Consider the following 111,232-nt stretch of genomic DNA (forward strand, 5'->3'; position numbering starts at 1 on the left):
ACGCAACGGCGTCTAACCGGCGACCCGCCCGCGGACCGGCCACTTAGTGGCCGCCCCTCCCTAGGGGTCGGGGGTGCGGGGCAGGGAGCGGGACCTCGGGTGTGACACGAGGCGGTGCGGGGATGCGCGCCTTCCCTGCGTCTGTGGCGTCCTTGCGGCACAGTGGTGTCATGACGAACCCGAGGAAACGGGGGCGCGCGCAGGAGGCTGCTCCGGCGGCGCAGGCGCGGAAGGTGCCGGGGGCGGATTTGTTGTCGGCGGCTCAGGCGGCGGTGGGGGCCGCGCAGACCGCGGCGGGGCAGGCCATCGATGCCGCTCAGCAGACGGCGGGGTATGCCTTCGACGCGGCGGTTCGGTTGCCGCCCGCTTCGGCGCAGTTGGCCGCGCAGTTGCCGGATCTGGTGGAGAACCTGTCGATCGCGGTCGATCGGCTCAACAGCACCATCGATCGGCTCGATCGGACCTTGGCGCTGGCTGATCCGGTGTTCGCCACCTACGACCGGCTGCTGCCGCGACTCGAGGCGATGATCTCCCTGGGTGAGGACGTGTTCGGCGCGGTGGCGAAGCTGCCCGGTGTCGGGCTGCTCGGGCGGATCACCGGGCGTGGGGGCGAGGAACCCGCGCCGGAACCGGAGCCGGACAAGCGCGGCCGCCGCCGGCGGTGACACTCACGTTCCGGGCGTCAGTGCCCGGAACGTCGCTGCCGCCTTGAGCACCATCTCCGCGTACTCGTCCTCGGGATCGGAATCCAGGACGATCGCGCCGCCCGCACCGATCCGCCACTCGTCGTCGTAGCGCACGGCCGTGCGGATGACGATATTGAGGTCGGCGGTGCCACCGAGGCCGAGGAAGCCGATGGTGCCCGAATAGACCCCGCGCGCTGCGGTTTCCAGTTCGTCGAGGATCTCCATGGTCCGCAGCTTCGGCGCGCCGGTCATCGAACCGCCGGGGAAGCAGGCGCGCAGACAGTCGATCACACCGGCGTCGGGGCGCAGGGTCCCGCGCACGGTCGACACCAATTGGTGCAGGGTGGAATAGGTTTCGGTGTCCATCAGCTTCGGGACGTGCACCGAGCCGACCTCGCAGACGCGACCGAGGTCGTTGCGCAGCAGGTCGACGATCATCAGGTTCTCGGCACGGGTCTTCGGGTCGTCGGCCAGTGCGCGACGCAGGCGCTCGTCCTCGTCGGCGGTCCGTCCGCGCGGGGCGGTGCCTTTGATCGGCTTGCTCTCGACCACCCGGTCGCGGTCGATCTCGAGAAACCGTTCCGGTGAGGAGCACGCCACATCCAGCCCGTCGAAGCGCAGGTAGGCGGCGTACGGTGCGGGATTGCAGCGGCGCAGTCGCCGGTAGACAGCGAGCCCGTCATCGGGCGCGGCGGCGACGGCCACCGCGTCGGTGAGACAGATCTCGTAGGACTCGCCCGCGTGCAGCCGGTCCTGACAGACCGCGATATCGGCCAGATAGCGGTCGCGGCCACGCACCAGATGCGCCTGCACCGCGTCGGGATCGGCGGGCACGGGCAGGTCCTCGGGATTGACCCAGGTCGGGAGATCGTCGAGAGCATCGGAAGTCTCGCCCAGCCACTGCTCGGCGTCCTGCGCGGTAGCGGGTTCGCTCAGGGCTAGCAGGTGGGTTCGTCCTGCCTCGTGGTCGACGACGATCAGCCGGTCGGCGAAAATCCACTGGGCATCGGGAGTGGGGGAGCGGTGGGCATCGCGCCCACCGCAGTCGGCCTTCACCTCGTAGCCGAGATAGCCGACGTAGCCGCCCGCGAAGTCGAAGGGCAGCGGCGGGATTTCGCAGTGCCGGGCCCGGAGTTCGCGGTCGAGATAGTCCAGGACCGTGCCGGCGACGGTCCGGCTGCCCTCGACGTCCGTCACGGTGACGGAGCCGTCGCCGACCCGGTAGCCCACGATTTCGGCATGCGGCCCGCGCGCGTCACCGAGAAAGGAGAACCGGTCCAGGCCTGGTTCGACGTGCTCGCTGTCGAGCCAGAACGCGCACGGAGCGTCGGCACAGCGACGCAGGAAGATCGCTTCGGTGTCGATCGCCCGCTCGATCACCCTGTGCTGCAAGCGAAATGAACGCTCGGGTGAAGCGGGCGCCACGACTGCGGGTCCGCGCACGACCACAGGCGCGCCGACTTGCGCGCGCGCTTTGGTGAGGTCGGCGAAGTTACGCAGCAGCGCAGCACCGAATTCGCTCGACACCGACTCGGGATGGAACTGCACACCCCACTGCGGCCGCTCGCGATGACGCACCCCCATGATCACCCCGTCGCTGGTCGACGCGGTCACCTCGAGCCTCGCGGGCAGCGGGTCTTGGGCCGCGAGCGAGTGGTAGCGCACCACGGTGAAGCCCTGCGGCAGACCGGCGAACAGGTCCCGATCGTTGTGGGTCACCTGATCGAGAAAACCGTGCCTGGCCTGCGGCGCGCGCTCCACCGTCCCACCCGCGCCGAGCACGATCCCCTGATGGCCGAGGCACACACCGAGCAGCGGCAGTTCGGTGTGCGCGATCAGCGCCGTCGATACCCCCATGTCACGGGCGCGGTCCGGACGGCCCGGTCCTGGCGAGATCACCACATTGTCGAAGTGATCCAGGTTCAGGGAGCCCTCGGCCTCGTCGTTGCGCACGACGGTCGGCTCGCTCCCGTTGACCTCGCTGATCAGCTGATAGAGGTTGTAGGTGAACGAGTCGTAGTTGTCGATCAAGAGCGTGCGCATCGTGGCAGAGACATTACGCCGGGCGCGCGCGTACTCATTCCAGCGCAGTCCCCACCGATGGCGGGGCACAATGTGCGGCATGGCTGTTTCTCAACCTGTCGATGTTGACCCGGCGATCGCCGATTTCGCGGCGATCGGGCGGTGGATGGACGAACAGGGCTTGCCCGGCGCGGAATTCGACGCGGTCGCGGCGCTCGGTGGCGGCACGCAGAACGTGATGCTGCGCTTCACCCGGGGCGGGCGCGAGTACGTGCTGCGGCGCGGGCCCAAGCATCTGCGCGCCAAGAGCAACGAGGTGATCGGCCGGGAATCGCGACTGCTCGCCGCGATCGCCGAGACCGAAGTGCGTTCGCCGCGGGTGATCGCCGCCTGCGACGACGAGTCGGTGATCGGCGCGGTGTTCTACCTGATGGAACCCATCCGCGGCTTCAACCCGCAGACCGAACTGCCCGCCCTGCACGCCGGCGATCCCGAGATCCGACGCCAGATGGGCCTGTCCGCGGTCGAGGCCATCGCCAGGCTCGGCGCCCTCGACTACCAGGCGCTCGGCCTCGACGACTACGGCCGCCCCGGGGGTTTCCTCGAACGTCAGGTACCGCGCTGGCTGCGCGAGCTCGACTCCTACAACGCCAACGCGGGCTACCCCGGCCCGCAGATCCCCGGTGTCGAGCGGATCGGTGACTGGCTCGAACGTCACCGGCCGACGGACTGGATGCCCGGCATCATGCACGGCGACTGCCACCTGGCGAACATGATGTTCGACTACGACGGTCCCGAGGTGGCGGCGATGGTCGACTGGGAGATGTCGACCATCGGTGACCCACTGCTCGACCTCGGCTGGCAGCTGGCGACCCGACCCGAACCCGGCACGGTCGGCGCGGGCCTGATGGGCACCCTCGGTACCGTCGGTGGCCTGCCGAGCGCGGCGGAGATGGTCGAGCACTACGGCAAGTTCTCCGACCGCGACCTGAGCGCGGTCACCTGGTACACCGTGCTGGCCTGCTTCAAGCTGGGCATCGTCCTCGAGGGCACCTACGCGCGGGCGTTCGCGGGCAAGGCACCCAAACCGGTCGGCGACTTCCTGCACGCGGTGACGCTGGAACTGTTCGAACAAGCGAACCAGCTCGCCGAATGATGCCCGGATCTCGGCGATAGTTGGCTGGATATTAATGGAGCACAAGAAGCGGACACCCTAGGCTGACTTCCATGATCGTCCCCGACACCAAGAACTGGACCTGGGTCCTCGAACGTGCCTGCGCCGAGTGCGGATTCGATGCCGAGAACACCGCGTACCCGGCCATCCCCGAGCGCGTCCTCGACAGCGCCACCCGGCTCGGCTCGGCGCTCGAACGCGATGGCGCACGGGTGCGTCCGGACGAGCGGACCTGGTCCGTTCTCGAATACGGCGCGCACGTGCGCGATGTGTGCCGGATCTTCGACACCAGGCTCGCGCTGATGCTGGCCGGTGACGGTGTCGAGGCGCCGCGGTTCGAGAACTGGGATCAGGACGCGACCGCGGTTGCCGACCGCTACGGCGAACAGGACCCCGCAGTCGTCGCCCGGGAATTGACCGCAGCCGCTGATCGGGTGGCCGCCGCGTTCGCCTCGGTGCCGTCGGATCGGCTCGACCTGCGGGGTGCGCGCAGCGACGGATCGCTGTTCACGGTCACCTCGCTGGGGCGGTACTTCCTGCACGACCTCGTGCATCACGTCCATGACGTGCGCGGATAGAAAACAATCGAAATTTTTCTAGAACGTGTTTCAGAAATCGGGGATTTGTCGCTAGGGTGAGTGCAGTCACAACGAGGCACGAGCTTGGCGAGAGGTCTACCGGCATGAAGACGAAGGGCGCGATCCTGTGGGGCACCGATCAGCAATGGTCGGTCGAGGAGATCGAGGTCGGCGACCCCGTCGCCGGTGAAGTGCAGATCCGGATGGAAACGGCGGGCATGTGCCACTCCGACCATCACATCGTCACCGGCGCGACGCCGATGCCGGCCTACCCGGTGATGGGTGGGCACGAGGGCGCGGGTGTGATCACCAAGCTCGGCCCGAACACTCCGGCCGACCTGGCCGTGGGCGACCACGTCATCCTGTCGTTCATCCCCGCCTGCGGGCGCTGTCCCTCGTGCGTCGCGGGCAACATGGCGCTGTGCGACCTGGGTGCCGGACTGCTGATGGGCCAGGCGATTTCGGACGGCACCTACCGCATCCAGGCGCGTGGCGAGAACGTCATCCCGATGTGCCTGCTCGGCACGTTCGCCCCGTACATGACGGTGCACCACACCTCCGTGGTGAAGATCGACCCCACCATCCCGTTCGAGGTGGCCTGCCTCGTCGGCTGTGGTGTGCCGACCGGATTCGGTTCCGCGACCCACGTGGCGCAGGTGGAGCCGGGCGAGACCGTGGTGATCGCGGGCATCGGCGGCGTCGGCATGAGCGCGCTGCAGGGCGCTGTGCTCTCCGGTGCGTCGAAGGTCATCGCCATCGACCCGAATCCGTGGAAGCGGGAGCAGGCGCAGAAGTTCGGCGCCACCCACACCTACGAGAGCATGGCCGCCGCGATCATGCCGATGATCGAGGCCACCGAGGGACGGATGGCCGAGAAGGTCATCCTCACCATGGGTGAGATGCACGGCGACTACGTCGAAGAGGGTCTGATCCTCACCGGCAAGGCGGGCACTCTCGTCGTCACCTCGATGGGCCGGATGGACGCGAGCGACGTCAAGATGAACAGCTTCCTGCTGTCGATGTTGCAGAAGACGGTGAAGGGCACCATCTTCGGTGGTGGCAACGCCCGCCAGGACGCGCCGCGGCTGCTCTCGCTGTACAAGGCGGGCCAGCTCAATCTCGACGACATGGTCACCCGCAGCTACTCGCTCGAAGAGATCAACCAGGGCTACCAGGACATGCTGGACGGCAAGAACATTCGCGGGATCATCCGCTACACCGAAGCCGACTGGTAGTCAGCTGTTTCCTGCCCGCTCGGCGAGGCGGACCGCGACCCGGGCGATCAGGTCGTACGGAATCGGTTCGCCGAGCGGAAATTTCAAGGTGCCACGACCCGAGTTGTAGGGCTCGATGGCCTTGTCGAGCGCCTCGTCCCCGTCGGGGACGGGGTACACGCTCACGTGGGCCTTCCAGCCCGCGAAGAAGATGAACACCCGGCCGTCGATGGTGGCGGCCGGGATGGCGTAGCTGATCTTCTCGCCCGCATCGGGCACCGCGCGGTGGATCGTTTCACGGATCTGCTGCAGGACAGCACGTTCTGCCGACGGCTGGGCCGCCAGGTAGGCGTCGACGGAGTCGGGTTTCTCGGTCATGTTCTCGACCCTAGGCTCTGACCAGGACTTTCTCCGGATGACCCGCGGCCTTCAGCCGACCGTCTCGCAGGAGCAGGCAGTGGTCTGCCCTGCTCGCCTCGTCGAGGTCATGAGTGGCCTGCACGACGGTCACCCCGGCCGCGCTGATCTGCGCCAGGGCCCGGGAGATCTCGGCCTGCGAGGTCTCGTCCAAGCCCGCAGCCGGTTCGTCGAGCAGTAGTAGATCGGACTGCTGCGCCAAGGCTTGTGCGAGCAGGGTGCGCTGGCGTTGTCCGCCGGACAGGGTGTCGAGCCGCCGAGTCGCCAAGTCGGTGAGCTCCATTCTTTCCAGGCAGGTGCGCGCGATCTCGCGATCCGCACCGGTCAGTCGCCGCCACGGTCCGCGGTGCGCCCAGCGTCCCATCTCGACCACTTCCCGCACGGTGATCGGCAGGGTCGGCGGAATCGCCGTGTGCTGCACCACGAAGGCGGGACGCCCGGTGGTGGCCCGATGCACCGTCCCCTGTTGCGCCGCCACGGTTCCGGCCAGGACGCCGAGCAGGGTCGATTTTCCCGAGCCGTTGGGTCCGACGATCGCGGTCACCTGCCCGCGCGGGATCGTGGCGGTCACCTCGCGGAGCACGGGTTTCCGGGCGTAACCGGCACTCAGGTGCTCGATCCGGATTGCTGCGTCATCTGTGTGCTGCATCTCACCTCAATTGAAACGATAATCATTTTCAGTATATCGTCTCGCGCTATGGAATGGCTGTTCGCCCCGTTCGAGGTGGCTTTCGTGCAACGCGCGCTGTGGGGTGGGCTGCTCGTGTCGTGCGTGTGCGCCCTCGCCGGAACCTGGGTGGTGGTGCGCGGCATGGCATTTCTCGGCGACGCGATGGCGCACGGGATGCTGCCCGGCGTCGCGGTCGCGGCGTTGCTCGGTGGGAACCTGATGATCGGCGCCGCGGTCAGTTGCGCCGCCATGGCTGCCGGGGTGTCGGTGCTGAGCCGTGGCAAGCGTTTCGCGCCGGATACCGCGATCGGGCTGTTGTTCGTAGGGATGCTCGCCGCCGGGGTGATCATCGTGTCGCGGTCGCAGTCCTTCGCGGTGGATCTGACCGGGTTCCTGTTCGGCGATGTGCTGGCCGTGCGTGCGGTCGACCTGTGGTATCTCGTTGCGGCGCTTGGTATCGCGCTGGTGGTGGCGGTGCTCGGTCATCGCGCGTTCGTGGCGCTCACCTTCGATCCGCGCAAGGCGCACACCCTCGGGCTGCATCCGAAGGTGGCGCATGCGGCGCTGGTCGGGTTGGTGACAGTGGCGATCGTGGCGTCGTTTCATGTGGTGGGGACGCTGCTGGTCTTCGGATTGCTGATCGCGCCGCCCGCCGCCGCGGTGTTCTGGTCGAACCGGGTGCCGGTGGTGATGGCGGTCGCGGCGCTGATCGGTGGGCTGTCCACCGTTGGGGGACTGGTCATTTCGTGGCATGCGGGCACCGCCGCCGGGGCGACCATCGCGGCGGTCGCTGTCGGCTCGTTCTTCCTGTCCGCGATCGTCTCGGCGCTGCGGGAGCGGGTCGGTCGGGTGGGAGTGGTGGCGCTTGCCGCCGTGCCGCTGGTCGGCTGTGGGGCGGGGGAGTTGCCGGTTGTCGAGGAAGCGGTGCCGCACGGGTTCGTCGCCGGTGCGGAGGAGATGAGCGAGGCCCAGACGCGAGTGGTTGTCGCCGATATGGCCGGGGCGGTGCGGGTGATCGATCTGCTGACCGAGGAGGTCACGCCGATCGGCCCCTTGGCGCCGGAAAGTGTTCGAGCGCAACCGGATCCGAGCTTGTCAGGACGTCCTTCGCCGTCGCCGAGCGGTGGCGACCAGCGGGTCCCGACCGCTGGCGCGGTGGGTGACGGGCGCTTCGCGTACCTGAGCGCGGGTGCGTCGGTACAGGTCGTGGACAGCGGGGCGTGGACCGTCGACCATGGTGACCACCGGCACTACTACCGGGCGCCGATCCGGGAGGTCGGCGCGGTCGCCGTGGGCGATGGGGGTACAGCGACAAGGGAGCCGGGAGGTGGCGGGTCCGGCGCCGGAAGTGCGCTTGTCGGAGCGGGTGGTGCCGAGGTCGTCGGCGCGTACAGCGACGCCGCCGTCGCCTCGGTCGTGCTCGGCTCCGGTGCGACGATCTTGTTCGACCGTGGCGTGCTGGACGGCGGTGTCGCCGAGGCGCAACGCCGGGTCGACGGCATCGCGGTGCCGTATGCCGAGCGGATCGTCGTCGCCGACAACTCGGGTCGGGTAGAGGTGCGCGGGCGTGACGGTGCGGCGGGACAGGTGCAGTCCGCCCCGTGTCCGCAGCCGAAGGGGCAGGCCGTGACCAGGCGCGGAGTTGTTTTCGGTTGTGCCGACGGAGCACTCGTGGTGGCGCAGCGGGACGGCGCTTTCGTCGCCGAGAAGATTCCCTACCCGGCGCCTGCATCCGACCGTGCGAGCGCGTTCACCCACCGCCCCGGCAGCACCACCCTGACCGCGATCGCAGGCCGCGACGCCGTCTGGACGCTCGACATCAGGAAGAAGACCTGGACGCGAACTCCGATCGCCGACCCGGTCGCGGTGAATACTGCGGGCGAGGGATCGTCGCTGTTGGTTCTCACCCGTGATGGCGTGCTGCACGGGATCGACCCCGTAACCGGCACGGAGACAGCGCGTACCCCGCTGATCGCAGGACCTGTCGAAGGCCATCCGGTGATCTGCGTCGACCCGGAGCGCGCCTATATCAACGACTCTCGGGCGCGCATCGTCCACGAGATCGCCTACAACGACAACCTCCGCGTCGCGCGCACGTTCTCGCTGGACATCGCGCCCTCGCTGATGGTGGAGACAGGCCTGTGAAGCGCGCACACACATCTCGCGTTCTACCCTGGAGCCGACGGTGGGCGATTGCCATCTCGCCGATCCTGCTGCCGGTGACCCGCGACGACATTCGTCGAACCGCGAAGTGGAGCAGTGGGACGATCCGCCGGGCCCTTCAGCTGTTCATCGCGGTTGCCCTGCTCGTGCCGCTGGTGAGTGCGTGCAGTAGCGGGGCCGAGCGGTCCGGGATTGTCGTGACCACGAATATCCTCGGCGATCTGACCCGGGCCGTCGTCGGTGACACGGTGCCGGTGACGGTGTTGATGCAGGCGGGGGCCGATCCGCATTCGTTCGCTATCTCCGCTCGTCAGGCGGCCGGGATCGAGCGCGCCGCGCTGGTGGTGCACAACGGGCTCGGGCTGGAAGAAGGCGTGGCGCGGCATGTGGAGTCCGCAGCGACGGCCGGGGTCCCCACTCTGGCCGTAGCCGAGCGGGTGGATCCGATCGCGTACACCTCCGATGAGTCGGCGGGACAACCCGATCCGCACTTCTGGACCGATCCGCATCGGGTGCGTATGGCCGTCGAGGCGATCAGCGCCGAGGTGCTCGCCCGGGTCGACGGCGTCGACGCCGGTGCGGTGCGGGCGAATACGCAGCGCTACCTCGGCGAACTCGACGAGCTGGACCGGTGGATGACCGAGCGGTTCGCCGCCGTCCCGGCCGAGCGCAGGCAGTTGGTCACCGACCATCACGTCTTCGGTTATCTCGCACAGCGATTCGGCTTCCGGGTGATCGGCGCGGTGATCCCCAGCGGCACCACCCTCGCCTCGCCGAGCGCCTCCGATCTCGACGACCTCGCGACCGCGATCAGGACCGCCGGGGTGAGCGCGATCTTCGCCGATTCGTCACAGCCCGACCGGCTTTCGCGCGTTCTCGCCGAACACACCGGATTGCAGGTGCGGGTGATCGCCCTGCACACCGAGTCACTCACCCCGCCCGGTGGCGGTGCGGGCACCTATCTGGAGATGGCCCGCGCCAATACCGAGGCCATCGCCCGTGGCCTGTCCGGGCCGACAACGTAATTCACGCACAAGAGATGGAGCATTACATGAACAGGTCACGGACCACCACAATGGTGGCCATGTCCGGGGTCCTCGCCTCGGTGGTGGCGCTGAGCGGTTGTGGCACAGACGATTCCGGCCACGGCCATCAGCACACCCCGGGTGCCGAACCGATCGCCCTCACCTACGACGGCGGGATCTACGTCCTCGACGGCGCGTCACTGGCCCAGCGGGCCGATGTGAAGATCGACGGCTACAACCGGCTCAACCCGGTCGGGGACGACGACCATCTGATGGTGTCGACCAAGGACGGCTTCCGCCTGTTCGACGCCTACGATGCCGCGTTCACCGGAACCCAATTCCCCGCCGTCAAACCGGGCCACGTCGTCCGGCACGCGGGCAAGACGGTGCTGTTCGCCGACGGGTCCGGTGAGGTCACCATTCTCGATACCGCGCAGATCGACAGCGGCAAGCCGACGGAGATATACAAGGCAGCCGCGCCGCACCACGGCGTCGCGATCGAGTTGAGCAACGGGAATCTGGTGCTCACCCTCGGCACCGCGGACAAGCGGGTCGGCGTCGTCGCGCTGGACAAGGGGCGCAAGGAGCTCACCCGCAACGAGGACTGCCCCGGTGTGCACGGCGAAGCCGCCGCCCAGGGCGAGGCGGTGGTGATCGGCTGCCAGACCGGCGCCGTCGTCTACCGCGACGGCAAGATCACCAAGGTCACCAGCCCGACGCCGTACGGCCGGATCGGCAATATGTCGGGCAGCGAGGCGTCACCGATCGTGCTCGGTGACTTCAAGCAGGACAAGGACGCCGAACTGGAACGTCCGCAGCAGATTTCGCTGGTGAACACCACCGATGCGACACTGCGCCTGGTCGATATCGGCACCAGCTACACCTTCCGCTCGCTGGCCCGTGGCCCGCAGGGCGAGGCGCTGGTGCTCGGCACCGACGGCAAGATCCACGTGATCGATCCCGTCGCGGGCCAGGTGGTTCGCACCATCCCGGTGATCGGCAACTGGCAGGAACCGCTCGACTGGCAAGCTGCCCGCCCGGCCCTGTTCGTCCGCGACGGCATCGCCTACGTGAGCGACCCCGCGTCCAAGCAGGTGCACCGCGTCGACCTGGCCGCCGGAAACGTCACCGCCACCGCCACACTGGCGGGCACGCCGAACGAGCTCACCGGCGTCACCGCGCACTGATCGAGGTCACCACGCTCTCATTTCTCCCGAAACACTTCGTTGAGAGCGTGGTGAACTTCGTCGGCGCCGGGAGACCTGGTCAGGCGGCGCACCGCACGACGACCTCGCGCAGATTGCGGCTGCGCACATCGTCGAGAATCGCCATGCCGAGGCGGTTCATGCTGTAACCGAAGCCCAATCCGGTTGCCGGGTCGGCGAATCCGAACGAGCCACCCAAACCGGTGGTGCCATAGGCGCGTTTGTCCGAGCCGAAGCGGAAGGTTCCGCGCGACTTGCGGAAACCGAGGTGGTAGCGGCTCTTGGTGTGCAGGACCAGGTCATCGGCGGGCACATCGTCGGCGGTGTCGGCGGCGGCGAGCAGGTCGAGAACATCGTCGCTGATCGGCAGCGCGCCGGTGCGGCCCGCCGCGGCGCCGTAGACCTTCGCCAGCGCGCGGGCATTGCCGACACCGTTCATGCCGGGCCATTCGATTTCGAGGAACTCCCGCCGCGCGGCACGTGCGGGGGCACCCGGGCGCGGATTGGTCAGTGCCGCATAGGAATATCCGCGCTTGGCGTAGACCTCACCGCCGATGCGCAGCGGCAGATCGCGGCGCTCGTAGCGCCAGATGTCCAAGCCCTTGGTCGCCGACAGCTGGGCGACCCGTTCCATCGGTTCGGTCTCTGGCAGTCCGATGAACAGCTCGGCGCCGACCGGGCCTGCGATCTCCTCGGCGAAGAACCGCCCGAGGCTACGGCCCGCCGGATCCACCCGCCGCAGCAATTCGCTCTGATACAGCCCCAGCGTCAGCGCGTGATAACCGTGCCGGGTGCCGGGCGCCCATGCCGGTTTCTGCGCGGCGAGCAGCTCGCCGAGGGCGTCGCGATCGATCAGTTCCCGCAGTCTCACGATCCGGTCCAGCCCGGACAGCCCGGCCTGATGATCGATCAGCTGACGCACGGTGATCCGCTCCTTGCCGTGCGCGCCGAACTCCGGCCAGTACTTCGCCACCGGCGCCTCGTAGTCGAGCAGCCCCCGCGACACCGCCGTCGCGATGGTGAACGCCGACATCCCCTTCGACGAGGAGAACACCGGCACGATCGTGTCGCGCTCCCACGCCACCTCGCGTTTGCGGTCTCGATGGCCTGCCCACAGGTCGACCAATGGCTGGTCGCCGGAGTAGACAGCGACGGCGGCACCGATCTCGCCGTGATCGGTGAAGTTGCGGCGGAAGGCGTCGGCGACGGGGCCGAAACCGGCCGCCACGTCGCCGTGGATAGATGGTGCGGGACTCATGGTGTCCTCGATCGTAGCCGCGTCTCGTACGCTGCCGATATGCGATCGTTGCAGCAGGTTCAGCACTGGCCGGTCAAGAATGCCGCCGCCGCCGTGGTCACCGCCGACGGTGCGTCGACCATCGGCGACACCGAGCGGGTGTTCCGGCTCGCCTCGGTCACCAAACCGCTCGTCGCCTATGCCACGCTCGTGGCGCTCGAGGAAGGGGCGGTCGAACTCGACCAGCCGGCGGGTCCACCCGGCTCGACCGTGCGGCATCTGCTCGCCCACACCTCGGGCGTCGCGTTCGCTACTCCTGAGGTTCTCGCCGCACCCGGCGCCCGCCGGATCTACTCGAGCGCGGGCTTCGAACTGCTCGCCGATTTTCTCACCGACCAGACCGGTATCGAATTTCCGCGCTATCTGCGCGAGGCGGTCTTCGAGCCGCTCGGCATGTCCACGGCGGTCCTCGACGGTTCCGCCGGCCATGCGGGCAGCGCCTCCCTCGCCGACCTCACGCTATTCGCCACCGAGTTGCTGACACCTCAATTGATATCTCGGCAAACCCTGGACGACGCGACCTCGGTGCAATTCCCCGACCGCGACGGGGTCCTGCCCGGATACGGCTCCCAGCGACCCAACGACTGGGGATTGGGATTCGAAATCCGCGACGGGAAAACCCCGCACTGGACGGGCTCAGCCAATTCCGCCCGTACCTACGGGCACTTCGGTCAGTCCGGCACGTTCCTCTGGGTCGACCCGCAAATCGGAGTGGCGACAATCGCGTTGAGCGACGAGAATTTCGGTGACTGGGCCAGAACAGCGTGGCCGAAATTCAGCGATTCCGTTATCGCAGAGACACATAACACGCAGTAAAGTAACACGCGCAACACCGCACACTTCAGTACACTCGTGCCACGCCAGACCACGACGGGCCGTTGGGGAAGACGTTCCTTGTCGAGGCTGGAGGTGTTGGTAAGTGCGCGCATCGAGTCAGTTCGCTGACGCGACGGCGGGTGTGGTCTACATCCACTCATCGCCCGCCGCGTTGTGCCCTCACGTGGAATGGGCGCTGTCCACCGCGCTCTCGTCGCCCGCGAAATTGCGCTGGAACACCCAACCGGCCGACGGACAACTCCGCGCCAGCAGCGACTGGATCGGCCCGGTCGGCACCGCGGCCCGGATTGCCCAATCATTGCGCACCTGGCCGGTCCTGCGCTTCGAAGTCACCGAGGACCCGAGCGAAGGCGTCGACGGCGAACGCTACAGTTTCGTCCCCGCCCTCGGTCTCTGGCACGGGTCCACCGGCGCCAACGGCGACGTGATGCTGGGCGAAATGCGATTACGCGCCTTACTCCAAGCCGCCAAAGAACTCGACGTCCACGGAACCTTCGACCTCTCCACCGAACTCGACCGAGCCCTCGGAGCGCCGTGGGACGAGGATCTAGAGGCGTACCGGCAGGGAACCGATTGTGTGGGCGCGGAAGTCACCTGGTTGCGACGGGACGTGGGCTGACCTGCTGGTCCGGGGCTGCGCTGGCCGTACTACCTGCGGGCGCAGGCCGTTCGTCGATCCACGCTCACCACCGGCGACGATTCCGCTGCCCTGCCAACAGAGCGATCACGAAGATCGCCACGGTGACCGCGAGGAAGTAGGCGAGGGAACCGTTGCGGCCGAAGCGCGGGAGGAACGCCAGTTCCTGGCCGGTGGCGGCGACCGCGTTGAGAAACGGTGCGTAGCCCTGCAGGGTGTAGCCGTTGGGGAGCAGGCTGATCGAGTTCTCGCCCACATATACCCAGAACAGCAGGGCGGCGATCGCCGCGGGTGGGGTGCGGATCACCGATCCGGCCGCGATCCCGATGCCGCAGGCGGCGAAGGCGTAGATCGGGACGGTCCACAGGAAACGCAGACCGGCCGGGTCGTCGATGCGCACCTGTCCGTAGACCTGGGGAAACAAGCTCGGGAGCACGGTCAGGACGAGGATGAGCAGCACGACGGTCGAGACCGCGGCGATGGCGCCGTAGAAGATCCATCGCGCCAGGGCGGCGGTCCATGTCCGGGGGAACAGAAAAGCGTTGAGGTCGCGGATGTTTCCGCGCAATTGGGTGGCGTGGGCGAAGGCGGCCGTCACCATCATGATGCCGGTCGCGAGCGTGATCACCCAGTAGACGGCGTTGGTGGTGCTGACCGAGGTCACCTGCAACTGTCCGGGGATGGCGGCGAATCGTTCCGCGACAGTGGCGATTCCGAAGGTGATCAGCAGCGGCAGGGCGATCGTCAGCGGAACGGCGACCGTCCACAGAAAGCTCCGTCCGCTGGTCCGCGTCCACTCTGCCGCGATACCGCGGGCCAGCGGGGTGGTCATAGCTGCGTTTCCTTCACGAGGGCTGCCCCGGTGATGCTCAGGTACGCGTCCTCGAGTCGGCCGCCGCCGTGATCGTCGAGGAGCTGGGGCAGTGGTGCGTCCGCGAGGACCCGACCGGAACCGAGAACGACGACGCGATCGGCATTGCGCTCGGCTTCGTCGAGCAGGTGGGAGGTCACCAGCACGCAGGTGCCTGCGTCGGCGAGCTCGCGCAGCAGCCCGCGCATCCAGTGGATCCCCGCGATATCGAGGCCGTTGAGTGGTTCGTCGAGCAGGATGGTCCGCGGCGAGGACAGCAGGGCGGCGGCGATGCCGACCCGCTGGAGCATGCCGAGCGAATACTGCTCCAGCCTGCGGTCGGCGACCTCGGTCAGGTCGGTGGTGTGCAGCACGTCGTCGACTCGACTCGCCGGGAGCCCGCGGGCGCGGGCGATCCAGCGCAGATGTCTGCGGGCGGTATGGCGGGGGTCGAAGGCCCGATGATCGAGATGCATGCCGAGCCCGGCCGGGGTGGCGCGACCGGACCGCACGGCGGTGCCGTCGACTTCGATGGTGCCGGTGGCGGGGCCGATGATTCCGCAGACGCAGCGCAGCAGCGTGGATTTGCCGGTGCCGTTGAGCCCGAGCAGGTAGGTCACCGCCGCGTCGGGCACGGTCAACTCGGGAACCTCGAGCACCGTGACGTTCGCGTATCGCACGGTGAGGCCACGTATTTCGATCATTGCCCCAGCACCGTCAGAAGTTGCAGGGGATCGGCAGGCCCACGGTCTTCACGCCGGCGCACAGCGAGTTGTTGGCCAATTTCCAGGTGCCGTCGATGCGCTTCCACGTCACCTTCATGGTGATGCTCGGGCGTCCGGCGGAGCTCGAGTGCAGGATCGCGGTGTGCTCGTTGCCGCTGTGGGTTTCGGGCCCGGTCACCTCGTTCCAGCCCAATGGCGCGCGGAACAGGCCCAGGTTGTAGACGGTGCGCGGCACGACGACCGCGTTGGCGCCGCCCTCCAGATTCACGGCCTTGGCCTCGTCGGACGCCCCTGTCTCGACCAGGAACCGGACCTGCTCGTTGAGTTCGGCCAGGCTGGGAACTCGCTGGTGATACGGAAGCTGCCGGGGTCGGCCGCCGCGGTCGGGGCGGTCACCATGACCGTCGCGGCGATGGCGGCGAGCGCGCCTGCACTCCTGCGGATCGTGCTGCTGATCATTTATTCACTCCATCGGGTGACCGGAGTTACACTCCAGATTCCTGGCAAAAGCCCAGTTGATGGCAGTAAGTTAGCCTAGCCTTACGGCATCGGTCAAGATTCATTTAAATAAGGTCGGCCGCGGATCATCGGGATCCGGGGGAGCATCGGGAAGGGTGGTGAGAGTGGCAGCGCAGGGCTCAGCGCGCGAGCGGCGCCGACTGTGTCGATCTGGTGCTCAGCCGCAAGGTGACACCGCAGTCGCCGCTGGTGTCGGGTCGGACCTCGACCGCGAATTGCGAAGCCAGCGCGGGCGAATGCCGCTCGAGAATCCGCTCGATCATCCCCTGCTGGAGACCGATCACGATCTCGGGCGCATCGCGCGCGATGCGCCGCAGCGGGCAGTTGCACATCTGGATCTCGTGGGTGCCGAAACTCGACACCGCCGAGGACACCTGGAAGCCGAGCCGGGTCAGCGTCGTGGTCACGACCGTGACCGGATCTGGCAGGTCGGTGGTCGGCTCACCGACATCGGTCAGGGTGTCGGCCCACATCCGACCCGCCGCAGCGGCTTTCGCGCGCCGGGCCTCGGTGGTGTCACCCAGCTGTGCCAGCAGGGCGGCCAGTACCGGCGCGGTGGGATCGGTGCCGACCGCCACATAGCCCTTGCGTGGACGACCCACCGTCTCCGACGGCAGCCACGTGCCCTCCACCTGGCCCGCATCGATCAGCGCGTTCAGATGAAACCGCGCCGTGGTGATGTGGATGCCGAGCGCCTGGCTCACGACCGGCGCGTCCAGCGGTTCGAGGGAATCACGCACCAGCGCGAACACCCTGTCCCGCTGCCGGGGTGTGCTGACCATCGGCGCTCCTCTCGCGCCATGACCGGCGCCGATCCGGTCCGGCGACGACCACCTGACGACATCACTTCTCGCTTGATTGTAGGACTGCCGCATCCTGCGGCCGAACCGACGGGAACACACCTGTGAATACCCCACTGCCCTTCGACCACCGCGACTCCGCGCACATCCCCGGACACTGGCTGCTCGCCCGCCTCGGCAAACGCGTGCTGCGCCCGGGTGGGATCGAGCTGACCGAACGCATGCTCGACGCCGCGCACCTGCCCGGCGCGGACGTGGTCGAACTCGCCCCCGGTCTGGGCAAGACGGCCACCGCCATCCTTGGCCGCGTCCCGGCCAGCTATCGCGGCGTCGAAGCCGACGCCGCCGCTGCCGCCCGCAGCGCCGAGGTGATCGGGACCGCCGGGACCGTCACCACCGGGGACGCCGCGGACACCGGTCTGGCGGCGAGCTCGGCCGACGCGGTCGTCGGCGAGGCGATGCTCACGATGCAAACCGACCCGCACAAGTCCGCGATCATCGCCGAGGCGTTCCGCGTGCTCCGGCCGGGCGGGCGCTACGCCATTCACGAACTCGCGCTGACCCCGGACGATCTCGACGGCGGCATCAAGACCGAGATCCGCAAGGCGCTCGCCCGTTCCATCAAGGTCAACGCGCGGCCGCTCACCCGGGCGGAATGGACCGACCTGCTCACCGCGGGCGGATTCGAGATCGAGACAGTCACTTTCGCGCCGATGGCGCTGCTGCGACCACGCCGGGTAATCGCTGACGAAGGCCTGCTCGGTACCGCCCGGATCGTCCGCAATGTGCTGCGCGACCGTTCGGCCAGGCAACGCGTCCTCGCCATGCGCGCCACCTTCAACACCCACCGGCGCGCCCTCGTCGCCATCGCCGTCGTCGCCAGGAAGCCGAACGCATGACCACCGAGACCAGCACGCCCATCGCCACCGGCACCACCGCATGGCAGCCCAAAGACGGCGACCAGCCCAACGCGCAGCGCATCCTGCAGGGACCGGGAATAACCCTGGTACGCATCAGCTTCCGGCAGGGGCAGGTGCTCGACGAGCACCGCGCGCCCGGTCCGATCTTGATCAGCTGCGTGTCCGGAATCATCGATCTGGACGTCACCTCCGGTGCGACGACGCAGGCGCACCGCCTCGAACCGGGGACCACGATCTACATCAGCGGCGGTGATCCGCACCGGCTCGTCGCGCGCGAAGACGCGGTTGTGCACGTCACGCTGCAGCGCAACGTGTCGACCGAGTAGGCGTTCTCAGCCCGCGACCCGGTCCATCCGGAGGAACTCGGTGATGCGGAGCAGCTTCGGTGGGCGGGCGACATCCGCGGGAAGTGCCTGGAAGGCTTCGTCTTTCCCGACGATGCGTGGTGCGGTGAGGGCAATCTCGGTGCCGTCGATCCGCAGTTGCGCGCTGCCGGCGGCCAGGATGTTCTGCACCCAGTCCGAGGCCGATCCGTAGACGAGAACGAAGAGGTAGCCGCTCTCAACGGGGTGGGTATCGAGTGGGGTGCGGTAGGTCGCTCCCGAGGTGCGGCCGGTGTGGACGAGGACCGGCCATTTTCCGCCTGCGACGGCGCGGGGGTTGAAGAGGCGCTTGTTGATGTGGCCCCACCAGATCGGCATAGGCATGGGGTGCTCCCTTGTTCGGGCCGGGCGTGGCTTACACCTGTAAGGCTGACTTACAACTGTAAGCTTGTCAACACTTTCGTCACCGAGGAGGTCCCATGCCCGTACGGCAACCGCTCAGTCGCGATCGTGTGCTGGATGCCGCGATTCGGGTAGCTGACCGTGGGGGAGTCGAAGCCATCACGATGCGGCGGGTGGCACAGGAGCTGGGAGTGGAGGCGATGTCGCTCTACAACCACGTGCCGAACAAGGACGCGATCCTCGACGGCGTTGTCGACGCGGTGTTCGCGGCGATCGAGTTACCCGAGGCGGACTGTACTGATTGGCGGGATGCGATCCGGGGCCGGGCTGGCTCGGCGCGTTCGGTGCTGGCGCGACACAGTTGGGCGCTCGGGCTGATGGATTCCCGGCGGAATCCGGGATCGGCGACGCTCCGCCATCACGATGCGGTCCTGGGAGTGCTTCGGGAGGCCGGGTTTTCGCTGCCGATGGCCGCGCATGCGGTCTCGCTGATCGACAGCTATGTCGGCGGGTTCGTCCTGCAAGAGGCGAACCTGCCCGTGTCCGTGCCGGCGGATGTCGAGGATGTCGCGGGCGGCATTCTCGCGAACCTGCCGACGGCCGAGTTGCCCTATCTCACCGAGATGATCGTCGAGCACGCCCTGCAACCGGGGTACGACTACTCGGGCGAGTTCGGTTTCGGTCTGGATCTGATCCTGGACGCGCTCGAAGCACGCCGGGGTCAGCGCTGAGGCGCCAGCCCCCGATTGCTGGGGCACCGCTGTCCTTGTGCCGGAATCTGTTGTCGTGCAGCATCAAACGTGTGATGAACAGACGAATTTCTGGAGCATTCCTGGCCGTATCCGCCGCCGTGGTCGCATTCGGTCCCGTCGCGCCCGCGGGCGCGGCCACGCCGTTCGTAGCACCCGAGATCAGCTTCGCCGGTACCGCGGCGGGCACCGTCACCGCCACCCTGCGCAACCCGAACGATCGGGGACAGTGCTGGGCAGAGGCGGGCGTCGGCGCCGAGAACAACCACGTCTTCTTCGGTGACAGCCAACCGGAATCGCTGGCCGACCCCGGCAAGACGGTCGTGACCTCGCTCGACGGTCTCGAGCCCGGCACCACGATCACCGCACGCGGTGGCTGCGTCAACGGCGCCGAGTTCGCGTTCTCGGAGCTGGTCACGGTCAAGGTTCCGACCGCTACTCCGTCGACCGGAAGTTTCGGCTTCTAACGGATTCGCCGACAGCCGCAGCGGCATGCTGCGGCTGTCTTCAGCTGTCCGTGCGTCGTGCGGGGAGGGCGACGCGGTCGAGATCGTGGGCGAGGACGGCGCCGGGAAAGGCTGCTTGTTCGGTGAACAGGTAATCCTCCCGCTCGGTGTAGCGCTCTGAAAAATGAGTCAGCACAAGTATTTTCACGCCGCAAGCGCGCGCTACCTCGCCCGCCTGACGGGCCGTGAGGTGGCCGCGTTCGTGCGCCTGATCTGTCTCGGAGTCGAGGAAAGTGGACTCGATGATCAGCATGTCGACGTCGGCCGCGAGCTCGAAGATGTTGTCGCACAGGCGAGTATCCATGACGAAGGCGACCTTCTGGCCGGGTCGCGGTGCCGAGCATTCCGCCAGTAGTGGTCCCGACAGCTCGCGGATCGCGGCGCCGGAGATGCCGTGCTCACGCAGTTTCTCCGGCAGAAACGTTCGGCTGTCCGGTTCGACGAGGCGGTAGCCGTAGGTGGGGATGCTGTGGTCGAGGGGGAGTGCGGTGAGGGTGAAACCATCGCCTTGCAGCGTTTCGCCGGGGCCACTCACCGGGTGCTCGACGAGACTGGGCGAGCCGTAGTAGCTCGTCGCGTACCGCAGTCGTTCCCAATATTCGGCGCTCTCTGCGGGGTACACGGCGTGCACATCATGGGGCACCCCGTCGCGACCCAGCCGCTGGACGATTCCGGGAACGCCCAACGAGTGGTCACCGTGGAAATGGGTGACGCACAGCCAATTCAGTTCGGTCGCGGACGCACCGGCGTGGGCCATCTGCCGCTGGGTGCCCTCGCCGGGATCGAACAGCACGCCCTGCCCGTCCCAGCGCAGGAGGTAGCCGTTGTGGTTGCGACGGCGGGTGGGCACAGCACCGGCTGTGCCGAGGACGACGAGTTCTCGTGTCGACATCGACCCATCCTGGCGGGTCGTCGCGTCGCTGTCACGTCGCCGCGATGGTGAGATGGACGGAGTGCGTGCCACTCGCCCAGGCTCGCGCCGATGCCACAGCTTCCGGAGGACGACAATGGATCTGTTCGAGTACGACGCCGAGCTACGTCTGCACAACGCGCACTTTTTCGCCGCCGCGCGATTCGGTGCCGCTGATCGCGTGCTCGACATCGGTTGTGGCACAGGGCAGACCACCCGGGAGGCGGCCCGTGCGGCCGTCGACGGGAGTGCGGTCGGGGTCGACATCTCGGAGGTGATGCTCGAACAGGCGCGTCGGATCAGCGACGACGAGGGGCCGTCGAATATCAGTTTCGAACTCGCGGACGCACAGGTAAAGCCTTTCCCGCCAGCGTATTTCGACATATGCATCAGCAGATTCGGTGTGATGTTCTTCGCCGATCCGGTCGCGGCGTTCACCAATATCGCGCGCGCACTGCGTCCCGGGGGTCGTCTCGCGTGGCTGGTCTGGCAAGGCCATGACCGCAATGAATGGGCATCGGTGTTCAGCGACGTCCTCGCCACCGCGATAGCTACGCCCGGTCGCGGCCCGTTCTCGCTCGCCGACCCGACCGCCACCGAATCCATGTTGGCGACAGCAGGTTTCACCGATATCGACTTCACCGATATCGACGAGCCCGTGTACTACGGCCCCGACAGTGCGGCCGCCTACGACAACCTGCTCCGCCTGACCGGATTCACAGCCTTCCTCGCCGACCTCGAGCCCGCGAAAGCCGAGCGAGCCCGTGCGCGGCTGCACGAGACCCTGGCCGACCATCAGACCGACAGCGGCGTGTACTTCGACTCGCGCGCTTGGCTCATCACCGCTCGTCGTCGGTGAGTAGTGGATGAGGCTGCGCGCAGGGTGATGTGGCAGTTTCGGTTCGCGCAATCAATGCGGGGTTGCGGCCTCATCCGTCGTTTTCCTCGGGCCGCAGCAGAATCACCGCGACTGCGATGGCTGCCAGCGGCACCGACGCCATGACCAGGCCCAACGTGTGTATGGCGCCCAGCATGCTTTCGGTTGCGCCTTCGACAACCGCCCGGGCTCGCTCCGGATCCAGGACGTTCGTTCCACCGCTGCCCGCGGTCGTCCCGCCGTGCGCCACGCGCAACGCCTCTCGCGCCTGTTCTTCCGTGATGTCAGTGCGCGCGAGCTTTTCCCGCCCGTCCTGAAGGAACATCGTCGTGCCGAGGAGCGCGAACAGGGTGGGGCCGAGTGAGTACGCGGCTTGGCCGGTCGCGGACTTCACGGCCGACACCGCTCCACCGAGATCGGCCGGCGCGCTGCTCATCATGATCGTGGACTGTGGCGTCTGGACAACCGCCCCGCCGACGGAGACGAGGGCGACCGCCGCGAACAGCACGATCATCGGGGTGTGCTCGCCGAGAGCGGTCAAGACGAGCAAGCCGGCGAGCAGAACCACCAACCCGGTGACGAGGACTGTCCGATCCCCGAAACGACCCGCTGCTTTACCGGCACCGGTAGCTGCGAGCGCCTGCATGATCGTCGCGGGTACCAGGAGTAGTCCCAGCATCGCCGGCGACTCGCCGCGGATCGTCACGAGGTAGTACGCGAACAGAATCGTGCATCCACCGGTGAGGAAGTTGTACGTGGCACCGGCGCAGACCGCGACCGTGAACCGGGTCGAACCGAAAATGCGCAGATCCACAGCGGGAGTCGGCGTGTGCAATTCACGCCAGCCGAATACGGCGCCGGCGAGGGCACCGATGGCGAGTGGGACGACGGTGCCGATCTTCAGTCCTTCGGCGAGGCGCGAGATGCCGTAGACGGTGCAGAGCAGCGCGGCCGCGACGAGCGCGAGCCCCGCCAGATCGAGCTTGCGCTGTGCGCGCAGAGTCTCCGGTACGAACCGCAGGGTGATGACCAGCGCTATGACCGCGACCACCGGCGTGACAAGGAATCCGGCACGCCAGCCGAAGTGCTCGGCGAGCATGCTTCCGATCGCAGGCTGCGGTGCCGATAGGGCAAACGCCGCTCCCAGATACCACGCGATCGCGCCTGCGCGCCGGTCGGGAGGGAACACGTCGTTCACGATCGCCAGCGACAGCCCGAGCAGGAGGGCAAAGCCCACACCGGCGCCCGCGCGGGCGACCATCAACGTCCCTGCGTTGGGCGCGGCCGCCGCGACCAGGTTGAACACGATCGTCGAGAGCAGGCCGACGACGAACAGGCGCCTCTTGCCGAAGCGGTCACCGAGCGCACCGGCACCCAGAACGGCGGCGGCAAGGGTGAGCGTCGCGAGACTCGCGACAAAACTCGCTGTGCTGCCGGTCATTCCGAGACCGGCGCGCACCTGCGCGATGTCTGCGGAAAGAATCGTCGGATCCGCGTTCGCGATGCTGAACCCCAGCCCCATCGCGACGACGGTCATCGTTGCCGCGAGCCCGGTCACCTGCGGTGCGTGCACCACCGACCCGGAGGAGTCCACCGAGGCCATCGTTGTTTCTCAGTGCGTGACGAGCGCTCGGCCGTACACCTGCTGCCCGGCAAGGAAAGTCGCGCGGACCTCCAGATCGGCTATCTGTTCCGGCGGCACTGTGCGCGGATCGGCCGAAAGCACCACCATGTCGGCGTACTTTCCGACTTCGAGTGAGCCGATGATGTCGTCGGCGAACAGCTGATACGCGGCGTCGATCGTTTGCGCGCGGATCGCTTGGTCGACACCGACCCGCTCCTCGGGACCGATTACCCGGCCGCTCGGCGTGATGCGGGTGATCGCGACGCTGATGTTGCGCAGCGGCTCCTCGGGCGTCACCGGCGGATCGTTGTGGAACGAAATCCGCACGCCCGCAGCAAGGGCGGTGCCTGCGGGCATCCAGTGCGACCCGTGTTCGGGGCCGAACAACCCGTCGACGATGACGTCGCCCCAGTAGTGCACTTGGTCGACGAAGATACTGCAGGTCACGCCGAGGCGCGCGGCTCGCTCGAACTGGTCGGGCCGCATCGCGCCGACATGTTCGAGGCGCAACCGATGGTCCTCGCGCGGATGCTCCCGCAGCACTTCCTCGTACACGTCGAGGATCGTGTCGACACCGGCGTCTCCTTGCACATGGCAGGCCATCGGCCAGCCGAGCGGGAAGTAGGCGCCGACGATCTCGCGCAATTGGTCTTTGGTGTAGTTCGCGTGGCCGCACGAGCCCGGTGTGACGCCGATGGTCCGTACGTCCGGCGTATCGAGATAGGGAAAGGTCAGATCGATATTGCCGATCCACGGTGACCCGTCGACCCAGATCTTGATGCCGACCTGACGAACCATGTCATCGCCGTTGACCGGGACCATGTCGGTCTTCAGCGCGGGATTGGAAACCTCGTATGTACGGATCCGCACAGTCAACGCACCGGCATTCCGCATGTCGTCGAGTACTGAGCGGAACGCCGGGGTGAAGGCCATTTCCGAACACGTGGTCAAACCCGCTGCGTTCAGCCGGGCACATTCGGCGCGCAGCATCGACGGGTACATTTCTTCGTCGCCGATCGCGGATCGGACCAGCGGGAATACCGCGCCGGTTTCGTAGGCAGTGCCGTCGAGTTCGCCGTTCTCGTTCCGGCCGTAGCGGGCACCCGTCGGGTCGGGGGTGTCGCGCGTAAGCCCGGCTCGCCGACCGGCAACCGAGTTGAAATAGCACAGATGTCCTGAGTTGTGCACAATGACCAGCGGTGTATCCGGAGCGATCGAGTCGAGCCACGCGAGCGTCGGCGCGGGGAGACCGTCCTGCAACAACGCGTCCCAGCCGATCAGGTACGCGCCGTCGTCGCCGCGCTCGGCCACCGCGTCTCGGACGGCGGCAACGACATCCTCGGCGTTGCGCACGGTGACCGGTCGGATGTCGACCATACGGTCGGAAAGAACGATCGCCTCCATAAGTGGGTGACCGTGTGCCTCGATCAACCCCGGCATCACGCACCCGTCGCCGAGGTTTCCGACCTGGGTGTCCGTTCCGATCCAGTCTTCGACCTCGGACCGATTCCCGACGGCCACGATGCGCCCGTCTCGAACGGCGATCGCCTCTGCTGTCGGGTTCGCTTCGTCGACGGTCAGGACCGTGCCCAGGATTACGAGATCAGCAGACGACATGAGATCCTCCGGCAACTGATGGTGCGGGGAATGGTGTCAGCGCGTACGGATCTCGAGTATGCCCCTTCGCGATGCCGCCCGAAAACCGACGGGCCGCGAAGATACCTTCTTGTCAATTTTGGCGACAGCAGGTTTCACCGATGGCGGATGTGGCAGGTCAGGTGCGCGCGGATGTCCGGTCGATCAGGGCGTGCTGTCGATTCGGAGGATGCGGTCGAGCTCCTCCCGTGGGTACGGGGTTTGTCTGCTCTCCTGTTGGAGTCGATGGAAGAAGTCCGCCATGACCACGGAGAGCGGGGCATCGCGAGCGATGATCGATGCGGGTATCTCGGGGATTCCGGTGGGGCGCTCGTCTCGGGCGTACGAGGCTATTCGTTCGGTGCGGTCGTCACCGCCATACAGGGCGGTGACCAGCCATCGGGTCCGATAGGACACCGCGTAGCAGTGGTCGTAGGTGCGGTGCCCGTCGTAGAAGTCGATCTCCTGTCGCGACAGTTCGAATCGGGTGGAGATCGCCAGGCCGTAATCGGCGAAATAGAGGCGCTGTCCATCGGTGAGGATGTTCTCGAAGTGGGTGTCGAAGTGCAGCAGGCCTCGGCTGTTCATGAACGCGATCCCGGCGTGCAGTTCGCGTTCGACCATGGTGCAGGCGCGGTCGGTGGCCTCGGCGCCTGCGTCGACTTGCCGGCCCAGCCACTGATGCAGGTTCTGCGGGATGTACTCCAGGAACAGTGCGATGCTCGCCGAGGACTGCTGGAGACCCTCGATCCGGTCGCGCACCGCCGAACCGCCACCCCAGTACGCGACGACGCGCTCGACATCGGCCAGTTCGTCGGGCAGGGGCGTCGAGTCCGGCAGTACCCGCCAGTGGTGCATCACGGGGAACCCGTCGAACTCGTCCGCCAGTACCCAGCCCGTCGTCATAGCGTGGACGGCGAGTTCTCGCCAAGCCCCGAAGCTGGGCCCGCCGATGCCGTAATGGCACATCATCGGCAGCCCGAACAGATTCGCCGTGGACCGAACGTTCTCCGGCCGCCGCTCCCAATCGGTCAGCGGCACCCGCTTGACGAAGACCGGAACCCCGCAGACCTCCACCAAAGCCGACTTCCCACCGATCCCGGACCCCAGCGGCACCGCAGCATCGACGAGTTCGCCCAGCTCGGCATCACTGTGCAGCGCAAGGGAAGCGGAGACAGCACCATGCGCCGCCATCCGCGCCCCGCGCGACATCTCAGAACTCTTCACGCGGGATCACGCAGGTGGCGAGTGTCATCGAGGCGCAACACCTGACGGTTGTGGAAGAAGTCGTCTTCCCTGAGTTCGGTGATACCTCCGGGGGTGGCCCGGAATGCCGCATATCCCGCCGACTCGATGGGCATACCGATCCAGGCCGCGACGACAAAGGTGAGGCTGCCGCCATGTGTCACGACGACCTGGTGTCGGCAGGTGCTCGCCACTATCGAGTCCATAGCCGCGTAGACGCGTTGCGCGAAGACCGCTTTCGTCTCTGCATCCGGAATGCCTTCGTCATGCCGCATTCGGTCGCCGACGACAGGCGGGGGGACGAACCTGTCATCGAGCCACCGCTGCGGCCTGCCTCCTGCCTCGCCGTACGACTTCTCGCGTAGCCGCGCGTCGAGAAGCGCCTCGACGCCCAGCGCGGCACCGACCGCCGCAGCCGTCTGCACTGTGCGTCGCAGATCCGAGGAATACAGCTCCACCCCAGCGTCTTCGGGAATCCGTGCTCGCAACTCCTCGGCGGTAGCTGCAGCGACGACCTTTCCGGCCGCGGTGAGCTCGGAGTCGAACCACCCGCCGACGAGCCGCTCGAGATGATGCGTCGCTTCGGGATGTGTGACCACGTAGATACTGCGCAACTCGCTTCCTCCTCCGAACATGCGCCACTCACCAGCGTACGGATGAGCGGTACCAGCAGATGTCAGTCGCCAAGTAGTAGGCCGTGGTCACGATGAGTGTTCCGAAGAGTAGATACATCCCTAGTTCCCCCTGCCACGTACCGATCTCCTCACCGGGGTCCATGCTCAACAGCGTCCAGATGAGAACGTGAATAAGAATCACCAGCCAGCACAGCGCCCAGTCGCGACGTCGGCCGGTGACAAGCGCCAGTCGCAACAGCAGCCCCCAAGCCAGGAAGCCGAAGCTCAGGCAGGCGAGCGCGACCAGGACAATGCGGAGCCCGATGCGGGCGGCGATGCTGGTGGAGTCGCCGACCCGTGAATTCTTGAACGGCGGAATCGGCGCTGGTGGCGGCGGGACGAACGCGCCTTCGAACAACGATCCAGGACACAGGATCGGCGCGGTATCGCGGGCACTCGCGCGGTCCTGTCCAGCGATGATCGGAAGTCCATGCCACGGTTTGTCACACCAGGTATGCGGACATTCGATGTCGAATCCCGTGGGCGCGCCTCCCCGGTCGAGTTGCTCATCGACCAGCAGATCGATCGCGTCGGCAACCCGATTGATGTCGTCGACCGCGCGGTAGCGGGCTTGCCACACGCTCCTGCCCAAAATGACAGCCGAATACCCGGCCCGCGTGAAGTGTGTCAGGAAGGTATCGGCTCGCTCGAGATCCATGAAGACCATAGCCCAGCCGACGATCTCCGCACCGAAGCCCTCGTCCATGAATCCGACTGCGGCGACGCCCTCTTCGAGGCATCGCGCACCCAATTCGGTCGCCAGGGCATCGCAATCACCCTCGGCGATCGCCGCGTCGACCCAATCCCATGGCAGGCGTTGCGGAAAGAACGGCGTCGATTCCAGGTCAGTGCGAAGCGAGTCGACTGTCTGGTTGCATTCCTCGTCGATCCAAGCCAAGATGCCGACCTCCTCGATCGCGCCGAGGAGCATGCACAAGACCTCGTCCCGATCTTTGCCGACGGACTCCCGGACGGTGGTCATCACCGCTGGTTCGGGTGTCAACGTCTGCACCGCCGCCACCAGCGGCGTGAGTTCCGCTTCACCAAAACGATTCTCGGGCTGCTCCATCCACGAGGGCGCTGGGGCAGAACCCGATTCCTCGAACCACACCACCCACACACCGAGCATCCACAGCGCTGCGGCACCGGATAGTTCCGGCCAGGCGCCGGCGATCCCCTGATGCTCGACGCCGTCCCATGCAAACAACACCAGCACAGTTGCAGCCGTCACCAATATCGAGCCCACTGTCGCTCCTCCCCCCACATGATGAGAGGAGCCTAGATTCCGGCACTGACATTCTGACCGTCCACGGCAACGCGATCCGGCTGCGGCGCTGGTCATCAGGACATCGTGCTGAGCGGTAGGTGGGGCCAGTGGGATAGGTCGGTGAGCATTTGGCGGTCGTGGGTGGCGACGACGATGGCGGCGGGGGTGGTCGAGAGGGCGGTGGTGAGTTCGTCGACCAGGGGTATGGACAGGTGGTTGGTCGGTTCGTCGCAGAGGAGGAGGTGGGGGCGGGTGGCTAGTTGGATGGCTAGGTGGAGGCGGCGTTGTTGGCCCTGGGACAGGCGGGCGACGGGGGTGTGGCGGGATCGTTGTTCGAGCAGGCCGGTGGCGGCGAGTGGTATGGGGTCGATGTTGTTGTGTAGGTGCAGGTTTCGGGTGTGCTGGTCGTAGAGGTCCTGGGCGGTCAGGTCGGGGTCCCAGGCGGGGACCTCTTGGCCGATGAGGGCGATGCGGGCAGATCCGTGGTGGCGGACGGTGCCCGTGGACGGCTCGAGCGCGCCCGCGAGTGCGGCGAGCAGGGTGGACTTGCCCGCACCGTTGTGGCCGGTGATCAGGAGACGTTCGCCCGCTTCGAGAGACAGCGTCACGGGAGCGCCGAGTCGACCGGTCACCGTGATGTCGTCCGCGCTGACGATGGGTGTGCCGGGGCGCGCACGCAACTCGGGAAAGCGCAGTCTCAGCGGAGGTTCGGGCACGGTGACAACGTGCTCCTCGAGATCGGATTGGCGACGCTTCAGCGCCTGCACCAGACCCGGTGACCGCGATTGGCGTTGATGTTTGCTGTGTCCTTTGTCCGGTCGCCAGCCGGTGCTGAGACGGTCACGGGCACCGGCTACCGCTTCTCGCAGGCGCGCCCCCTCGCTCAGCTGCTCCTCGTATTCGTGCTCCCATCGCTCGCGTGCGCGAGCCCGGCCCGCCTGCCAACCCGCGTAGCCGCCTGCGAAGAGCTGAGCGCGACTGTCCTGGCTGGGATCGAGGTCGAGGAACTCCTCGGCGACATCACGCAGGAGCGCACGGTCGTGGCTGACGACCACCAGCCCGCCGGTATGGGCCCGCAGGCGAGCGGTCAGGAAGTCGAGTCCGTCCCGGTCGAGGTGATTCGTCGGTTCGTCCAGCAGCAGGATGTCCTGGGTGGACCCGAGCAGGCACGCCAACCGGACTCGATAGCGTTGCCCGACGGACAGCATCGCCAAAGGGCGCTCCCGGTCGGTGCAGGCGTGCAGCGCCGACAGCGCGATGTCGACGCGGCGTTCGGCATCCCAGGCATCGAGCCGGGTGGCGGCGTCCAGGGCGCCCGCGTAGGCGTCGTCGGCTCCCGGTTGTCCGTCGGTGAGCGAGAGAGTGGCGGCATCGAGGTCGCGCAGTGCTCGCAACGCCGGTTCGATCGTCTCGGCGACCAGGTCGCCCACGGTCTCACCCGCGCGAAAAGCTATGGCCTGCTGGGCAACACCCGCGGTGCCGACCCGGGTGACCGAGCCGCTATCCGGGACGAGCAGCCCCGCAAGCACATGCAGCAACGTGGATTTTCCACGCCCGTTCTCCCCGACGATGGCGAGCCGTGAACGAGCCGACACCGTGAGTGAGACGTCGCTGAGCACCGCTCGCGATCCGAGGGTGACCTGGATCGACGTCGCCCTGATGTGGGCGTTCGCGCCGGCCGGAAGGTGAGTGGACAGGCCGGATCGGCCGATATGAGAGATGGACACAGATTCTCCGCAGCTCGAGGAAGGAGCCGGGACAGCACGAATGACCGCCCGGCGTGAATACCCGGGACAGCGGCGTCAGAAAATAGATCGAATGCGGGTCGCCGCCGTCAGCGGAGCGACCAGGGCTTCATCATCGCGGTGCCTGTGTGCATGATTCGAACGATACCGAGGTGCGCGTCGGTTGCCAACGAGATTTCGGGCACGCGGGTGAATCCTTCTGCGTCACCGGTGCCTCTTATGTGTGTCGCGACGGACGTCGGGACGGGACACGGAGGTTTGTTGTGGTCATCGGTATCGGTGTTGTCGTCGGCTTGGTGCTGCTGTGCACGTGCATGGTCGTGGTGAAGCGCAAACGAGCTGGGCGTGGGTGAGTCGCGCTGGCCTGATCAGCAGTTGATCGTCGCCGCGCAGGGTGGGGACGTGGACTCGATCGCGGCGTTGGTGTCGGGTTCGCATCCGCATATTCAGCGGTTCGCCTATTCCCTGTGCGCCACCCCGGAAGACGCCGAGGACGCGGCCCAGGAGGCGCTGATCATCCTGTATCGCAAGATCGGGATGTTGCGGGCTTCCGGTGCGCTGGCGTCGTGGATGTTCCGGATCGTTCGCAACGAGTGCCTGCGTCGCGCGCGGACGAGTCTGTCGGGACGAATCCCCGTGCAGGACAACATCTCGGCTGACTCAGCCGAGGACGAGGTGCTGCGACGACTGGAGGCGGGCAGGGTGGCGGCCGCGGTTGCCGAGTTGCCCGCGGACCAGCGCAGCGTGCTGATCATGCGCGACGTTCAGGGCTACAGCGGGCGGATGGTCGCCGACGCGCTCGGGCTCGGTACGGCGGCGATGAAATCGCGGCTGCACCGGGCGCGGGCGGCAGTTCGACAAGTTCTATAGGCCACGCCTGGTGACGCTGCTGGAGGAAATGATGAGCGATGATTTCGCGAGTAAGTCCATGTTCGAGCACCTGGTGCGCGGCGGGGTGGGGTTCGGTGCGCTGGTCGGGTCGGTGGCGCTGATCCCGGTTGTCGGGCCGATCGGCTTGTTGTTGCTGCCCGTCGGTTTGGTCGCGTTGCGCGGGTGTCCGACGTGCTGGGCGATCGGGCTGATGCAGACCCTGTCGAGGGGTCGGCTCCAGCGCTCCTGTGGAGACGGCCAGTGCACATTGACCGTCGGCGGCACCCATCGAGTCGCTCCCTAGGTGCCTTCGAGCGGCCGACAATCCAGCCGGTCGCTCGAAGCCAGATCATCCGGCGCCGAGCAGGGGCAGACACGGGGTGAGTCCGTCGATCGTGACGGTTGTTCGCTGCCGGCTCTCCCATTGTGTGCGCGAGAGGCGCACTCGGCGCATGACGGTGACCCTCTCGCGCACAGTGAGGCGCTGGATCCCGTCGGGTTCGTAGCCGAGCTTCTCGGAGACCCGGAACGAGGACGGGTTGTCGGCGAAGGCGCCCGAGACCGCGTCGGTGGCTTGCAGTCCCGCGAATGCGAGATGCAGGACCGCCGCGCGCATTTCGGTGCCGATGCCGCGCCCTTGGTGTCGTAGACCGATCCAGGAGCCGGTGTCGACCTCACGCAGGGTCGCGTAGTCGCGGGCGGCGATCGTCTGCTGGCCGACGATTCGGCCGTGTTCGAATACCGCGAGGTTGAGTGCCCAGTTGCCGGGGGTCCAGGTGCCGAGTTGGAGCCAGTGGTGCTGAACCACCGAGCGTGCTCGTTCGAGGGGAGCGAGATCTGTCCACGGGACGGTGAAGGGCATGCGGTCGGGGTCGTGGACGCCTTCTGCCGCGCGATCGGCCAGCGCGGCGAGCTCGTCGCCGGAGGGCAGACGGAGTTCCAGGCGGGGCGTGGTGAGCCGCAGTCCGAACAGGGGCCAGTGGTCGATGAGCATGAGTCATTCTGCGGGGCGGCCCGCACCCCGCTCACCCCATTTTCACGGTGACTGCCCCACCGGAACGGCGTGGGCGACCAGCGTCACGACCGAACAACGCGATCTCCGGGTGAGGTCAGGGGTTGTCCCGGATGTGTGGGCGGTTGGCGATTCCTATGGTCGGAGCATGCGTTGGTTTTCGATCGTTGCGATCGCGGTTGTCGTCTCGCTGGTGGGGTGTTCGAGTCCGGACGACGTTCCCGCGATCTCTTCCACCGAGAGCCGTGCGGAATCGCCGGACCGGGTGCAGCGGGTGCGCGATGACATCGACGCGGCAGTGGCCTCGGGTGTGTCAGGGGTGATCGCGACACTTACCGAGAACGGCGAGACCACCACATTGGCCGCTGGTGTCGGCGATCGCGCCACTGGTGTGCCGATTCCGGCCGAGCCGCCGCAGCAGGTTCGGGTGGGCAGTGTCTCTAAGTCCTTTATCGCGGCGATCGTGCTGCAATTGGTGACGGAGGGGCGAATCCAGCTCGACGAGCCCATCGATACCTATCTGCCCGGCTCGATCGTTGGCGACAGTGTCGACGGACGGGTCATCACGGTGCGTCAGATCCTGCAGCACCGCAGCGGATTACCGGAGTTCGCCGATTCCCCGGAGATCGACGAGTACGGCGCGGCCCTCGACGGCCGCACGTTCACCCCCGACGACCAGCTCGCCATCGCGCTGCGGCGCCCGGCGCAGTTCGCGCCAGGCGCCCGGTTCACCTACACGAACACGAACTATCTTCTCGCCGCGATGCTGGTCGAGCGAATCACCGGGCGCCCTTACACGGATGCGTTGCAGGACAGGATCATTCGCCCACTCGGCCTGACTGGAACATATCTGCCCGCCACCGGCGAGCACGATATCCGTGGCCCGCACCCGCGTGGTTACGCGCCGATCAACGGCATTCGCACAGACGTCACCCGGATCGAACCGTCCGTGCCTTGGGCGGCCGGCGCGCTGGTCTCCACCGGCGACGACCTCAACCGATATTTCCTGGACCTGGTGGCCGGAAAAGTGGTGGCGGCACCGGAACTACAGCAGATGCTCGCCGCCTTGCCGACCGGCGTAGACGGCATGCCCGAATACGGTCTCGGCGTGATGTCCGCCGAATTGTCCTGCGGCACAAGCTATATGGCCATCCTGACCCGCGCACTGTGCCCCTGACCAGGATCCCTAACCCCCGAACAGCAGATACAGCCCGGTGAACGTGAAGCCGACCATGGTCAGCATCAATGCCAGCTGGCCGGTCAGCCGGTGACGTGGGGGCAGAAGTAGCAGGCAGCGGTCGTGTGCGGCGGCGACGCCGAGGATGTGGCCGATCAGGACCGCGAGCACCTTGCAGGTGGCGAGCACACCCGGATGACTCGACAGCACGTAGGCGACGTCACGATCGGCCAGGCCCGCGATATTCCATCCACGGTCCAGCGGATCCGCGAACAGCAACACCGTCGCCTGCCCCTTCTCGAGGAGAAACGTCAGGTAATGGGCGATCAGATAGCCCGCCACGATCGGCGTGAGGCTGAGCGCCAGCCGCCGCGGGAGCAGCACTCGATCAGCGGGGGAGACACCGCCGGTGGCACGCGCGGCGACGGAGAACAGCCCGCCGACCACCCCGATGAAGACCAGCAGTCCGGCCGTGCGCGTCAGCGTCGGGTCGACGACCGGAGCCAGGTCGTCGACCAGTTCGAGCCACCGCGGGAAAGTGGAGAAGCTGTCGAAGGCGGTGGATCCGAGCAGCGTCGCCGCGACCGCGACAGATCCGGCGAGTCCGGGAGTCCCCGCGAGATTGTTCAGCGGCATCCGCAATACCGGCTGCCCCGCGCGGTCGCGGCCGTAGGGGCTCAGGTGTGCCAGCAGCGTGCTGTACACCTCGAGCGGATCGGCCCGCTCTGCCCAGACGGTGCCGAACAGCACGAGCCCGATCGAGGTCACGACCAGATAGCCGAGCAGCCAGGTCAGCACCGCGCCAACCGACCCCGGTGTGCGCCAAGCCAATTCCAGCCACACGAAGGAGAACAGGCCGATCACCGCCGGGAGGTAACCCCATTGCTCGCGATAGCGGAGAAGTCCGCGCTCGGGCGAGCGTCGCAGCAGCAGGCAGCCGAATCGATGGATCGCCCTGACGGGGGAGAGGATCTTCCAGACCGGTCCGGTCAGCAGGGACGCCACCATCACCCCGACCCAGACGCCGATGTACAGCACTCCTGGCACGGGATTCAGGGCCGGATCCGAGGAACCGAACACCGCGATGACGATCACGCAGGCGGTGACGAACACGCTCGCGGTGGCGATGACCGTCCGCGTCGCGCGGGCGTCGATCATCCGCCGTACCGGCGCGGGCAGTGCGAATCCCGGCGATTCGGGGTCGAGCCGGGGCCGGCGCCAGGTGAGGAACAGCAGCGCGAACGAGAAGGTCAGCGCCCACGCCGCACCGATCAACGCGTAGGTGAGTGGAATCGGCAGGTCCGCCGCGCCGTTGAGGCCGTGGGCGAGCACCGTCGAACTCACTGCCGGACCAGCAGCGTCGTCACCGTCCGTCCGAGGTGGTGCAGTTCGACCGCCACCTGGCTTGGCACCGTCACCGTGAAGCCGAACTCCTGGCCGGAAGCAGCGGCGACGGAAAAGGTGTGCGCGGGGGCGGAGTGGACATGCAGTTCGTCGGTGGTGTCACTGTCGACACGCAAGACGATGCGTTGCCCGACCTCGGCTTCGGTGCGTGTATTGGCCGGGGACACCGCGCCGTTCGCGATCCGAATGTCGATGATGAGGGCCGCACTCGCGGGTTCGTTGGTCCGCTCGCCCGATGCGCAGCCGACGAGCAGTGAACCCGCGGCGACCGTGAGTAGGCCGAACCGGAGCCGACGACGGGTCACGGGATCTCCTCGGTGCGGTCGTTCTGCCCGGATTCTGCTTGCGTGGAAGCATTTTCGCGTTTCTCCGCGCGCCGGTCGCGCATCGCGATGAACAGCACCAGCCCGACCAGCGCGACCGCGGGCAGGAAGGCCGGGATCGCCAGCAGGAGGGAATGGTCGGCGAGAAGATCGACATTCTCCTGGCGGATCAAGGTTCGACCGTTGCCTTCTGGTCCGGCGTGCTGCCGGCCGCCAGATAGCGGTCGTTGACCCGGGCGGCGCCCCACGCCATCGCCGCGATCAAAGCCAGGCTGCACGCGAGCACCACCAGGCCCGCGACGCTGATCAGCCAGGACGGATGGTCGAAGGACCGCTCGCGCTGCAGTACCGAGATCTCCTCGACGAACGGCCGCGTGAAGCTCGCGGGCGCGGGCACCTCCGCGGCACCGATACCGGGATCGAGCGGCATGAAGATCGGGAGCGCGGACTGCATGCGCCCGTCCTGCACGCGCAGCAAAGTCTTCCAGGTGCCGTGCACGGGGACGGGCCGGGTGGAAACGAAGTGGTCGTCGGCGACGCGACGCAGCCTGTCCACGACGAGGCCGTGGCCGGGGCTGTCATCGCCGGTGCCGCCTTGCCAGGACAGGATCTCCACCCATTCCGGATCGGAGCTGATCAGATCCGCGGGGGAGAGCCGGATGTCGGCGGTGACCATCCGCCCGCCCTCGGGATCGGCGTCGGTGAGCGTGACGGTCGCCGACGCGTTCTCCGGCACCCGGATGATCAGCCCGTTCGTGGTCGCCGCGGCCGCGATCACCACAGCGGCGACCACGATTCCACGCCGCACCGCGGGCTTGGGCAGTGCCTCGCCGCGCAAGACGGTGCCGAGCATCGCGCCGATCACACCGCCGGCCACGCCGACCGGCACCGCCATCGCGAGCAGTTCCAGCCACATCCCGCCGACCCAGGGATTGACGAACATCCGCTCGATCCACAGCGATTCGAGCCAGATGCCCACGGTCGCCACACCGAGCCCGGTGAGCGCACCCCACCAGAGCGGTCGGCGAATCAGCGGTAGGAGGGCGAGCAGTTCGACCACGATCGCGGCACCGAGGTAGAGCGGAAACACGTTGCGCGGCGCCTCGAATCCGGTGCCGACGAGGACCGCGACGATGTACCGCACACAGAAGGCGAAGGCCACCAGCAGCAGTGTGCTGAGTGGGCCCAGCGCCAACCGCGCCGAGATCAGCGCGATCGTGGCGGCGAAGACGATCAGCATCGGTTGCAGCACCAGCCGGAACTGCTCGACGCCGAAGTCGAACTCGACTCCGAACACCGACAGTCCGATGACCAGGCCACCGAAAGCGAAGGCCTGAATCACCCAGAGGAACCGCCCGTCGATCCGCTCGGGATCGGGCCGGTTGTATCGGCCTTCGAGTTCGAGCAGCAGCACGCCGATCAGCGACAGACCCGCGCCACCGATGAGCATCAGGTGGGTGGGCCCCCAGAGCGTGACATCCTGGCCGAACAGGCGATGCCAGATGTCGTCGAGCGGGAACCCGATCAGCGCGTACAAACCGGCACCCGCGATCAAGATGCCGCCGACGGGGGCGTACCAGTCGCGGGTGATCTTCACCGCGGCCCTGCCCGGCTTCTCGTCGAGCGGCAGGATGACGGCCAGCATCCCTGCCATGAAGAGGAAGAACAGGCCGACCAGGATGAAGTAGTGCGCCGGGTTGGCCAGCGGTCCGGCGTCGCGGCCCTTGCCCACGTGCAGGCTCACATCCCAGATGAAGCCGAGAAACGCGGTGAGGATGGTCGCGAGGAACATCGCGATCGGCAGCGCCACCCAGCCGGGACGGTTCATGATGCGACCGCTGAAGTCGGCCAGCCGCTGCAGCCAGGTGATGCGCCGCGTCCGATGCAGGTAGGCCACCCACAGCAGCACCGCACCGACCACGGCGGCAGCGCCGGTCATCAGGGCGACTTGATCGAGGGCAGCGCCACCGCCTTCGGTGCCCTGCGCGACCGGAATTATCGACGGATCGGTCATCACTGTGGCCACGGCGGTTCCTCCGATGTCGAAGCGTCCGGCTCTGCGGGGTAAAGAACAGTATCCCGAATTCCGCGCGGCACCGATACCCCGCGCCTCACCGCCGACAATTCGTTGAGTTTTGCTAACCGAAAGGTGAATAACGAATATTTCAAAATTGGGTGAAACAGATCCGCGCGTTGTTACGGTCGCCCTGCTCGTCCCCGAGGACGGGCCGAACAAGGAGACCGGGCATGAACATCAGCTCGATGATGCGCCGAATCGGCATCACCGCAATCACTTTCGCCGCGATAGCGGCGGCCACCCTCACCTTCACGCCGCATCGGGCGGCCGCCGCACCGGACCGAAATCCGATCCTGTTCGTGCACGGATGGCAAGGGGCGGACTGGAATTGGGACCTCATGGTTTCCCGATTCGGAGATGCCGGCTACAGCGCCGCCCACTTGCGCACCTTCAGTTACGACACCACGCAATCGAACAAGGTGATCGCCCAGGAAGTGAAAGCCGAGGCCGATGCGTTGCGGGCCGCCACCGGCGCCACCAAGATCGACATCATCAGCCACTCGATGGGCGGCGTCAACAGTCGCTGGTATCTGAAGTTTCTCGACGGCGCGCGTTATGTCGACGACTGGGTCTCCATCGGCGGACCCAACCACGGAACGGAAATCGCCTACGGCTGCTGGGACTACTCCTGCGAGGACATGCGACCCGGTTCGAGCTTGCTGACGCAGTTGAACAGCGGCGACGAAACCCCCGGCAGCGTGAAATACGGAAGCTGGTGGTCGCCCTGTGACGAGATCATCAACCCGGATGAAAGCGTCATCCTCAATGGCGCGGCCAACACCAGAACCGGCTGTATCGGCCACATTTCACTACTCGCCGCGATTACGGTCTTCACCCAAGTCCGCGACTTCGTCGCCTAGCTGCCTGGGCGAATGAGTACGGTCTCGATCCGCAGCGGTCGCTATGGATCGAGACCGCTACCCGGGCTGCTGGAGCTGCTCCCGGTACTGCTCGCCCCAGGTCTCCATCAGCTCGATGATCGGCACGAGACCGCGGCCGAAGTCGGTCAGGTCGTACTCGACTCGGGGCGGAACCTCCGCGTAGACGGCGCGGGTGAGTACGCCGTCGCGCTCGAGTTCACGCAGCTGCGCGGTGAGCATTCGCTGGGTCACATGCGGCATGGCGCGGCGCATCTCGTTGAACCGCGCCGTTCCCTCGCTCAGATGGAAGACGATCATGCCCTTCCACTTGCCGCCGATCACATCGAGGGTGACCTCGACCGGGCAGTCGAAATCGAGATCCTGCTTACGTTTCGCCATGCCACATCCTCGTCTACCGGCAAAGGTATGAAAAAGGGTACCGGGTAACAGAAATGTGCGTTCTTACGCGGATATTCCCCGTCGGGCAGGCTCGGTCCAGCAAGGCAACCCAGCCCCGACAGGAGTTTCAGAGATGGCCCAGCTACTTCAGCTCGATGCCAGCCCGCGCCGGTCGCGCTCACACACCCGCACGCTGGTCCGGGAGTTCGTCGACCGCTGGAGCGAGGGCAGGCCCGGTGACACGGTGATCCACCGCGACCTCGGCCACGAACCGCCGCCGCACCTCACCGAGGACTGGATCGCCGCCGCCTTCACCACCCCGGCGCAGCGCACCCCGCAGATGCGTGAGGTCCTGGCCTACAGCGACCATCTGGTGGACGAGCTGTTCGCCTCCGACGTGCTGGTGCTCGGAGTCCCCATGTACAACTTCGGGGTACCGGCGATGCTGAAGGCCTACATCGACCAGATCGTCCGGGTCGGCCGCACCTTCTCCTTCGACCCCGAGGCCGCGGCACCGTACACACCACTCACCTCCGGCAAGCGCGCCTTCGTCATCGTCGGCACCGGCGACGCCGGCTACGAGGCCGGCGGTGCTCTGGCGAGCATGAATCACGTCGAGCCGTACCTGCGCACGGCTCTCGGTTTCATCGGCATCGACGAGGTCGAGTTCGTCTACACGGGCAACGACGAATTCGGCGGCGAGCGCCTGCAACGGTCCCTCGAAGATGCCCGGAACCAGGTGGCCGACCTGACCGCCGAGCGCGAAGCCGCTGACGTAGTGGGCTGAATGTTGCGGCTCATTCCGGGCTGAACACCGAGACGGTATCGGGGCTGCTGTTGACGACATATGTTGCGCCAGAAGCAGAGTCGACCGCGATCGCGATCGGTTTCGCCCCGACATCGAGCTGCCTCGTCACCGTGCCCGCGGCAAGGTCGACAACAGAAACGCGGTTGCCACCTCTATCGGCCACATACAGCGTCCGGCCCTCCACGGCGAGGGCGCCGACAAGGTGGTCGACGTCGATGTCGAGGATCCGGGCATTCGACGTGCCGTCGACGCACCGCACCTTGGTGTTGTCATTGGGCGGCAGGTCGGAATACGTCGAATAGCACGCCGCACGCCGCTCGGTGCTGACCACGAGGTCCATCGGTGACTCGTCGACTGGAATTGCCGATGTCACCGCGCGAGTATCCGCGTTGATCACCGAGAGGGAACCGCCGTAGTTCGCGACATACGCCGAGCGAGTCCTGGCATCGATTCCGACCGTGCGCGGACGGGTCCCCACCGGAATCGTCGCGACTACGGCGGCACTGTCGGCGTCGATGATCGAAACGGTATCGGCCTCGGTGTTCGCTACCCAGACTGTGCTCGTCGTCGGGTCCACCGCGAGGCCGCCGGGATCACGCCCGACGGCTACGGTGGCGCGAACGGATCGATCGTCGATATCGAGAACGGCGACGGTATCCGAATCGGCCAGGGTGACGAAAACTCGGCCGAGTCCGACCGCCATGGCGATGGGAACGCCGTCCAAGGCGATGGACGCCACTACTGAATTGTCAGAAGTGTCGATGACCGCAACGGAGCGATCGGAAGCGATACTGACCCACGCTGTACGGGTTTCGGCGTCGATCGCGATCGCAGTCGAGGCCCCGGGCAGGGTGATCGTCGCCGTCGTTTCCACCAGCTCGACATTCGCACAGCCGCCGAGAACGAGTGCGCACAACACAAACCCGAAAAACGCACTGCCCCCGTGATCATGACTGAACACTCTCACACGAGTCCGGGCCTCGCGCTGTACTTCTGACGTAGGTTCAGCGAGTCGCGATGATCGCCGATCCATGACCGAAGAGCCCCTGATTCACCGCGATGCCCGCGCGGGCGTTCTCCACCTGGCGGCCGTCGGCCTGGCCGCGCAACTGCCAGGTGAGTTCGCAGATCTGCGAGATCGCCTGTGCGGGGATGGCTTCACCGAAGCAGGCAAGGCCGCCGCTGGGGTTCACCGGCACCCGCCCGCCCAATGTCGTTGCGCCACTGCGTAGCAGAGCCTCTGCTTCGCCCGTCTCGCAGAGCCCGATGTCCTCGTACCAGTCCAGTTCCAGCGCGGTGGAGAGGTCATAGACTTCCGCGAAGGACAGGTCGGCGGGACCGATACCGGCCTCTTCGTAGGCGGCGTGCGCGATGGCTGACCGGAACGTGCGTGACGGGGGCTCCACTGCCACAGCGGAATCCGTCGAGAAATCCGGCAGATCGAGCACCGTTTTCGGGAACGTCGGCGTGACCGTCGACAGCGCCGAGATGCGAACCGGATCAGCGATGCCGTGGCGACGTGCGTAATCCATCGACGTCAGCACCAATGCCGCCCCGCCGTCGCTGGTCGCGCAGATGTCGAGCAGCCGCAACGGGTCCGACACGACCGCCGAGGCGGCGATCTCCTCGACCGAGACTTCCTTGCGGTAGCGGGCATTCGGGTTGTTCAGGCCGTGCCTGGAGTTCTTCACCTTGACCGCGGCGAAGTCGTCGAGGGTGGCGCCGTGCAATGCCATGCGGCGGCGGGCATAGAGCGCGAAATAGATGGGGTTGGTGGCACCGAGCAGATGGAAGCGCAACCAGTCCGGGTCGTCACGGCGCTCGCCGCCGACCGGCTGGAAGAAGCCCTTCGGGGTGGTATCCGCGCCGACCACCAGCGCCACCTCGCACAGCCCGGCCAGGATCTGGGCGCGCGCGTTGGCGATGGCCTGTGCACCGGAGGCGCAGGCGGCGTAGCTGCTCGAGATCTGCGCACCCGACCAACCGAGCGCCTGTGCGAAAGTCGCGCCCGAGACGAACCCGGGGTAGCCGTTGCGGATGGTGTCCGCGCCGGCGATGTAGCCGACGTCGCGGTGGTCCAACCCGGCATCGGCCAGCGCCGCACGCGCGGCTACCAGGCCGTATTCGACGAAATTGCGGCCCCACTTGCCCCACGGGTGCATACCGGCCCCGAGGACGGCGATGTCGCGAGCATTCGTATCAGTCATTGACCGGCCTCCACATCCACACCGTGTGCTCTGCGTCCTCGTCTTCGTACAGCGTGCCGACGGTCAATTCGACCGGCATGCCGACGGCCAGGTCGTCCACCGTGAGACCGCGCACGACCTGCCCGAGAATCACCATCTGCTCGACCTCGAGCTCCACTGCCGCGACGACATAGGGCACGAACGGATCGGCCGAGACATAGGGCGCGGGCGGCTTGTATCGAGCGTCCGCGTACGACCAGATCCGGCCACGCGTGGAGAACAGGTACTCGACGAGCTCTGAGCCGTCATGCGCACCTGTGCATTGCGGATTGCGGCAGGCGAGCGTGTTCTTCGGGAAGTACGGCGTGCCGCAATCGTTGCAGCGAGTTCCCTTGAGACGTACTCGGCCGTCGTCCGCAGTGAACCAGTCAGCCACGGCGGGGCGTTGTTCTTTCTGCACGAGGCCGACGGTATAGGAACACGTTCTACTTTGGGGCGGAATTCCGTTCCGGCGCTGCTCGGGCGCAGGTACGGTGTGCGGATCGAGGATGCGATGACGTCGATCTGGAGTACCGCGCGATGGGCACCAAAGCTATTGACCCGCAGTCGATTCGCAACGTCACGATCATCGGCGATGTCGACGGGACGGCACGGGTCGTCCACCGCTTGCGCCGATGTTTCGGCGACACCGAGAACACGGTCCGCTGGTCGATGGACGGTATCGAGCACACCATTCGCGTCGCCGAGCTATCGAGCGACGCACTCGTCGCCGACCTGGAACGATCGATCCGCGTAGCCGACGGGGTCATCGTGGTCCTGAACGCCGCCGCGCACAGCACCCCGCGACTCGAAACCATGTTGCGCGTCGCCGACGACCACCAGGTCGCCCGCCTGTGCCTGGTCAACGGACTCGATCAACCCACCGCCGACTTCGACCGCTGTGTCCGCACGATCGCCGACACTCGAGGGGCCGCGCCGTTGCCACTGCAGATCCCCATCGGCACCGGCGCCGACTTCGACGATGTCATCGACCTGGTCCCGCTGGTGGCACTCACGGCAAACGAATCCATCGGAAGACACGGGAAAGCCGCCGAGCGGTGGTCCCGCCAACTCGTCGAGACGCTGACCGAACAAAACCCCACGGATTCGAACTCCCGCACCCTCCGAGCTCTGCACACCCGCATCCGCCACCACACCCGCAACGGCGACATCGTGCCCATCCTGTGCGCCACACCCCACGCGAGCGACGACATCGCCCCACTCCTGGACGCCATCGTCCGCTACTTGCCATCGCCCTTGTTCGTATGCCAGCCAGAACACGCCCTCGACTACTGACCGCCGCCGCTCCTCGGCGATTCAGAGATTCGCCCGCCGTGGTACGGAGTGATCTTCCCAGGTCGCCTGGCGGGATCGGCGGCATCGAAACGGCCGGGTGAGCGGGTCGCGTGAGTCGACATGCCGCTCGCACCTCCGCTACCGGTGGTTTCGCCTGAGCGCGGTCCAGTGCGTGAAAGATCCCGATGAATGGGATAGCCCGTATTTGAGTCGGGCAAATAGCTGCTTCTGTGAGACGCGACACCCCAAATTCCGGTTCTTCGGCATACCTGAATTGGCGTTCGCCACTATGAAAGGCATTCCCACCCATGCGAATCCGATCTCTTCGACTGCCCATTGCGGCGATGGCGGCCGCGGTCGCGGCCACAACCGTTACCACCGGCGTCGCGTCCGCCGATATCGACTTCGGAAGCTCCGGCAGCGGCAGCAGCTCCGGCAGCAGCGGCACAATGGTCATCACCCTGGTGCGCCATGCCGAGTCCCTCGGTAACACCTCCGGCCTGATCGACACCAAGGTGCCCGGACCCGACCTGACCTCACGCGGCCGGACACAGGCAGACAATCTGGCCATTCAGCTGGCCGACAAGAATTACGACTGCGCCTTCGCATCCAACATGGTGCGTACCGAGCAGACTGCGGCACCGACCGTCGCCGAGCAGGACCTGAGCCTCGACATTCAGCCCGGTTTCCGGGAGATCGAGGCAGGCCAGTACGAGGGCACCCCGGAGGCCCAGGCGCTGTCCGGGTACCTCCAGGCGCCGATCAAGTGGCTCGACGGCGACCTGAACGCACGGATTCCAGGCTCCATCGACGGCAACGAGTTCGACGGCCGCGTCGATCAGGCACTGCTCGATGTGCAGCGCCGCGGCTGCGCCAACCCGGTGATCTTCTCGCACGGCGGCACCATCATGTTCTGGTCGATGATGAACGCCGACAACGCCGACAAGAGCAAACTCGGCACCGATCCGATGCGCAACGGCGGCCGCGTCGTCCTCGAGGGCAGCCCGCAGAAGGGCTGGACGATCGTCGAGTGGGTCGGCCACCCGGACCTGGGCTGATTCACCCTTCCGCGCCCCGGATGTCACCGACACAATCGATGGCACCGGGGCGCGGTTGTATCTCAGCCCAGGTCCCCCATGGCGCAGTCGTCCACCTCGTATCGGCCAGTCTTGGCAAGCTCTAGGCAAGTTACCGGTTCGCGATATTCAGTCGCTGACCTGCGCAGCACAGCCCCGCTCGGCAGGTCACACAGCCACCTCCGGCGCGACGGCAGCGACCTTGGCGACCGCCTTGCGGGTGCGGTCCGAGTCGACACCGGCCACCACCGGGAGCGCTGCCCGCCACAACCGGGCCGCGTCCTCGTGTCGTCCGAGTTTCCAGCGCAGTAGTCCGGTCTCGATTTCACTCAGCGCCCGAATCCGGGTGTGCGTCTCCGGGTTCCAGGCAGCCGCGCTCATGTCCAATTGCCGTTCGGCCTCATTCAGATCACCGAGCGCGGCGAACGCCTTCGACGCCTGTCGGCTGACCGATGCCTTGTTCGGGCAGAACAGCGACAGCCAGCGAGGTAGTTCGGTCGTCGTGGTCGGGGTGAGCCACGGATCTATCCCGCGCAGCGTGTCCCGCGCCGCGCGATGGTCTCCGCCTTCGGCGTACATCCGAGCCAGCGCGGCATCGAATACCGCCATCGCATCCACGTCGACGTGACCGCGTGCACGCGATACCGCCCGCTCGGCCAGCTCGATGCTGTGCTGCGGCATGCCCACATCACCCGCGTGCAAGGCGATGATCCGCAGCACGAAACCATCCTGACCGGGCACGCCGGACTCTTCGGCCAGGCGCAGCGCGGCCAGGAAGTACCGCAGCGCGGCCCCGTCCGCGCCGACATCGTGCGAACTGAACCCGATCGCGTAGGCAAGTTCCGATGCCGCGCTGAATGCGTCGGCACGAACGTGAGCATCGGTGAATCGGGACCGGAGCAGGGCAGAAACGTCGGTCGACAGAAACGCCGTCATCGCAAGACGCCCGGACCCGCCGCCGCGCACTTCATCGAACCGGAGCAGGGCATCGGTCACGCCGCGCACCGCCGCCACGTCTGCCGCGCCGGTGCCGGTGCCGTCACCGATTACCGACAGGCGCGCGTGTTCGGGCATCGGGAGCAGGGCCGTGGCAGCGAGTGACGCGCTGTAGGCGGCGGAGCGGAGAAACCCCCGCCGGTCCAGGTCGGCACGGCCCAATGCTTCCGCCGTCGTCACCGCGTCCAGCGGGCCGCACGCACGTCGATACTCCGCCAGTACATCGGCGGTGGGTACGCGTCGCCCGGTCTCGTAATGGCCCAGCGCGGCCCGGCTGTAGGCCACTCGATCGGCCAGTTCGGTCAGGCTGAACCCCGCTGCCTCACGGGCCGCGCGGAGCTGTGCCCCGACGACGGCGGGGGGTGGGCCGGATTCCATACAACACACGGTAGCCGCGCGATGGGGCTGTAGACGCGCTGTAGCCGAAGAACGGATCTACCTGGCACCGGTCGGCGGAAAGCTTGGTCTCAGCCCCGCCGCCGGGTAGTGAACCGGCCCGGTACCGGTTCCCCGGCGGTGGGCGCACAACCCACCAGGGGGACCGATGAACGACGCGATCACACCTCGACTCGATGAGCTGACCGAACGGGCCGCGCTGCGCTCGATGGCGATCCGCAAGGCGCACGAACCGCCCTATGGCTGGGAGCTGTACAGCCCGTTCCGAGTGGTCGTCACGGGGTCGCTGGACAACGTGGCCGATTGGCTCACGGCGGCCGAAGCGCGCGACGATCAACCGCCGGTGCTGAACCCGGCAGGCGAGCGGGCGGACGGGTGATGACGGCGCTCGGTTTCGCTGTTGCGATCGGCCTGCCGCTGCTCGTGCTGTTCGGGGTGATCGTGTGGCCCGAACCCGTCGCGCCGGAGCACACGGTGGACGCGGTCCGGGCACGCCTCGAGGCGGAGACCGAAGGCCGTCGCGGTCACCGCCGACCGCCGCCGTGGTGATCGGCCGACCCGCTGTGAATGTTCGAACTGGTCTGCACGGGTGACGTGGGGGTTCGTCTCTGTTTGCCGCGCATGCCGAACTATTGAGATCGACCGGAACGGACCGACCAGAGCAGCTAGCGCGGGAGGCGGTCGAGATGGGGCGCGGTACGGACGCTGCCGATAGTCGTGGCCGGGGTGCGGTTGGTGGATGGGGTGAAGATGTTCTGGACACGATCGCCGTCGACAACACCCGGGTGTCGGCCGAAGCGCTGGGCGATGGCAGGCCGAGACCGACCCCGGCCTCCAGGCGTAGAGGCCGTTGCGGCAAGGAATTCAGCCACCCATCGAGCAGACCTGACCTCCACCGCCTGAGAAGGCAATGACCAGGCCATACCCGACCATCATCGTGATGATCCCGACGCTGCTCACGATCCGCCAGGGCCGGTCGATCCGATGGCGATACGCCCACAGGTACGTCAGCAGGAGAAGTCCGACAGCCAGCATGATGCCGGCGCCTGCCACCTGAAAGACCTGAGCAGTCCTGAACTCCGCATCGCGTAATGCTTTGCCGACACTGGGCGCGTCGCTATAGACGCCTCCCCCATAGGACCCATCGCAGTAGTCACCGCCCCCACGGGTGAATGCATAGCCGCCCAGGAAGATGGCCGGCCCGAGGAAGATCGAGGCCACGGTATATACCACCGCGAGCACAACCGGCCACCTACTGGCTCGGAGACCCTCCGCGCTCGACGACTCTTCCCCGCGCACCACCACCATACGAACACTCCCGTTCCCGGCCACAACACCACCATCGCCGACAGTATCGACAGATGCGATCAGGGGGCACCTCGAGCGGATCGGCCAAGAACCTGCCGAGCTGCCGGACCGTCACGACCTGAAGCGCGAAACCCAACCGGTTGTAGTCCCGACGCCGGCCTGCGACCAGCCGCCGGTCTTCGTCATCAAGGTGGAAGAACCGCTCCAGCTCAATACGGGACAACGCCCCGAACCGGCCGTAGCCGCCCTCATCGTCACCACGAAATGAAATCACCTGTAGGTCAACACCGCTCGATGTTCAGCGCTCAACGCCGGATCGGGCGGATCTGCTCCTCGACCCCGCGTCGATATCCCCCAACGTCATGGCGCACAGGGTAGTCCGGTCCTCATGCGCTGGAAGCGCGATTCGAACCCTGACCACCGGCACCGCGGGGCTCACAAGACCAATCCTGTCCGACCTGGCCTGCGTGCCAGCGTTGACGGGAGGTTCCGCCGCGCGGCGCCTCGCCGCATGCCGTGCGTTACGAAACTCCGCGCGCCGATTTGGGTCTGCCAGTTCTGTGGCTGACCTGCACGTTCCTCAAGTGATATCGGGGGAGTGGAGCCGGGCGAAAGAAACAGTGTCTGACATGCTGTTTCATAGGTGGGCGCAGAGGGGATCGAACCCCCGACCGCTGGTGTGTAAAACCAGTGCTCTACCGCTGAGCTATACGCCCTGGCACCGCCGGGGAGTACCGGCGGTGTCGGGTTATGAATCTAGCGCGGCGAGGGCTTTCTCCCAAGCCGCCTGGTCACGGGCTTGTCCGGGGCCGTTCATCTCCGCGAAAGTGATGTAGCCGGACTTGTCGACAACGAAGGTTCCGCGGTTGGGGTAGCCGGATTTCTCGTTGAAGACGTCGTAGGACTGGGTGACGGCGCCGTGCGGCCAGAAGTCTGACAGCAGGGGGAACAGGTAGCCCTGTTCCGCGGCCCAGATCTTGTGGGTGGGTGGAGGGCCGACGGAGATCGCGATGATCTCGGCGTCGTCGTTCTGGAACTTGGGCAGCTCGTCCCGGACCTTGCACAACTCGCCCTGGCAGATGCCGGTGAAGGCGAGTGGATAGAACACCAGCAGCACGTTCTTCTTGCCGCGATAGTCCGACAGGGTGACGGGCTGGTTGTTCTGGTCCTTGAGCGTGAAATCCGGCGCGAGAGTGCCAACCTCTAGCGGCATACTACGAATCCTCCGTCGTGTCGGGTCCCAGCCGGGCTCGCGAGCCCAACTGAGACCCTAGCGAACGGCGGATTCAGCGCTGTTTGGACGGTGCCTTCGGCTGAACGAGCCGTGAGGCCGTCCAACTGCCGAGGCTGATGGTGGATGTCTGGGTCAGGCCGGCCGTGGGTGCGGCTTCGGCGATCTCGCTCGGATCGACATGGCCCTGTTGACCGGTTTTGGGGGTGAGGACCCAGATGAAGCCTTCATCGGCCAGCGGGCTGATGGCATCCATCAGCTCGTCGGCCAGATCGCCGTCACCTTCTCGCCACCACAACAGGACGGCGTCGACGACCTCATCGGAGTCTTCGTCGACCATTTCGCCGCCGCTGACCTCCTCGATCTCGGCGCGCAATGCGTCGTCGGTGTCCTCGTCCCAGCCCAATTCCTGAACAACCAAGCCGTGAGAAATGCCAAGCTTCTGAGCGTAGTTCTGCGCGTCCGCCGCGGCGACCACGGTGGTGTCCTCCCTAAACTTCCGACAGTAAGATAGGTGCAAGCGAACATGGTTATCGGCCGCAGCGCAAGCTGATCGGATGAATTGGGACCGTATGCCGCGTGTCGGCAGGGCAAAATCGACCGTCTCAACAGGCGTCGTGGACTGCGGTGCGTGCCTGGTTGATGGCCCTGCTGGCTTCGTTGAGCTTGCCGACAGGTGAGTTGTAGGTCATCTTTCTGGTCTGCGCAGACAGCTCGCGCGCCGCGACGACATAGGCGGTGAACTTGTCGGCCAGCTCGGTCGGCAAGGCGCCCGCCGCGGCGACGACGCCCGACTCGACTTTGGTCGCCGCGTTGTCGAGGGTGGTAGCGGCGGACTCGCGCTTGGCGGCGTAGTCGGGGGCGTTGGTGTCGTGCGCGGAGACGAAGTCGTTGTAGGCGGTGACACCGGCACCGGTGGTGGTGGCGAACTGCCCGCAGTTGTCGGTGATCGCCCGATCTCGCGCGGCCGCGGCGCGCGAGGACGCGGCTGCCGACGACGACGCGGCGGCCGCGGTCTTGTAGGCGGCCACTTCGGCCGCGTCGGTCGTCGGTGTGCCGGGGATCTGCTCGGCGCAACCCGCTACCACCGAACCCGTGGTCACGGCGGCAAAGGCACAGATCAGCCCCAGTCGGCGCGCGTGCAGCACCCTCATCGTCCGGCGTTCCCTCTCACTCACGTGCGTGACTCGTATTTCCCCCGCAGAACCTACCTAATGGTATTCCCGCTGAGGTGATGACCTTGGCAGCCGTTTCGGTAAGGATGGGGGTGCACCCGAACCTTTCGTAACGGGTGGTCCGCACACCAAGCGGGCAGGCCCGGGGATAGCGACGCCGACCAAGCAGTTCAGCCCCCTTCACGAGGAGCAGATTTGACCGACCTGATCCACTCTGCAGCTTCCGACGATCCAGTCGCGACCTCCGCCGCCGGCGGTGAATCCACCACCAAACCCACCGGTGAACGGGTACGGGTCATCCGCGAAGGAGTGGCGTCGTATCTGCCGGATATCGACCCGGAAGAGACCAGCGAATGGCTGGAATCCTTCGACGACATGCTCGACCGGGAAGGCCCGGGTCGCGCCCGCTACCTGATGTTGCGACTGCTCGAGCGCGCAGGCGAACGCCGTGTCTCGATTCCGGCGCTCACCTCCACCGATTACGTCAACACGATTCCCACCGAGAACGAACCGTGGTTCCCCGGTGACGAGGAAGTCGAGCGCCGCTTCCGCGCCTGGATCCGGTGGAACGCCGCGATCATGGTGCATCGCGCGCAGCGCCCCGGAATCGGTGTCGGCGGCCATATTTCGACGTACGCGTCCTCGGCGGCGCTGTACGAGGTGGGTTTCAACCACTTCTTCCGCGGCAAGGACCATCCCGGCGGCGGCGACCACATCTACATCCAGGGCCACGCCTCGCCCGGCATCTACGCGCGCGGTTTCCTCGAGGGTCGCCTCAGCACGGACCGGCTCGACGGATTCCGTCAGGAATACAGCCACGGTGGCCTCGGCAAGGGCCTGCCGTCCTACCCGCACCCGCGGCTGATGCCGGACTTCTGGGAATTCCCGACGGTGTCGATGGGCCTCGGCCCGATGAACGCGATCTACCAGGCCAGGTTCAACCACTACCTCACCGATCGCGGCATCAAGGACACCTCCGACGAGCACGTCTGGGCCTTCCTCGGCGACGGCGAGATGGACGAGCCGGAGTCGCGCGGCCTGATCCAGGTGGCAGCCAACGAGGCACTCGACAACCTGACGTTCGTGATCAACTGCAACCTGCAGCGGCTCGACGGACCGGTGCGCGGCAACGGCAAGATCATCCAGGAACTGGAATCGTTCTTCCGCGGTGCCGGCTGGAACGTGATCAAGGTGGTCTGGGGCCGTGAGTGGGACGCGCTGCTCGGCGCCGACCGCGACGGCGCGCTGGTGAACCTGATGAACTCCACCCCCGACGGCGACTACCAGACCTACAAGGCCAACGACGGCGCGTACGTGCGCGACCATTTCTTCGGCCGCGATCCGCGCACAAAAGCGCTGGTGCAGAACATGTCCGACAGCGAGATCTGGAATCTCAAGCGGGGCGGCCACGACTACCGCAAGGTCTACGCGGCGTATTCGGCGGCGATGGCGCACAAGGGCCAGCCGACGGTGATCCTGGCCAAGACGATCAAGGGCTACACCCTCGGCAAGCACTTCGAGGGCCGCAACGCCACCCACCAGATGAAGAAGCTGGCGCTGCAGGACCTCAAGGACTTCCGCGATCTGCAGCGCATCCCGATCAGCGATGCCGAGCTGGAGAAGGACCCGTACCTGCCGCCGTACTACCACCCCGGCATGGACGATCCGTCGATCCAGTACATGCTGGCCCGGCGCAAGTCGCTCGGCGGTTTCGTGCCCGAGCGTCGCTCGCCCGCCGAGCCGCTGAAGCTGCCGGGCGACGAGGCCTACCGTTCGGTGCGCAAGGGTTCGGGCAAGCAGAAGGTCGCCACCACGATGGCGCTGGTACGCCTGGTCAAGGAACTGTTGCGCGACAAGGAGATCGGCAAGCGCATCGTGCCGATCATCCCCGACGAGGCCCGCACCTTCGGCATGGACTCGTGGTTCCCGACGCTGAAGATCTACAACCGCAACGGCCAGCTCTACACCTCGGTCGACGCGGAACTGATGCTCGCCTACAAGGAGAGCGCCGCCGGGCAGATCCTGCACGAGGGCATCAACGAGGCCGGTTCCACCGCGTCGTTCACCGCGGTCGGCACCTCCTACGCCACCCATGGCGAGCCGATGATCCCGCTCTACATCTTCTATTCGATGTTCGGGTTCCAGCGCACCGGCGACAGCTTCTGGGCGGCGGCCGACCAGCTGGCACGCGGATTCGTGCTCGGCGCCACCGCGGGCCGCACCACCCTCACCGGTGAGGGCCTGCAGCACAACGACGGGCAGTCGCTGCTGCTGGCGTCGTCCAATCCGGCGGTGGTGACCTACGATCCGGCGTTCTCGTTCGAGATCGCGCACATCGTGCGCGACGGTCTGCGCCGGATGTACGGCGGCGGCGAGGCACCGGCGAGTCAGCTGCCCGGCACCGACGTGCCCGCGGTCGGCACGTTCGGCGGGGAGAACATCTTCTACTACATCACCCTGTACAACGAGCCCTACCAGCAGCCGGCCGAGCCCGACGACCTCGACGTGGCGGGTCTGCTCAAGGGTCTGTACCTGTACCAGCGCGGTGGTGAGGGCGAGGTTCGTGCCCAGATCCTCGTCTCCGGCGTGACCGTGCCCGACGGGCTGCGGGCGCAGGAGATGCTGGCGCAGGAGTGGGGTGTGGCCGCGGATGTGTGGTCGGTGACCTCGTTCGGCGAGCTGCGCCGCGAGGCACTCGACAAGGAGATCACGGCGCTCAAGCACCCTGATTCCGATCCGGGTTCGCCCTATGTCACCCAGGCGCTGTCGGCCGCGCGTGGACCGGTGGTCGCCGCGACGGACTGGATGCGCGCGGTGCCCGATCAGATCCGGCAGTGGGTGCCCGGTGACTACATCACCCTCGGTACCGACGGGTTCGGCTTCTCCGATACCCGCACAGCTGCTCGCCGGGTGTTCAACGTCGACGCGCAGTCGGTGGTGGTCGCGGTGCTGGAGGGCCTCGTCCGGGACGGCACCTTCGACAAGGCCAAGGCGGTGGAAGCGGCCGCGAAATACGGCATCGACAGCGTGGCCGCCGCGCCGAAGCCCAGTGCGGACGCGGCAGAGGAACTCGCGTAGCGGACTATTGGACTGTGGAGCGCAAACCGCCGCGGCCCCGTCGGATCACCGAGGGCACCAGCGAACACGAGGTCTATCTGCCGACGGGGGCTTTGTCCCCGAACCGGCAGACCCGTGATCCGCTGCCCGACACGCTGCTCAAGCGGGTCAAGCAGTTCTCGGGCCGTCTCTCCACCGAGGCGGTGGGGTCGATGCAGGATCGGCTGCCGTTCTTCGCCGATCTGGACGCCGCGCAGCGAGCGGGCGTGCAGATGCTGGTGCAGACGGCGGTCGTGAACTTCCTGGAGTGGTTGCAGGATCCCGACTCCGATATCCGCTTCAGCCTGGACGCGTTCCAGGTGATTCCGCAGGATCTGGCGCGGCGGCTCACGCTGCGCCAGACCGTGGACATGGTGCGGGTGGCCATGGACTTCTTCGAACAGTGGCTGCCCGCGCTGGCGCGCAACGATCGTCAGCTGGTGGCGCTCACCGAGGCGGTGCTGCGATACGGGCGTGAGCTCGGCTTCGCGGCCGCCTCGGTGTACGCCAGCGCCGCCGAGTCGCGCGGTGCGTGGGATACCCGCCTGGAGGCCCTGGTGGTCGACGCGGTGGTCCGGGGTGACACGGGCCCGGACATGCTTTCCCGGGCCGCCACGTTGAACTGGGACGCCACAGCGCCCGCCACGGTGCTGGTCGGCACGCCCCCGCTGGACCAGGGTGTGTCCACGGTCGGCGCGGTGCACACCATCGCGACCAAACACGGCAGGGCCGCGCTGGCGGTGGTGCAGGGTGCGCGACTGGTGATGGTGGTCAGCGGGCACCTGGGGGAGTCGGGCATCGGTTCGCCGTTCCTCACCGATCTGCTGGCCGAGGTGTTCTCCGACGGTCCGGTGGTGATCGGCCCCACGATGCGCACCCTCGGCGCCGCGCACGCGTCGGCGATCGAGGCATTGGCGGGGATGGAGGCCGTTGTCGGCTGGCGCGGGGCGCCAAGGCCCGTTCACGCGACCGAGTTGTTACCGGAACGCGCGTTGCTGGGCGATAGAGCTGCGATAGAGGCGTTGAACGAGTATCTTGTGCTCCCGTTGGCCGCTGCCGGATCTTCGTTATCCGACACACTCGACGCGTACCTGGATTGTGGTGGAGCAGTAGAAACTTGCGCTCGGCAGCTGTACGTCCATCCAAATACCGTTCGGTACCGACTCAAACGAATCGGCGAAGTCACCGGCCGTGATCCGATGAATCCACGCGACGCGTATGTGCTCCGAATCGCAGCAACAGTGGGCCGTTTGACACGAACGCATAACGAATCATCTCCTCCTATCACAGAAACCCCACCCGTCCCACTGGCTCACGACCCCCTGTAACGGGATTGGCGAATCGGTCGATCCCGACACCCCACCTCGGATTTTGTGGGACCCCTACAAAAGCGATCGGAAAGCTTCATTCGCGCCGACATCTCGTGCGGCGGGGGTCACAGTGTTGTCTTAGGGAGTGATCGCGTTGCTCACCCCTGGACAGGGGTCCCAGACACCCGGCATGCTCACGCCGTGGCTCGCACTTCCCGGTGCGACTGATCGCCTCGAGCTCTGGTCGAAGGCCGCAGGCCTCGATCTGGTCCGTCTCGGTACCACCGCGACGGCCGAGGAGATCGTCGACACCGCGGTGACGCAGCCGCTCGTGGTCGCCGCCGCCCTGCTCGCGTTCGCCGAAATCGCCCCCGGGTCGATTCCGGCGGATACAGTCGTCGCCGGACACTCGGTCGGCGAATTCGCCGCAGCCGCTGTCGCCGGTGTCATCACCGCCGACGAGGCAGTCGCCCTCGCCGCCATCCGCGGCCGGGAGATGGCGAAGGCGTGTGCGCTGGAGCCGACCGGCATGTCCGCGGTGCTCGGTGGCGACGAAGCCACCGTGCTCGCACGGCTCGCCGAACTCGATCTCGTCCCGGCCAACCGCAACGCGGTCGGCCAGATCGTCGCAGCGGGCCGCCTGGAAGCTCTGGCGGAGCTCGCCGCGAACCCGCCGGAGAAGGCACGAGTCCGCGCGTTGCCCGTCGCCGGTGCGTTCCACACCATCTTCATGGCCCCGGCGCAGGAAGCTGTCGCCGATGCCATCGCCCAGATCTCGCCGAGCGACCCGATCCGGACGCTGCTGTCGAACTTCGACGGACAACCGGTCGCCTCGGGCGCCGACGCGATCGAAAAGCTCGCCGCTCAGGTCACTCGCCCCGTGCGCTGGGACCTGTGCAACGAGACCGTTCGCGCCGCGGCCGTCTCGGCCGTGGTCGAGCTGCCGCCCGCGGGCACGCTGGTCGGCATCGCGAAGCGGGAACTGAAGGGCACGCCCAATCTGGCCCTCAAGACCCCCGAAGACCTCCCCGCGTTGGTCGAACTGACCACCTCGGGCTAGCTTTCCCCCGGCGGCCGTGCACAGCGAAGTGCAGGCCGTTCACGACCCTACAAATAGAAACAAGAAGGGAGCCACCAAAGTGGCCGCTCTGACCCAGGAACAGATCGTCGAAGAACTCGGCAAGATCATCGAAGAGGTTACGGGTATCGAACCCTCCGAGGTGACCCTCGAGAAGTCCTTCGTCGACGACCTGGACATCGACTCGCTGTCCATGGTCGAGATCGCTGTGCAGATGGAAGACAAGTACGGCGTCAAGATCCCCGATGAGGATCTGGCCAGCCTGAAGACTGTCGGTGACTCCGTCGCTTACGTCCAGAAGCTCGAGGCCGAGAACGCCGATGTCGCCGCCGAGCTCAAGGCCAAGTTCGACAGCGCCGGCGAGTAGGGCCGAACTTTGACCACTCCTGCTCCCAGCACTTTGAACGGGAACTTCCCCAACGTCGTCATCACGTCGATGGCGGCGACCACGTCGATCGCTGGTGATGTCGATGCGACGTGGAAGGGACTCCTCAACGGTGAGAGCGGAATCGACGTTCTCGAGGATCCTTTCATCGAGGAATACGACCTGCCGGTGCGAATCGGCGGTCACCTGAAGGTCAGCCCCGACACCCTGTTGAGCCGGGTCGAGATCCGCCGCATGGCGTATGTCGAGCGCCTGGCGACCGTTCTCGGTCGTGAGGTGTGGAAGAACGCGGGCAGCCCTGAGGTCGACAACGACCGTCTCGGCGTCGCGATCGGCACCGGACTCGGCGGCGGCGACGCCCTGATCGACTCGGTCGACAAGCTGAAGAACGGTGGCTATCGCAAGATCTCGCCGCTGGCTGTTCAGATGGTCATGCCGAACGGTCCGTCGGCGGTCGTCGGTCTCGAGCTGAAGGCCAGGGCGGGAGTGGTCACTCCGGTCTCGGCGTGCTCGTCGGGTTCGGAGGCCATCGCCAACGCGTGGCGGATGATCGTGATGGGTGACGCCGACATCGTCGTCACCGGTGGTGTCGAGGGCTTCATCTCCGATGTGCCGATTGCGGCGTTCTCGATGATGCGCGCCACGAGCACCCGCAACGACGACCCGAAGGGCGCGTCTCGGCCGTTCGACAAGGACCGAGATGGTTTCGTCTTCGGCGAAGCAGGCGCACTCATGGTCGTCGAGACCGAGGAGCACGCCAAGGCGCGCGGGGCGACCATCCACGCACGCCTGCTGGGTGCGGGCATCACCTCCGACGGGTACCACCTGGTGGCGCCTGATCCGGAGGGAACCGGTGCAGGACGCGCCATGCAGCGCGCGATGCGAACCGCCGGATTGTCCCCGCGTGACATCGCGCACGTGAACGCTCATGCGACCGCGACTCCGATCGGCGACCTCGCCGAGAAGAACGCGATCCATTACGCCGGGGTGCAGCACGCTTCGGTGTACGCGCCCAAGTCGGCACTCGGTCACTCGATCGGTGCCGTCGGCGCCCTCGAGTCGATCCTCACGGTGCTCTCGATTCGGGACGGCATTGTTCCGCCGACGCTGAACCTGGACAACCAGGATCCGGCGATCGATCTCGATGTGGTGCACGGGGAAGCCCGTCGCCAGGAAATCGAGTACGCGATCAACAATTCCTTCGGTTTCGGTGGGCACAACGTCGCGCTCGCCTTCGGTCGGGCATAAGCCGCCGACTGCATTCCGATCCCCGGTGGGGGTCGCGCCAACTGAATGGTTCGACTCCCACCGGTGGTTCGCCACAGCAGCCGCCGCAGCGGCATCTCTTTCGAAGGAGTGAGCGCGATGACCATCATTGCTCCCGCGTTTCAAGACACCACCACCGATCCGCGCGACCCACTGGGTCGGCTCCAACGTTTCTTCGACCCCGGCACCGTCCTGCCGCTGCATCCGCGTGACCGCTCCGGCGTGCTCGCCGCGATCGGCGAGGTCGACGGGGTCCGCACCGTGGCCTACTGCTCCGACGCCACCGTCATGGGTGGCGCGATGGGCGTCGAGGGCTGCAAGCACATCGTCGACGCGATCGACACCGCGATCGAATCCGGCATTCCCGTCGTCGGGCTGTGGCACTCCGGTGGTGCGCGCCTGGCCGAGGGCGTCGAGGCGCTGCACGCGGTAGGCCTGGTCTTCGAGGCCATGGTTCGCGCATCGGGCCTGGTGCCCCAGATTTCGGTGGTGCTCGGCTTCGCCGCCGGTGGCGCCGCCTACGGTCCCGCGCTGACCGACGTGGTCATCATGGCGCCCGAGGGCCGCGTGTTCGTCACCGGACCCGACGTCGTGCGCTCGGTGACCGGCGAGAACGTCGACATGGCGACCCTCGGTGGTCCCACCACACACTTCAAGAAGTCCGGCGTCTGCCACATCGCCGCCGACGACGAGGCCGATGCCTTGCACCGCGCGCGTCGGCTGGTCTCGATGTTCGCCGAGCAGGGCGAGTTCGACCTGGTCGCGGCCGAGCACGGCGATGTCGACCTCAAGGCGATGCTGCCGGAGTCGCCCCGGCGCGCCTACGACGTGAAGCCGATCGTGCACGAGCTGCTCGACAATGTCGACGGTGAGTCCTCCTTCGAGGAACTCCAGGGTGGTTATGCCCGCAGCATGGTCACCGGCCTCGGCCGTCTCGGCGGTCGCACCGTCGGCGTCCTGGCCAACAACCCGTTGCGCCTCGGTGGCTGCCTCAACTCCGAAAGTGCCGAGAAGGCTTCACGTTTCGTGCGCCTGTGCGACGCGTTCGGCATCCCGCTGATCGTGGTCACCGACGTTCCCGGCTACCTGCCCGGCGTCGGCCAGGAACTCGAGGGCGTTGTCCGCCGCGGCGCGAAGCTGTTGCACGCCTTCGCCGAAGCGCGCGTCCCCCGTGTCACCCTGGTGACCCGCAAGATCTACGGCGGCGCCTACATCGCCATGAACGCCCGCGCCCTCGGCGCCACCGCCGTCTACGCCTGGCCCGGCTCCGAAGTGGCCGTCATGGGCGCCAAGGCCGCTGTCGGCATCCTCCACAAGAAGGCGCTCGCCGCCGCCCCCGAATCCGAGCGCGAAGCCCTCCACGAGCGCCTCACCGCCGAACACGAGCAGCTCGCGGGCGGCGTCGAACGCGCCGTAGCCATCGGCGTAGTGGACGAGGTCATCGACCCGGCCAAAACCCGCAGCACCATCGCCGCGGCCCTCGCCTCGGCACCGGCCCGCAAGAGCCACCACAAGAACATCCCGCTGTGACCTGACCGCGGTAGTCATTCGACGGCCGTCGCCACCTCCTGATTCAGGAGACGGCGGCGGCCGTTTCGCTTTCGCTCCAGTCGTATTCGCCGATGTCGAGTTCCGCACCGGTACGCCGGACGATGCTCCAGCTGTGGGACCGTCCAACAACGAGTTGCGATGGCATCGTTGCGGGATAGAGGTGTGCGTGGTGCTGGTTCGGCGGGGGGAGGTGGGCGCCGCGCATAATGGCAGGGTGCGCTATGAGGAACTCGCAGATGTCCCGTGCTCGATCACGCGGCCGCTGGTGATCTTCGGTGACCGCTGGACCTTGCTGATCTTGAAGTACAGCTTCGCCGGAGTGCGCCGGTTCAACGCGTTCCAGAGCGCGCTGGGGATTTCGCGAAGCCGGTTACGCGATCGCCTCGATCGGCTGATCGAACACGAGATCCTGGTGAAACGCCCCGCCGAGGACGGCGCCTACGAGGAATATCGCCTCACCGAGAAAGGCCATGCCATCTACCCGATCCTGATGGCGATCCGCGACTGGGGCGACACCTACCTGGCGCCGGACGGTCCACCGGTGGAATACCGGCACCGAGGCTGCACGGGCGAAGCGCACACGCATCTGACCTGCGACAAGTGCGCCGTGGAGGTCACCGCTCGCGATATCGAGCCGGAAGCCGGTCCCGGAATGGTCTCACGTCCAGCCTGATGCGGCGGCCCGGCTCAGGACGTGTGCCAGGTGATCTGGTCTTCGAGGGGGACGCGCGCGGTGCGGAAGGTGTTGATGGGGTGGGCCAGGTCGGGGTGGCCGAAGGAGATGCCGAAGACGACCTTGCGGGTGTCGGGGATGTCGAAGTAGTCGCGGATGAAGTGGGCGTAGGAGGCCAGGGCCGCTTGGGGAGCGGCGCCGAGGCCGAGAGCTTGGGCGCCGAGGAGGAAGTTCTCGAGCCAGAGGCCGCAGTCGATGGCGCCGTAGATGCCGAGGTCTGCCTCGGAGGTGACGATGGCGACGTGCGGGGCGTCGAAGAATTCGAAGTTGCGCACCATCTGACGCATGGTCTTCTCGTGGTCGCCCTTGACGATGCCGACACTGTCGTAGAGCTGGAACCCGCAAGCCCGGCGGCGGTCGCGGTAGACACCCTCGTAGGAAGCGGGAAATTCGAAATCGGGTGTGCTGCCGACGGTTTGGATGTGGTCGAGCAGCCCCTTGCGGAACCGGTCGGTGCCTTCGCCGGTCGTGACCACGACCTGCCACGGCTGGGTATTGCACCACGAAGGGGTGCGCTGCGCGAGGGTCAGCAGCTGTTCGATGGTCGCGCGGTCGACCTGTTCGGGGGTGAACTGGCGGCAGCTCCAGCGTTCGTCGGCCAGCCGCGCAAGGGTGGCGAAATCGCTGTTGTCGTGGTCGGTCTGCGCCATCGCGCTGGCTCCCTCGGTACGGAGAACTGGTCTCATTTCGAGACTAACTTAGCAGTTGGGTCACCCGTGCGGAACCCGCCGACACCGCGAATCCAGGTGTCGGCGGGATCGTGGGGAATCTAGGCGCGCCGACGGGCCACAACGAAGATCGCTGTGCCGATGCCGACGAGCAGCGCCACGGCGGCGCCGATCAGGACGTAGACGGTCCACGGCTTGGAGGCAGTCGGCGAATCACTCACGGCCACCGGCTGTTGCGTTCCCGGCTCCGCACTGACACCGATGTAGGTCGGCCCGGGTTCGGGTGTGCCCGACACGGTGAGATCGAGCTGCACCGGAGTCGGCGGCATGGTCTCCGCGCCGCCCGGCGAGCCGAGCTTGACGGCGAGGTAATACCAGCCTGCCACCGACGCGCGCTCCACCTGCGCATCGGAGTTCTCCCGGTTGGCGTACCGGACCGGCACCGAGGCCAGGGTGAGTTCGGTGCTCGACGTCCCGGTGTAGACGGTGGTGTCGGAGTCGATCTCCCGGCCGAGCGGTGAGTACAACGAGGTCGCCACATTCGCGGCGGTTCCGTACTTCACCCCGTCGGTCTCCGCGAAGCGCACCCGGTAGGCCAGGCCCTGACCCCAGTCGAGCCGCACCCGGTAGAAGACGTACTCACCGGGCTGCACGGTGTCGCTGTAGTTGCCGCTGCCCGGCAGCGTCGAGGCGACCGTGAACGAGCCGCCACCGGTGATCGGCTGTGGGGTACCGGCCTGGTCGGTGAACGTGACCGGTGTGGTCGCCGCGGCGGGGCCGGGATCGGTGACGCCGGGTTCGATGCCGACGAGGACCTCGATCGGCAGGCGGGCGGGCGAGCCCTTGGACACGAGGTCCCAGTTGAGCTCGAAGTAATAGCGCCCCCCGCCTTTACATTTGGCGGAGTTGCCGCCGGTGGGTTCCTGGGCCGCTCCGTCGAAGGCCTTGGCGACGGTGAGCGCGACGCCATCGCTGGCCGAGCCGCCGAGTTCCCGTTCCCGGACATTGCAGTCGATGCCGTCGCGCCCGAAGACGCGCAGTTCCAGCGCGTTCATGTCCTCGGATTGGGAGATGTCCTTCTGCCGGGGGAACGAGACGATCCCGGTGAAGTAGGCCGTGGCACCCGCGGGCACGTCGACCGCGTAGAACCGCTTCTGCCGCTGGCCGATGGTGTCGAGGTACTGGCCCGGCTTCGCGGCCGGGGCGGTGCTGTATTCGTCGGTGCCGGTGATGGGCGTGCCGGTGGCCTGGTAGTTGCGCAGGGCGGCCGAACTCACCCGCGGCAGAATGCGTTCCAGCGCGGCGCCGTCGGCGGCATCGCTGTAGGTACCGCCGGTGGCCTGCGCCATACAGGTGAGCTGGGCGCGCGCCTTGTCATCGACGGCGAACCCGATCGAATGCACGATCAGGTCGAGGCCCTGTTGCTTCAGTTCCTTGGCGACCTCGCACGGGTCGGGTGGGGAACAGGTGTCGTCACCGTCGGAGACGAGCACGATCGAGCGCGGCCCGGTAGCGGGCAGTGCGTCGGCGGCCTGGCGCAGCGCGGTGCCCATCGGGGTCCAGCCGCGCGCGTGGATGCCGTCGACCGCGGCGGTGAGGGCGGGCTTGTCGATGGTCTTCGGCTGTCGCAGCACCTGGACGTCGCGGCAGCCTGCCGCCTTGTCCGCCTCGGAATTGCTGGTGCCGGTGCCGTAGGTGGTGAGTCCGACCGAGGATTCGGCGGGGGCCGAGGCGACGAAGCTGCGGACCGCCCGCTTGGCGGAATCCATCATGGTGCCGCCCTGATCGGGGCGCTCCATCGAACCGGAGGCGTCCAGGATCAGCATGGTCGGCGCGTATTGTCCGGGGTCGGCCTTGGCCGGGGCCGGGAGTGACGCGGGCAGCACGGTGAGGGCTACGGCGGTGAGTGCGGCGGTCAGCGTGCTGAGTCTCGGCATCGTCCTCGGCTTCGGTGCAGCGGGGTGAAACCGGACGAACGTTACCCATCGCCCGGTGGCCGCTCTACCCCTGTTGAAGTGGTGCAACCCACTGTTTGAAACACTCGATCGCGTTTACGCAGGTGAGGCTGTTGCGCTGGGTCCCGGCTCGTGCCTGCGGTGCATCGAGGCAGTTCCGGGGCACAATCGATCGCATGGCTTTGCAGGCCCGCGACGCGCAGGAGCGCAAACGGCACGGCAGGCACTACACGCCACCGGACCTCGCGCGGTTCCTGGCGCGACGGGCGCTGCGGTATGTGCCACGCGACGCGACGCTGCGTGTGCTCGATCCGGCCTGCGGGGACGGCGAGCTACTCCTGGCGGTGTATCGGGAAATCGCTTCGAGCACACCGGATGTCGCGGTGCACCTCACGGGGTATGACCTGGATCGGCAGGCCATCGACGAAACCGCCGCGCGGGCCGCCGCGCTCGGCGTCGAAATAGACTGCCGTGCAGGCGATTTTCTCGCAGCTTCGGATCAGCTGGCCGACGGCTCGTTCGACTTGATCATCAGCAATCCGCCGTATGTCCGGACCCAGCAGCTGGGCGGCGCGACGGCCCAGCTGCTGAGTAAACAGTTCGGCCTACGCGGGCGGATCGACCTCACCCACCCCTTCGTGGCCATCGCGCCGCGGCTGCTCGATACCGGGGGAGTACTCGGATTGCTCTGTGCCAACCGGTTTCTCACCACGCGGGCCGGGGCGAACCTGCGTCGGATCCTCACCGGTGAACTGACACCGGTGGAGCTCTACGACCTCGGTGACACCAAACTCTTCACCGCCGCGGTGCTGCCCGCGATCACCATCGCCCTGCGCGCCACCGGCCCACCCGACTGCCGCTATGTCTCGGTCTATGAGGAACTGGGAGTCGAACCCGACTGCACGACCGAGCTTTTCGACGCGCTGGCAGGCGAGGATGCCTGTCTCGTCGGCGCCGGGGGGCGGGTGTTCGCGGTGGAGGTCGGCGTGTTGGCGACGGGTGAAGCGCGCGAATCCGCGACCATCGCGACGCTCCCGGCAGATGGGCCACCGGTGGCCGACCAGCCCCGGTCGGCGAGTGTGCCAGTCGGCACGCCCGCCGACTCGGGAACAGTCGACGATGGCCGGTCCGACCGTCACGGTGACACCGCTTGGCGCATGTCGCGCCCCTCGGTCGATCACTGGCTCGGCCGGATCGCCGATCGCACCTGGCATTCGTTCGGGGAGGCCACGCGAATCAGGGTGGGGATCAAGACGACGGCGGATCGGGTGTTCATCTCGGACCGGTGGGAGCAGATGGATCCGACGCCGGAGCCGGAACTGTTGCGGGAGTTGATCACTCACCACGATCTGCAACCGTGGCGCGTCGCGATGGCGCGTGGCACGAGGGTGCTCTATCCCTACGATCTGCTCGAGCCCCGGCGGACCCCGATCGATCTTGCCGAGTTCCCCTGTGCGGCGGAGTATCTACGGTCCCACGAACAGGTGCTGTCGGGCAGGCGCTACGTCCTCGACGGTGGCCGCAAGTGGTTCGAGATCTGGGTGCCGCAGCGCCCACACCTCTGGGGCGCACCGAAATTGGTGTTCCCCGACATCAGTGAACGTCCACGATTCGCCCTCGATCGGTCGGGCGCGGTCGTCAACGGTGACTGCTACTGGATCTCGCTCACCGACCTCGGCGCGGGCCGAGCGGCCACCGACCTGGCGTATCTGCTGATGGGTGTGGCGAATTCGGCGCTGGGGCTGCGGTTCTACGACGCTGTCTGCGGTAACCGGCTGTATTCGGGCCGTCGCCGCTGGATCACCCAATACGTAGCGCGACTGCCGCTGCCCGATCCTGCCGGTGCTGCCGCGGGCGAGATCGTGCGGAGGGTGCGCGCGCTCCTGGAAGAGGGTGTACCGGTCGCTGACTCGGGCATCGATGAGGTGGTGGCGGCGGCGTTCGGGGTGTCAGTGGATATCGCGGATGCCGACCATCGGTAGCAATGTGCGCCGCGCGAACTCCCGTCCAGCCTCCGGATCGTCGAGCGGAATGAGCCCGTCCGGGGTCAGCGCCAGCGACAGGGCCAGTCGCGCCATGATCTCGGCGACCAGATCGGGATCGAATTCGGGCACCTGCAGCTCGCGCAGCTTCTCGGCCAGATACGCGCGCCCGACGGCGAGGATCGGTCCGGCCTCGGTGGTGAGCCGGGGCAGAATGATCTCCGGTTCGGTGCTGAGCAACCGGCGCAGCAGTTCGTTGCCCGCGATGGTGGTGACGAAGGCGACGAAGATCTCGACGAGCTGTTCGTCGGGTTCGGTGACGGCGCGTACCCGCTCGTCGATCTCGGTCACATAGCGCTGCGCCTCGCGCACGCCGACAGCTTCGACCAGCTCGTTCTTGGATTCGTAGCGCCGGTAGAGGGTGGCCGGGCTGATGCCGGCCCGCCGCGCGATCTCGCCCATGCTCGTGCGTTTGATGCCGAAGTCCAGAAACGCCGACAGCGCACTGTCGAGCAGCTTCTCCCCGTCGGTGACGGGTTTCTCGAGTATCCGCGCGAGGATCGACGAAACGGTAGGCATTACCCCATTATCCCTGTGGGGGCAGATCCAATGCGGCCATCTCCTGCTCGATCGCATTGGCCGCGAAATGAACTCCGCGAGAGCGGAGTTCGTGAACGCGGGATTGGAGTGCTTCGATGCCGCCTGGCTGGGCGGCGATATCGGCCACGCTGAGCCGTCCTGCCGCTCGGCGCACACCGGAATGCACGTATGCCACCGTGATACCTCCTGCCTCGCGTATCCGGGCCGATCGCTGATCTCATGATCGCCACGCAATACGCAGGACAAATGCTATCAGGGATACCTACTGGACACTTGCTCAGTGTGATGGGTCACAACACCTCGGCGTCGCGATGGTTGGTCAGATTGTGCAGATACACCGCCGCATTGAGCTTGATCCCGTCCTGCTGGGCTGAGGTGAGCTCGCGCCGCACCTTGCCCGGCACGCCGGCCACGAGCGAGCCGGGTGGAATCTGCGCGCCCTCGGGAATCAGCGCATTGGCCGCGATCAGGCTGCCCGCGCCGATCACCGCGCCGTTGAGCACCGTCGCGCCCATGCCGACGAGAACATCGTCGCCGATGGTGCAGCCGTGCAGAATCGCATTGTGTCCCACCGAGACTCCGGTGCCTACGGTGAGCGCGAAACCGGGGTCGGCGTGCAACACGCAGCCGTCCTGGATATTGGTGCGTGCGCCGATGCTGATCTGTTCGAGGTCGCCGCGCAGCACCGCCGAATACCAGACTCCGACCTCGGCGCCCAGGCGCACCCGGCCGATCACGGTCGCGGTCGGCGCGATCCAGGCAGTGTCGTCGATCTCGGGAGTGAACCCGCTCACCTTGATGATCATGAACGTCATTATTGCGCCGTACCGCGGAACTGCGCTCGGTGGGCCGTCGGAGATGTACCGAGCATGCGGTGGAAGTGGTGGCGCAGGCTCACCGTGCTGCCGAAACCGGTGTCGCGCGCGACCCGGTCGACGGTGTCGTCGGTCGATTCCAGCAGCAGCCGGGCATGGTCGATGCGCTGCTGGAGCAGCCACTGCTGGGGGCTGGTGCCGGTGCGATCGCGGAAGCGGCGGGTGAAGGTGCGCCGCGACATCAGCGCCTCGCGTGACCAGTTGTCGAGGTCGACGGCGGTGTCGAGGCGGGCGCGGGCCCAGGCCATCGCGCATTCGATCGGGTCGTCGGGGTCGTCGTCGGGCACCGCGATCGGGATGTACTGCGCCTGCGAACCGTGCCGGTGCGGGGCGGTGACCAACGCTCGCGCCAGCTCGGTGGCGGCGCGGGCGCCGAGGTCGGTGCGGACGATGTGCAGGCAGCAGTCCAGTGCCGCGGCGACGCCGGCGGAGGTGATCACGTCGCCCAGGTCGCTCCACAGGGTGTCGGCGCGCACGTTGACCGCGGGATAGGCCAGGGCGAGGGCGTCGGCGGCGGCCCAATGGGTGGTGACGTCGCGCCCGTCCGCGAGGCCGGTCGCCGCGATCGCCCAGGAGCCGAGACACAGGCCGATCAGCCGGGCGCCGTTCGCGTGGGCGGTGTGCACCGCCTCGTTCAGCGCGGGCGAAATCCCTTGGTCGCGTACCCATCCGGGAAAGACCACCAGATCGGCGGTGCTGACGATGTCGAGGCCGTGCCGGACGGTGATGTCGAAACCGGCTGCGGTAGCGAGTGTTCCGGGTACCTCGGCGCATACCCGCACGTCATAGGGCGACGCGCAGTCGACGCCGGCGCCGGATCTGCCGAACACCAGGGTGGGCACCGACAGGTGGAACGGGCTGATTCCGTCGAACGCGATCACGGCCACCGAGGTCATGGCCCGATCTTATCGGTGTACGGCCTGCAGGCCACTGTCCGGGCGCCGCTCGCTCGGCGAAAGTTGTCGGCATGACCGAGATGATCACCCGCCCCGCCCTGGCAGCCGCCCTGCATATCGGCGGCCCGACCCTGCGCTTCCGCTACGGCGGACTGACCTGGCTCACCGATCCCACCTTCGACGAGCCCGGCGACTACCCGGGGCCGATCACTCTGCACAAGCTCAGCGGTCCGGCGGTGCCGGTCGAGGAGATCGGGACGATCGACGTCGTGCTCCTCTCGCACGACCAGCACGCCGACAACCTCGACAACGCGGGTCGCGCGCTGCTCGCCGAGGTCGACACTGTTCTCTCGACCCCGGACGCCGCGGGCCGGATCGAGGGTGTGCGCGGGCTGGTGCCGTGGGAGACGGTGACCGTCGGCGCGGTGGAGATCACCGCGGTGCCCGCGCTGCACGGGCCGCAGGGGTGCGAGCCGTTCAGCGGTGTGGTCACGGGATTCGTGTTGCGCGCGCCGGGTGAGTCCACGGTGTACGTCTCCGGCGACAACGCGTCGGTGGAGTTGGTGGAGCAGATAGTCGAGCGGATCGGGCGCATCGATGCCGCGGTGCTGAACATCGGCGGGGCCAATGTGGGGCGGTTCGGCGACAGCGATGTCACGTTGAACGCCCGCACCGCGGTCGCGGCCGCCGCGGTGCTCGGCGATGCCGTGATCGTGGCTGTGCACGCGGAGGGCTGGGGTCACTTCAGCGAGTCGCTGGATTACCTCGAGCGCACCTTCGCCTACGCCGATCGCGCGCATCAACTGATCGTGCCGGTGCGGGGTGAAATGTTTTCGGTGTGAGCGGCGATCAATGAATAGTTCTGCTATCTAACAGCTTTCGTCGACCCGCACCTGACCCGTCAGGTGCGGGTCTGTGGTCTGAGGAGAAGAAAATGTTGCGGAAGTTACTGCGGGGCAATCAGTTCCGGGTGCTGCTCGGTGTGCTGATGGCCTTGGTGGTGTTCGCTGTCAGTGCGTGTTCGTCGGACGGCGGCGATTCCGGTGATGCGGGATCGAGTTCGGTGTCGAAGACCTCGGTGACCTCGGTGACCTCGGTGACCTCGACGACGTCGGTGACGCCGACGAGTTCGCCTGCGGCATCGACCGATCCGGGTGGTTCGGGTGGTGGATCGGCGCCCGAGTCGTCGTACTATCACTCGCCCACCCCGGCTGCGCCGGGCACGCCCGCGCAGGGGGAAATCCCGCCAGGGCACACCTGTGTGCCCGGCCCGGAGTGCGGAACGGATTCCTGCGGTCACAACGAATGCGGCATCCCGCCCGGCCACACCTGTGTGCCCGGCCCGGAGTGTGGAACAGATTCCTGTGGTCACAACGAGTGCGGTGAAACGGTCCCGCCGGCCACGACAACCGTTGCCCCGACTACCACTACGGCAGCCCCGGTGACGACGACGGCGCAAACAACAACTCCGCCGACGACCACCACCGTTCCGGCGACGGCTCCGGAAACCACCTCGAGCCCGGCTGTTCCGGCCCCGGCGTAATCGAGTCGGCCGCGACACGCGATCGCGGCGGCGGCTGAGCTCCGGCGCAGGTCCTAGGCTTGCCGGATGACGCGAACGGGCGTACTCGTCGGGGTACCGACGGAGGTCAAGCCGCAGGAGTTCCGGGTGGCGCTCACGCCGGCGGGCGCCGCCGAACTGGTCGCGCACGGGCACGAAGTGCTCGTGCAGGCCGGTGCCGGTGCCGGGTCGGGATTCGCCGATGACGACTACCGGGCCGCGGGTACGCGGATCGCGGCCGACGCCGATCAGGTCTGGGCTCGGTCGGATCTGGTGGTGAAGGTGAAAGAGCCTATCGCGCAGGAATATCCACTGATGCGCCGCGATCAGGTGCTGTTCACCTTTCTGCATCTGGCGGCGTCGAAGGAATGCACCGACGCGATCCTGGCCTCGGGGATCGTCGCCATCGCATACGAGACGGTGCGCGGGGCCAACGGATCACTGCCGTTGCTCGCACCGATGAGCGAGGTGGCGGGCAAGCTGAGCGCCCAGGTCGGGGCCTATCACCTGATGGCGCCGATGGGTGGCGGCGGTGTGCTGCTCGGCGGCGTGCCCGGGGTGCGACCGGCCGACGTGGTGGTGCTCGGCGGCGGCGTCGCGGGAACGAACGCGGCGAGTATCGCGGTCGGGATGGGCGCCAGGGTGAGCGTGCTCGACACGAATCTGGCGCGGTTGCGTGAACTCGACGCACGCTTCGCCGGCCGGGTGGGCACCCTCGCCTCGCACGCACTCGAGATCGAAAAGGCCGTGGTCGCGGCAGATCTGGTGATCGGGTCGGTCCTGGTACCGGGGGCAAGGGCGCCGAAATTGGTATCCGACGAACTCGTCGCGCGGATGCGGCCCGGCTCGGTACTCGTCGACATCGCCGTCGATCAGGGCGGTTGCTTCGCCTCCACACGGCCGACCACGCACGCGAATCCGACCTTCCCCGTGGCCGATTCGCTGTTCTACTGCGTGGCGAACATGCCGGGCGCGGTGCCGCACACCTCGACCGTGGCACTCACCAACGCGACTCTGCCGTTCGCGCTGGTGATCGCCGACAAGGGCTGGCGCGGAGCATGCGCCGCCGACCCCGGACTGGCCGCCGGGCTCACGGCAGTCGAGGGCAAGCTGTTGTCCGCCGAAGTCGCGGCCGCGCACGGGTATTCGCTCGGGGCATAGCGGCGGCTATTCGCCACCGCCCAGGTACCAGTCCGGCGCGCCCTCGGTGGGCAGGTCGCGAAGCTTGTCGGGGTTGCGGACGATATTGATCGCCACGACGCGACCGGCGTCGATGACGAACGAGAAGACGCCCATGTTGGTGCCGTCGAAGACGATCAGGCCGGGCAAACCGTTGACCAGCACCGCCCGGCCCCAGCCGTTCGCGGTGTTGTACCAGCCGAGCAGCATCTTGGCGATGAGCTCCGCGCCGCGCACCGGCTGACGGATGGCGGGCACCTTGCCGCCGCCGTCGGCGGTGAGCACCACGTTCTGGTCGAGCACGCCGAGCAGCGAACTCAGATCACCCGAGCGCCAGGCCAGCGCGAACGCCGAGACGACCTTCTCCTGTTCGGCCGGCGACGCGGGAAAACGTGGGGTGCCGTTCTCGACGTGCTTGCGGGCGCGGGAGGCGAGCTGACGGACCGCGGCGGGAGTGCGCCCGACTACCTCGGAGACCTCGGGGCCGCTCATGCCGAACACGTCTTGCAGCACGAACGCGGTGCGTTCGGCGGGCGACAGCGACTCGAGCACGACCAGGAGCGCGGTGGTGACACGTTCGTCCTGGGAGATGCGGTCGGCTGGGTCGTCCCAGGAAGTGACTTCCGGTTCCGGCAGCCACTCGCCCACGTACTGTTCGCGGCGGGCGCGCGCGGACCCGAGCTGGTCCAGGGCGAGGCGGCCGATGACGGTGGTGAGCCAGGCACGCAGGTTGTCGATCTCGTCGGCCTTGCCCGCGTCGAACTGCCGTTGCAGGCGCAGCCAGGCGTCCTGCACCACGTCTTCGGCGTCACTGATGCTGCCGAGCGTGCTGTAGGCGAGTCGGCGCAGGTAGGGGCGATGTTCCTCGAAGCGTCGGGCCAGTTCGGCCTGATCGAGAGGCTGCGGTGAGGTCATGGTGTGCGCCCGTTCGGTTGATCTTGCTCGGTCCCGGCGAGTCTAGAAGTGCCGTCACAGTGATGACGAACCAGCGGTCGCCGGTGTGACATCCCCGCCGCCCGCTACCCTCGGCCGGTGCGGAAAACGACGTCGACGGCGGCCGGGCTGGTGCTGGGATTCGTGCTCGATCGGGTATTCGCCGATCCACAGCGGTGGCATCCCGTGGCCGGATTCGGTTCGGCGGCAGCGGCATTGGAGCAGGTGACCTACGCCGACGATCGGTCGGCCGGGGTGGTGCACGAGATCGTCGCGGTCGGATCTGTGCTGGGGATCGGGGTGATCGGCGCTCGGGGTGGCCTGTTGGCTACGGCGTTGGCGACGTGGACCGCGCTCGGTGGGCGGAGTTTGGCGCGGGCCGGGCAGGCGATGGCGGATCGGCTCGACGCAGGCGATATCGAGGGGGCGCGCGAGCTGCTTCCGTCGTTGTGTGGGCGGGATCCTTCCGTGCTCGATGCCGACGGGTTGGCTCGGGCCGCGCTGGAATCCATCGCCGAGAACACGTCGGACGCGACGGTGGCGCCGCTGATGTGGGGCGCGGTCGCCGGAGTTCCTGGGCTGCTCGGGTACCGCGCAGTCAACACACTCGATGCGATGATCGGGTATCGGAACGAGCGGTACGAGAACTTCGGCTGGGCCGCCGCTCGCACCGACGACATCGCCAACCTGATCCCCGCCCGCGTCACCGGCCTGCTCACTGCCGCCCTCGCCCCGCTGGTCGGCGGCACTGCGATGGCGTCGCTTCGCGCATGGCGGCGTGACGCGGCCAAGCACCCGAGCCCCAACGCCGGCGTCGTCGAGGCGTCGATGGCAGGCGCCCTCGGCATCCGCCTCGGCGGGCTCACGCAATACCGATACGGCACCGAACTGCGTCCCACTCTCGGCGACGGACCGACACCGACCACCGCGGACCTGCGCCGCGCGGTACGGATGTCGACGGCGGTACAGGTCGCCGCGGTTGGCCTCGCGGGCGTGATTGCGACGGTGCGGGGTAGGTGACAGCCGCCCGCTGAACAGCGGGGGAGGCGGTTCAGTTGCGGCCGTAGCGGTCGGCTAGTCGGGCCTGGGTGGTGGGCTTGGCTGGGGGGTCTGTGGTTGATGTGGGCGTCGTCGGCGCAGACGGTTGGGTTCGGTCTCGGCGGCGGGCTCGGAGTTCGGCTACTACGAAATAACCGAGGCCCAACGGAGCCATCAGGCCGAAGGCGAGCCATTGGAGGCCGTAGGAGAGGTAGGGGCCCGCGTCGAGTTGGGGCAGGGGAGTGGGGGTGAAGGCACCTGGCTGGTTCGCTGCCAGCTGGAGGTAGCCGCCCTTGTCGGTGCCGGTCGGGATGGGGGTGAGGGGAGTGCCGAGGACGGTGGATTCCTGGGTGGTGTCGACCGTGTACACCTGGCGGTAGCCGTCTTGGGTGCTCGGAGTCTTGTCGGGGACCACGCCCTCGGAGGCGCGGACTCGGGCTTCGATGCGTTGCGGGCCCGCGGGTGGGTCCGCGATCGCGGGTGGGCGGGTGCCGTCCACGGAGGCAACCAGGCCGCGGTCGACCAGGAGGGTGCGGCCGTCGTCGAGGCGGAAGGCGGCGAGGACCGCGTAGCCGGGGGCACCGTCGAGGTGGCGGAGCCGGACCAGGACGGTCGACTCGGGGACGAAGGTGCCCGTCGCGGTCACCTTGCGCCATTCGGTGTGGGTGCCGGTGTCGCCGTCGAGGACATCGGTGACGGCCACGGGGTCGGCTTGCACGGAGTCGGCGATCAGCTGGTTGCGGTGCTCGGTGCTGTCGTTCTTGCCGAGCTGCCACGGCGCCAGGACCGTGAAGCACAGGTAGGCGAAGGCGGCGACGATCACCGCGAGGATCAGCCAGCTGGGGCGCAGCAGGAAGGTGAGCTTGCGCATCAGAGCTGCACGCCGGCGGGGTTGCGCGCGTCCAGTTCGGCGTGGACCCAGTCGAGCAGGCCGGGGATCGCGGCTTCGATCTGGTCGCGAACCAGGTCGAAGCCGGACTGGTCGCCGTAGTACGGGTCCGGCACGTCGAGGTCATCGGCAGCGGGGTCGAAGCTGCGCAGCAGCCTGCGCTGGTCGGTGGGGACGCCGCGGTGCGCGAGCTCGCGGTCGTGCCCGGTGTCCAGGGCGATGATCAGATCGGCGTCACTGTGCTCGGGACCGAAGGTCGCCGCGGTGTGCTCGGTCGGGTAGCCGGCGCGGCGCAGGGTCGCCTCGGTGCGCGGGTCGGCCGCATCGCCGACATGCCACGAACCGGTACCCGCGCTGCTCACCCGCACCCGGTTCGCGAGACCGGCCCGGTAGAGGTGCGCCTCGAACATCTTCGCGGCCATCGGTGACCGGCAGATATTGCCTGTGCAAATGAACGAGACATGTAGTGGACCCACAGGAGCATTGTCGCCCGTGGCGCCGAATCGCCGCCACGTAGGGTGTTCAGTTGTGCTCGAGGACTCCGTCGACCCCGCGATGTTGCGCCACCACGGCGACGTGGAGGCGCGCCCGGGCATGCTCGATTTCGCGGTGAACGTCCAGGGCGTCGCCCCACCCGCCTGGCTGCGCGCCCGCCTTGCCGCCCGCCTCACCGACCTCGGCCGCTATCCCAGTTCCGACGACGACCGCACCGCCCGCGTCGCCGTCGCCGCCCGCCACGGCCGCTCGCCGGACGAGGTGCTGCTGCTGGCAGGCGCCGCCGAGGGGTTCGCGATGCTGCCCCGCCTGGCGCCCCGCCTCGCCGCCGTCGTCCACCCGTCCTTCACCGAGCCGGAACTCGCACTACGCGAGGCGGATGTCCCGGTCACCAGGGTGATCCTGGAACGGCCGTACACCCTCGACCCCGCCCTGGTCCCCGACGAAGCCGACCTCGTGGTCGTCGGCAACCCCACCAACCCGACTTCGATCCTGCATCCCGCCGAGACGATTGAGGCACTTCGCCGGCCCGGCCGGATCATCGTGATCGACGAAGCCTTCGCCGATGCGGTCGTTGCGCCCGCCGACATCGCTGACGAGAGCACCGCATCCGGTGCGATGCCGGCGGGCCGGGTCGCTGATGAACCGGAGTCGTTGGCCGGTCTCTCGGCCCCCGATGTCATCGTTCTCCGCAGCCTCACCAAGACGTGGGCACTGGCCGGTCTGCGTTGCGGCTACGCGCTCGGTGCTCCCGATGTCCTGGCCCGCCTCGCACATGGTCGCCCGCACTGGCCGCTCGGCACCCTCCAGCTCGAGGCGATCATCGCCACCGCCGAACCCGCCGCCGTCGCCGAATCCCGGCAGCACGCACACCGCATCGCCGCCGACCGCACCGCCATGATCGACCGCCTCACCGCGCTCGGCCTCGACGTCCACACCCCGGCCACCGGGCCCTTCCTGCTGCTGCGTGTCCCCGACGGCGCTCTGCTACGCAAGCGCCTCGCCGACCGCGGCATCGCGGTCCGCCGCGCCGACACCTTCCCCGGCCTCGGTCCCGACCACCTCCGCGTAGCGGTTCGTGGCGCCGCCGAAGTCGACCCGCTGATCGACGCGCTGAACGCGGCACTGTGGTGACCCCCACGACGACCATTCCCACGCAACGAAGGAGGCGGCGGTGACCGACCTGGCCGAACTGATCGGGGTGCTCGACGCGGCGTACCCGCCGAGACTGGCCGAATCGTGGGATTCGGTGGGGCTCGTCTGCGGTGACCCCGCGCAGGAGGTCACCAAGGTGGTGTTCGCCGTCGACGCGACCGCCGCGGTTGTCGACGAGGCGATCGGTTGGGGCGCACAGGCTTTGGTCGTGCATCATCCGCTGCTGCTGCGCGGGGTCGACACCGTCGCCGCCGATACGCCGAAAGGCGCACTGCTGCACCGGTTGATCCGATCGGGTTGTGCCCTGTTCGCCGCCCACACCAACGCCGACTCCGCCGACCCGGGCGTCTCCGACGCGCTCGCCGCGGCCGTCGGCCTCACCGTCACCGGCCCGCTGGATCCCAAACCGCTTGCCTCCGTGGACAAATGGGTCATCCAGGTGCCCCAGACCCACACGGCTTCCTTGATGTCGGCCTTGTTCACGGCGGGCGCGGGCGCGATCGGCGACTACCGCGAAGCCGCCTGGTACACCGCGGGCACCGGCCAGTTCCTGCCGATCGCGGGCGCCGCCCCGGCGATCGGCGCGATCGGCACCGTCGAAATCGTCGCCGAGGACGCTGTCGAGGTGGTCGCGCCCCCGACCTCCCGCCTCGCCGTACTCGCCGCCCTGCGCGCCGCCCACCCCTACGAGGAACCCGCCTACCACGTCACCGAACGCGCACCCCTGCCGTCGGCACTCGGCATCGGCCGCATCGGTGAACTCCCACAGCCCGAAACCCTGCGCGAATTCACCGCCCGCGTCGGCGTCGGCCTGCCCCGCACCGTCTGGGGCGTGCGCGCCGCGGGTGATCCCGATCGCGTGATCGAACGAGTCGCGGTCTGCGGCGGTGCGGGCGACTCCTACCTCGACAAAGCCATCCGCGCGGGCGTCGACGCCTACCTCACCTCCGACCTGCGCCACCACCCCGTCGACGAACACCTCCGCCGCGGTGGCCCCGCCCTCATCGATGCCGCGCACTGGGCCACCGAGTTCCCCTGGTGCGGCCAGGCCGAACGGTTCGTCAACACCGCCCTGCCCGCGGTGCGGACCCGCGTCTGCACCCTGCGCACGGACCCGTGGACGGTCAGCGGCTAGTTCCTCGCCGCCGGTACCTCGATGTCTCCGGGTCATGGCGTGATCACACCCTGCGGCGCGGTACGGTTGATCGATCCATCCGTCCACCGTGTTGTAGGAGTTCGTGCGCGTTGAATGTCGAACCGTCGGTCCAGACCAAGCTGTTGCAGCTCGCAGGTGTCGATGCCGAGTTGACGCGCATCGCCCATCGCCGTTCCGCGCTGCCGGAGCAGCAGGAAGTGGCACGACTGGCGGCCGAGCGCAACGGCTACAAGGACGCGGCCGTGGCGGTGGAGATCGGCATCGACGATCTGGACCGCGACATCCGCAAGCTCGAGGGTGAGGTCGACGCCGTCCGCAAGCGCGAGGACCGCGACCGCGGCATGCTCACCGCGGGCACCGTCGCCGCCAAGCAGCTCTCCGAGATCCAGCACGAACTCGGCAGCCTGGAGCGTCGCCGCTCGGTGCTCGAGGACGAGCTGCTGACCGTGATGGAGCAGCGCGAGGCGATGCTCGCCGACCACGACCACGCGGGTGCGCGGCTCAGCAAGGCCGACCACGACCTCGAAGACGCCGAACGCCTGCGCGATGAGGCGATGGCCGATCTCGAAGTGGCGCAACAGCGTTGCGAGAAGGATCGCTCCGAGCTGATCGGCCTGTTCCCCGCCGAGCTGATCGCCGTCTACGACAAGCAGCGCGCGGCGCACGGTGTCGGCGCGGCCCTGCTGCAGGCTCGCCGCTGCGGCGCCTGCCGGATCGAGATCGACCGCGGCGAGATGCAGCGCATCGCCAAGGCCGCGCCCGACGCGGTCCTGCGCTGCCCGGAGTGCAGCGCGATCATGGTGCGTACCAAGGAATCGGGGCTGTGATCGCGGCGGTGCGCCGATGAGCGAGGTGATCGTCGAAGCCGATGGTGGCTCGCGCGGCAATCCCGGCCCGGCCGGTTACGGTGCGGTGGTGTTCGCCGCCGATCACGTGCGGGTGCTCGCCGAACGCAAGGAGTTCATCGGCGTCGCCACCAACAATGTGGCCGAATACCGTGGTCTCATCGCGGGTTTGGCGGCCGCGGCAGAGCTGGGCGCGCGGGTTGTCACGGTGCGCATGGATTCCAAACTCGTCGTCGAACAGATGTCGGGTCGCTGGAAGATCAAGCACGCCTCGATGATTCCGCTCGCCGAGCAGGCGCGGGCACTGGTCGCCGGCTTCGATCGGGTGAGCTTCACCTGGATTCCGCGCGCCGAGAACTCACATGCCGATCGGCTCGCGAACGAGGCGATGGACGACAGTGAGCTCACCGCGACCGTGCGTGAGGCCGTCGCCGCCGGGCATGCCCCCGGTGACCGAGTCGCCGTGCCGAAGACGGAATCGACTGGGGCGAACAAGTTCTCGCCCGGCTGGACCGGCGCCTTGGGGAAGCCGACCCGTCTGTTGCTGCTGCGCCACGGCCAGACGGCGCTGTCGGTGGAGCGCCGCTACTCCGGCCGTGGCAACCCGCCGCTGACCGACCTCGGTCGCGAGCAGGTCGAGCGTGCCGCGAAAATGCTTGCCGCCAAAGGCGATATCGCCGCCGTGGTGAGCTCCCCACTGCAGCGGGCCCGTTCCACCGCCGAAGCCGCCGCGACCGCCCTCGATGTGCCGCTGCGAATCCTCGACGGCCTCATCGAGACCGACTTCGGTGACTGGGAAGGTCTCACCTTCACCGAGGCCGCCCAGCGCGATCCGATCCTGCACAGCGACTGGCTCGGTGACTCCTCGATCCCCGCACCCGGCGGCGAGAGTTTCGATCAGGTGCGCGAACGCATCGAAGGGGTGCGCCGCGATCTGGTCGCGCTGTATCCGGGCCAGAACGTGGTGGTGGTCAGTCATGTGACCCCGATCAAGACCCTGTTGCAGTTGGCCCTCGGTGTCGGCCCGTCGCTGCTGTACCGCCTGCACCTCGACCTCGCGTCGCTGTGCATCGCCGAGTTCTATCCCGACGGTGGCGCCTCGGTGCGACTGGTCAACGACACCTCATACCTGTGAGCTAGCCCGATACCTGTGAGCTAGCCGGTCGTCACCCGGGCACGGTACGGTCGCCCCGGCGCACGGTCGGCGTAACGACGACGCCGCATCGCCCGACAGATTCTCGGGCGCGCGGATGCGCGGCTACACAGGAAAGGTACTTGATGAGGTTTCTACGGATGGCGGCGTTTGCGGCGGCCATCGCGGGGGTGCTTACCGCGTCCGCGGGCGCGGGTAGCGTGACGGCCGATCCGAGCGTGGTGCTCGGTGCGGCATCGGGCATCGTCTTCGACAACAACTCCGGTTGTTCGCTCACGGCCATCGGCCACGACGGCGCTGGCCGGCTCGTCGGTCTCACCGCGGGACACTGCGCGCCGACCGGTTCGCGCGTCGGTGCCGAGCAGGCGCTCAAGGCAGGCGTGATCGGTACCGTCGCGTATTCCGACGACGGCGACTACCTGGATTTCGCTGTGCTGCAACTGGATGCGTCGAAGGTACTGCCGGTGCGCACCATCGGCCAGACCACCGTCGCGGGGATCGGCGCCTCGCCGGGCCCCGGTACCATGGTGTGCTCGGACGGCCGCACCAGCGGTCGCAGCTGCGGTGTGGTGTGGGGTGAACTCGAAGGCACCTCGATCAACCAGTACTGCTCGCAGCCGGGCGATTCCGGCGGCCCCGTCGTCGTCGGTGACCGCCTCGTCGGCATGAACCAGGGCCGCCTCACCGGCCTCGGCCCTGTCGACTTCGACGTCCCCTGCACCGGCGGCGCCAACCCGATCCACTCACCCGCCTACTTCCAGCCCATCCAGGTGATCCTGGACGTGCTCAACCGCGCAGGCGGCGTAGGCGCGGGCTTCCAGCCCATCTGATCCACCGCGAAACCACAAGGGCGCAGCACCGTTTCGGTGCTGCGCCCTTCGTGCTCGTGCGATCAACGATGGTCGAGACCGCGCTCGTGCACGAGCAGCAGGCCGTAGGCGGCCACGGGCAGTTCAGGGGCGAAGGACCGACACCAGGAAGTCGGTCTGGTCGCGGACTACCTGCTCGAAGACATCGTCGAAGTACACATCGAAGTGGCCGACCGGATACTGCTTGACCACTGCGTGTTTGGTTCGTTCGGCGGCCTTGCGGGTCGGGCCCGCGGGGGCGATCGTGTCGTTTTCGGCGATCGCGTAGAAGACGGGGACCTTCAGGGACTTGGCGCGGCGGCCAGGGGAGTCGAAGAGGGTCGAGAAAGCGATGCGGGCACCGACTTTGGGGTCGTAGGTATCGCTCTCCTCGGCGAGTCTGCCGTAGCCCTCGGGGACGTCGGTGGCGCTCATCAACGCCGCGGAGCGTTTGCGCCCGGCCAGCCGGATGCGGATGGGTTTTCGGCGGATCGGGCCGAAGAGCAGGTCGGTGGCGGCGATGGTGGCGACCTTGGTCAGGCTGATCGGCCCCTTCGCCATCGACGACGCCCACCCGCTGGTGAACGGCACCTGGGCCACCACCGCGGCCAGGTAATCGTCGTCGGGCGCCACCGCGAGCACGTGCCCACCGCCGAACGAGGTGCCCCACAACGCGATCCGGGTGGCATCGAAGCCACGGATGCTACGCGCGTAGGCGATTGCGGCCTTCCAGTCCTGCCGCTGACGGGCGATGTTGAGTACCTGGCGAGGGGAACCCTCACTGGCGCCGAAATTGCGGTAGTCGAAGGCCAGCACCCCCATTCCCGCGGCGACGAACCGCCGCGCATACCGATCCAACCCCATCTCGCGGGTGGCCCCGAGCCCGTGTCCCATGATCACCAACGGCCGCGGCCGAGGCGCACCGTCGGGCAGGTAGAGCCACGCGGCGCACTGCTGGTCACCCGAAGGGAAACTGACGTCGACACGTTCCATGAGTCAATACCGTAGCGAGTACTCTGTACCGGCGGGCGAGTCGGCCGGGCGACCGCGGTGACGGGAACGGGCACGAACAGTGCCGCTGCCCGGTGCCGAGGAAAGTCCGGACTCCACAGAGCAGGGCGGTTGTTAACGGCAACCCGGGGTGACCCGCGGGACAGTGCCACAGAGAACAGACCGCCGCACGCGAGTGCGGTAAGGGTGAAACGGTGCGGTAAGAGCGCACCAGCGCCCCGGGTGACCGGGGCGGCTAGGTAAACCCCGCCCGGAGCAAGGTCGAAGGTCGCATCGGCAACGGTGCGGCTGCGCAGGTGTTCGAGGGCTGCTCGCCCGAGCCTGCGGGTGGACCGCTCGAGGCACCCGGCAACGGTGTGTCCAGATGGATGGTCGCCCCCCGATGCGAATCGGGGACAGGATCCGGCTTACAGGCCGGCTCGCCCGCCCACGAAACGAGAAGGCGGCGGTTCCCACGGGAACCGCCGCCTCGCTTCGCCGCAGAGGGCTCAGCACATCAGCTTGGACATCTGGTAGACAGCCGTGGCCTCTTCGGTGGTCGCGGCGGTGTCGCCGTTCTTGGCCGCCTTGATGATCGTGGCGATGGTGTCGGCCTCGGACTTGCCCGCCTTGATCTCGGAGCAGGAATGGTTCAGCACCGCGGCTACGGTGGCGTCGTCACGCCCCTGCGCCAGCTTGGGGAAGGCATTGCGGTAGCTCACCACGAACATGCCCGCCTTGCTTGCTTCGACCTGGAAGGTAGGCGCGGGGGTGGTGGAGGGGGCGGGGGAACCGGCGGAGGAAGAGTCGTCGCTGCAGCCGGCCAGAAGCAGGGCGAAGACGGTGGCGCTGGCCGCGATGGCGGCGGTAGTTCTACTCACGGAGCGGGATGCTAGCGGTCCAGGAAACACGCCGCTTCCCCTGTGGTTAACGGGAAGCGACATGTTCTGGATCGAAGCGGTGAGCTACCCCGGGTTAATCGCCAGTAGGTGCGCCCAATAGCTGGCCGCGTCCGGTCCGAGGATCGGCGACAGGTAATCGAAAATCAGCCACGACATACGTTCGCAAACTCCCATTTATCGACGTGAGTGCCGCACAACCCGGCAGCTGCCGAGTGCGCCGCCGCCACAGTAACAATTGCCCGTAATGTCGCCGCGTTCGTGTGTCGAGACGGCGAAATTGCGCGGGAACTCGCCGGGAACGTGAGCGAGGTCATAGAGTGATCGCCGTCGGCAGGGCTCGCTGCCACTTCCTCGGGCCCAACACATTCGATCGCGGAAGCAGGTCACATTTACATGCGGGTAGTTCGTTCCATTGTCGCCGGTGCACTGATCGCCGGAGCCGCTGCGGTTTTCGCAACGCTTGCCGCCGGTTCAGCGAGCGCGGTCGCGGTGACCCCGCTCGCAGGCGGGGTTCAGGTCGACCTCAGCCCGGCTGATACAGCCTGGGTGCACCAGTCCCGATTCGGCCTCACCGTGGCCGGTCTGCCGCATCCGTCGGCGGCCTCGTTCGGTCAGGCACTCGACGCGGCCGCGACCGTGTCCTCGGCCGTCCCCAACGGCCGGGTCACTTTCACGGTGTACGGCCCGCTCGATCAGCTCAACGGCACCATGCTCGCTCTGAAGTAGGACTCGCTACTCTGCGAAGATGGACTTCGAACACAGGACGAGTAGTTCGCAGGATCGGGGTCGGACCACTGGTCTCCAGCTCCATCAGCGGATCGTCTCGGCGCCGGTCGACTTCGGCGCCATCCGTTCCGAATTCGGATTGGCCTCGGAATATCCGTCCGAGGCCGTCTCCGAGGCCCGCGACGCGGTAGACGCGTTCGCGGGCACCCGGGTCGATCGGACCGATATCGAGTTCGTGACCATCGACCCGCCCAGCGCGCTGGATCTGGACCAGGCGCTGCATATCGAACGCACCCCCACCGGTTTCACCCTGCACTACGCGATCGCGGATCTCGGTGCGGTGATCGTGCCCGGCAGCGCGCTCGCCGCTGAGGCCGAAGTGCGCGGGCAAACTTTCTATCTGCCCGACGGCAATGTTCCGCTGCATCCGACGGTGCTGTCCGAGGGCACCGCGAGTCTGCTGCCCGGTGTCGACCGGCCCGCCGCGTTGTGGACCATCGAACTCGACAACGACGCGGTACCGCTGAGCTTCTCGGTGACGCGCGCGTTGGTGCGCTCTCGGGAGCGCTTCGACTACGCGCAGGTGCAAGCCGCTGCCGACGCCGCGACGCTGCATCCGTCCTTGATCGCGCTCCCCGAATTCGGGCGGCTGCGGATCGAGGCGGGGTTCGAACAAGGCGCCATCTCGCTGCGATTGCCCGCGCAGGAAGTGGTCTCCGCCGGTGACGGCTGGCGCCTGCAACTGGAGCCGAGGACCGACGCCGACGACTGGAACGAGCAGGTCTCGCTGCTCACCGGAATGTGCGCGGCGCGAATCATGGTGGAGCACAAGGGAATCGGCTTGCTCCGGACGATGCCTCCGCCGCCGGGCAGCGCGATCGAATCGATGCGGCGTACGGCAGCGGCACTGGGGGTCGAGTGGCCCGCCGAGGTACCCGTGGGGCGGATGCTCGCCGGACTCGACGCGAATACGCCCGCGGCGCTGGTGTTGATGTCGGAAGCGACCGGGCTGTTGCGTGGGGCGAGCTACACGCTGCTCGCCGAGCTCGACGATCCGTCGCCGGAGCAGTTGACGCACAGCGCGATCGGGGCGCCGTACGCGCACGTGACGGCACCGCTGCGGCGGTTGGCCGACCGGTTCACCACCGAGATCTGCCTGGCCTACAGTGCGGGGGCCGAGGTGCCCCAGTGGGTGGTGGACGGATTGAAGAGCGCCGCCGAGACGATGCGGCGCACTGATGCGGTAGCCAACAAGGTGGATCGTGCGTGCGTCGATCTGACCGAGGCCACTGTCCTCGCACCTCGAGTCGGCACCGAGTTCACCGCGGTGGTTCTGCGTGAGGCAAACGGTTCACGAGGCGCCGAGATCTTCGTCGCTGATCCGCCGATTCTCGGCCGCTGCGACGGGGCCCCGCCGGAAGGACGGACAGTACCGGTTCAACTGACGGTCGCCGACCCCGATACACGCACGATCACCTTCGCCTTCACCGCGGCCCGGCCACACTGATCGACTCTCGCCTCTCGTCAGCCCGTGGCTATAGTGGCCGCGGAAAGGGGTTTCGGGAGATGGGGGAATTCATGACGCCGTTCGGACCAGTACTTCACGGGGGCTCCGCGTGAGCACTCTGAGTACCGCAGAGCAGCAGGGGACCGCCGCGACGGGGGCACTCACTACGACACAGGTTTTGGCGTGGGAGCCGAACACCGTGACGGCTCAGGGGGTCGAGTGGTCAGCGCAAGCGGGCAAGCTGGCTGCCTTCGACGACGCTCAGTACCGTGCCGTGGATGCCACTCGGGACTATTGGCAGGGCAGCGCCGGCACGGCCATGCGAACCGAACATGAGCAAATACGAGCCAGCACAAACGTTTTCATCTCCGCCCTGCAAAACGGCGCCGCTGCGGCAGAGTCGGGTGCGGCTACTCTCGATGCTGCCCGCGCAGCCGTCGCCGCTTCGATCCGTACCGCGCAGACCAATGGCTACGAGGTCGCCGAAGACGGCACCGTAGTCATTTCGGCGAGCACCCATCAAACCTTGCTTTCGCAACTACCGGACGCGTCGTCGTATTCGATCGCCGCAGGAGCGCTGCAAGTCGACGCCGACGCCTCGACCGCCGTGGTGAAGCGGGCCTTGGAGCACGCGCGGAGCGCGGCGGAGTCGGTGGCGAGCGCGATCGAGAAAGCCTTCGCCGAACTGCCCGAGGGTGATTCGCCGATCCTGACCGACCTCCCGATCAGCCCGGCGCCGGTGAACGACGCAGCCCGCAGGGCGGCCGCGGCGGCCGCGTTCCGAAAGGTATTCGGCCGGGACCCGTCGAGCAATGTCGACTGGGAGACAGCTCTGGTGCTCAACCCCGAGAGCACCGACCCCAAGTACAAGGGCACCGACGCCGAGATCAAAGTCGTGCGCATCGAGCCGGTACCCGGACAGGGCGTGGTGCGTACTTCTCAATGGATCGAGCAGGAGAAAGTCTTCAATCTTCCGAAGGACCTGGGCGACAACAGGACCAACGACCCGAATTTCGATCCCGAGCATGCACGGGTCACCACCTATGTCGACTACGAGAACGGGATCGTCGTCATGCGCCAGAATCCCTCCGTCTCGGAAAACGGAGAAGTGGACGTCGAAGCGCCCGAAGCTCAGGTGTGGCAGGCCGCCGACGGATCGGTGCGGATCGACTACGACGCCGCCAACCCGCACTCTCCCGATCCGTCTGGAGTATGGACCGTCAACGGTGACCTCGTGTTCGTTCCAGGGCAGAACGGTGGCGATGTCACGGTGCACGGAAGCAGAACCGACTTTCCCTCGCTCGAGGTGTATCAGGAACGTCAAGACGGCAGCGTGAAAGAGGTCGCCGTGGATCCGGCTGTCACCGGCGGTGAGCATGGTCCGATCGCGAATCTGCCGTTCCATCATGAGATTCCGGGAACCGACGACAAGGTGTTCGACAAGTTCAAAGCCCTCCAGCAATTCCCGGAAGGCGACCCGGGGCCCGGCTATCCGGGAACCTATGACCTTCCGGGTACCAAGGCGGGCAGTGTCGACAATCCGCCGGTTGTCCGCAAGATCACACCGAGCGATTTGCCGCTGGCATGATCGGCGGAACCATGAGCTCGGCGGATCGCTATTGGATGGGCGCGACCCTTGTCTTCCCGGTGTTCTTCTGCGCCGTATTCGCGCTGTCTTTTGTCGTCGCAGCGCTGTTGACCGGGGTAGCCGGGCTCTCGGACGCGGTGGCTGTCCCCGCCGGGGCACTCGTCGGTGCGCTCGCGGTGGTTCCCACCGCCGCCGTTCTCGCCCGTCGGGGCGGTGCGCTCCGCGGAGCCGCGCTCGGCGTAGTCGTCGCGGGTGGGCTGAACCTGATCGTCGGGATAGCCGATGGCATCTGGTTCGGGTGAGGCGATGAGCGGATCGACATTCGGCCGGGTCGGATTCCTCGTCACGGCTGCCACATTCCCGGCCGCGACGCTGTATGCCCTCAGCTCGCACCACCCACCGGTTCCGGGGCCGATCTGGTTCGCCGTCGGCGTTGTCCTCTGGCTGGTCGCCCTCGCCATCCGCGGAATTCCTCGCCAAGTCGCCATCGGCATGCTGGTCGGGGCCACCGGACTACTGATTCGACAACTGCTCTACCCGTCGATTCTCGTGCTGGCCTTCGCGATTCCCGCTGCCGTAGTCTGCGCGGTTGTGAGCGCAGTGCGGCGCGGCCGACGTGGTCGGCGGGCGGAGGAAACCGGGGCATCGACGGCTGGCTAGCGTGATCCGGCCCGCCGCCGTCCACGAGGTCCGAAAGTCAGTCGCTCGCCGAAACGAAGGCGGCTGCTGCTGGGTAGCGGGATATCTCTTGGCCCGCGGCTGCTTCTTCGGTGTCGGCCAGGAGTTCGTAGATGGTTGCTGCTCGGCCGTGGGTGCCCACAGCTACCACCAGGATCGCTTCGCGGGATTCGACGGCGTCTCGGTGGTCGCCGAGGACGGATTGCAGGCGTTTGGCGCGGGTGCCGAGGTCGGCGGCGTCGGGGCCGAGGACGGTGGTCGCGGCCTCGCAGGAATACCGTAAACGCTTGGCGCCCTTGCGGATGTCGTGGAGCAGTTCCACGCGATCGGCGGGGGTGGCGGTGGGTTCGGCGAAGACCAGCTTGCGCAGGCGTTTGCGGTCGCGGCGCAGGACTCGGCCGAAGACATCGGTCGCGTTGTCGCGGGCGAGTTCCGGGGCGAGTGGGGGATCGGTGCGCCAGGTTTTCAGGACTTTGCGCAGGCGGCGGTAGCGCTTGTCATCGAGTGCGCTCAGCACCTCCGCGTGGGCATCGGTGTAGGCCTTGCGGGACGCGCCGACCAGGGAATCGGTGACCTCGGTCGGGACCGTGTCGTAGCCCGACAGCAGGTCGGTGAACCGTTCGGCGCGGACCTCGGCGTCGCGGGCCACGCCCAGCAGGTCGGCCAGCCACTTCAGCTCAGCTTCGGTGGCGGCGGACTCGTCGGCGTCGAACAGCGTGCGGTAGGAGCGCAGGACGCTGCGCAGCCTGCGCGTGGCCACCCGCATCTGGTGCACCGAATCGTAGGCATCGGCGCGAACGTCGGGCTCGGCGGCGAAAAGCCGGTCGATGTCCTCGCGTAGTGCCGCGACGACGGCTTTTCCGGCCTCGATCGCCATGGTGTCAGCCTCGCTTTCCGAACGTGTCGGTCGACTCCACCAGGTGGTGGGTGATGCCGGGCTCGTGCGCGGTGTGTCCGGCGTCCTCGACGATGTGCAGGGTCGAGGACGGCCACGCATTGTGCAGATCCCATGCGCTCACCGCGGGGCACACGATGTCGTGGCGGCCCTGCACGATCACGCCGGGGATGTCGGCGATCCGATCTATGTCTGCCAGCAACTGTCCCTCGTCCAGGAATCCGCCGTGGCGAAAGTAGTGGTTTTCGATCCGGGCGAAGGCGAGGGCGAAGCGTGCCTCGGCGGTTTCGGCGACCCGATCCGGTTGCGGGAGCAGCGAACTCGTCGCACCTTCCCACGTCGACCAGGCGACCGCGGCATCGAGTGCGACCTGCGGATCGGGGGAGTGCAGCAGCCGGTGATACACCTCGACGAGGTCGTCATCGCGTTCCCCGGCGGGCACCGGCGCCAGGAATTTCGCCCACTCGGCAGGGTAGACAGTGCCCGCGGCACCGTTGTAGTACCAGTCGATTTCCTTGCGCCGCAACAAGAAGATGCCACGCAACACCAGTTCGGTCACCCGCTCCGGGTGCGCCTGCGCATAAGCCAGGCCCAGGGTCGACCCCCAGGAACCGCCGAACACCTGCCAGCGCTCGAGCCCGAGATGCGCGCGCAGCGACTCCATGTCGGCGATCAGGTTCGGCGTGGTGTTGGTGTCCAGCGGTGCCCCATCGGCGATGTGCGGCATGGACTTTCCGCAGCCGCGCTGATCGAACAGCACGATCTTGTACACCGCCGGGTCGAAGAAGCGCCGCTGTAGTGGCCCGGTGCCACCGCCGGGCCCGCCGTGGACGAACACCACCGGCTTGCCGTCGGGATTGCCGCTGACCTCCCAGTACACCGACTGGCCGTCGCCGACGTCGAGCAGTCCCTGCTCGAACGGTTCGATCTCGGGGTAGAGGGTGCGCATCAGAACGCCAATCCCGCTGCGAGGGAGGGCAATTCGAGGGCGGTGAGCGCCTCGGTCCGTACCTCGGGGCAGCTGTCGGTGGTCACCCGGTCGATCATCGCCTTGTCGGCGAGCACGTGCCCGTTGATGCCACCGTTGCGAAAGCCCCAATCGTGCACCATGGCGTTGAGCGAGATCCGCCCGAGCGTCGGCCCCTGCACCCGGAAGTTCGACAGCTCGGGCCGGATCATGTCGCACAGCTGCGCCGCGGAGGAGGGGCTGATCGTCAGAGTCCCGGCCGGAGCGGTGGTAGTCGCAGCGGCCGAGGTGCTGGTGCCCGCGCTCCCGGTCGAAGCCGGCGGCGCGCCTCCACACGCGGTCAGCCCCGCGACGGTGAGTACACCCGCCGTGATCAGCACAGAACGAGAAATCCAACGGCGTTGCGGCATCGGTACCTCTGCTAGTCGAAGACTGTCATCTTCGAGTCTGCCATCAGCCGCGGACATGCACCTTTCGCACGCAACGGCCGCCCCCTCGCGGGAGCGGCCGCACGGGTCGATCTCAGAAGCTGTGTTCGGGGCCGGGGAAGGTGCCCTGGCGGACTTCGGCGGCGTAAGTGGCCGCGGCGGTGCGCAGCTCGTCACCGACGTTGCCGAAGCGCTTGACGAACTTGGCGGTCTTGCCGCTGGTGTAGCCGGCCATGTCCTGCCAGACCAGCACCTGGGCGTCGCAGTCGGCACCGGCGCCGATGCCGATGGTGGGGATGGTCAGCTTGCGGGTGACCTGGCCCGCGATCTCGGCGGGGACCATTTCCATGACCACCGAGAAGGCACCGGCTTCCTGCACGGCGATCGCGTCGGTGACCAGCTGCTCGGCACCGTCGCCACGGCCCTGGACCCGGAAACCGCCGAGGGTGTTCACGCTCTGCGGAGTGAACCCGATGTGGGCCATCACAGGGATGCCCGCGGAGGTGATCAGCGCGATCTGCTCGGCGACCCGTTCGCCGCCCTCGAGCTTCACCGCGTGCGCTCCGCCCTCCTTCATGAAGCGGATGGCGGTCGCGAGGGCCTGCTGCGGCGAGGACTCGTAGGTCCCGAACGGCAGGTCGGCGACCACCAGCGCGTGCGGTGCGCCGCGGACGACACCGCGCACGAGCGGGATGAGCTCGTCGATGGTGATCGGCACGGTGGTGTCGTAGCCGTAGACGACATTGGCGGCGGAGTCGCCGACCAGGAGCACGGGGATACCGGCTTCCTCGAACAGTCGCGCGGACGAGTAGTCGTAGGCCGTCAGCATCGACCAGCGCTCGCCGTCGACCTTCATCTGCTGTAGATGCTGGACGCGGGTCTTGCGGCGTGGTTTGGCTTCGACGGGAGTGGCACCGTAGGCAGGACTCTGCTCATCGGATACGGACATCATCGTCCCTTTCGTCTGGTTCCTCGAGGCCCATACCGGGTCCCCGGGCTTTTCTGACCATCTCAGTGTGCCACCCGCGCCCGCGCGGGTTTAAGGCCCGGCGCCGGTGTGATCGGTCACATCGTCGAGTCGGCTACCGTGATGCGAGCCCGTTCGGGCGCATCGTGTGCGCCGCAGGGCGCGGAAAGGTGGGCCAACTGTGCAGCGAGGCCGGCTCGTCGTGCTCCTCGGCGCTGTCTCTGCGTTGATCGTCAGCTGCGGCATCGGCGAGGAGAGCGCACCGCGCGCCGAACTACCCCCGCCACCGCCGGGCCTGAACACCTTCTACGACCAGCAGATCAGCTGGGGTTCGTGCGAGGGCTACGGCAGCCCGGAGGACCGGCTGCCGCCCAAAACCGAGTGCGCGCGGATCACCGTGCCGATCGATTACGCGCGCCCGGACGGCCCGACCGCCCAGATCGCGCTCTCGCGGATCCCGGCCACCGGCGAGAAGGTCGGCTCGCTGCTGATGAACCCGGGTGGACCCGGCGTCTCCGGCCTGTCGATGATCACCGTCGGCAACCGCACCGAACTGGCGGAGAAGTTCGATCGGGTCGGGTTCGATCCGCGCGGTGTCGGCTCGTCGCTGCCCGCGATCGTCTGCCTGACCCCGCAGCAGGCCGACGCCGAACGCGCCGAGCCGCCCACCGACAACACCCCGGCCGGCATCGCCGAGGCCGAGGCCGAAAACCGCGAATACGCCGACAGCTGCGCCGAGCGCTCGGGTGTCGACCTGCTCGGACATGTCGGCACTCGCGAGGTGATCCAGGATATGGATGTCATGCGGGCAGTCCTGGGTGACGCGAAGCTGAGCTATCTCGGCTACTCCTACGGCACCCGCCTCGGCTCGGCCTACGCGGAGAAATATCCGCAGAACGTGCGCGCTCTCGTCCTCGACGGAGCCGTCGACTCCTCGCAGGACCCGGTCCAGGAGTCGTTGCGCCAAGCAGCGGGCTTCCAAGGCGTGTTCAACGCCTACGCCACCGACTGCGCGAAGAACGCCGACTGCCCGCTCGGCACCGACCCCGCTCAGGCCGTGACCCGGTTCCGCGAGCTGGTAAGCCCACTCGAGCAGACCCCGGCCGCGACCGCCGACCCGCGCGGCCTCAGCTACAACGACGCGATCACCGGCGTCCAGCAGGCCCTCTACAGCGACGACCTGTGGCAGATCCTCACCCAGGGCCTGTCCGAATTGCGCGGCGGAAACGGCGACACCCTGCTGCAACTGGCCGATATGTACGACGGCCGCCGCCAGGACGGCACCTACGCCAACACCCAGGACGCCTTCAACGCGATCCGCTGCGTCGACGATCCCCGCATCACCGATCCCGCGGTGACCGGCCGTCAGGACACCGAATACCGCAAGGCCGCCCCGTTCCTCGATGACGGCAGGGGCACCGGCGCCGCCCCGCTGGAACTGTGCGCCGCCTGGCCGGTGCCCAACACCAGCACCCCGCATCGTGTCTCGGCTCCCGGGCTGCCGCCCACCGTCGTCGTCTCCACCACCGACGACCCGGCCACGCCGTATCAGGCGGGTGTCGACCTGGCCGCGCAGCTGGGCGCCGACCTGATCACCTTCCGTGGCAATCGGCACACCGCCGCTCTCGTCGCGGGCGATCAGTGCCTCGACGCCGCGGTGATCAACTACCTCGTCGATCTCGCCACGCCCGCTCCAGGTCTCACATGCTGAGAGCCACATTCGGCTCACCGCGCCCCGTCGTGGCCGGTGAGATGTGCGAACGATGTGACGCGATCGCAAACCCGTCTGCGTATGTAACACGGATTTAACGCCGGGTGCTTACGCTCGCCGGTATGGATCGCCAGAAGGAATTCGTGCTGCGGACGCTCGAAGAGCGGGATATCCGTTTCGTCCGTCTCTGGTTCACTGATGTGCTGGGCTACCTCAAGTCCGTGGCCATCGCTCCCGCCGAGCTCGAAGGCGCTTTCGAGGAGGGCATCGGCTTCGACGGCTCGGCCATCGAAGGCTTCGCGCGCGTGTCCGAAGCGGACATGGTCGCCCGGCCCGATCCGTCGACTTTCCAGGTGCTGCCCTGGGCCAGTTCCAAGGGCCACCAGCACTCGGCGCGGATGTTCTGCGACATCACCATGCCCGACGGTTCGCCGTCCTGGGCCGACCCGCGCCACGTGCTGCGCCGTCAGCTGAACAAGGCCGCCGACGCGGGCTTCAGCTGCTACGTGCACCCCGAAATCGAGTTCTTCCTGCTGAAGAACCAGCTCAAGGACGGCTACGAGCCGACCCCGGCCGACAACGGCGGCTTCTTCGACCAGGCCGTGCACGATTCGGCACCGAACTTCCGCCGCCACGCCATCGACTCGCTCGAATCGATGGGCATCTCGGTCGAGTTCAGCCACCACGAGGGCGCTCCCGGCCAGCAGGAGATCGACCTGCGCTACGCCGACGCGCTCTCGATGGCCGACAACGTGATGACCTTCCGCTACCTGATCAAAGAGGTCGCGATCGACGAGGGCGTGCGCGCGACGTTCATGCCCAAGCCGTTCTCCCAGTACCCCGGCTCGGCCATGCACACCCACATGAGCCTGTTCGAGGGCGAGAACAACGCGTTCGCCGATCCCGACGATCCGAACAACCTCTCTGGCACCGCGCGCTCGTTCATCGCGGGCATCCTCGAGCACGCCCCCGAGATCAGCGCGATCACCAACCAGTGGGTCAACTCCTACAAGCGCCTGATCCACGGCGGCGAAGCGCCGACCGCGGCGTCCTGGGGCCGGTCCAACCGGTCGGCGCTGGTGCGTGTGCCGATGTACACCCCGAACAAGTCGTCCTCGCGGCGCGTCGAGATCCGCAGCCCTGACTCGGCCTGCAACCCGTACCTGACCTTCGCGGTGCTGCTGGCCGCCGGTCTGCGCGGCATCGAGAAGGGCTACGACCTGCCGCCCGAGGCCGAAGACGACGTGTGGTCGCTGACCGACGCCGAGCGCCGCGCCATGGGCTTCCGCACCCTTCCCGGCACCCTCGACGAGGCCCTGCAGGCGATGGAGCGCTCGGAGCTGGTCGCCGAAACCCTCGGCGAACACGTCTTCGACTTCTTCCTGCGCAACAAGCGCCGCGAATGGGCCGACTACCGCTCGCAGGTCACCCCGTGGGAGCTCAAGGAATACCTGAGCTTGTGAGGTGACACAGTCGGTGGCCGACCCTGTAACTTGGGGCTATGGTCCGGCCACCGACTGCCCGCTCCGCTGTACCCGGCGTCGGCCGGCTCGGTTTGCTCGAACCGACGGCGGCGGCTTCGCTGCGCGAGCTCGGCTGGGACAACGTCGACGGGGTGCCCGTGCTCTGGGCACTGTCGCGTTCGCCCGATGCCGACCTCGCCTTGTCCACCCTCGTGCGGCTGCGCGAATCTCTCGAAGACGAATGGCCGGAACTGGATTCGGCGATCCGTTCCGACACCACCTTGCGCGGCAGGCTGTTCGGCTTGCTGGGGTCGTCGACGGCGTTCGGCGACCATCTCGTCGCTGTCCCTGCCTCGTGGAAAGTGCTGCGCCGGAACGAACTCCCCGGTCGTGACGAGCTGATCGCCGATCTGCTCGACGCCGTCGACGCGGCACCGGAGACCGGACCCGGCGCGGGGTCGATGCTGTTCCGTGCCGGTATCGCCGGTCCGGAGGCGGTCGCGTTGCTGCGCAGCAGGTATCGCGATCAGCTGATGCTGCTTGCCGCGGTCGATCTCGCCTCCACGGTCGAGAACGAACCGGTCCCGCCGTATCTGGTGGTCGGCAAGCATCTGTCGGATCTGGCCGATGCCGCGCTCACCGCGGCGCTGTCGGTCGCGGTGGCCAGGGTGTGCAAGAACGGCCAGGTGCCGGTGCGCCTCGCGGTGATCGCGATGGGCAAATGTGGTGCGCGGGAACTGAATTACGTCAGCGACGTCGACGTGGTGTTCGTCGCCGAACCCGCCGACGCGACCGCGACCCGGCTGGCCGCGGAGATGATGAGTGTCGCCGGCTCGGCCTTCTTCGAGGTCGACGCCGCACTGCGTCCCGAGGGTAAGGCGGGCGCCCTGGTGCGCACCCTCGACTCGCACCTCGCCTACTACAAGCGGTGGGCGCGCACCTGGGAGTTCCAGGCACTGTTGAAGAACCGGCCGATGACCGGCGATCTGGAGCTCGGACGGCAGTATCGCGACGCGCTGATGCCGATGGTCTGGACCGCGTCGGAACGCCCCGATTTCGTGGCCGACGTCCAGGCCATGCGCCGCCGGGTCGAGGATCTGGTCCCCGCCGACCTGCGCGAGCGCGAACTCAAGCTCGGTGCGGGCAGCCTGCGCGATGTCGAATTCGCGGTGCAGCTCTTGCAATTGGTGCACGGCCGGGTCGACGAGGCGCTACATGTCACCAACACCGTCGAGGCGCTGGCCGCCCTGGCCGCGCGCGGCTATGTCGGCCGCGAGGACGCCGCCAACCTCACCGCCTCCTACGAATTCCTGCGCCTGCTCGAACACCGCCTGCAATTGCAGCGGCTCAAGCGCACCCACACCCTGCCCGCCGCCGACGACGAGGAGGGCATGCGCTGGCTGGCCCGCGCCGCCCACATTCGTCCCGACGGCCGCCAGGACGCGGTGGGCGTGCTCGACACCGACATCCGCCGCAATGCCGTGCGGGTGCGGCGCCTGCACGCGAAACTGTTCTACCGCCCGCTGCTGGACGCGGTGGCCCGGATGGACTCCGACGCGCTGCGCCTGAGCCCCGACGCCGCCGTCCGCCAGCTCGCCGCCCTCGGCTACGGCGCACCGGCCAATGCGCTCGGCCACCTCAAAGCACTCACCGGCGGCGTCTCGCGCAAGGGCCGCATCCAGGCACTGCTGCTGCCGACGCTGCTCGAATGGCTCGGTGACACACCGAATCCCGACGCGGGCCTGCTCGCGTACCGGCGGGTGTCGGAGGGTCTCGACGACCAGATCTGGTTCCTGCGCGAACTGCGTGACGAGGGCGCGATCGCCCAGCGACTGATGATCGTGCTCGGCTCCTCGGAGTACCTGCCCGACCTGCTGATCAACGCGCCCGACACCATCCGCATGTACGCCGACGGCCCCGGTGGCCCGCAGCTGCTCAGCACCAACCCCGAAGACGTCGCCCGCGGCATGCAGACCGCGGCAGCCCGCTACGACGACCCGAAACGTGCTGTCGCGGCGGCACGTTCACTGCGCCGCCACGAACTCGCCCGGGTCGCCTCGGCCGATGTACTCGGCATGCTCGACGTCCCGCAGGTGTGCGCGGCGCTGTCGTCGGTCTGGGTCGCGGTGCTCGAGGCGGCACTGTGCGCGGTCATCCGCGCCTCGGAGGCCGAACGCGGTGGACCGGCGCCCGCTGACTTCGCGGTGATCGGCATGGGCAGGCTCGGCGGGATGGAACTGGGCTACGGCTCCGACGCCGACGTGCTGTTCGTCTGCGATCCGCGCCCCGGCGAGGACGAGGCCACCGCCGTGAAGTGGGCCAACGGGATCGCCGAGAAAGTCCAGCGACTGCTCGGCGCGCCGAGTGTCGACCCGCCGTTGCAGGTGGACGCGGGTCTGCGCCCCGAGGGCCGTAACGGGCCCCTGGTTCGCACGCTGGCCGCCTATCAGGCCTACTACGCGCAATGGGCCCAGCCGTGGGAGGTGCAGGCGCTGCTGCGCGCACACCAGGTGGCGGGCGATCAGGATCTCGGCGTGCGCTTCCTGCACGTCATCGACCCGATCCGCTACCCGACCGGTGGGGTCTCGGAGGAATCGGTCCGCGAGATCCGCCGGATCAAGGCCCGCGTCGACTCCGAACGCCTCCCGCGCGGCGCCAACCCGTCCACCCACACCAAACTGGGTCGCGGCGGTCTGGCCGATATCGAATGGACCGTGCAGCTGCTGCAGTTGCGCCACGCGCACGAGGTCCCCGCGCTGCACAACACCTCGACCCTGCAGTCGCTCGACGTGATCGAGGCCGAAGGCATCCTCGAACCCGAGGACGTGGCGCTGCTGCGTGAATCGTGGATCGCCGCCACCGCCGCCCGCAACGCCCTGGTTCTGGTCAAGGGGAAACCGACCGACCAGCTCCCCGGACCGGGGAAACTGCTGTCGGCGGTCGCCCGGGTAGCGGGCTGGCCCAACGACGACGGCAGCGAGTTCCTCGACACCTACATGCGCGTCACCCGGCGCGCGAAGGCGGTCGTCGAGCGCGTGTTCGGGGGATAGTCCGGACATGAAAAAGCCCCGCACCACTGGTGCGGGGCTTTTTCAGTTCACGCCGAAATCAGATGGCGCGGACGTCCTGGGCCTGCGGGCCCTTCTGGCCCTGGCCGACCTCGAACTCCACCCGCTGTCCCTCTTCGAGGGACTTGAAGCCCGAGCCGCCGATAGCCGAGTAGTGAACGAAGACGTCGGGGCCGCCTCCGTCTTGGGCGATGAAGCCGAAGCCCTTTTCGCCGTTGAACCACTTGACGGTGCCTTGAGTCATGTTTTAAAAGTCTTTTCCGTAGGTGAGCCATGGCGATCACTTGCGATCAGCCCAGTCTCAGCAACCCAGTATGCCATACTCGCCAGCAAACCGCGCCTAGCAGTTTGTCGCACCGCTGTCTGGGCGGAGTTTGGCGTGGGAAACCGGCGTGTCGTCTCGGTCGGCAATCCCATCTGTGCTCCCTTTTCACATCGCGTCGCGGACTGTGTCACTGTGAGCGGTATGGGTGAGATGAACGAGGGGCGCGGCGGGCACGTCGACCTGGCCATGCGAGTCCTCGACGCGCATGTGGCGTTCACCAAGCAGCAGTTGCGCGAGCCCGCCGGGTTCCTCGAATTCGTCACCGAGGAGGTCGACGGCGCGCTCGACGAGGCCGCGGTGCTGACCCTCGCCGAAGCGGTCACCCGCGAGCAGATCAAGGCGGTCGCGCACAAGTTCGCCGTGCAGGTTCCGGTCGAAGGGGCGATTCCCGAACTCGTCGGTGAGATCGCCACGCGTCTGTACAACCATCGCGCCAACGACGAGATCGAGGTGGGCGAGCTCGTCGACAACCGCCGCTTCGACGAGCTGGTCGACGCCGTCGCCGATCTGGACCTCACCCACCGTCTGGTGCGGCTGGTGCTCAACAGCCCGGTGACCGTCGACGCGTGTGTCGAGGCGGTCCAGCGCGCGGTGGTCACCGCGGTCGACGACGGCTTGCACCCCGACGGGGGAGGGCTGGCCCGGACGTTGCGCGGTGCGCTGTCGCGGTTGGCCGAATCCGCGATGCCCGTGATCGAGAGCGGTGTCGGCAGGCTCACCCGCACCGGCGCGCGATTCGTGTTGCGCGGCAACAGCAGTGACGCCGACGAGGTACTGCTCGACAGCGCCCGCGAGACCTGGCGCAAACACACCGGCGACACGGTCGGCTCATTCCGTGATCTGGTCTCGGCCAACGATGTCGAAGACATCGTCGTGCTCGTCTTCGAATTCTGGCGCACCTTCCGCGATACCGACTACTTCCATGCCCTGCTCGACGAGGGCGTCGACCACGTCTTCGACAAATACGGCGACACCCCCCTTGCCGAATTGCTGGCTGAGCTGGGCGTTGGGCGCGCGGACATGATCGAAGAGGCGCTGCGTTTCGGCCCGCCGGTCCTCGAAACACTCGACGAGCGTGGTTATCTCGACACCGTGCTACGCCGCAGGCTGGCTCCGTTCTATGCCTCGGACGCCTTCCGGGCCGCTGTGTCCGGGATGGGGTAAGCACACCAGTTCCGTTCGGCCGCTGGCATGTCGGGATGTGTCGGTACGATTCGTGCAACGATGGGGCGCTTGTCCGCCACCGGATCTCGATCGAAAGGCTGCCGTGACACGTCTGTCCACCCTGCTCGACCAGATCGACTCCGGTGCTGTGTTGCTGCCCGAATTCCAGCGTGGCTACGTGTGGAACCGCGACCAGGTGCGTGGGCTCATGCGGTCGCTGTATCTCGGGTATCCGGTGGGTGGGTTGCTGGTGTGGGAGACCGGGTCCGAGGAGATCGCGGTGCGCGGGTCGACGACCGGCTCGGGGCTGCGGCAGTTGCTGCTCGACGGGCAGCAGCGCATCACCACCCTCTACGGGATCGTGCGCGGGACGGCGCCGTCGTTCTTCGAGGGCGACGAGATCGCGTTCACCGGCCTGCATTTCGATGTCGAGCGTGAGCTTTTCGAATTCCAGGTGCCGGGTCGCGATACCGCGCCCGCGTGGATCGATATCACCGAACTGTTCGCCCAGGGCCCGATGCACTATCTGTCCAGGTTCCCCGACGAGTCGCCGGAAACCCTTGCCCTCTATCTCGATCGGCTGAACAAGGTTCGCGAGGTCACCAACCGCGAGTTCAATGTCGAGACCATCACCGGGTCGGATCGCACGGTCGACGAGGTGGTCGACATCTTCAACCGGGTCAACTCCGGCGGCACCAAACTGTCCAAGGGCGACCTCGCGCTGGCCACCCTGTGCGCGCAGTGGCCCCAGGCCCGAGGCAACCTGCGCGATCACCTGATCCGCTGGGACAAAGACGGCTACACCTTCACCCTTGACTGGTTGCTGCGCAACGTGATCGCGGTCGGCAACGGGCGCGCGCATTTCGACGCGCTCGGCGATCTGGAGCCCGCGGAATTCGAGAAGGCGCTGGTGGACACCACCGAGCAGGTCGACACCTTCCTCGATACCGTGGCGGGCAGGCTCGGTCTCGATCACGACCGAGTCCTGATGGGGCGCTACGCGATTCCGGTGATCACCCGGCTGCTGTTCCTCAACGGCGGCCGTTTCGACGACGATCTGCACCGCGACCGGGCACTGTACTGGTACGTGCATTCGGCACTGTGGGGCCGGTTCAGCGGCTCCACCGAGACCTTCCTGCAACAGGACTACGACACCCTCGAACGCGGCGGCATCAACGCGCTGATCGGCTCACTGGAACGGCTGCGCGGCGGCTCGCTCGACCTGTGCGCCGACGATTTCGCCGGCGCCACCCGCGGCTCCCGGTTCTATCCGCTGCTGTATCTGCTCACCCGCGTCGACGGTTCGCGCGATCTCGGCACCGGCTCGGAACTGGGCATCGAGCAGTTCGGCGAGCGCACGCCGGTGCAGGTGCACTATCTGTTCCCGAAAACCCTGCTGCGCGACGCCGGTTACGAACGCAACGAGATCAACGCGATCGCCAACTTCTGCTTCCTCAGCCCCGGTTCGGAGGCCGAGCTCGGTGAGCGCGAGCCCGCCGACTACTTCGCCGAGGTGGAGCGCCGCAACCCGGGCGTGCTCGCCTCACAGTGGATTCCGACCGACCCGGCGCTGTGGCGGGTGGAGAACTATCGCGAGTTCCTGCGGGCACGCCGCAAAATGCTCTCCGCCTCGGCCGATGCCTTCCTCGAGAAGCTGCGCACCGGCAAGCTGCACCGCCCCACCCTGCTGACGGTGGGTGTCGCCGGGGTGACCGTCGGCGATCCCGCGGTGGACCAGGTCAACGCGCTCGTCGACGACCTCGTCGCCGACGGCTTCGGCTTCCCGCTGCTCGACAGTGAGGTCTCCGACCCGGTCACCGGCCGCGAACTCGCTGTCGCCGAAGCCTTTTGGCCCGAGGGCTTGCAGCCGGGTGTCGGCATGCCGGTGGTCCTCGTGCTCGAACCGTCCAATGCCGACCTCACCCGCTTCGCCCAGCTGGGCTACGCGGTGTTCACCTCCGTCGACGCCCTGCGCGGCTACGTCGACAACCTGCGCGTGGAGGCCTCCGGAGACACCGGCGTCGACGGCCCGGCCGGAGACCTGGCCGCACTCGCCGACCGTCTGCCCGCCACCTGGGTCGGCAATTCCGAACAGGTCTGGTTCCGCTTCGCCTGGAACCAGCTCGAGCACGACCGCACCGACGGCCCCGACGCGCTGCTCGGCCCCGAACAGCTCGCCCTGCGCTACATCGCCCTGTGGGCGCTCACCCGCACCTTCTATATCCACGCTTTCGACCAGGGCAACCCCGGCGAATGGCGCTACTACCTCGGCGACGCCATCGGCCCGAGCCCCCTGGTCCCGCGCGCCTGGCTGGCCCAGCGCGCCGTCGAGTCCGGTGCGCTGGCCCCCGGCATGCCCCCCGGCGACGAGGACATCGCGATCGCCCTCGTGCACGGCGTCCTCGAGACCGTCGACGAGGTCGCCACCGCCCTGTCCCACATCCTCGGCGGTCCCGGTCTCTTCGCGTCCCTGTGGGCGTCGGCGGGCGCGGCCGAGCACTACGGCTACCCGCTGTCCACCGATCAGATCAACGACCTCATCAACCAGGTGGTCAACGACCCGGAGTCGCGGAAGATCCAGGCCTACAACTGGATCGAGGCAGGTCTGCCGCTCTAGCGCTCGCCGGTCGCGCGCTGGAACGTCGTGACGAAGTCGGTCAGCGCGGTGCGGTCCTCGAGGTCGGTCGGCCGGTAGCCGCGATCGGCTTCGACAGTTATCGAGGTGCCCGCGCGCACGGGCAGCTCGTCCCAGCAGACCGGGAGAACCGGCAGCTGCACGGTGCGCTCGCCGACGGTCAGGGTGATCGCCGAGGTGTATCTGTTCGCGACGGTCATCAGCTCCTCGACGGCCTGCTCGGTGAGCGGTCCCGCGGCGGCGAATTCCTCGATATACACGGCCACCACTCTTCAAGACACTCACAAGGGATCAGAAAGTGGGGCCGCTTAGGGTGGCCGCATGATGCGTAAATGGGTGGAACGAGCGTTGCTCGTCCTGGGGTGGGGCGCGGTGGTCGCGGCGGTGGTCGGGATCGTGTTGCACGTCGTGGACTGGAGTCAGAAGTCGATGGTGTTGCTGGCGTCGGGGGCGATGTGGTTGATGCTCGGCGCGGTCGTGGGGCTGGTGCTGATGCTCCTCGCGCGGGGATGGCGCAGCTCGGGGGCGGCGGTACTGGTGCTGGCCGGTGCCGCGTGGTTGGTGGTGCCGTCCTATATCCCGGAGGCCAGGGCCGCCGAAGGGCCCGAACTGGTGGTGCTGCAGTCGAATATCCTCTTCGGCCAGGCCGACCCGGTCGCCGTGGTCGGTGCGGTGCGCGACAACAACGTCGACATCCTCACCGTCGAGGAATTGACCGTCGACTCGATCGTGGGTTTGCGCGGGGCAGGGCTGGAAGAGCGTCTGCCGTACTCCTATCTGGAACCCGCCCAGTCGGGCGGTGGCGGTACCGGCATCTACAGCCGATACCCGTTGCGCGACACCAAGAAATACGACGGTTTCATCATGAGCAATATCTCCGCGACCATGGAACATCCGCAGCGTGGCCCGATGCCTGTGTTCGCGTTCCATCCGATCCCGCCGAATATCGACTTCGCCGCCTGGTCGGCGGAGATGCGCAGGGTCGACGAGATCCTCGCCGCGACCAGCGCACCCGCGATCGTCGGCGCGGATTTCAATGCGACACACGACCATTCGGCCTACCGGGCGTTGCTCGACGGTGCCTTCGCCTCGGCCGCCGACCAGACCGGCGACGGTGTCCTGCTCACCTTCCCGGCCGATCGCCGGTGGGGACCGGTGATCGGGATCGATCACATTCTCGTCGCAGGTGGAGTGGCGGAACAGATCCGCACCCTCACCATCCCCGGCTCCGACCATCGCGCGGTGCTGGCCACGATCCGAATGGACCTGTGACAGCGGTCGTTTACCATGTGAGCGCTCGATAGCGGACCGTAAGGCGTCCGCGCCATTTTTTCCGGGGAGGACAGCGCATGAGAAGACATCGGTTCAGCGCGACCATGGCGGCTTTGGTGAGTATCGGCATGCTCGTATCCGGTTGCGGCGCGACAACTGTCGCCAGTGACCAGGCGGTGGCGGTCATGGACAACCCGTGGGAGGTGGCGGGCGCGGCGTCGTCCACCGGCCCCAGCGGGTCGCGTCCCGGTGTGCCCGACACCGACAAGAAGGCCGACAACGGCGACAACGGCAAGATCGACAAGCTCGCCCTCAACGCCATCGCCGACATCGAAGAGTACTGGCAGACCGAGTATTCCAAGACTTTCCGCGGCAACTTCAAGCCCGCCTCGAAGTACATCTCGTGGTCGGCGAAAGCGCCGGAATCGGAGTCGGTGCAGTTCTGCAAGAGCAGCACCTACAAGCTGGTCAATGCCGCCTACTGCCCGCTCGACCACACCATCGGCTGGGACCGCACCGTCCTGCTGCCGCTGCTGGTCGACAAGTACAAGGAGATGTCGGTGGTGATGGTGCTCGCCCACGAGTACGGGCACGCCATCCAGTCCCAGGCAGACCTGCTGCGCGGGTTCCTCACCGATGCGCTGGTCAAGGAACAGCAGGCCGACTGCCTCGCGGGTGTGTTCCTTCGCCATGTGGCAGAAGGCAATTCGAAGCACTTCACGCTCAACACCACCGACGGACTCAACGGCGTGCTCGGCGCGACCGTCGCCGTGCGTGATCGTGACCCCAATGATCCCGACGCCGTGCACGGTTCGGCGTTCGAACGGGTCACGGCGGTGCAGATGGGTTACACCCAGGGCGCCAAGTCCTGCAAGGACATCAACGAGGACGAGATCGAGAAGCGTCGTGCAGGCTTGCCCGTCACCTTCGAAGAAGGGGAACGTGACGAGCAGCTGCCGGTGAACAAGGAGACGCTGACCACCCTGGCCGCCCAGCTGGGCAAGTCGATGCCGGTGAAGAACGCGCCGAAGTTCGACTACGCCGGTGTCACCCGCAACTGCGCGTCGACGACCACCACCGAGCCGGTCTCCTACTGCCCGGGCTCGAACACGATCGGCACCGACATCCCCGCCATGGCCGAGCGCGCGGGCGAGGGTGCGAGTACCAAAGAGGAGCCGCTGTCGGCGGTCGTCACCGGCGACTACAACGCCGCCGCGGTGTTCGTGTCCCGCTATGCCCTCGCGGTGCAGCAGGATCGCAAGCTGTCACTGTCGGGTGCCGATTCCGCCGGCCTGCGCACCGCGTGCCTGACGGGTGTGCTCACCACGAAACTCAGTGAGCCGAGCAGTGATCCGCGTCTGTCGGCCGGTGACCTCGACGAGGCGGTCTCCGGCCTGCTCGCCGACGGCCTCGCGGCCGCCGACGTCAACGGCAAAGTGGTGCCGAGCGGGTATCAGCGCCTCGAGGCGTTCCGCACCGGCGTCCTCAGCGGGGAACAGGCCTGCCTGACCCAGTTCAAGTAGCTCAGCTCGAGTAGCTCAGCGAGAAGCGGGCAGTGACCGCAGGGAGCTGAGGGTGTTCGCCACCGCGCGGGCAGCCTCGGCTCCCTTCGTCACGAAGTGGTTGGTGTAGTAGTCCACGTGCTCGCTGTGCTCGTGGAAGTGGTGCGGGGTGAGCACTACCGAGAACACCGGCACATCGGTGTCGAGCTGTACGCGCATCAGGCCGTCGATCACCGCGGAGGCGACGAAGTCGTGGCGGTAGATGCCGCCGTCGACGACGAGGGCCGCGGCGACGATCGCCTCGTAGCGACCGGTGCGGGCCAGGCGCTGGGCGTGCAGCGGGATCTCGAAGGCGCCCGGGACATCGAACACCTCGACGACCTCGGGGTCGAACCCGAAGCCGGTGTATTCGGCGAGGAAGCCCTCGTGCGCCTTGTTGACGATGGAGCTGTGCCAGCTCGCGCGGATGAAGGCAACGGCGCCGGAAGACGTGGTCATGAGTGGTGAGTCTACTAGGTCACCCGCGCGAGAATTTACTGATCGGTAACATGGGTCGACAGCCAGTCGGTGACATCGCCGAGCACCTGCGCACGCTCGGGTTCGTTGAACACCTCGTGGTAGAGCCCCGGGTAGCGCAGCACCGTCACATCGGTCGAGCCCGCGTCGCGTTCGAGCAGATCGGCGCTCGACGGCGACGCGATCGTGTCGGCGGTGCCGTGCAGCACCAGCAGTGGTGCGGTGAGCGCGCCGAGGCGCCGTTTCACCAGCGCGGTGTGTTGCAGGATCTCCACCGCGGTACGCGCGGGCAGCTTGCCGCGGAAGACCAGCGGGTCGTCGTCGTAGGCGCGCACCACCTCGGGATCGCGGCTGATCGTGGACGAATCCAGGGTCAGTACCCCGAGATTCGGCGCGAACCGGGTGAGCAGGGGAGCGGCGAGGCGCTGGATCGGGTTGCCGAGCGGGATGTCGAGCGGCGGCGCGGACACGATGACCCCTGCCACGTCGACCGGCCCGCGGGTGGCCAGGTGCAGGACCGCCAGGCTGCCCATCGAATGCCCGAGCACGAATCGAGGCACACCGGGATGGGCGGCGCCCGCGACATCGAGCAGCGTCGCGACATTGTCGGCGGCGCCCTGCATCGAACCGATATTGGCAGGCGGACCCTCGGACAGACCGTGGCCGATGTGGTCGAGCGCGTAGACCGCGAAGCCCGCGTCGGCCAGGGCCGCGCCGACGTGTTCGTAGCGGCCCGAATGTTCGGCGACGCCGTGCACCAGTACCACCACCGCGCGCGGTGCTGTCTCGGGTTGCCATGCGCGCCAGGCGATCTTGCCGCCGTGGCCCGCGAACTCGCCGGTGTCGGTCGTCATCGTGGCGCTCCTCCTGCTTCGGGCGCCGCGGCGAGCCGCTCGATGAGACGCCGATTGAACTCGATCAGCCGAGCGTAGTTGAGTCGTGAGATCCGCTCGTCGGTTCCGTGGATCCGTTCCAGATCCGCTGAGGTCAATACGATCGGCGCGAAGTTGCAGCGGGTCGCGGCCAAGCCGTCGTAGTGGCGTGAATCGGTGGCGCCGGGCACGATCCCGGTGGTGGTCACGATCCCGGGCACCACACTCGAGGCCAGCTCGGCGACCATGTCGAACGCCGGGCCCGGCTCGTTGAACCGGGAGGGCTCCGACGCCGGTCCGACGAGGTCGATCGCCACGCCGATATCGCGGATCACCCGGGTGCAGTGCGCCAGCACCGCCGCCACCGAATCACCGGGCAGGATACGGAAATTCACCAGTGCCTCGGCGCTCTGCGGGAGCACATTGGCCTTCACGCCGCCGCTGATCACCGTGGGCGCGGTGGTGGTGCGGACGAGGGCCTCGGTGGTCGGGCCCGCCGCCATGATCCGGGCCAGGAGCGGCCCGGCCAGTTTGGCCAGCCCGCGTGAGTCGGCGAGCTCGAGCAGTCTGCGTCGTGGTTCGGGCAGTGACTCCCGCATGCGGGCGAGCATGTCGCTGATCACCGGAGTCAGCCGCAGCGGCATCGGATTGTCCTGCACTCGCGCGACCGCACGCGCCAGCCGCCCCACCGCGGTCTGCTTGCCGGGCATCGAGGAGTGACCGCCCGCCTCGGTGACCGAAAGCCGTACCGTCGCATAGCCCTTCTCGCCGAGCATGATGCTGGCCACCGGCCGGTCGACCCCGTCGGCGACGCCCTCGGTGATCACCCCGCCTTCGTCGAGCAGCAGCTCCGCGCGCACCTGCTGTTCGCGCAGGTGCTGGGCCATCCGGACCGCGCCGCCGTCGCCGAAGACCTCTTCGTCGTGACCGAAGGCCAGGAACATGGTGTGGCGCGGGCGAATTCCGGCTGCCACTGCCGATTCGACCGCTTCCAGGACGGCGAGCATGCGGCTCTTGTCGTCGATCGCGCCACGGCCCCAGATGAATTCGTCGTCGACGACCCCGGCGAACGGGGGATGGGTCCAGCGCTGTGCGTCGTCGACCGGCACCACGTCCTGGTGGGCGAGCAGGATCGCCGACACCGCGCCCGGTTCGACGCCGTCCCAGCGGTAGAGCCTGCTGTGGCCGAAGCTCGTCAATGCCAGTTCGGCGTGCGTCAGTGGGAACGACGACTCGAGGTGGGTGGCCAGGCGCGCGAACTCCGCGTCGGCGGTGTGCGCGGGATCTTCCGTAGACACCGTCGCGCACTGCAACGCGACGGCGAGCCGGCGTGCGACCTCGTCGTCGACGCCCTCGGTGACGGGGGACGGGGCGGGGTTCTCGGTGATCGGGCGCATCTCTGTCATTGTGGCCCGTGGCGGGGTCCTTCGCCCACCGAAGGCGCCCGAAACGCCGGGATCGTGGTGCGGTGTGATGCGGTCAGACGCCCCGGCGGCGCGCCATCTAAGCTGGACAACATGGCAGGAGGCAAGGGCGGCAAGCCGTCGAAGGAAGCCAGGGCCGCGGCTAAAGCGGCCCGTAAGCAGGCATCACGCGAGCGTCGTCAGCAGTTGTGGCAGGCGTTCAACATGCAGCGCAAGGAAGACAAGGCGCTGCTGCCGCTGATGATCGGCGCACTGGTCGGCACCACGGTGGTTTTCTTCCTCATCGGGCTGATCTTCGACATGCAGTGGTTCCTGCTGCCGCTGGGTCTGCTGCTGGGTGTGCTGCTGGCATTCATCCTGTTCGGGCGCCGCGTGCAGAAGAACGTGTACCGCAAGGCCGAGGGTCAGGCGGGCGCCGCCGCGTGGGTACTGGAGAACCTCCAGGGCAAGTGGCGGGTCGCCAACGGCGTCGCCGCGACCACCCAGCTCGACGCCGTGCACCGCGTCATCGGCCTGCCCGGGGTGATCTTCGTTGCCGAGGGTTCCCCGCAGCGGGTCAAGTCGCTCATCGCGCAGGAGAAGAAGCGCACCGCCCGCCTGGTCGGTGACACCCCCATCTACGAAGTGATCGTCGGCAACGAGGAAGGCCAGACTCCGCTCAAGGAGCTGCAGAAGTACCTCACCAAGCTGCCGCGCAACATCGACGTCAAGCGGATCGACCAGATCGAGGGCAGGCTCACGGCCCTCAGTTCGCGCAGTGGTCCCGCGATGCCGAAGGGCCCGATGCCCCCCGGCGCGAAGATGAAAGGCATGCAGCGCGCGATCCGTCGCCGCTGACCTACTCCCGTCACGAGCCCGTCACCCAGCCAGGTGACGGGCTCGCGGCGTTTCAGGCGTCGGTCGAGCGGCCGGTCAGCAACCACAGCACCCGGTCATAGGCCAGCAGGTGATAGCCGACGAGAACGGCCGCCGAGATCAGCGCCAACCGCGGAAGGGCCGCGCCCCACAGCGCCGCGGCCCCGCCGAACAGCACCGCGAACTCGACGCCGAGTCGCACCGGACCCGGCACCGGCACCGGAGCGCCGCCGCTGCGGCTCGGATCATCGGGCACCGCGAACACTCCCCACAGCAGCGCCGCCGCGACCGGCAGCACGACGACGAGCAGATATCGCCAGGGGGAATCGAAGGCACGCCAGCCGAGCACTCCGAACGAGGTGATGGCGACCAATTCGAGCAGGAAACGCACGGCCAGCAAGGCCGGATTCAGTGACACGGCCTGATCGTATGGCCGCGCGCCACCACGAGCAGGCCCAACGGCTCAGCGGGCGTTGACCAGCGACGTCCCGGTGGCTTGGTCGTGCATGCCGCGCCCGTCGGCATCGGTGAACAGCGCGGGCACGATGAACACCAGCAGCACCTGCCTGGCCAGCGCGCGCACGAACCCGACCGCCACCGGTGCGTCGATGCGCATCACCCGCAGCTTCATGAAGTACTGGCCAGGGGTGAACCCGAACAGCGTCACCGCGGCCACACCGACCACGAACCACACCAGCAGCGGCACCGACGAGGACACGAAGCTGCGGGTGATCACCGCCGCGATCCCGACCGCGATGAACCAGTCGAGGAACAGCGCGACGACGCGGCGCCAGGTGGGGGCGAGTGAGCCTGCCCCTTCGCGAGGCAACCCGTACAGCTCACCGGGGTAGCCGGAGATGTCCGGGTCGCCGGGTTCGCCCGGGGATCCGGAGAGCCATGTGCCGGTAATACGCGCCATGGCTCCCAGGATAGTGGCGCGCGATCGGTCGCCCACGACCGCATTAATGGAGGTCACGTCAGCGCGCGATCGCGCGGATGGCAGGATTAGCCTGAAGGTCGCGCCCGGATGGCTGACATCACCCAGACATCCGGTTCGCGTAACACTGGCGAAACACAGCCTTGACTGTTGGGAAACACCGCGTCCTTAGCGTCAGGTCGCGACGAACCCCTTCGTAGCGACTGCTATGCAGGTCGCTCGAAAGGGCCAGCATCGCGACTGGCTGGGAACCGATTCGTAAGGAGAGCAAGTGACGTTCAGCACGGCCGAAGAGGTCATCCAGTACATCAAGGAAGAGGACATCGAATACGTCGATATCCGCTTCTCCGACCTGCCCGGCGTCCAGCAGCACTTCTCGATCCCGGCCAAGGCGTTCACCGCCGACCTGGCCGAAGAGGGTCTGGCGTTCGACGGCTCCTCGGTGCGTGGCTTCCAGTCGATCGACGAGTCGGACATGCTCCTGCTCCCCGACTTCAGCACCGCTCGGATCGACCCGTTCCGTGCCGCGAAGACGCTCAACCTGAACTTCTTCGTGCACGACCCGTTCACCCGTGAGGCGTACTCTCGCGACCCGCGCAATATCGCGCGCAAGGCGGAGGAGTACCTGCGTTCGACCGGTATCGCCGACACCGCTTTCTTCGGCGCCGAGGCCGAGTTCTACATCTTCGACGGCGTCCGTTACGGCTCCGGCATGAACGGCTCGTTCTACGAGATCGAGTCCGTCTCCGGCTCGTGGAACACCGGCAAGGAGTTCAACCCGGACGGCAGCCGCAACCTCGGCTACAAGGTCCGCAACAAGGGTGGCTACTTCCCCGTCGCCCCGTACGACCACTACGTCGACCTGCGCGACAAGATCTCGACCAACCTGCAGAACGCGGGCTTCGAGCTCGAGCGCGGCCACCACGAGGTCGGCACCGCCGGTCAGGCCGAGATCAACTACAAGTTCGGCACGCTGCTGTCCGCGGCTGACGACCTGCAGCTGTTCAAGTACATCGTGAAGAACACCGCGTGGCAGGAAGGCAAGTCTGTCACCTTCATGCCGAAGCCCCTCTTCGGCGACAACGGCTCGGGCATGCACGTGCACCAGTCGCTGTGGAAGGACGGCAAGCCGCTGTTCCACGACGAGGCCGGCTACGGTGGCCTCTCGGACCTGGCGCGTCACTACATCGGCGGCATCCTGCACCACGCCCCGTCGCTGCTGGCGTTCACCAACCCGACCGTGAACTCGTACCACCGTCTGGTGCCGGGCTACGAGGCCCCCATCAACCTGGTGTACTCGCAGCGCAACCGCTCGGCTGCCGTGCGTATCCCGGTCACCGGCAACAACCCGAAGGCCAAGCGCATCGAGTTCCGCGCGCCTGACTCCTCGGGTAACCCGTACCTGGCCTTCGCCGCCATGATGATGGCAGGCCTCGACGGCATCAAGAACAAGATCGAGCCGCTGGCCCCCGTCGACAAGGACCTCTACGAGCTCCCGCCGGAGGAGGCCAAGAACATCCCCCAGGCCCCCACCAGCCTGGCCACGGTCATCGATCGCCTCGAGGCGGACCACGACTACCTCACCGAGGGCAACGTCTTCACGCCTGACCTCATCGAGACGTGGATCAACATCAAGCGCGAGAGCGAGATCGCGCCGGTCAACCTGCGTCCGCACCCGTACGAGTTCGAGCTCTACTACGACGTGTGATCCTGACCTGCGGGAACGGGCCTGATCGGCCCGTTCCGTCCGCAGTGGGTACGCAGTAAAACGGTTTCGAGTCCGCCCGCTCCGTGATCACGGAGCGGGCGGACTTGTGTCTACGTGGCGGCTGGTCGGAGCCTCACGTGGGTCGAGGCATGGCTTCGGCCAACGCTGTGCGGGCGTCGGCCAGGTGGTGGGCGAGGTCGCCGCCTTCGTGAAGCCAGACGCGGTAGGCGGAGAAGAAGCACGCCATGCCGATTTTCGCCCACAGGGCTGGGCGCACGTCGCTGTCGACGGCGACGCCGAGCCGGCGGGCCAGGTGGTGTTCGATGAGCTGTTCCACCGCAGCCTGTTTGGCCAGGTCGCGGGCCTGTAGCGCCGGTGTGCTGGTGATCAGGGCGTCGCGGGTGCGTGCCTGGGAGAGTTGTTCGCCGCCGAATCTGCTGATCAGGGGAGTGATCACGACGGCGAGGGTGGTTTCGGGGTGTTCGCCCTCGGGGCGCTCGGCGAGGAGGCGGGCCAGGTCGGCGCGCAGGTCGTCGTCTTCGGGGAAGACCAGCTCTTCTTTGCTGGTGAAGTAGCGGTGCAGGGTGCGGGTGCCGACTTCCGCGGCCGCCGCGATCTCGGCGACCGTGACGCCGTCGAAGCCTCGTTCGGCGAACAGGCCGAACGCTGTGTCCACGATGGACTGCCTGGTCCGTTCCCGTTTGAGATCCCGCAGCGACATCGAAACAGTGTCGCATGATGTCCAGATATGGCAGACTGTGCCATATGGCATCAAGTGACAGAACGATAGTTGTTACCGGCGGCACGAGCGGGCTCGGCTACGAATGCGCCAGAAACCTCGCGCGCGACCCGCGCAACACAGTGGTGATCACCGGTCGCGACGCGACTCGAACCCGGGAACTGGCCGCGACGATCGGCGCGCACGGCATGGCACTCGACCTGTCCTCGCGACCGTCGGTCGGTGCGTTCGCCGCCGATCTCGTCGCCGCCGACCTACCACCGCTGTTCGGCCTCGTGTGCAACGCGGGCGTGCAGTTCACCCGCCGGACCCTCACCGCGGACGGCATCGAGGCGACATTCGCCACCAACCACCTCGGTCATCTCGGCCTCGTTCTCGACCTGCTCGACCACTTCACCGCACCCGCGCGAATCATCCTGGTGTCCTCGGGAACTCATGATCCCGACCAGTTCACCGGGATGCCGCACCCACTGCACGCCACCGCGCGCGAACTGGCCTACCCGCCGCCGCCGACCGAATCCGCACAGCGCGACGCCCGCCGCCGATACTCCACCTCGAAGCTGGCGAACCTGCAGACCGCCTACCATCTCGCCCGCGAGCTGGCCCCACGCGACATCACCGTGAACGCGTTCGACCCCGGCCTGATGCCTGGAACCGGATTGGCCAGAGACGCAAGCGCCTTCCAGCGGCTGGGCTGGAAGACGATCGCCCGCGCCCTTGTCGTACTCCCCGGTGTTCGCACGGCGCGCGGATCCGGCGCGGATCTCGCATGGCTGGCCGCAGCGCCGGACCGTGCCGGGATCACCGGTCAATATCTGGTTCGCCGCACGCCGGTCCGATCCTCCGTGGCGTCCTATGACGAACCGGTGCAGCAGGCTCTCTATCGAGACAGCCTGGAGCTGCTCGCCGAATGGGATGCTCGGGCTGACCGATGATCGGCGACACGCCCCGGATAATCGGGGCTGGACGCCGGCGCGGGGACCAGTAATAGTCCGGGGGTGCGATTGGGTGTTGTGGTGGCGCGGGCGGTGGCCGGTGTGGCGTTGGTGCTCGGGATGGTGGCGCCGGCGACGGCCGAGCCGGTGAATGTGGCGTACACGTGGACGCAGGAGTACCTGACCGCGCCCGACGGGACTCGGCTGCACGCGGATGTCCTTCGGCCGCCGGGTATCGCGGCCGACGCGCGGACTCCGGTGCTGCTCACGGCCAGTCCGTACCGGGCGCATCTGGCGTACCTGTCCCAGCCTCGGCCCGGTGGTGGACCCTCGACCGACAACTTGCCGGTCGAGTGGGCGCTGCGGGCGGGATACACGTATGTGATCGTCGACCTGCGTGGGTTCGGCGGGTCCAACGGGTGCCCGGATTTCGGTGGCCCGGGGGAGCGGTCGGATGTGGCGGCGGCGGTCGAGTGGGCGGCGAGCAGGCCGTGGTCTACGGGGCGGGTCGGGGTGGTCGGAACCTCCTATGAGGGGTGGACCGGGATGATGGCGTTGGCCGCGAAGCCGAAGGGGCTGGCGGCGGTGGCGGCGTTCGAACCGGTTGTCGATCCGTACTCGTACCTCTACATGCAGGGCACGGCGTGGAAGTTCGGTGGAAAACCGTTGACCGAGGACGGGATTCGCCCCGCCGACACCGCGGGCGCGGAACACCTGGCCATCGCGTCGACCCCCGGCCACCCCGACGACGGCGACGAGTACAAAGCCAACGCGGTCCAGATGACCCAGGACTGCGCCGCCCGCTACCTCGCCCTCACCACCGACCACAACGGCGCAAACCCGGACTGGCGCGAGCGCGACATGGTCGAGGCGGTCCGTGGCAACACCACCCCGATGTTCCTCGGTCAGAGCTTCCTCGACTCCAACACCCGAGCCGACCGCATCATCGAGGCCTGGGAAGCCAGAGGTCCCGGCGAACACCGCGCCTGGTTCGGCCAATGGGGCCACTCGGACTGCCGCGAAAAGTGCGGCACACCCCACTTCGCCTCGGAGCTCTTCGCATTCCTGGACAAACATGTGGCGGGCGCCGATGTCGAAGTGCCCGGTCCGTCGGTGACCGTCGGCCAGTTCGACGGTGGCTGGCGCGGTGAAACCGCCTGGCCGCCTACGGATTCCCGGCGCGTGTCCGTCGACTTGCGCACCGGCACCTACCACGATCGTGGCCTGTTGCCCGGCGCGGACCGGGAAATCTGGTCGATCTCAGCTCCGGTCACCGAGCCCGTGCACCTAGCGGGCCGGAGCACTGCCGCGCTGACCCTGTCCGGTCCGCCCGAAGCGACTGTCGCACTGGAGCTTTACGACATCGCCCCCGACGGGCGCGCGTCGGTCATCACCCGTGGTATCGCTCCGGTGCGTCCCGAATCCGAGATCCGGCTGCTCTGGCAGGACGCCCGCCTGGCCACCGGTCACCGACTCGGCGTCCGGATCACCAACGCGGTCGACGACGTGTGGTCGCACACGCCGACGAACGCACCCGTCACCGTCACCTCGGCCCGCCTCGACCTGCCCCTCCTCACCACCCCGCGCGAACTCGACCTGCCCGGCGGCGTCCCCATCTGGCACGCGCGGTGGCGAACCGAGGAGACCATCGTGCTCCAGCCGGAGATGTTGAACGACCCCGCGATTCGCATCGAACTCACGGCCCCGACCGGGTGAGAGTGGCAGGTCGATCCGCCCGTCGACGAGGCCGAGTCGCAGCGGGATGCGATCGATCGAGCGCCGGTCCGTCGGGCTAGCGACTGCTCGTCTGGATGTCCTCTGCGTATTGCGTTGCAGCGGAGGCCCCTTCGCCCCGCACGACCCGCGCGACCAGATCGGGATGGGTCAGCTGCGGGTAGTGCCCGGTGCCGGCGATCGTGGTGACAGGTCGATCGGTCGGCTCGATCAGCGGATCGTCCGAACCGACGATGATGTCGACCGGAACCGTGACCCTGGCCAGCTTGGCGGCGAGTTCGTCTCGCGAGGCACCGGCGGCGCGCAAGGCCGCGAAGGTGCGCTGGGCGACGCCGGGCCGCCGCAGATTCGCCACGGCGGAGGCGATGGTCGGCCCTTCTGGAATGCCCAGTCGCGCAGCCAATGTCGCCGCGGGCATCCGCTTGACGACCTCGGCGGCGAGGTGCGAACCCGTGAGCCGGGAGGCGGGCTGCTGCAGGAACGCGGGCGCGATGAGCACGAGCCGCGACACCCGATCGGGATGGCGCAGCGCGAATTCGACGGCGGCCCAGGTACCGAACGAATGGCCCACGATCACCGGCCGAGTCCGTACCGGCGCCATCAGGTCCGCCATCCAGTCACCGGTGGACTGTGTGGATGCCGCCGAGCGCCCGAGCCCGGGGAGGTCGGCCGCCAGTGTCGGCGCGTCCAATTTCCGCACCACCTCGGCCCACGAATCGCTGTCGACCGGAATACCGTGCAGCAGCACATATTCCGGATCGACCTGCTCGCCGACCAGCCAGGTACCGCCGCGGAATCCGGATTTCGGTGTGGGCGCGACGGTGCCGTTGCGACTGGCCACGATCCCGTCGGCATACGTGCGCAGCAGTTCGCTGACCGGCGGATGGCCGATGCCGAGCCGCCGCGCCACGATATCGCTGTCGCTGGTGTCGTAACGGTCGCTGCTGATGAAGGACAGTGCTTCGGGATCGGCATTGGTCACCGCCCGGGGAAGTCGACGGACCAGCGCCGTCGGCAGTGTGAAGCGCGGCGCGGCGACATGCAGATGATCGGCGACGAGCCGAATCAGTTCGGGCAGTGCGGGAGTCGCGGCATCCAGCAGCGGATAGGACTTGCCGACCGTATCGGGTTGGGTGGGCAGCCCGGCGATGAACCTGGCGACGTAGTCGAGATCGACGACCGGAACAAAGGTATCGGCGGAGCCCGGCAGTGCGGGCAATCGACCCTGCCAGAGGTTGTCGATGATGTCGGAGAGCCCGAAATACTGGCCGGGTCCGAGCACCCCCGCCGGATTCGCCATGGTCAGCGGGATGTCACGGTCGGCCGCGATGCGCCGTAGCAGGAGATCGGCCTCGACCTTCGACGCCTCGTACGCGCCGTCGCCATAGTCCTGCGTGCCCCCGTCCCCGGCGGCGCGATAGCCGGTGATGTGCACGATGCGCCGCAGATCCGGCTGCCGTGCGGCCCATTCCAGCACATGCACCGCGCCGTCGAGATTGACCCGACGCGCCACACCCGCATCCAGCCCGAACTTCATCAACGCGGCCGCGTTGTACACATCGCGCACCCCGTCGACGGTGTCGCCCAGCGCGAGATCCGGCTCGGCGATGTCGGTGGTGGTGATGGTCAACCCGGCCGTGTCGACACTCTGCTCGTCGAGCCAGATCCGCAGCCGATCCTGGCTGCTCGCACGCAGCGCGGCGGTGACGGTATGCCCGGTCCGCAGCAGTTCGGCGACCAGCGAGCGGCCGATGAATCCGGCGGCGCCGAAAACGATGGAGTCGGTATGTGCCATGGTTCCTACTTTCAGTAGACCGATTTACATATTTTGAGCTGATGAATCGGAGCTGGGGTGGGGAGGGTTTCAGACCAGAACGTCGATGGTGTCGGCGAGGTGCCGCAGCGGTTGGCGTGAGCGGTGGGTGCGAGCCAGTACCAGCCCGCCTTCGATCAGGGCGAGCGCGACCGTGGTGATCCGTTCGGGCTCGGGATGGCCGAATCCGATCAGCCGTTCCCGGATCGCCTCTTCCCACAGTCGATACGTCGCCGAACATGCCTGCTGCACAGCGTCATTGGTGGCCGCGGTGTCCAGGGCGACCGCCGCCACCGGACATCCGATGGTCCAGTCCGACGCTTCCAGCTGATCGCCAAGCAGGTTCACCATCTTTCGCGCGAAATCTCGCGCGTCCGTCGCCTCGATCGTGCGGATGATCGCCGCGATATCGGTACCGCTCTCGGCGAGTGCCGCGGCCACCAATTCGTCCTTGCCGCCGGGGAAGTGGAAGTACAACGATCCGCGCGGCGCCCCGCTCTCCTGCACGATCTGATTGAGCCCGGCGCCGAAATACCCATGCGACTCGATCAGCGACCGCGTCGCCCTGATCAATTTGCACCGCGTTTCGGCTCCCTTTTTGCCCACCAACTAAAAGTAGACCGACCTACATATTTTTGCAACCGTCGACCTCGCGAGGTCGCGGGTTCGATTACTTATGACGTGCCGCCAGAAGCTCGGCCGCGTCCCCGCACAGGCGGTTGATCACGGTGGCCGCAGGCTCGATATGGGTCACCAAACCGACGCCCTGGCCGGCATCCACGGGCGCGAGCCGGGGATCGTCGACCGCGATCGCCGCGCGAAGACGTTCGGGGTCGGGTAGGTCGTCGGCCTCGGGCCGCGACCACGGGTCAGTGAACTCGTTGCGCAGAACTCGCGCCGGATAGATCGGTGGCCATGGCAGATCGAGTGCCTCA

113 protein-coding genes, 1 tRNA gene and 1 other RNA gene (1 of these 115 cut by a window edge) are annotated in these 111,232 nt (G+C 67.4%); 57 read left to right on the forward strand and 58 right to left on the reverse strand.

Annotated elements, in window-relative coordinates; genetic code table 11:
* Window positions 1–170 precede the first annotated feature (170 nt).
* Entirely contained in the window at window positions 171–665 is a 495-nt protein-coding gene (locus ACFWPK_RS23640) for a hypothetical protein (RefSeq protein ID WP_378919141.1), read from the forward strand.
* Between the two features lie 3 nt (window positions 666–668).
* On the opposite strand, the gene pabB is transcribed toward ACFWPK_RS23640, so the two are convergent.
* Window positions 669–2,729, reverse strand: coding sequence for an aminodeoxychorismate synthase component I (gene pabB / locus ACFWPK_RS23645; protein ID WP_378919143.1), 2,061 nt, complete (start codon window positions 2,727–2,729; stop codon window positions 669–671).
* A gap of 70 nt (window positions 2,730–2,799) precedes the next feature.
* On the opposite strand from pabB, the gene ACFWPK_RS23650 reads away from it, so the two are divergent.
* The 3 genes from ACFWPK_RS23650 (at window position 2,800) to ACFWPK_RS23660 (ending at window position 5,695) form a co-directional block, all read left to right on the forward strand.
* Complete coding sequence (locus ACFWPK_RS23650; protein WP_378919145.1) at window positions 2,800–3,864, forward strand: phosphotransferase family protein; 1,065 nt, start codon at window positions 2,800–2,802, stop codon at window positions 3,862–3,864.
* 71 nt (window positions 3,865–3,935) lie between these two features.
* The gene (locus ACFWPK_RS23655; RefSeq protein WP_378919147.1) at window positions 3,936–4,460 is read left to right on the forward strand and encodes a DinB family protein; all 525 of its coding nucleotides are present in this window, start codon (window positions 3,936–3,938) and stop codon (window positions 4,458–4,460) included.
* A gap of 104 nt (window positions 4,461–4,564) precedes the next feature.
* Window positions 4,565–5,695, forward strand: coding sequence for an NDMA-dependent alcohol dehydrogenase (locus ACFWPK_RS23660; protein ID WP_378919149.1), 1,131 nt, complete (start codon window positions 4,565–4,567; stop codon window positions 5,693–5,695).
* Here the strand turns inward: ACFWPK_RS23660 and ACFWPK_RS23665 are convergent, their stop codons facing one another.
* Window positions 5,696–6,052, reverse strand: coding sequence for an iron chaperone (locus ACFWPK_RS23665; RefSeq protein ID WP_378919151.1), 357 nt, complete (start codon window positions 6,050–6,052; stop codon window positions 5,696–5,698).
* Between the two features lie 10 nt (window positions 6,053–6,062).
* Entirely contained in the window at window positions 6,063–6,740 is a 678-nt protein-coding gene (gene aztA / locus ACFWPK_RS23670; protein WP_378919153.1) for a zinc ABC transporter ATP-binding protein AztA, read from the reverse strand.
* A gap of 48 nt (window positions 6,741–6,788) precedes the next feature.
* Here aztA and aztB point away from each other — a divergent pair, with 48 nt between their 5' ends.
* From aztB to aztD, 3 genes are all read left to right on the forward strand, one after another.
* Entirely contained in the window at window positions 6,789–8,906 is a 2,118-nt protein-coding gene (aztB, locus tag ACFWPK_RS23675; RefSeq protein WP_378919155.1) for a zinc ABC transporter permease AztB, read from the forward strand.
* Window positions 8,907–9,028: 122 nt separating this feature from the next.
* The gene (gene aztC / locus ACFWPK_RS23680; RefSeq protein ID WP_378919364.1) at window positions 9,029–9,949 is read left to right on the forward strand and encodes a zinc ABC transporter substrate-binding protein AztC; all 921 of its coding nucleotides are present in this window, start codon (window positions 9,029–9,031) and stop codon (window positions 9,947–9,949) included.
* A 50-nt stretch (window positions 9,950–9,999) separates the two neighbouring features.
* Window positions 10,000–11,136 (forward strand): zinc metallochaperone AztD, encoded by a 1,137-nt coding sequence (gene aztD, locus ACFWPK_RS23685; RefSeq protein ID WP_378919365.1) that lies wholly within the window; start codon window positions 10,000–10,002, stop codon window positions 11,134–11,136.
* Window positions 11,137–11,215: 79 nt separating this feature from the next.
* Here the strand turns inward: aztD and ACFWPK_RS23690 are convergent, their stop codons facing one another.
* Entirely contained in the window at window positions 11,216–12,382 is a 1,167-nt protein-coding gene (locus ACFWPK_RS23690; protein WP_378919157.1) for a serine hydrolase domain-containing protein, read from the reverse strand.
* Between the two features lie 69 nt (window positions 12,383–12,451).
* Here ACFWPK_RS23690 and ACFWPK_RS23695 point away from each other — a divergent pair, with 69 nt between their 5' ends.
* Both ACFWPK_RS23695 and ACFWPK_RS23700 read left to right on the forward strand, forming a co-directional pair.
* Window positions 12,452–13,267, forward strand: a complete 816-nt coding sequence (locus tag ACFWPK_RS23695) for a serine hydrolase domain-containing protein (RefSeq protein ID WP_378919366.1) — start codon at window positions 12,452–12,454, stop codon at window positions 13,265–13,267.
* Between the two features lie 103 nt (window positions 13,268–13,370).
* A complete protein-coding gene (locus tag ACFWPK_RS23700; RefSeq protein WP_378919159.1) occupies window positions 13,371–13,907 on the forward strand; it encodes a DUF3145 domain-containing protein in 537 nt (178 codons plus the stop codon).
* 64 nt (window positions 13,908–13,971) lie between these two features.
* Here ACFWPK_RS23700 and ACFWPK_RS23705 read toward each other — a convergent pair whose 3' ends face one another.
* From ACFWPK_RS23705 to ACFWPK_RS23720, 4 genes are all read right to left on the reverse strand, one after another.
* The gene (locus ACFWPK_RS23705; protein ID WP_378919162.1) at window positions 13,972–14,757 is read right to left on the reverse strand and encodes an ABC transporter permease; all 786 of its coding nucleotides are present in this window, start codon (window positions 14,755–14,757) and stop codon (window positions 13,972–13,974) included.
* Window positions 14,754–15,479 carry an ABC transporter ATP-binding protein gene (locus ACFWPK_RS23710; RefSeq protein WP_378919164.1) on the reverse strand — a complete coding sequence of 242 codons (726 nt, stop codon included), beginning with the start codon at window positions 15,477–15,479 and terminating at the stop codon, window positions 14,754–14,756. Before ACFWPK_RS23710 ends, ACFWPK_RS23705 begins: the two co-directional genes overlap by 4 nt.
* A 13-nt stretch (window positions 15,480–15,492) precedes the next feature.
* On the reverse strand, window positions 15,493–15,768 hold the full coding sequence (locus ACFWPK_RS23715) for a hypothetical protein (RefSeq protein WP_378919166.1): 276 nt from the start codon (window positions 15,766–15,768) through the stop codon (window positions 15,493–15,495).
* A 370-nt stretch (window positions 15,769–16,138) separates the two neighbouring features.
* Window positions 16,139–16,801 carry a transcriptional regulator gene (locus ACFWPK_RS23720; protein WP_378919168.1) on the reverse strand — a complete coding sequence of 221 codons (663 nt, stop codon included), beginning with the start codon at window positions 16,799–16,801 and terminating at the stop codon, window positions 16,139–16,141.
* Between the two features lie 122 nt (window positions 16,802–16,923).
* Between ACFWPK_RS23720 and ACFWPK_RS23725 the strand changes: the two genes are divergently transcribed.
* Together ACFWPK_RS23725 and ACFWPK_RS23730 are read left to right on the forward strand one after the other, a co-directional pair.
* Window positions 16,924–17,718: a methyltransferase domain-containing protein gene (locus tag ACFWPK_RS23725; RefSeq protein ID WP_378919170.1), complete on the forward strand. Its 795-nt coding sequence runs from the start codon at window positions 16,924–16,926 to the stop codon at window positions 17,716–17,718.
* The gene (locus ACFWPK_RS23730; RefSeq protein ID WP_378919172.1) at window positions 17,715–18,065 is read left to right on the forward strand and encodes a cupin domain-containing protein; all 351 of its coding nucleotides are present in this window, start codon (window positions 17,715–17,717) and stop codon (window positions 18,063–18,065) included. Before ACFWPK_RS23725 ends, ACFWPK_RS23730 begins: the two co-directional genes overlap by 4 nt.
* Window positions 18,066–18,071: 6 nt before the next feature.
* Here ACFWPK_RS23730 and ACFWPK_RS23735 read toward each other — a convergent pair whose 3' ends face one another.
* Complete coding sequence (locus ACFWPK_RS23735; protein WP_378919174.1) at window positions 18,072–18,446, reverse strand: nitroreductase family deazaflavin-dependent oxidoreductase; 375 nt, start codon at window positions 18,444–18,446, stop codon at window positions 18,072–18,074.
* 95 nt (window positions 18,447–18,541) lie between these two features.
* Between ACFWPK_RS23735 and ACFWPK_RS23740 the strand changes: the two genes are divergently transcribed.
* Together ACFWPK_RS23740 and ACFWPK_RS23745 are read left to right on the forward strand one after the other, a co-directional pair.
* The gene (locus tag ACFWPK_RS23740; RefSeq protein WP_378919176.1) at window positions 18,542–19,195 is read left to right on the forward strand and encodes a TetR/AcrR family transcriptional regulator; all 654 of its coding nucleotides are present in this window, start codon (window positions 18,542–18,544) and stop codon (window positions 19,193–19,195) included.
* Between the two features lie 74 nt (window positions 19,196–19,269).
* Complete coding sequence (locus tag ACFWPK_RS23745) at window positions 19,270–19,680, forward strand: hypothetical protein (protein WP_378919178.1); 411 nt, start codon at window positions 19,270–19,272, stop codon at window positions 19,678–19,680.
* 40 nt (window positions 19,681–19,720) lie between these two features.
* Here ACFWPK_RS23745 and ACFWPK_RS23750 read toward each other — a convergent pair whose 3' ends face one another.
* Window positions 19,721–20,611: a ribonuclease Z gene (locus tag ACFWPK_RS23750; protein WP_378919180.1), complete on the reverse strand. Its 891-nt coding sequence runs from the start codon at window positions 20,609–20,611 to the stop codon at window positions 19,721–19,723.
* A 115-nt stretch (window positions 20,612–20,726) separates the two neighbouring features.
* On the opposite strand from ACFWPK_RS23750, the gene ACFWPK_RS23755 reads away from it, so the two are divergent.
* On the forward strand, window positions 20,727–21,488 hold the full coding sequence (locus ACFWPK_RS23755; RefSeq protein WP_378919182.1) for a class I SAM-dependent methyltransferase: 762 nt from the start codon (window positions 20,727–20,729) through the stop codon (window positions 21,486–21,488).
* A gap of 70 nt (window positions 21,489–21,558) precedes the next feature.
* Here ACFWPK_RS23755 and ACFWPK_RS23760 read toward each other — a convergent pair whose 3' ends face one another.
* The 6 genes from ACFWPK_RS23760 to ACFWPK_RS23785 all read right to left on the reverse strand — a co-directional run bounded on the left by ACFWPK_RS23760 (window position 21,559) and on the right by ACFWPK_RS23785 (window position 29,678).
* Window positions 21,559–23,109 (reverse strand): MFS transporter, encoded by a 1,551-nt coding sequence (locus tag ACFWPK_RS23760; protein ID WP_378919183.1) that lies wholly within the window; start codon window positions 23,107–23,109, stop codon window positions 21,559–21,561.
* 9 nt (window positions 23,110–23,118) lie between these two features.
* Window positions 23,119–24,747: an amidohydrolase gene (locus ACFWPK_RS23765; RefSeq protein WP_378919185.1), complete on the reverse strand. Its 1,629-nt coding sequence runs from the start codon at window positions 24,745–24,747 to the stop codon at window positions 23,119–23,121.
* Between the two features lie 183 nt (window positions 24,748–24,930).
* Window positions 24,931–25,977, reverse strand: coding sequence for a protein kinase family protein (locus tag ACFWPK_RS23770; RefSeq protein WP_378919187.1), 1,047 nt, complete (start codon window positions 25,975–25,977; stop codon window positions 24,931–24,933).
* An 11-nt stretch (window positions 25,978–25,988) separates the two neighbouring features.
* Window positions 25,989–26,645, reverse strand: a complete 657-nt coding sequence (locus tag ACFWPK_RS23775) for a histidine phosphatase family protein (protein WP_378919189.1) — start codon at window positions 26,643–26,645, stop codon at window positions 25,989–25,991.
* A gap of 7 nt (window positions 26,646–26,652) precedes the next feature.
* The gene (locus ACFWPK_RS23780; RefSeq protein WP_378919191.1) at window positions 26,653–28,026 is read right to left on the reverse strand and encodes a hypothetical protein; all 1,374 of its coding nucleotides are present in this window, start codon (window positions 28,024–28,026) and stop codon (window positions 26,653–26,655) included.
* Entirely contained in the window at window positions 28,026–29,678 is a 1,653-nt protein-coding gene (locus tag ACFWPK_RS23785) for an ATP-binding cassette domain-containing protein (protein WP_378919193.1), read from the reverse strand. Before ACFWPK_RS23785 ends, ACFWPK_RS23780 begins: the two co-directional genes overlap by 1 nt.
* A 363-nt stretch (window positions 29,679–30,041) precedes the next feature.
* Here ACFWPK_RS23785 and ACFWPK_RS23790 point away from each other — a divergent pair, with 363 nt between their 5' ends.
* Both ACFWPK_RS23790 and ACFWPK_RS23795 read left to right on the forward strand, forming a co-directional pair.
* Window positions 30,042–30,566: an RNA polymerase sigma factor gene (locus ACFWPK_RS23790; protein ID WP_378919195.1), complete on the forward strand. Its 525-nt coding sequence runs from the start codon at window positions 30,042–30,044 to the stop codon at window positions 30,564–30,566.
* Window positions 30,567–30,597: 31 nt separating this feature from the next.
* Window positions 30,598–30,870, forward strand: a complete 273-nt coding sequence (locus ACFWPK_RS23795) for a hypothetical protein (RefSeq protein ID WP_378919197.1) — start codon at window positions 30,598–30,600, stop codon at window positions 30,868–30,870.
* 45 nt (window positions 30,871–30,915) lie between these two features.
* Here the strand turns inward: ACFWPK_RS23795 and ACFWPK_RS23800 are convergent, their stop codons facing one another.
* Window positions 30,916–31,560, reverse strand: coding sequence for a GNAT family N-acetyltransferase (locus ACFWPK_RS23800; protein ID WP_378919199.1), 645 nt, complete (start codon window positions 31,558–31,560; stop codon window positions 30,916–30,918).
* A gap of 166 nt (window positions 31,561–31,726) precedes the next feature.
* On the opposite strand from ACFWPK_RS23800, the gene ACFWPK_RS23805 reads away from it, so the two are divergent.
* The gene (locus ACFWPK_RS23805) at window positions 31,727–32,755 is read left to right on the forward strand and encodes a serine hydrolase domain-containing protein (RefSeq protein ID WP_378919201.1); all 1,029 of its coding nucleotides are present in this window, start codon (window positions 31,727–31,729) and stop codon (window positions 32,753–32,755) included.
* Between the two features lie 9 nt (window positions 32,756–32,764).
* Here the strand turns inward: ACFWPK_RS23805 and ACFWPK_RS23810 are convergent, their stop codons facing one another.
* The 4 genes from ACFWPK_RS23810 to ACFWPK_RS23825 are packed head-to-tail and all read right to left on the reverse strand — an operon-like array spanning window position 32,765 to window position 36,496.
* Entirely contained in the window at window positions 32,765–34,099 is a 1,335-nt protein-coding gene (locus ACFWPK_RS23810) for a hypothetical protein (RefSeq protein WP_378919203.1), read from the reverse strand.
* Window positions 34,096–34,464, reverse strand: a complete 369-nt coding sequence (locus ACFWPK_RS23815; protein WP_378919205.1) for a hypothetical protein — start codon at window positions 34,462–34,464, stop codon at window positions 34,096–34,098. The genes ACFWPK_RS23810 and ACFWPK_RS23815 overlap by 4 nt, the downstream gene beginning before the upstream one ends.
* The gene (locus ACFWPK_RS23820) at window positions 34,461–34,652 is read right to left on the reverse strand and encodes a hypothetical protein (protein ID WP_378919367.1); all 192 of its coding nucleotides are present in this window, start codon (window positions 34,650–34,652) and stop codon (window positions 34,461–34,463) included. The genes ACFWPK_RS23815 and ACFWPK_RS23820 overlap by 4 nt, the downstream gene beginning before the upstream one ends.
* Window positions 34,652–36,496 (reverse strand): hypothetical protein, encoded by a 1,845-nt coding sequence (locus ACFWPK_RS23825; RefSeq protein ID WP_378919369.1) that lies wholly within the window; start codon window positions 36,494–36,496, stop codon window positions 34,652–34,654. The genes ACFWPK_RS23820 and ACFWPK_RS23825 overlap by 1 nt, the downstream gene beginning before the upstream one ends.
* A gap of 248 nt (window positions 36,497–36,744) precedes the next feature.
* On the opposite strand from ACFWPK_RS23825, the gene ACFWPK_RS23830 reads away from it, so the two are divergent.
* Window positions 36,745–37,419, forward strand: coding sequence for an esterase/lipase family protein (locus ACFWPK_RS23830; protein WP_378919207.1), 675 nt, complete (start codon window positions 36,745–36,747; stop codon window positions 37,417–37,419).
* A 57-nt stretch (window positions 37,420–37,476) separates the two neighbouring features.
* Here ACFWPK_RS23830 and ACFWPK_RS23835 read toward each other — a convergent pair whose 3' ends face one another.
* Complete coding sequence (locus tag ACFWPK_RS23835; protein ID WP_378919209.1) at window positions 37,477–37,818, reverse strand: winged helix-turn-helix transcriptional regulator; 342 nt, start codon at window positions 37,816–37,818, stop codon at window positions 37,477–37,479.
* A gap of 133 nt (window positions 37,819–37,951) precedes the next feature.
* On the opposite strand from ACFWPK_RS23835, the gene ACFWPK_RS23840 reads away from it, so the two are divergent.
* A complete protein-coding gene (locus tag ACFWPK_RS23840) occupies window positions 37,952–38,605 on the forward strand; it encodes an FMN-dependent NADH-azoreductase (protein WP_378919211.1) in 654 nt (217 codons plus the stop codon).
* A 10-nt stretch (window positions 38,606–38,615) separates the two neighbouring features.
* Here ACFWPK_RS23840 and ACFWPK_RS23845 read toward each other — a convergent pair whose 3' ends face one another.
* The 3 genes from ACFWPK_RS23845 to ACFWPK_RS23855 form a co-directional block, all read right to left on the reverse strand.
* A complete protein-coding gene (locus tag ACFWPK_RS23845) occupies window positions 38,616–39,365 on the reverse strand; it encodes a YncE family protein (protein ID WP_378919213.1) in 750 nt (249 codons plus the stop codon).
* Between the two features lie 265 nt (window positions 39,366–39,630).
* A complete protein-coding gene (locus tag ACFWPK_RS23850) occupies window positions 39,631–40,833 on the reverse strand; it encodes a lipid-transfer protein (RefSeq protein WP_378919215.1) in 1,203 nt (400 codons plus the stop codon).
* On the reverse strand, window positions 40,826–41,272 hold the full coding sequence (locus ACFWPK_RS23855; protein WP_358186827.1) for an OB-fold domain-containing protein: 447 nt from the start codon (window positions 41,270–41,272) through the stop codon (window positions 40,826–40,828). Before ACFWPK_RS23855 ends, ACFWPK_RS23850 begins: the two co-directional genes overlap by 8 nt.
* Window positions 41,273–41,391: 119 nt before the next feature.
* On the opposite strand from ACFWPK_RS23855, the gene ACFWPK_RS23860 reads away from it, so the two are divergent.
* Both ACFWPK_RS23860 and ACFWPK_RS23865 read left to right on the forward strand, forming a co-directional pair.
* Window positions 41,392–42,147 carry a GTP-binding protein gene (locus tag ACFWPK_RS23860; protein WP_378919218.1) on the forward strand — a complete coding sequence of 252 codons (756 nt, stop codon included), beginning with the start codon at window positions 41,392–41,394 and terminating at the stop codon, window positions 42,145–42,147.
* Window positions 42,148–42,455: 308 nt separating this feature from the next.
* Window positions 42,456–43,205 (forward strand): histidine phosphatase family protein, encoded by a 750-nt coding sequence (locus ACFWPK_RS23865; protein ID WP_378919220.1) that lies wholly within the window; start codon window positions 42,456–42,458, stop codon window positions 43,203–43,205.
* 186 nt (window positions 43,206–43,391) lie between these two features.
* Here ACFWPK_RS23865 and ACFWPK_RS23870 read toward each other — a convergent pair whose 3' ends face one another.
* Window positions 43,392–44,597 (reverse strand): helix-turn-helix domain-containing protein, encoded by a 1,206-nt coding sequence (locus ACFWPK_RS23870; RefSeq protein WP_378919222.1) that lies wholly within the window; start codon window positions 44,595–44,597, stop codon window positions 43,392–43,394.
* A 166-nt stretch (window positions 44,598–44,763) separates the two neighbouring features.
* Between ACFWPK_RS23870 and ACFWPK_RS23875 the strand changes: the two genes are divergently transcribed.
* Together ACFWPK_RS23875 and ACFWPK_RS23880 are read left to right on the forward strand one after the other, a co-directional pair.
* A complete protein-coding gene (locus ACFWPK_RS23875; RefSeq protein ID WP_378919224.1) occupies window positions 44,764–44,994 on the forward strand; it encodes a hypothetical protein in 231 nt (76 codons plus the stop codon).
* A complete protein-coding gene (locus tag ACFWPK_RS23880; protein ID WP_378919226.1) occupies window positions 44,994–45,164 on the forward strand; it encodes a hypothetical protein in 171 nt (56 codons plus the stop codon). Before ACFWPK_RS23875 ends, ACFWPK_RS23880 begins: the two co-directional genes overlap by 1 nt.
* Window positions 45,165–45,479: 315 nt before the next feature.
* On the opposite strand, the gene ACFWPK_RS23885 is transcribed toward ACFWPK_RS23880, so the two are convergent.
* The 6 genes from ACFWPK_RS23885 to ACFWPK_RS23910 form a co-directional block, all read right to left on the reverse strand.
* Window positions 45,480–45,857, reverse strand: coding sequence for a hypothetical protein (locus ACFWPK_RS23885; protein WP_378919228.1), 378 nt, complete (start codon window positions 45,855–45,857; stop codon window positions 45,480–45,482).
* Between the two features lie 10 nt (window positions 45,858–45,867).
* Window positions 45,868–46,197: a DUF4158 domain-containing protein gene (locus ACFWPK_RS23890; protein ID WP_378919230.1), complete on the reverse strand. Its 330-nt coding sequence runs from the start codon at window positions 46,195–46,197 to the stop codon at window positions 45,868–45,870.
* A gap of 370 nt (window positions 46,198–46,567) precedes the next feature.
* Window positions 46,568–46,639, reverse strand: a tRNA-Val gene (locus ACFWPK_RS23895).
* 32 nt (window positions 46,640–46,671) lie between these two features.
* The gene (locus tag ACFWPK_RS23900; RefSeq protein WP_056821170.1) at window positions 46,672–47,136 is read right to left on the reverse strand and encodes a peroxiredoxin; all 465 of its coding nucleotides are present in this window, start codon (window positions 47,134–47,136) and stop codon (window positions 46,672–46,674) included.
* Between the two features lie 73 nt (window positions 47,137–47,209).
* Complete coding sequence (locus tag ACFWPK_RS23905) at window positions 47,210–47,632, reverse strand: DUF3052 domain-containing protein (RefSeq protein ID WP_056821168.1); 423 nt, start codon at window positions 47,630–47,632, stop codon at window positions 47,210–47,212.
* 127 nt (window positions 47,633–47,759) lie between these two features.
* Window positions 47,760–48,308, reverse strand: coding sequence for a hypothetical protein (locus tag ACFWPK_RS23910; RefSeq protein ID WP_378919232.1), 549 nt, complete (start codon window positions 48,306–48,308; stop codon window positions 47,760–47,762).
* Between the two features lie 216 nt (window positions 48,309–48,524).
* On the opposite strand from ACFWPK_RS23910, the gene aceE reads away from it, so the two are divergent.
* From aceE to ACFWPK_RS23945, 7 genes are all read left to right on the forward strand, one after another.
* The gene (gene aceE / locus ACFWPK_RS23915; RefSeq protein ID WP_378919234.1) at window positions 48,525–51,407 is read left to right on the forward strand and encodes a pyruvate dehydrogenase (acetyl-transferring), homodimeric type; all 2,883 of its coding nucleotides are present in this window, start codon (window positions 48,525–48,527) and stop codon (window positions 51,405–51,407) included.
* A 44-nt stretch (window positions 51,408–51,451) separates the two neighbouring features.
* Window positions 51,452–52,753 (forward strand): PucR family transcriptional regulator, encoded by a 1,302-nt coding sequence (locus ACFWPK_RS23920; protein ID WP_378919370.1) that lies wholly within the window; start codon window positions 51,452–51,454, stop codon window positions 52,751–52,753.
* Window positions 52,754–52,880: 127 nt separating this feature from the next.
* Window positions 52,881–53,795, forward strand: a complete 915-nt coding sequence (locus ACFWPK_RS23925; RefSeq protein WP_378919236.1) for an ACP S-malonyltransferase — start codon at window positions 52,881–52,883, stop codon at window positions 53,793–53,795.
* 79 nt (window positions 53,796–53,874) lie between these two features.
* Window positions 53,875–54,180, forward strand: a complete 306-nt coding sequence (acpM, locus tag ACFWPK_RS23930; RefSeq protein ID WP_056821158.1) for a meromycolate extension acyl carrier protein AcpM — start codon at window positions 53,875–53,877, stop codon at window positions 54,178–54,180.
* 9 nt (window positions 54,181–54,189) lie between these two features.
* Window positions 54,190–55,446: a KasA/KasB family beta-ketoacyl-ACP synthase gene (locus tag ACFWPK_RS23935; RefSeq protein ID WP_378919238.1), complete on the forward strand. Its 1,257-nt coding sequence runs from the start codon at window positions 54,190–54,192 to the stop codon at window positions 55,444–55,446.
* A gap of 117 nt (window positions 55,447–55,563) precedes the next feature.
* Window positions 55,564–56,994 carry an acyl-CoA carboxylase subunit beta gene (locus ACFWPK_RS23940; protein WP_378919240.1) on the forward strand — a complete coding sequence of 477 codons (1,431 nt, stop codon included), beginning with the start codon at window positions 55,564–55,566 and terminating at the stop codon, window positions 56,992–56,994.
* Between the two features lie 190 nt (window positions 56,995–57,184).
* Window positions 57,185–57,688, forward strand: a complete 504-nt coding sequence (locus ACFWPK_RS23945) for a winged helix-turn-helix transcriptional regulator (protein WP_378919242.1) — start codon at window positions 57,185–57,187, stop codon at window positions 57,686–57,688.
* 14 nt (window positions 57,689–57,702) lie between these two features.
* Here the strand turns inward: ACFWPK_RS23945 and ACFWPK_RS23950 are convergent, their stop codons facing one another.
* Window positions 57,703–58,398 (reverse strand): nitroreductase, encoded by a 696-nt coding sequence (locus tag ACFWPK_RS23950; RefSeq protein WP_378919244.1) that lies wholly within the window; start codon window positions 58,396–58,398, stop codon window positions 57,703–57,705.
* Window positions 58,399–58,517: 119 nt separating this feature from the next.
* A complete protein-coding gene (locus tag ACFWPK_RS23955) occupies window positions 58,518–60,353 on the reverse strand; it encodes a VWA domain-containing protein (protein ID WP_378919246.1) in 1,836 nt (611 codons plus the stop codon).
* A gap of 194 nt (window positions 60,354–60,547) precedes the next feature.
* Between ACFWPK_RS23955 and ACFWPK_RS23960 the strand changes: the two genes are divergently transcribed.
* Window positions 60,548–62,353, forward strand: coding sequence for an Eco57I restriction-modification methylase domain-containing protein (locus tag ACFWPK_RS23960; protein WP_378919248.1), 1,806 nt, complete (start codon window positions 60,548–60,550; stop codon window positions 62,351–62,353).
* Here the strand turns inward: ACFWPK_RS23960 and ACFWPK_RS23965 are convergent.
* From ACFWPK_RS23965 to ACFWPK_RS23980, 4 genes are all read right to left on the reverse strand, one after another.
* A complete protein-coding gene (locus ACFWPK_RS23965; RefSeq protein ID WP_378919250.1) occupies window positions 62,321–62,932 on the reverse strand; it encodes a TetR/AcrR family transcriptional regulator in 612 nt (203 codons plus the stop codon). The two genes, ACFWPK_RS23960 and ACFWPK_RS23965, sit on opposite strands and share 33 nt — an antisense overlap.
* A 7-nt stretch (window positions 62,933–62,939) precedes the next feature.
* Window positions 62,940–63,128: a hypothetical protein gene (locus tag ACFWPK_RS23970; RefSeq protein WP_067456688.1), complete on the reverse strand. Its 189-nt coding sequence runs from the start codon at window positions 63,126–63,128 to the stop codon at window positions 62,940–62,942.
* A 115-nt stretch (window positions 63,129–63,243) separates the two neighbouring features.
* On the reverse strand, window positions 63,244–63,759 hold the full coding sequence (locus ACFWPK_RS23975; protein WP_378919252.1) for a gamma carbonic anhydrase family protein: 516 nt from the start codon (window positions 63,757–63,759) through the stop codon (window positions 63,244–63,246).
* Between the two features lie 8 nt (window positions 63,760–63,767).
* A complete protein-coding gene (locus ACFWPK_RS23980) occupies window positions 63,768–64,724 on the reverse strand; it encodes a GlxA family transcriptional regulator (RefSeq protein ID WP_378919254.1) in 957 nt (318 codons plus the stop codon).
* 71 nt (window positions 64,725–64,795) lie between these two features.
* On the opposite strand from ACFWPK_RS23980, the gene ACFWPK_RS23985 reads away from it, so the two are divergent.
* From ACFWPK_RS23985 to ald, 3 genes are all read left to right on the forward strand, one after another.
* Window positions 64,796–65,566, forward strand: a complete 771-nt coding sequence (locus tag ACFWPK_RS23985; RefSeq protein ID WP_378919256.1) for an MBL fold metallo-hydrolase — start codon at window positions 64,796–64,798, stop codon at window positions 65,564–65,566.
* 92 nt (window positions 65,567–65,658) lie between these two features.
* Window positions 65,659–66,267 carry a hypothetical protein gene (locus tag ACFWPK_RS23990; protein ID WP_378919258.1) on the forward strand — a complete coding sequence of 203 codons (609 nt, stop codon included), beginning with the start codon at window positions 65,659–65,661 and terminating at the stop codon, window positions 66,265–66,267.
* Window positions 66,268–66,333: 66 nt separating this feature from the next.
* A complete protein-coding gene (gene ald / locus ACFWPK_RS23995; RefSeq protein ID WP_378919260.1) occupies window positions 66,334–67,446 on the forward strand; it encodes an alanine dehydrogenase in 1,113 nt (370 codons plus the stop codon).
* A 6-nt stretch (window positions 67,447–67,452) separates the two neighbouring features.
* Here ald and sigJ read toward each other — a convergent pair whose 3' ends face one another.
* Window positions 67,453–68,379 carry an RNA polymerase sigma factor SigJ gene (gene sigJ / locus ACFWPK_RS24000; RefSeq protein ID WP_378919262.1) on the reverse strand — a complete coding sequence of 309 codons (927 nt, stop codon included), beginning with the start codon at window positions 68,377–68,379 and terminating at the stop codon, window positions 67,453–67,455.
* Between the two features lie 117 nt (window positions 68,380–68,496).
* On the opposite strand from sigJ, the gene ACFWPK_RS24005 reads away from it, so the two are divergent.
* Complete coding sequence (locus ACFWPK_RS24005) at window positions 68,497–69,417, forward strand: cobalamin biosynthesis protein (RefSeq protein ID WP_378919264.1); 921 nt, start codon at window positions 68,497–68,499, stop codon at window positions 69,415–69,417.
* A gap of 31 nt (window positions 69,418–69,448) precedes the next feature.
* On the opposite strand, the gene ACFWPK_RS24010 is transcribed toward ACFWPK_RS24005, so the two are convergent.
* Both ACFWPK_RS24010 and ACFWPK_RS24015 read right to left on the reverse strand, forming a co-directional pair.
* Complete coding sequence (locus ACFWPK_RS24010) at window positions 69,449–70,306, reverse strand: SURF1 family protein (RefSeq protein WP_378919266.1); 858 nt, start codon at window positions 70,304–70,306, stop codon at window positions 69,449–69,451.
* Window positions 70,306–70,800, reverse strand: coding sequence for a low molecular weight protein-tyrosine-phosphatase (locus ACFWPK_RS24015; protein WP_378919268.1), 495 nt, complete (start codon window positions 70,798–70,800; stop codon window positions 70,306–70,308). Before ACFWPK_RS24015 ends, ACFWPK_RS24010 begins: the two co-directional genes overlap by 1 nt.
* Window positions 70,801–70,852: 52 nt before the next feature.
* Here ACFWPK_RS24015 and cobC point away from each other — a divergent pair, with 52 nt between their 5' ends.
* The 5 genes from cobC to ACFWPK_RS24040 all read left to right on the forward strand — a co-directional run bounded on the left by cobC (window position 70,853) and on the right by ACFWPK_RS24040 (window position 75,958).
* Entirely contained in the window at window positions 70,853–71,953 is a 1,101-nt protein-coding gene (gene cobC, locus ACFWPK_RS24020; RefSeq protein ID WP_378919270.1) for an Rv2231c family pyridoxal phosphate-dependent protein CobC, read from the forward strand.
* 40 nt (window positions 71,954–71,993) lie between these two features.
* A complete protein-coding gene (locus ACFWPK_RS24025; protein ID WP_378919273.1) occupies window positions 71,994–73,109 on the forward strand; it encodes a Nif3-like dinuclear metal center hexameric protein in 1,116 nt (371 codons plus the stop codon).
* 110 nt (window positions 73,110–73,219) lie between these two features.
* A complete protein-coding gene (locus ACFWPK_RS24030) occupies window positions 73,220–73,957 on the forward strand; it encodes a zinc ribbon domain-containing protein (protein WP_378919275.1) in 738 nt (245 codons plus the stop codon).
* 16 nt (window positions 73,958–73,973) lie between these two features.
* Window positions 73,974–75,110, forward strand: coding sequence for a bifunctional RNase H/acid phosphatase (locus ACFWPK_RS24035; RefSeq protein ID WP_378919277.1), 1,137 nt, complete (start codon window positions 73,974–73,976; stop codon window positions 75,108–75,110).
* A 158-nt stretch (window positions 75,111–75,268) separates the two neighbouring features.
* Complete coding sequence (locus ACFWPK_RS24040) at window positions 75,269–75,958, forward strand: S1 family peptidase (RefSeq protein ID WP_378919279.1); 690 nt, start codon at window positions 75,269–75,271, stop codon at window positions 75,956–75,958.
* Between the two features lie 123 nt (window positions 75,959–76,081).
* On the opposite strand, the gene ACFWPK_RS24045 is transcribed toward ACFWPK_RS24040, so the two are convergent.
* Complete coding sequence (locus ACFWPK_RS24045; protein WP_378919281.1) at window positions 76,082–76,969, reverse strand: alpha/beta hydrolase; 888 nt, start codon at window positions 76,967–76,969, stop codon at window positions 76,082–76,084.
* A gap of 36 nt (window positions 76,970–77,005) precedes the next feature.
* Here ACFWPK_RS24045 and rnpB point away from each other — a divergent pair.
* Window positions 77,006–77,413: RNase P RNA component class A (gene rnpB / locus ACFWPK_RS24050), an RNA gene on the forward strand.
* A gap of 62 nt (window positions 77,414–77,475) precedes the next feature.
* Here rnpB and ACFWPK_RS24055 read toward each other — a convergent pair.
* Entirely contained in the window at window positions 77,476–77,847 is a 372-nt protein-coding gene (locus ACFWPK_RS24055; RefSeq protein ID WP_378919282.1) for a hypothetical protein, read from the reverse strand.
* Between the two features lie 414 nt (window positions 77,848–78,261).
* Between ACFWPK_RS24055 and ACFWPK_RS24060 the strand changes: the two genes are divergently transcribed.
* From ACFWPK_RS24060 to ACFWPK_RS24080, 5 genes are all read left to right on the forward strand, one after another.
* Complete coding sequence (locus tag ACFWPK_RS24060) at window positions 78,262–78,594, forward strand: hypothetical protein (RefSeq protein ID WP_378919284.1); 333 nt, start codon at window positions 78,262–78,264, stop codon at window positions 78,592–78,594.
* Between the two features lie 19 nt (window positions 78,595–78,613).
* Window positions 78,614–80,101, forward strand: a complete 1,488-nt coding sequence (locus tag ACFWPK_RS24065; protein WP_378919286.1) for an RNB domain-containing ribonuclease — start codon at window positions 78,614–78,616, stop codon at window positions 80,099–80,101.
* A 109-nt stretch (window positions 80,102–80,210) separates the two neighbouring features.
* Window positions 80,211–81,689: a hypothetical protein gene (locus ACFWPK_RS24070; protein ID WP_378919288.1), complete on the forward strand. Its 1,479-nt coding sequence runs from the start codon at window positions 80,211–80,213 to the stop codon at window positions 81,687–81,689.
* 11 nt (window positions 81,690–81,700) lie between these two features.
* Entirely contained in the window at window positions 81,701–81,991 is a 291-nt protein-coding gene (locus tag ACFWPK_RS24075; protein WP_378919290.1) for a hypothetical protein, read from the forward strand.
* Window positions 81,972–82,349 carry a hypothetical protein gene (locus tag ACFWPK_RS24080; RefSeq protein WP_378919292.1) on the forward strand — a complete coding sequence of 126 codons (378 nt, stop codon included), beginning with the start codon at window positions 81,972–81,974 and terminating at the stop codon, window positions 82,347–82,349. Before ACFWPK_RS24075 ends, ACFWPK_RS24080 begins: the two co-directional genes overlap by 20 nt.
* A gap of 37 nt (window positions 82,350–82,386) precedes the next feature.
* Here the strand turns inward: ACFWPK_RS24080 and ACFWPK_RS24085 are convergent, their stop codons facing one another.
* The 4 genes from ACFWPK_RS24085 to panB form a co-directional block, all read right to left on the reverse strand.
* Entirely contained in the window at window positions 82,387–83,244 is an 858-nt protein-coding gene (locus tag ACFWPK_RS24085) for a CHAD domain-containing protein (protein ID WP_378919294.1), read from the reverse strand.
* Between the two features lie 4 nt (window positions 83,245–83,248).
* Window positions 83,249–84,211, reverse strand: a complete 963-nt coding sequence (gene pip, locus ACFWPK_RS24090) for a prolyl aminopeptidase (RefSeq protein ID WP_378919296.1) — start codon at window positions 84,209–84,211, stop codon at window positions 83,249–83,251.
* Window positions 84,211–84,609, reverse strand: coding sequence for a hypothetical protein (locus ACFWPK_RS24095; RefSeq protein ID WP_378919298.1), 399 nt, complete (start codon window positions 84,607–84,609; stop codon window positions 84,211–84,213). The genes pip and ACFWPK_RS24095 overlap by 1 nt, the downstream gene beginning before the upstream one ends.
* A gap of 142 nt (window positions 84,610–84,751) precedes the next feature.
* Window positions 84,752–85,606, reverse strand: a complete 855-nt coding sequence (gene panB / locus ACFWPK_RS24100) for a 3-methyl-2-oxobutanoate hydroxymethyltransferase (protein WP_378919299.1) — start codon at window positions 85,604–85,606, stop codon at window positions 84,752–84,754.
* Between the two features lie 199 nt (window positions 85,607–85,805).
* Here panB and ACFWPK_RS24105 point away from each other — a divergent pair, with 199 nt between their 5' ends.
* From ACFWPK_RS24105 to ACFWPK_RS24115, 3 genes are all read left to right on the forward strand, one after another.
* On the forward strand, window positions 85,806–87,335 hold the full coding sequence (locus ACFWPK_RS24105; RefSeq protein WP_378919301.1) for an alpha/beta hydrolase: 1,530 nt from the start codon (window positions 85,806–85,808) through the stop codon (window positions 87,333–87,335).
* Window positions 87,336–87,457: 122 nt separating this feature from the next.
* A complete protein-coding gene (gene glnA, locus ACFWPK_RS24110; protein WP_378919303.1) occupies window positions 87,458–88,798 on the forward strand; it encodes a type I glutamate--ammonia ligase in 1,341 nt (446 codons plus the stop codon).
* A 38-nt stretch (window positions 88,799–88,836) separates the two neighbouring features.
* Window positions 88,837–91,848 carry a bifunctional [glutamine synthetase] adenylyltransferase/[glutamine synthetase]-adenylyl-L-tyrosine phosphorylase gene (locus tag ACFWPK_RS24115; RefSeq protein ID WP_378919305.1) on the forward strand — a complete coding sequence of 1,004 codons (3,012 nt, stop codon included), beginning with the start codon at window positions 88,837–88,839 and terminating at the stop codon, window positions 91,846–91,848.
* A 58-nt stretch (window positions 91,849–91,906) separates the two neighbouring features.
* Here ACFWPK_RS24115 and ACFWPK_RS24120 read toward each other — a convergent pair whose 3' ends face one another.
* The gene (locus tag ACFWPK_RS24120; RefSeq protein WP_056821080.1) at window positions 91,907–92,110 is read right to left on the reverse strand and encodes a cold-shock protein; all 204 of its coding nucleotides are present in this window, start codon (window positions 92,108–92,110) and stop codon (window positions 91,907–91,909) included.
* 222 nt (window positions 92,111–92,332) lie between these two features.
* Between ACFWPK_RS24120 and ACFWPK_RS24125 the strand changes: the two genes are divergently transcribed.
* The gene (locus ACFWPK_RS24125; protein WP_378919307.1) at window positions 92,333–93,355 is read left to right on the forward strand and encodes a hypothetical protein; all 1,023 of its coding nucleotides are present in this window, start codon (window positions 92,333–92,335) and stop codon (window positions 93,353–93,355) included.
* 103 nt (window positions 93,356–93,458) lie between these two features.
* Entirely contained in the window at window positions 93,459–95,972 is a 2,514-nt protein-coding gene (locus ACFWPK_RS24130) for a DUF262 domain-containing protein (protein WP_378919309.1), read from the forward strand.
* Here ACFWPK_RS24130 and ACFWPK_RS24135 read toward each other — a convergent pair.
* Window positions 95,969–96,250 carry a hypothetical protein gene (locus ACFWPK_RS24135; protein ID WP_378919310.1) on the reverse strand — a complete coding sequence of 94 codons (282 nt, stop codon included), beginning with the start codon at window positions 96,248–96,250 and terminating at the stop codon, window positions 95,969–95,971. The genes ACFWPK_RS24130 and ACFWPK_RS24135 overlap by 4 nt on opposite strands.
* A gap of 61 nt (window positions 96,251–96,311) precedes the next feature.
* Between ACFWPK_RS24135 and ACFWPK_RS24140 the strand changes: the two genes are divergently transcribed.
* Both ACFWPK_RS24140 and ACFWPK_RS24145 read left to right on the forward strand, forming a co-directional pair.
* Window positions 96,312–97,262 carry an endonuclease/exonuclease/phosphatase family protein gene (locus ACFWPK_RS24140; RefSeq protein ID WP_378919312.1) on the forward strand — a complete coding sequence of 317 codons (951 nt, stop codon included), beginning with the start codon at window positions 96,312–96,314 and terminating at the stop codon, window positions 97,260–97,262.
* A gap of 77 nt (window positions 97,263–97,339) precedes the next feature.
* Window positions 97,340–98,785, forward strand: a complete 1,446-nt coding sequence (locus tag ACFWPK_RS24145; RefSeq protein ID WP_378919314.1) for a metallopeptidase — start codon at window positions 97,340–97,342, stop codon at window positions 98,783–98,785.
* Between the two features lie 15 nt (window positions 98,786–98,800).
* Here ACFWPK_RS24145 and ACFWPK_RS24150 read toward each other — a convergent pair whose 3' ends face one another.
* From ACFWPK_RS24150 to ACFWPK_RS24160, 3 genes are read right to left on the reverse strand one after another with little or no spacing between them, the layout of a single operon-like run.
* Complete coding sequence (locus tag ACFWPK_RS24150; RefSeq protein WP_378919316.1) at window positions 98,801–99,262, reverse strand: 6,7-dimethyl-8-ribityllumazine synthase; 462 nt, start codon at window positions 99,260–99,262, stop codon at window positions 98,801–98,803.
* Window positions 99,263–99,297: 35 nt separating this feature from the next.
* Entirely contained in the window at window positions 99,298–100,134 is an 837-nt protein-coding gene (locus tag ACFWPK_RS24155) for an alpha/beta hydrolase (RefSeq protein ID WP_378919318.1), read from the reverse strand.
* On the reverse strand, window positions 100,131–101,549 hold the full coding sequence (locus ACFWPK_RS24160) for a M20/M25/M40 family metallo-hydrolase (protein ID WP_378919320.1): 1,419 nt from the start codon (window positions 101,547–101,549) through the stop codon (window positions 100,131–100,133). Before ACFWPK_RS24160 ends, ACFWPK_RS24155 begins: the two co-directional genes overlap by 4 nt.
* Before the next feature lie 120 nt (window positions 101,550–101,669).
* Here ACFWPK_RS24160 and ACFWPK_RS24165 point away from each other — a divergent pair, with 120 nt between their 5' ends.
* Complete coding sequence (locus tag ACFWPK_RS24165) at window positions 101,670–102,413, forward strand: DUF4191 domain-containing protein (RefSeq protein WP_378919322.1); 744 nt, start codon at window positions 101,670–101,672, stop codon at window positions 102,411–102,413.
* Window positions 102,414–102,465: 52 nt separating this feature from the next.
* On the opposite strand, the gene ACFWPK_RS24170 is transcribed toward ACFWPK_RS24165, so the two are convergent.
* Both ACFWPK_RS24170 and ACFWPK_RS24175 read right to left on the reverse strand, forming a co-directional pair.
* Window positions 102,466–102,849, reverse strand: coding sequence for a YrdB family protein (locus ACFWPK_RS24170; RefSeq protein ID WP_378919324.1), 384 nt, complete (start codon window positions 102,847–102,849; stop codon window positions 102,466–102,468).
* Window positions 102,850–102,894: 45 nt separating this feature from the next.
* Entirely contained in the window at window positions 102,895–103,350 is a 456-nt protein-coding gene (locus tag ACFWPK_RS24175; RefSeq protein ID WP_378919326.1) for an RDD family protein, read from the reverse strand.
* A gap of 289 nt (window positions 103,351–103,639) precedes the next feature.
* Here ACFWPK_RS24175 and glnA (ACFWPK_RS24180) point away from each other — a divergent pair, with 289 nt between their 5' ends.
* Window positions 103,640–105,076, forward strand: a complete 1,437-nt coding sequence (glnA, locus tag ACFWPK_RS24180; RefSeq protein ID WP_378919328.1) for a type I glutamate--ammonia ligase — start codon at window positions 103,640–103,642, stop codon at window positions 105,074–105,076.
* Between the two features lie 133 nt (window positions 105,077–105,209).
* Here the strand turns inward: glnA (ACFWPK_RS24180) and ACFWPK_RS24185 are convergent, their stop codons facing one another.
* On the reverse strand, window positions 105,210–105,797 hold the full coding sequence (locus ACFWPK_RS24185; protein ID WP_378919330.1) for a TetR family transcriptional regulator: 588 nt from the start codon (window positions 105,795–105,797) through the stop codon (window positions 105,210–105,212).
* A 44-nt stretch (window positions 105,798–105,841) separates the two neighbouring features.
* Between ACFWPK_RS24185 and ACFWPK_RS24190 the strand changes: the two genes are divergently transcribed.
* Entirely contained in the window at window positions 105,842–106,750 is a 909-nt protein-coding gene (locus ACFWPK_RS24190) for an SDR family NAD(P)-dependent oxidoreductase (RefSeq protein ID WP_378919332.1), read from the forward strand.
* 63 nt (window positions 106,751–106,813) lie between these two features.
* Entirely contained in the window at window positions 106,814–108,466 is a 1,653-nt protein-coding gene (locus ACFWPK_RS24195) for a CocE/NonD family hydrolase (protein ID WP_378919334.1), read from the forward strand.
* Between the two features lie 76 nt (window positions 108,467–108,542).
* On the opposite strand, the gene ACFWPK_RS24200 is transcribed toward ACFWPK_RS24195, so the two are convergent.
* From ACFWPK_RS24200 to ACFWPK_RS24210, 3 genes are all read right to left on the reverse strand, one after another.
* Window positions 108,543–110,279, reverse strand: a complete 1,737-nt coding sequence (locus ACFWPK_RS24200; protein WP_378919336.1) for an alpha/beta fold hydrolase — start codon at window positions 110,277–110,279, stop codon at window positions 108,543–108,545.
* Window positions 110,280–110,348: 69 nt separating this feature from the next.
* Complete coding sequence (locus ACFWPK_RS24205) at window positions 110,349–110,903, reverse strand: TetR/AcrR family transcriptional regulator (protein ID WP_378919338.1); 555 nt, start codon at window positions 110,901–110,903, stop codon at window positions 110,349–110,351.
* A gap of 64 nt (window positions 110,904–110,967) precedes the next feature.
* On the reverse strand, window positions 110,968–111,232 hold the end of the coding sequence (locus ACFWPK_RS24210) for an NAD(P)H-dependent flavin oxidoreductase (protein WP_378919340.1). 686 nt of this gene lie beyond the right edge of the window; only the last 265 of its 951 coding nucleotides appear in the window; its start codon lies beyond the right edge, outside the window; the stop codon is at window positions 110,968–110,970.

It is taken from the genome of Nocardia sp. NPDC058519 (genome assembly GCF_042719755.1).
In the GTDB taxonomy this organism is placed as follows: domain Bacteria; phylum Actinomycetota; class Actinomycetes; order Mycobacteriales; family Mycobacteriaceae; genus Nocardia.

Excerpts from the sequence above, each read along its gene's own strand:
- ACFWPK_RS24125 (WP_378919307.1), top strand. The coding sequence starts at position 92,333 with ATGGGTGAGATGAACGAGGGGCGCGGCGGGCACGTCGACCTGGCCATG.
- ACFWPK_RS23775 (WP_378919189.1), bottom strand. The coding sequence starts at position 26,645 with ATGTTCGGAGGAGGAAGCGAGTTGCGCAGTATCTACGTGGTCACACAT.
- ACFWPK_RS24115 (WP_378919305.1), top strand. The coding sequence starts at position 88,837 with ATGGTCCGGCCACCGACTGCCCGCTCCGCTGTACCCGGCGTCGGCCGG.
- ACFWPK_RS24165 (WP_378919322.1), top strand. The coding sequence starts at position 101,670 with ATGGCAGGAGGCAAGGGCGGCAAGCCGTCGAAGGAAGCCAGGGCCGCG.
- ACFWPK_RS24155 (WP_378919318.1), bottom strand. The coding sequence starts at position 100,134 with ATGACGACCGACACCGGCGAGTTCGCGGGCCACGGCGGCAAGATCGCC.
- ACFWPK_RS24140 (WP_378919312.1), top strand. The coding sequence starts at position 96,312 with ATGATGCGTAAATGGGTGGAACGAGCGTTGCTCGTCCTGGGGTGGGGC.
- ACFWPK_RS23745 (WP_378919178.1), top strand. The coding sequence starts at position 19,270 with ATGAACAGACGAATTTCTGGAGCATTCCTGGCCGTATCCGCCGCCGTG.
- ACFWPK_RS23840 (WP_378919211.1), top strand. The coding sequence starts at position 37,952 with ATGGCCCAGCTACTTCAGCTCGATGCCAGCCCGCGCCGGTCGCGCTCA.
- ACFWPK_RS23765 (WP_378919185.1), bottom strand. The coding sequence starts at position 24,747 with ATGTCGTCTGCTGATCTCGTAATCCTGGGCACGGTCCTGACCGTCGAC.
- ACFWPK_RS23965 (WP_378919250.1), bottom strand. The coding sequence starts at position 62,932 with ATGCCTACCGTTTCGTCGATCCTCGCGCGGATACTCGAGAAACCCGTC.
- pabB (WP_378919143.1), bottom strand. The coding sequence starts at position 2,729 with ATGCGCACGCTCTTGATCGACAACTACGACTCGTTCACCTACAACCTC.
- ACFWPK_RS23825 (WP_378919369.1), bottom strand. The coding sequence starts at position 36,496 with ATGACCGATCCGTCGATAATTCCGGTCGCGCAGGGCACCGAAGGCGGT.
- ACFWPK_RS23860 (WP_378919218.1), top strand. The coding sequence starts at position 41,392 with ATGGGCACCAAAGCTATTGACCCGCAGTCGATTCGCAACGTCACGATC.
- ACFWPK_RS23875 (WP_378919224.1), top strand. The coding sequence starts at position 44,764 with ATGAACGACGCGATCACACCTCGACTCGATGAGCTGACCGAACGGGCC.
- panB (WP_378919299.1), bottom strand. The coding sequence starts at position 85,606 with ATGTCCGTATCCGATGAGCAGAGTCCTGCCTACGGTGCCACTCCCGTC.
- ACFWPK_RS23650 (WP_378919145.1), top strand. The coding sequence starts at position 2,800 with ATGTGCGGCATGGCTGTTTCTCAACCTGTCGATGTTGACCCGGCGATC.
- ACFWPK_RS23910 (WP_378919232.1), bottom strand. The coding sequence starts at position 48,308 with ATGAGGGTGCTGCACGCGCGCCGACTGGGGCTGATCTGTGCCTTTGCC.
- ACFWPK_RS23990 (WP_378919258.1), top strand. The coding sequence starts at position 65,659 with ATGTTGCGGAAGTTACTGCGGGGCAATCAGTTCCGGGTGCTGCTCGGT.
- ald (WP_378919260.1), top strand. The coding sequence starts at position 66,334 with ATGACGCGAACGGGCGTACTCGTCGGGGTACCGACGGAGGTCAAGCCG.
- ACFWPK_RS23985 (WP_378919256.1), top strand. The coding sequence starts at position 64,796 with ATGACCGAGATGATCACCCGCCCCGCCCTGGCAGCCGCCCTGCATATC.
- ACFWPK_RS23750 (WP_378919180.1), bottom strand. The coding sequence starts at position 20,611 with ATGTCGACACGAGAACTCGTCGTCCTCGGCACAGCCGGTGCTGTGCCC.
- ACFWPK_RS24145 (WP_378919314.1), top strand. The coding sequence starts at position 97,340 with ATGAGAAGACATCGGTTCAGCGCGACCATGGCGGCTTTGGTGAGTATC.
- ACFWPK_RS23805 (WP_378919201.1), top strand. The coding sequence starts at position 31,727 with ATGCGTTGGTTTTCGATCGTTGCGATCGCGGTTGTCGTCTCGCTGGTG.
- ACFWPK_RS24080 (WP_378919292.1), top strand. The coding sequence starts at position 81,972 with ATGGCATCTGGTTCGGGTGAGGCGATGAGCGGATCGACATTCGGCCGG.
- ACFWPK_RS24035 (WP_378919277.1), top strand. The coding sequence starts at position 73,974 with ATGAGCGAGGTGATCGTCGAAGCCGATGGTGGCTCGCGCGGCAATCCC.
- ACFWPK_RS23870 (WP_378919222.1), bottom strand. The coding sequence starts at position 44,597 with ATGGAATCCGGCCCACCCCCCGCCGTCGTCGGGGCACAGCTCCGCGCG.
- ACFWPK_RS23705 (WP_378919162.1), bottom strand. The coding sequence starts at position 14,757 with ATGACCACCCCGCTGGCCCGCGGTATCGCGGCAGAGTGGACGCGGACC.
- ACFWPK_RS23865 (WP_378919220.1), top strand. The coding sequence starts at position 42,456 with ATGCGAATCCGATCTCTTCGACTGCCCATTGCGGCGATGGCGGCCGCG.
- ACFWPK_RS23950 (WP_378919244.1), bottom strand. The coding sequence starts at position 58,398 with ATGGCGCAGACCGACCACGACAACAGCGATTTCGCCACCCTTGCGCGG.
- ACFWPK_RS24075 (WP_378919290.1), top strand. The coding sequence starts at position 81,701 with ATGAGCTCGGCGGATCGCTATTGGATGGGCGCGACCCTTGTCTTCCCG.
- ACFWPK_RS23800 (WP_378919199.1), bottom strand. The coding sequence starts at position 31,560 with ATGCTCATCGACCACTGGCCCCTGTTCGGACTGCGGCTCACCACGCCC.
- ACFWPK_RS23795 (WP_378919197.1), top strand. The coding sequence starts at position 30,598 with ATGAGCGATGATTTCGCGAGTAAGTCCATGTTCGAGCACCTGGTGCGC.
- ACFWPK_RS24200 (WP_378919336.1), bottom strand. The coding sequence starts at position 110,279 with ATGGCACATACCGACTCCATCGTTTTCGGCGCCGCCGGATTCATCGGC.
- ACFWPK_RS23830 (WP_378919207.1), top strand. The coding sequence starts at position 36,745 with ATGATGCGCCGAATCGGCATCACCGCAATCACTTTCGCCGCGATAGCG.
- ACFWPK_RS23730 (WP_378919172.1), top strand. The coding sequence starts at position 17,715 with ATGACCACCGAGACCAGCACGCCCATCGCCACCGGCACCACCGCATGG.
- ACFWPK_RS24160 (WP_378919320.1), bottom strand. The coding sequence starts at position 101,549 with ATGCGCCCGATCACCGAGAACCCCGCCCCGTCCCCCGTCACCGAGGGC.
- ACFWPK_RS24120 (WP_056821080.1), bottom strand. The coding sequence starts at position 92,110 with ATGACTCAAGGCACCGTCAAGTGGTTCAACGGCGAAAAGGGCTTCGGC.
- ACFWPK_RS23720 (WP_378919168.1), bottom strand. The coding sequence starts at position 16,801 with ATGGTCAGCACACCCCGGCAGCGGGACAGGGTGTTCGCGCTGGTGCGT.
- ACFWPK_RS23980 (WP_378919254.1), bottom strand. The coding sequence starts at position 64,724 with ATGACCTCGGTGGCCGTGATCGCGTTCGACGGAATCAGCCCGTTCCAC.
- ACFWPK_RS23900 (WP_056821170.1), bottom strand. The coding sequence starts at position 47,136 with ATGCCGCTAGAGGTTGGCACTCTCGCGCCGGATTTCACGCTCAAGGAC.
- ACFWPK_RS23755 (WP_378919182.1), top strand. The coding sequence starts at position 20,727 with ATGGATCTGTTCGAGTACGACGCCGAGCTACGTCTGCACAACGCGCAC.
- ACFWPK_RS23735 (WP_378919174.1), bottom strand. The coding sequence starts at position 18,446 with ATGCCTATGCCGATCTGGTGGGGCCACATCAACAAGCGCCTCTTCAAC.
- aztB (WP_378919155.1), top strand. The coding sequence starts at position 6,789 with ATGGAATGGCTGTTCGCCCCGTTCGAGGTGGCTTTCGTGCAACGCGCG.
- ACFWPK_RS23960 (WP_378919248.1), top strand. The coding sequence starts at position 60,548 with ATGGCTTTGCAGGCCCGCGACGCGCAGGAGCGCAAACGGCACGGCAGG.
- ACFWPK_RS23955 (WP_378919246.1), bottom strand. The coding sequence starts at position 60,353 with ATGCCGAGACTCAGCACGCTGACCGCCGCACTCACCGCCGTAGCCCTC.
- ACFWPK_RS24150 (WP_378919316.1), bottom strand. The coding sequence starts at position 99,262 with ATGACCACGTCTTCCGGCGCCGTTGCCTTCATCCGCGCGAGCTGGCAC.
- ACFWPK_RS24040 (WP_378919279.1), top strand. The coding sequence starts at position 75,269 with ATGGCGGCGTTTGCGGCGGCCATCGCGGGGGTGCTTACCGCGTCCGCG.
- glnA (WP_378919303.1), top strand. The coding sequence starts at position 87,458 with ATGGATCGCCAGAAGGAATTCGTGCTGCGGACGCTCGAAGAGCGGGAT.
- ACFWPK_RS23975 (WP_378919252.1), bottom strand. The coding sequence starts at position 63,759 with ATGATCATCAAGGTGAGCGGGTTCACTCCCGAGATCGACGACACTGCC.
- ACFWPK_RS23740 (WP_378919176.1), top strand. The coding sequence starts at position 18,542 with ATGCCCGTACGGCAACCGCTCAGTCGCGATCGTGTGCTGGATGCCGCG.
- ACFWPK_RS23780 (WP_378919191.1), bottom strand. The coding sequence starts at position 28,026 with ATGACCAGCGCCGCAGCCGGATCGCGTTGCCGTGGACGGTCAGAATGT.
- ACFWPK_RS23665 (WP_378919151.1), bottom strand. The coding sequence starts at position 6,052 with ATGACCGAGAAACCCGACTCCGTCGACGCCTACCTGGCGGCCCAGCCG.
- ACFWPK_RS23660 (WP_378919149.1), top strand. The coding sequence starts at position 4,565 with ATGAAGACGAAGGGCGCGATCCTGTGGGGCACCGATCAGCAATGGTCG.
- ACFWPK_RS23710 (WP_378919164.1), bottom strand. The coding sequence starts at position 15,479 with ATGATCGAAATACGTGGCCTCACCGTGCGATACGCGAACGTCACGGTG.
- ACFWPK_RS24085 (WP_378919294.1), bottom strand. The coding sequence starts at position 83,244 with ATGGCGATCGAGGCCGGAAAAGCCGTCGTCGCGGCACTACGCGAGGAC.
- ACFWPK_RS24065 (WP_378919286.1), top strand. The coding sequence starts at position 78,614 with ATGGACTTCGAACACAGGACGAGTAGTTCGCAGGATCGGGGTCGGACC.
- ACFWPK_RS23940 (WP_378919240.1), top strand. The coding sequence starts at position 55,564 with ATGACCATCATTGCTCCCGCGTTTCAAGACACCACCACCGATCCGCGC.
- ACFWPK_RS24175 (WP_378919326.1), bottom strand. The coding sequence starts at position 103,350 with ATGGCGCGTATTACCGGCACATGGCTCTCCGGATCCCCGGGCGAACCC.
- ACFWPK_RS23655 (WP_378919147.1), top strand. The coding sequence starts at position 3,936 with ATGATCGTCCCCGACACCAAGAACTGGACCTGGGTCCTCGAACGTGCC.
- ACFWPK_RS23640 (WP_378919141.1), top strand. The coding sequence starts at position 171 with ATGACGAACCCGAGGAAACGGGGGCGCGCGCAGGAGGCTGCTCCGGCG.
- ACFWPK_RS24185 (WP_378919330.1), bottom strand. The coding sequence starts at position 105,797 with ATGTCGCTGCGGGATCTCAAACGGGAACGGACCAGGCAGTCCATCGTG.
- ACFWPK_RS23850 (WP_378919215.1), bottom strand. The coding sequence starts at position 40,833 with ATGACTGATACGAATGCTCGCGACATCGCCGTCCTCGGGGCCGGTATG.
- ACFWPK_RS23760 (WP_378919183.1), bottom strand. The coding sequence starts at position 23,109 with ATGGCCTCGGTGGACTCCTCCGGGTCGGTGGTGCACGCACCGCAGGTG.
- sigJ (WP_378919262.1), bottom strand. The coding sequence starts at position 68,379 with ATGACCTCACCGCAGCCTCTCGATCAGGCCGAACTGGCCCGACGCTTC.
- ACFWPK_RS24060 (WP_378919284.1), top strand. The coding sequence starts at position 78,262 with ATGCGGGTAGTTCGTTCCATTGTCGCCGGTGCACTGATCGCCGGAGCC.
- ACFWPK_RS23695 (WP_378919366.1), top strand. The coding sequence starts at position 12,452 with ATGCGATCGTTGCAGCAGGTTCAGCACTGGCCGGTCAAGAATGCCGCC.
- pip (WP_378919296.1), bottom strand. The coding sequence starts at position 84,211 with ATGCGCACCCTCTACCCCGAGATCGAACCGTTCGAGCAGGGACTGCTC.
- ACFWPK_RS23880 (WP_378919226.1), top strand. The coding sequence starts at position 44,994 with ATGACGGCGCTCGGTTTCGCTGTTGCGATCGGCCTGCCGCTGCTCGTG.
- aztD (WP_378919365.1), top strand. The coding sequence starts at position 10,000 with ATGGTGGCCATGTCCGGGGTCCTCGCCTCGGTGGTGGCGCTGAGCGGT.
- ACFWPK_RS23770 (WP_378919187.1), bottom strand. The coding sequence starts at position 25,977 with ATGTCGCGCGGGGCGCGGATGGCGGCGCATGGTGCTGTCTCCGCTTCC.
- ACFWPK_RS23835 (WP_378919209.1), bottom strand. The coding sequence starts at position 37,818 with ATGGCGAAACGTAAGCAGGATCTCGATTTCGACTGCCCGGTCGAGGTC.
- ACFWPK_RS24045 (WP_378919281.1), bottom strand. The coding sequence starts at position 76,969 with ATGGAACGTGTCGACGTCAGTTTCCCTTCGGGTGACCAGCAGTGCGCC.
- ACFWPK_RS24010 (WP_378919266.1), bottom strand. The coding sequence starts at position 70,306 with ATGCGCAAGCTCACCTTCCTGCTGCGCCCCAGCTGGCTGATCCTCGCG.
- aztA (WP_378919153.1), bottom strand. The coding sequence starts at position 6,740 with ATGCAGCACACAGATGACGCAGCAATCCGGATCGAGCACCTGAGTGCC.
- ACFWPK_RS24190 (WP_378919332.1), top strand. The coding sequence starts at position 105,842 with ATGGCATCAAGTGACAGAACGATAGTTGTTACCGGCGGCACGAGCGGG.